The 104,808-nt window shown below is 38.9% G+C and carries 102 protein-coding genes and 1 tRNA gene; 50 read left to right on the top strand and 53 right to left on the bottom strand.

Going from position 1 to position 104,808, the window contains the following annotated elements; all coding sequences use genetic code 11:
• On the top strand, positions 1 to 212 hold a 212-nt coding region (locus F564_RS0107690; protein ID WP_161625932.1), incomplete at its 5' end, for a transposase.
• Between the two features lie 83 nt (positions 213 to 295).
• Here the strand turns inward: F564_RS0107690 and F564_RS0107685 are convergent.
• The 4 genes from F564_RS0107685 to amaB all read right to left on the bottom strand — a co-directional run bounded on the left by F564_RS0107685 (position 296) and on the right by amaB (position 3,885).
• A tRNA-Ala gene (locus F564_RS0107685) sits at positions 296 to 369 on the bottom strand.
• A gap of 204 nt (positions 370 to 573) precedes the next feature.
• Positions 574 to 801, bottom strand: coding sequence for a putative signal transducing protein (locus tag F564_RS0107680; RefSeq protein ID WP_028122121.1), 228 nt, complete (start codon positions 799 to 801; stop codon positions 574 to 576).
• Between the two features lie 65 nt (positions 802 to 866).
• On the bottom strand, positions 867 to 2,189 hold the full coding sequence (gene lat / locus F564_RS0107675; RefSeq protein WP_028122120.1) for an L-lysine 6-transaminase: 1,323 nt from the start codon (positions 2,187 to 2,189) through the stop codon (positions 867 to 869).
• Between the two features lie 154 nt (positions 2,190 to 2,343).
• Positions 2,344 to 3,885, bottom strand: coding sequence for an L-piperidine-6-carboxylate dehydrogenase (gene amaB / locus F564_RS0107670; RefSeq protein WP_028122119.1), 1,542 nt, complete (start codon positions 3,883 to 3,885; stop codon positions 2,344 to 2,346).
• 163 nt (positions 3,886 to 4,048) lie between these two features.
• On the opposite strand from amaB, the gene F564_RS0107665 reads away from it, so the two are divergent.
• Entirely contained in the window at positions 4,049 to 4,234 is a 186-nt protein-coding gene (locus F564_RS0107665) for a hypothetical protein (RefSeq protein ID WP_028122118.1), read from the top strand.
• Here the strand turns inward: F564_RS0107665 and F564_RS0107660 are convergent.
• Both F564_RS0107660 and era read right to left on the bottom strand, forming a co-directional pair.
• Positions 4,231 to 4,656 (bottom strand): DoxX family protein, encoded by a 426-nt coding sequence (locus tag F564_RS0107660; RefSeq protein WP_028122117.1) that lies wholly within the window; start codon positions 4,654 to 4,656, stop codon positions 4,231 to 4,233. The two genes, F564_RS0107665 and F564_RS0107660, sit on opposite strands and share 4 nt — an antisense overlap.
• A gap of 66 nt (positions 4,657 to 4,722) precedes the next feature.
• A complete protein-coding gene (gene era, locus F564_RS0107655; protein WP_028122116.1) occupies positions 4,723 to 5,598 on the bottom strand; it encodes a GTPase Era in 876 nt (291 codons plus the stop codon).
• Between the two features lie 208 nt (positions 5,599 to 5,806).
• Between era and F564_RS0107650 the strand changes: the two genes are divergently transcribed.
• The gene (locus F564_RS0107650) at positions 5,807 to 6,487 is read left to right on the top strand and encodes a T9SS type A sorting domain-containing protein (RefSeq protein ID WP_028122115.1); all 681 of its coding nucleotides are present in this window, start codon (positions 5,807 to 5,809) and stop codon (positions 6,485 to 6,487) included.
• A gap of 92 nt (positions 6,488 to 6,579) precedes the next feature.
• Positions 6,580 to 7,584 carry a DHH family phosphoesterase gene (locus tag F564_RS0107645; protein WP_028122114.1) on the top strand — a complete coding sequence of 335 codons (1,005 nt, stop codon included), beginning with the start codon at positions 6,580 to 6,582 and terminating at the stop codon, positions 7,582 to 7,584.
• A gap of 196 nt (positions 7,585 to 7,780) precedes the next feature.
• On the opposite strand, the gene F564_RS0107640 is transcribed toward F564_RS0107645, so the two are convergent.
• The 7 genes from F564_RS0107640 to tilS form a co-directional block, all read right to left on the bottom strand.
• Entirely contained in the window at positions 7,781 to 8,146 is a 366-nt protein-coding gene (locus F564_RS0107640; RefSeq protein WP_028122113.1) for a DUF1304 domain-containing protein, read from the bottom strand.
• Position 8,147: 1 nt separating this feature from the next.
• Positions 8,148 to 8,930 (bottom strand): alpha/beta fold hydrolase, encoded by a 783-nt coding sequence (locus F564_RS0107635; protein WP_028122112.1) that lies wholly within the window; start codon positions 8,928 to 8,930, stop codon positions 8,148 to 8,150.
• 3 nt (positions 8,931 to 8,933) lie between these two features.
• On the bottom strand, positions 8,934 to 9,431 hold the full coding sequence (locus tag F564_RS0107630) for a hypothetical protein (RefSeq protein WP_028122111.1): 498 nt from the start codon (positions 9,429 to 9,431) through the stop codon (positions 8,934 to 8,936).
• Between the two features lie 154 nt (positions 9,432 to 9,585).
• A complete protein-coding gene (locus tag F564_RS18905) occupies positions 9,586 to 9,954 on the bottom strand; it encodes an ExbD/TolR family protein (protein ID WP_084406788.1) in 369 nt (122 codons plus the stop codon).
• 197 nt (positions 9,955 to 10,151) lie between these two features.
• On the bottom strand, positions 10,152 to 10,589 hold the full coding sequence (locus F564_RS0107620; protein WP_028122110.1) for a GNAT family N-acetyltransferase: 438 nt from the start codon (positions 10,587 to 10,589) through the stop codon (positions 10,152 to 10,154).
• Positions 10,590 to 10,698: 109 nt separating this feature from the next.
• Positions 10,699 to 12,762, bottom strand: a complete 2,064-nt coding sequence (locus F564_RS0107615) for a protein-disulfide reductase DsbD family protein (RefSeq protein WP_028122109.1) — start codon at positions 12,760 to 12,762, stop codon at positions 10,699 to 10,701.
• A 102-nt stretch (positions 12,763 to 12,864) separates the two neighbouring features.
• A complete protein-coding gene (gene tilS, locus F564_RS0107610; RefSeq protein WP_028122108.1) occupies positions 12,865 to 14,163 on the bottom strand; it encodes a tRNA lysidine(34) synthetase TilS in 1,299 nt (432 codons plus the stop codon).
• Between the two features lie 203 nt (positions 14,164 to 14,366).
• Between tilS and F564_RS0107605 the strand changes: the two genes are divergently transcribed.
• The 3 genes from F564_RS0107605 to F564_RS0107595 all read left to right on the top strand — a co-directional run bounded on the left by F564_RS0107605 (position 14,367) and on the right by F564_RS0107595 (position 16,781).
• The gene (locus F564_RS0107605) at positions 14,367 to 15,203 is read left to right on the top strand and encodes an OmpA/MotB family protein (RefSeq protein WP_028122107.1); all 837 of its coding nucleotides are present in this window, start codon (positions 14,367 to 14,369) and stop codon (positions 15,201 to 15,203) included.
• 180 nt (positions 15,204 to 15,383) lie between these two features.
• Entirely contained in the window at positions 15,384 to 16,031 is a 648-nt protein-coding gene (locus F564_RS0107600; RefSeq protein ID WP_028122106.1) for an O-methyltransferase, read from the top strand.
• Between the two features lie 33 nt (positions 16,032 to 16,064).
• A complete protein-coding gene (locus F564_RS0107595) occupies positions 16,065 to 16,781 on the top strand; it encodes a C40 family peptidase (protein ID WP_028122105.1) in 717 nt (238 codons plus the stop codon).
• A 72-nt stretch (positions 16,782 to 16,853) separates the two neighbouring features.
• Here F564_RS0107595 and F564_RS0107590 read toward each other — a convergent pair whose 3' ends face one another.
• The 5 genes from F564_RS0107590 to F564_RS0107565 form a co-directional block, all read right to left on the bottom strand.
• Positions 16,854 to 17,108 carry a hypothetical protein gene (locus F564_RS0107590; protein ID WP_028122104.1) on the bottom strand — a complete coding sequence of 85 codons (255 nt, stop codon included), beginning with the start codon at positions 17,106 to 17,108 and terminating at the stop codon, positions 16,854 to 16,856.
• 22 nt (positions 17,109 to 17,130) lie between these two features.
• On the bottom strand, positions 17,131 to 19,341 hold the full coding sequence (locus F564_RS0107585) for a TonB-dependent receptor plug domain-containing protein (RefSeq protein WP_051259599.1): 2,211 nt from the start codon (positions 19,339 to 19,341) through the stop codon (positions 17,131 to 17,133).
• Positions 19,342 to 19,787: 446 nt separating this feature from the next.
• Complete coding sequence (gene kdsA, locus F564_RS0107575; protein WP_028122102.1) at positions 19,788 to 20,597, bottom strand: 3-deoxy-8-phosphooctulonate synthase; 810 nt, start codon at positions 20,595 to 20,597, stop codon at positions 19,788 to 19,790.
• A 131-nt stretch (positions 20,598 to 20,728) separates the two neighbouring features.
• Entirely contained in the window at positions 20,729 to 21,262 is a 534-nt protein-coding gene (locus F564_RS0107570; protein ID WP_028122101.1) for a DUF1697 domain-containing protein, read from the bottom strand.
• A 264-nt stretch (positions 21,263 to 21,526) separates the two neighbouring features.
• Positions 21,527 to 25,012, bottom strand: coding sequence for a glycosyltransferase family 117 protein (locus F564_RS0107565; protein WP_028122100.1), 3,486 nt, complete (start codon positions 25,010 to 25,012; stop codon positions 21,527 to 21,529).
• A gap of 218 nt (positions 25,013 to 25,230) precedes the next feature.
• Between F564_RS0107565 and F564_RS0107560 the strand changes: the two genes are divergently transcribed.
• Both F564_RS0107560 and F564_RS0107555 read left to right on the top strand, forming a co-directional pair.
• Positions 25,231 to 26,268 carry a PLP-dependent cysteine synthase family protein gene (locus tag F564_RS0107560; protein WP_028122099.1) on the top strand — a complete coding sequence of 346 codons (1,038 nt, stop codon included), beginning with the start codon at positions 25,231 to 25,233 and terminating at the stop codon, positions 26,266 to 26,268.
• A gap of 79 nt (positions 26,269 to 26,347) precedes the next feature.
• Entirely contained in the window at positions 26,348 to 27,619 is a 1,272-nt protein-coding gene (locus F564_RS0107555; RefSeq protein WP_028122098.1) for an aminotransferase class I/II-fold pyridoxal phosphate-dependent enzyme, read from the top strand.
• A gap of 57 nt (positions 27,620 to 27,676) precedes the next feature.
• Here F564_RS0107555 and F564_RS0107550 read toward each other — a convergent pair whose 3' ends face one another.
• Complete coding sequence (locus tag F564_RS0107550) at positions 27,677 to 28,390, bottom strand: phytanoyl-CoA dioxygenase family protein (RefSeq protein ID WP_028122097.1); 714 nt, start codon at positions 28,388 to 28,390, stop codon at positions 27,677 to 27,679.
• A gap of 149 nt (positions 28,391 to 28,539) precedes the next feature.
• Positions 28,540 to 30,075, bottom strand: coding sequence for a serine hydrolase (locus F564_RS0107545; RefSeq protein ID WP_028122096.1), 1,536 nt, complete (start codon positions 30,073 to 30,075; stop codon positions 28,540 to 28,542).
• 106 nt (positions 30,076 to 30,181) lie between these two features.
• On the opposite strand from F564_RS0107545, the gene F564_RS0107540 reads away from it, so the two are divergent.
• Positions 30,182 to 30,736, top strand: coding sequence for a DNA-3-methyladenine glycosylase I (locus F564_RS0107540; protein WP_028122095.1), 555 nt, complete (start codon positions 30,182 to 30,184; stop codon positions 30,734 to 30,736).
• A gap of 183 nt (positions 30,737 to 30,919) precedes the next feature.
• Positions 30,920 to 32,278 (top strand): orotidine-5'-phosphate decarboxylase, encoded by a 1,359-nt coding sequence (gene pyrF, locus F564_RS0107535; protein WP_028122094.1) that lies wholly within the window; start codon positions 30,920 to 30,922, stop codon positions 32,276 to 32,278.
• 135 nt (positions 32,279 to 32,413) lie between these two features.
• On the opposite strand, the gene F564_RS0107530 is transcribed toward pyrF, so the two are convergent.
• Complete coding sequence (locus F564_RS0107530; protein WP_028122093.1) at positions 32,414 to 32,710, bottom strand: GIY-YIG nuclease family protein; 297 nt, start codon at positions 32,708 to 32,710, stop codon at positions 32,414 to 32,416.
• 162 nt (positions 32,711 to 32,872) lie between these two features.
• Between F564_RS0107530 and F564_RS0107525 the strand changes: the two genes are divergently transcribed.
• Positions 32,873 to 35,689, top strand: a complete 2,817-nt coding sequence (locus F564_RS0107525; RefSeq protein ID WP_028122092.1) for a gluzincin family metallopeptidase — start codon at positions 32,873 to 32,875, stop codon at positions 35,687 to 35,689.
• 79 nt (positions 35,690 to 35,768) lie between these two features.
• Here F564_RS0107525 and F564_RS19890 read toward each other — a convergent pair whose 3' ends face one another.
• The gene (locus F564_RS19890) at positions 35,769 to 36,608 is read right to left on the bottom strand and encodes a T9SS type A sorting domain-containing protein (RefSeq protein ID WP_051259596.1); all 840 of its coding nucleotides are present in this window, start codon (positions 36,606 to 36,608) and stop codon (positions 35,769 to 35,771) included.
• 86 nt (positions 36,609 to 36,694) lie between these two features.
• On the bottom strand, positions 36,695 to 37,477 hold the full coding sequence (locus tag F564_RS19885) for a T9SS type A sorting domain-containing protein (protein WP_051259595.1): 783 nt from the start codon (positions 37,475 to 37,477) through the stop codon (positions 36,695 to 36,697).
• A 195-nt stretch (positions 37,478 to 37,672) separates the two neighbouring features.
• On the opposite strand from F564_RS19885, the gene F564_RS0107510 reads away from it, so the two are divergent.
• The gene (locus F564_RS0107510) at positions 37,673 to 40,882 is read left to right on the top strand and encodes a hypothetical protein (protein ID WP_028122091.1); all 3,210 of its coding nucleotides are present in this window, start codon (positions 37,673 to 37,675) and stop codon (positions 40,880 to 40,882) included.
• A 25-nt stretch (positions 40,883 to 40,907) separates the two neighbouring features.
• Here the strand turns inward: F564_RS0107510 and F564_RS0107505 are convergent, their stop codons facing one another.
• On the bottom strand, positions 40,908 to 41,735 hold the full coding sequence (locus F564_RS0107505; RefSeq protein ID WP_034981052.1) for a sulfurtransferase: 828 nt from the start codon (positions 41,733 to 41,735) through the stop codon (positions 40,908 to 40,910).
• A gap of 192 nt (positions 41,736 to 41,927) precedes the next feature.
• Here F564_RS0107505 and F564_RS0107500 point away from each other — a divergent pair, with 192 nt between their 5' ends.
• Positions 41,928 to 42,890 carry an NAD-dependent epimerase/dehydratase family protein gene (locus F564_RS0107500; RefSeq protein WP_028122089.1) on the top strand — a complete coding sequence of 321 codons (963 nt, stop codon included), beginning with the start codon at positions 41,928 to 41,930 and terminating at the stop codon, positions 42,888 to 42,890.
• Between the two features lie 86 nt (positions 42,891 to 42,976).
• Entirely contained in the window at positions 42,977 to 43,729 is a 753-nt protein-coding gene (locus tag F564_RS0107495; RefSeq protein ID WP_028122088.1) for a polysaccharide deacetylase family protein, read from the top strand.
• A gap of 223 nt (positions 43,730 to 43,952) precedes the next feature.
• On the opposite strand, the gene F564_RS0107490 is transcribed toward F564_RS0107495, so the two are convergent.
• A complete protein-coding gene (locus tag F564_RS0107490) occupies positions 43,953 to 45,158 on the bottom strand; it encodes a metallophosphoesterase (protein WP_028122087.1) in 1,206 nt (401 codons plus the stop codon).
• A 75-nt stretch (positions 45,159 to 45,233) separates the two neighbouring features.
• Positions 45,234 to 46,313, bottom strand: coding sequence for a 3-oxoacyl-ACP synthase III family protein (locus F564_RS0107485; protein ID WP_028122086.1), 1,080 nt, complete (start codon positions 46,311 to 46,313; stop codon positions 45,234 to 45,236).
• Between the two features lie 177 nt (positions 46,314 to 46,490).
• On the opposite strand from F564_RS0107485, the gene F564_RS0107480 reads away from it, so the two are divergent.
• Positions 46,491 to 47,087, top strand: coding sequence for an IMPACT family protein (locus F564_RS0107480; protein ID WP_028122085.1), 597 nt, complete (start codon positions 46,491 to 46,493; stop codon positions 47,085 to 47,087).
• 3 nt (positions 47,088 to 47,090) lie between these two features.
• On the opposite strand, the gene F564_RS0107475 is transcribed toward F564_RS0107480, so the two are convergent.
• Entirely contained in the window at positions 47,091 to 47,777 is a 687-nt protein-coding gene (locus tag F564_RS0107475) for a zinc metallopeptidase (protein WP_028122084.1), read from the bottom strand.
• Positions 47,778 to 47,889: 112 nt separating this feature from the next.
• Here F564_RS0107475 and F564_RS0107470 point away from each other — a divergent pair, with 112 nt between their 5' ends.
• From F564_RS0107470 to F564_RS0107385, 18 genes are all read left to right on the top strand, one after another.
• Positions 47,890 to 49,020: a GNAT family N-acetyltransferase gene (locus tag F564_RS0107470; protein ID WP_028122083.1), complete on the top strand. Its 1,131-nt coding sequence runs from the start codon at positions 47,890 to 47,892 to the stop codon at positions 49,018 to 49,020.
• A 66-nt stretch (positions 49,021 to 49,086) separates the two neighbouring features.
• Positions 49,087 to 49,272, top strand: a complete 186-nt coding sequence (locus tag F564_RS0107465; RefSeq protein WP_028122082.1) for a hypothetical protein — start codon at positions 49,087 to 49,089, stop codon at positions 49,270 to 49,272.
• A 120-nt stretch (positions 49,273 to 49,392) separates the two neighbouring features.
• Positions 49,393 to 49,764 carry an NADH-quinone oxidoreductase subunit A gene (locus tag F564_RS0107460; protein ID WP_028122081.1) on the top strand — a complete coding sequence of 124 codons (372 nt, stop codon included), beginning with the start codon at positions 49,393 to 49,395 and terminating at the stop codon, positions 49,762 to 49,764.
• A 93-nt stretch (positions 49,765 to 49,857) separates the two neighbouring features.
• Positions 49,858 to 50,418 carry an NADH-quinone oxidoreductase subunit B gene (locus F564_RS0107455; RefSeq protein ID WP_028122080.1) on the top strand — a complete coding sequence of 187 codons (561 nt, stop codon included), beginning with the start codon at positions 49,858 to 49,860 and terminating at the stop codon, positions 50,416 to 50,418.
• A 5-nt stretch (positions 50,419 to 50,423) separates the two neighbouring features.
• Positions 50,424 to 50,918, top strand: coding sequence for an NADH-quinone oxidoreductase subunit C (locus F564_RS0107450; protein WP_028122079.1), 495 nt, complete (start codon positions 50,424 to 50,426; stop codon positions 50,916 to 50,918).
• A gap of 65 nt (positions 50,919 to 50,983) precedes the next feature.
• The gene (locus tag F564_RS0107445; protein WP_028122078.1) at positions 50,984 to 52,207 is read left to right on the top strand and encodes an NADH-quinone oxidoreductase subunit D; all 1,224 of its coding nucleotides are present in this window, start codon (positions 50,984 to 50,986) and stop codon (positions 52,205 to 52,207) included.
• Between the two features lie 139 nt (positions 52,208 to 52,346).
• Entirely contained in the window at positions 52,347 to 52,856 is a 510-nt protein-coding gene (locus F564_RS0107440; protein WP_028122077.1) for an NADH-quinone oxidoreductase subunit NuoE family protein, read from the top strand.
• Positions 52,857 to 52,934: 78 nt separating this feature from the next.
• A complete protein-coding gene (gene nuoF, locus F564_RS0107435) occupies positions 52,935 to 54,287 on the top strand; it encodes an NADH-quinone oxidoreductase subunit NuoF (protein ID WP_028122076.1) in 1,353 nt (450 codons plus the stop codon).
• An 18-nt stretch (positions 54,288 to 54,305) separates the two neighbouring features.
• Positions 54,306 to 55,190 carry a hypothetical protein gene (locus tag F564_RS0107430; RefSeq protein WP_028122075.1) on the top strand — a complete coding sequence of 295 codons (885 nt, stop codon included), beginning with the start codon at positions 54,306 to 54,308 and terminating at the stop codon, positions 55,188 to 55,190.
• 102 nt (positions 55,191 to 55,292) lie between these two features.
• Positions 55,293 to 56,312, top strand: coding sequence for a 2Fe-2S iron-sulfur cluster-binding protein (locus F564_RS0107425; protein ID WP_028122074.1), 1,020 nt, complete (start codon positions 55,293 to 55,295; stop codon positions 56,310 to 56,312).
• A gap of 59 nt (positions 56,313 to 56,371) precedes the next feature.
• Positions 56,372 to 57,436: an NADH-quinone oxidoreductase subunit NuoH gene (gene nuoH / locus F564_RS0107420; RefSeq protein ID WP_028122073.1), complete on the top strand. Its 1,065-nt coding sequence runs from the start codon at positions 56,372 to 56,374 to the stop codon at positions 57,434 to 57,436.
• 74 nt (positions 57,437 to 57,510) lie between these two features.
• Entirely contained in the window at positions 57,511 to 58,068 is a 558-nt protein-coding gene (locus F564_RS0107415; RefSeq protein ID WP_028122072.1) for a NuoI/complex I 23 kDa subunit family protein, read from the top strand.
• A complete protein-coding gene (locus F564_RS0107410; protein WP_028122071.1) occupies positions 58,068 to 58,565 on the top strand; it encodes an NADH-quinone oxidoreductase subunit J family protein in 498 nt (165 codons plus the stop codon). The genes F564_RS0107415 and F564_RS0107410 overlap by 1 nt, the downstream gene beginning before the upstream one ends.
• Before the next feature lie 4 nt (positions 58,566 to 58,569).
• Positions 58,570 to 58,902, top strand: coding sequence for an NADH-quinone oxidoreductase subunit NuoK (nuoK, locus tag F564_RS0107405; protein WP_028122070.1), 333 nt, complete (start codon positions 58,570 to 58,572; stop codon positions 58,900 to 58,902).
• Between the two features lie 8 nt (positions 58,903 to 58,910).
• Positions 58,911 to 60,824, top strand: a complete 1,914-nt coding sequence (nuoL, locus tag F564_RS0107400; RefSeq protein ID WP_028122069.1) for an NADH-quinone oxidoreductase subunit L — start codon at positions 58,911 to 58,913, stop codon at positions 60,822 to 60,824.
• Positions 60,825 to 60,831: 7 nt separating this feature from the next.
• The gene (locus tag F564_RS0107395; protein ID WP_028122068.1) at positions 60,832 to 62,325 is read left to right on the top strand and encodes a complex I subunit 4 family protein; all 1,494 of its coding nucleotides are present in this window, start codon (positions 60,832 to 60,834) and stop codon (positions 62,323 to 62,325) included.
• 91 nt (positions 62,326 to 62,416) lie between these two features.
• Positions 62,417 to 63,799, top strand: coding sequence for an NADH-quinone oxidoreductase subunit N (locus F564_RS0107390; RefSeq protein WP_028122067.1), 1,383 nt, complete (start codon positions 62,417 to 62,419; stop codon positions 63,797 to 63,799).
• Positions 63,800 to 64,086: 287 nt separating this feature from the next.
• Positions 64,087 to 65,940 (top strand): CocE/NonD family hydrolase, encoded by a 1,854-nt coding sequence (locus F564_RS0107385; RefSeq protein ID WP_028122066.1) that lies wholly within the window; start codon positions 64,087 to 64,089, stop codon positions 65,938 to 65,940.
• Positions 65,941 to 66,108: 168 nt separating this feature from the next.
• Here F564_RS0107385 and F564_RS0107380 read toward each other — a convergent pair whose 3' ends face one another.
• Positions 66,109 to 67,101, bottom strand: a complete 993-nt coding sequence (locus F564_RS0107380; protein WP_034981047.1) for an LLM class flavin-dependent oxidoreductase — start codon at positions 67,099 to 67,101, stop codon at positions 66,109 to 66,111.
• A gap of 161 nt (positions 67,102 to 67,262) precedes the next feature.
• Here F564_RS0107380 and aqpZ point away from each other — a divergent pair, with 161 nt between their 5' ends.
• Positions 67,263 to 67,976, top strand: coding sequence for an aquaporin Z (gene aqpZ, locus F564_RS0107375; protein ID WP_028122064.1), 714 nt, complete (start codon positions 67,263 to 67,265; stop codon positions 67,974 to 67,976).
• 50 nt (positions 67,977 to 68,026) lie between these two features.
• Here the strand turns inward: aqpZ and F564_RS0107370 are convergent, their stop codons facing one another.
• The 7 genes from F564_RS0107370 to F564_RS0107340 are packed head-to-tail and all read right to left on the bottom strand — an operon-like array spanning position 68,027 to position 73,116.
• The gene (locus F564_RS0107370) at positions 68,027 to 68,572 is read right to left on the bottom strand and encodes a hypothetical protein (RefSeq protein WP_028122063.1); all 546 of its coding nucleotides are present in this window, start codon (positions 68,570 to 68,572) and stop codon (positions 68,027 to 68,029) included.
• Between the two features lie 11 nt (positions 68,573 to 68,583).
• Entirely contained in the window at positions 68,584 to 69,306 is a 723-nt protein-coding gene (locus F564_RS0107365; protein WP_228373875.1) for a DUF5715 family protein, read from the bottom strand.
• 21 nt (positions 69,307 to 69,327) lie between these two features.
• Positions 69,328 to 70,311, bottom strand: a complete 984-nt coding sequence (locus tag F564_RS0107360) for a LuxE/PaaK family acyltransferase (RefSeq protein WP_028122061.1) — start codon at positions 70,309 to 70,311, stop codon at positions 69,328 to 69,330.
• Positions 70,312 to 70,335: 24 nt separating this feature from the next.
• On the bottom strand, positions 70,336 to 71,100 hold the full coding sequence (locus tag F564_RS0107355) for a UDP-2,3-diacylglucosamine diphosphatase (protein ID WP_028122060.1): 765 nt from the start codon (positions 71,098 to 71,100) through the stop codon (positions 70,336 to 70,338).
• A 20-nt stretch (positions 71,101 to 71,120) separates the two neighbouring features.
• Complete coding sequence (locus tag F564_RS0107350; RefSeq protein ID WP_028122059.1) at positions 71,121 to 71,324, bottom strand: hypothetical protein; 204 nt, start codon at positions 71,322 to 71,324, stop codon at positions 71,121 to 71,123.
• Between the two features lie 2 nt (positions 71,325 to 71,326).
• The gene (locus F564_RS0107345; RefSeq protein WP_028122058.1) at positions 71,327 to 71,944 is read right to left on the bottom strand and encodes a DUF3575 domain-containing protein; all 618 of its coding nucleotides are present in this window, start codon (positions 71,942 to 71,944) and stop codon (positions 71,327 to 71,329) included.
• A gap of 2 nt (positions 71,945 to 71,946) precedes the next feature.
• Entirely contained in the window at positions 71,947 to 73,116 is a 1,170-nt protein-coding gene (locus F564_RS0107340) for a thioredoxin family protein (RefSeq protein ID WP_028122057.1), read from the bottom strand.
• A 419-nt stretch (positions 73,117 to 73,535) separates the two neighbouring features.
• Here F564_RS0107340 and F564_RS0107335 point away from each other — a divergent pair, with 419 nt between their 5' ends.
• The 3 genes from F564_RS0107335 to F564_RS0107325 all read left to right on the top strand — a co-directional run bounded on the left by F564_RS0107335 (position 73,536) and on the right by F564_RS0107325 (position 75,420).
• A complete protein-coding gene (locus F564_RS0107335; protein WP_028122056.1) occupies positions 73,536 to 74,252 on the top strand; it encodes a DUF3822 family protein in 717 nt (238 codons plus the stop codon).
• A gap of 140 nt (positions 74,253 to 74,392) precedes the next feature.
• Entirely contained in the window at positions 74,393 to 74,959 is a 567-nt protein-coding gene (locus F564_RS0107330) for an RsmD family RNA methyltransferase (RefSeq protein WP_028122055.1), read from the top strand.
• 47 nt (positions 74,960 to 75,006) lie between these two features.
• On the top strand, positions 75,007 to 75,420 hold the full coding sequence (locus F564_RS0107325) for a glucosaminidase domain-containing protein (protein WP_228373874.1): 414 nt from the start codon (positions 75,007 to 75,009) through the stop codon (positions 75,418 to 75,420).
• Positions 75,421 to 75,496: 76 nt separating this feature from the next.
• Here F564_RS0107325 and F564_RS0107320 read toward each other — a convergent pair whose 3' ends face one another.
• Positions 75,497 to 75,739, bottom strand: coding sequence for a hypothetical protein (locus F564_RS0107320; protein ID WP_028122053.1), 243 nt, complete (start codon positions 75,737 to 75,739; stop codon positions 75,497 to 75,499).
• 9 nt (positions 75,740 to 75,748) lie between these two features.
• On the bottom strand, positions 75,749 to 76,369 hold the full coding sequence (locus tag F564_RS0107315; protein WP_028122052.1) for an NAD(P)H-dependent oxidoreductase: 621 nt from the start codon (positions 76,367 to 76,369) through the stop codon (positions 75,749 to 75,751).
• A gap of 101 nt (positions 76,370 to 76,470) precedes the next feature.
• Here F564_RS0107315 and F564_RS0107310 point away from each other — a divergent pair, with 101 nt between their 5' ends.
• A complete protein-coding gene (locus F564_RS0107310) occupies positions 76,471 to 77,367 on the top strand; it encodes a LysR family transcriptional regulator (RefSeq protein ID WP_028122051.1) in 897 nt (298 codons plus the stop codon).
• Here F564_RS0107310 and murI read toward each other — a convergent pair.
• The 5 genes from murI to F564_RS0107285 form a co-directional block, all read right to left on the bottom strand.
• Positions 77,364 to 78,194 carry a glutamate racemase gene (murI, locus tag F564_RS0107305; RefSeq protein ID WP_028122050.1) on the bottom strand — a complete coding sequence of 277 codons (831 nt, stop codon included), beginning with the start codon at positions 78,192 to 78,194 and terminating at the stop codon, positions 77,364 to 77,366. The genes F564_RS0107310 and murI overlap by 4 nt on opposite strands.
• Before the next feature lie 143 nt (positions 78,195 to 78,337).
• The gene (gene hemW, locus F564_RS0107300; RefSeq protein WP_228373876.1) at positions 78,338 to 79,447 is read right to left on the bottom strand and encodes a radical SAM family heme chaperone HemW; all 1,110 of its coding nucleotides are present in this window, start codon (positions 79,445 to 79,447) and stop codon (positions 78,338 to 78,340) included.
• A gap of 72 nt (positions 79,448 to 79,519) precedes the next feature.
• Positions 79,520 to 80,488 (bottom strand): PorP/SprF family type IX secretion system membrane protein, encoded by a 969-nt coding sequence (locus F564_RS0107295; RefSeq protein WP_028122048.1) that lies wholly within the window; start codon positions 80,486 to 80,488, stop codon positions 79,520 to 79,522.
• A 19-nt stretch (positions 80,489 to 80,507) separates the two neighbouring features.
• Complete coding sequence (locus tag F564_RS0107290; protein ID WP_028122047.1) at positions 80,508 to 81,575, bottom strand: RluA family pseudouridine synthase; 1,068 nt, start codon at positions 81,573 to 81,575, stop codon at positions 80,508 to 80,510.
• A gap of 49 nt (positions 81,576 to 81,624) precedes the next feature.
• Entirely contained in the window at positions 81,625 to 82,677 is a 1,053-nt protein-coding gene (locus F564_RS0107285; RefSeq protein ID WP_028122046.1) for a PASTA domain-containing protein, read from the bottom strand.
• 139 nt (positions 82,678 to 82,816) lie between these two features.
• On the opposite strand from F564_RS0107285, the gene hpt reads away from it, so the two are divergent.
• From hpt to F564_RS0107260, 5 genes are all read left to right on the top strand, one after another.
• Complete coding sequence (gene hpt, locus F564_RS0107280) at positions 82,817 to 83,371, top strand: hypoxanthine phosphoribosyltransferase (protein WP_028122045.1); 555 nt, start codon at positions 82,817 to 82,819, stop codon at positions 83,369 to 83,371.
• A gap of 47 nt (positions 83,372 to 83,418) precedes the next feature.
• Positions 83,419 to 83,997, top strand: a complete 579-nt coding sequence (locus tag F564_RS0107275; protein ID WP_028122044.1) for an adenylate kinase — start codon at positions 83,419 to 83,421, stop codon at positions 83,995 to 83,997.
• 83 nt (positions 83,998 to 84,080) lie between these two features.
• The gene (gene obgE, locus F564_RS0107270) at positions 84,081 to 85,064 is read left to right on the top strand and encodes a GTPase ObgE (RefSeq protein ID WP_028122043.1); all 984 of its coding nucleotides are present in this window, start codon (positions 84,081 to 84,083) and stop codon (positions 85,062 to 85,064) included.
• 235 nt (positions 85,065 to 85,299) lie between these two features.
• A complete protein-coding gene (locus tag F564_RS0107265; protein WP_028122042.1) occupies positions 85,300 to 85,785 on the top strand; it encodes a DUF6438 domain-containing protein in 486 nt (161 codons plus the stop codon).
• Positions 85,786 to 85,892: 107 nt separating this feature from the next.
• A complete protein-coding gene (locus tag F564_RS0107260; RefSeq protein ID WP_028122041.1) occupies positions 85,893 to 87,146 on the top strand; it encodes a DEAD/DEAH box helicase in 1,254 nt (417 codons plus the stop codon).
• A gap of 49 nt (positions 87,147 to 87,195) precedes the next feature.
• On the opposite strand, the gene F564_RS0107255 is transcribed toward F564_RS0107260, so the two are convergent.
• From F564_RS0107255 to F564_RS0107210, 10 genes are all read right to left on the bottom strand, one after another.
• Positions 87,196 to 87,969: a TatD family hydrolase gene (locus tag F564_RS0107255; RefSeq protein WP_028122040.1), complete on the bottom strand. Its 774-nt coding sequence runs from the start codon at positions 87,967 to 87,969 to the stop codon at positions 87,196 to 87,198.
• A gap of 73 nt (positions 87,970 to 88,042) precedes the next feature.
• Entirely contained in the window at positions 88,043 to 88,996 is a 954-nt protein-coding gene (locus F564_RS0107250) for a GSCFA domain-containing protein (RefSeq protein ID WP_028122039.1), read from the bottom strand.
• A gap of 86 nt (positions 88,997 to 89,082) precedes the next feature.
• Entirely contained in the window at positions 89,083 to 90,054 is a 972-nt protein-coding gene (locus F564_RS0107245) for a polyprenyl synthetase family protein (RefSeq protein ID WP_028122038.1), read from the bottom strand.
• 149 nt (positions 90,055 to 90,203) lie between these two features.
• Positions 90,204 to 91,346, bottom strand: coding sequence for an inorganic phosphate transporter (locus F564_RS0107240; protein ID WP_028122037.1), 1,143 nt, complete (start codon positions 91,344 to 91,346; stop codon positions 90,204 to 90,206).
• A 24-nt stretch (positions 91,347 to 91,370) separates the two neighbouring features.
• A complete protein-coding gene (locus F564_RS0107235; protein ID WP_028122036.1) occupies positions 91,371 to 92,009 on the bottom strand; it encodes a DUF47 domain-containing protein in 639 nt (212 codons plus the stop codon).
• Between the two features lie 151 nt (positions 92,010 to 92,160).
• Positions 92,161 to 93,903, bottom strand: coding sequence for a DEAD/DEAH box helicase (locus F564_RS0107230; protein WP_028122035.1), 1,743 nt, complete (start codon positions 93,901 to 93,903; stop codon positions 92,161 to 92,163).
• A gap of 376 nt (positions 93,904 to 94,279) precedes the next feature.
• On the bottom strand, positions 94,280 to 95,698 hold the full coding sequence (locus tag F564_RS0107225; RefSeq protein ID WP_028122034.1) for an L-serine ammonia-lyase: 1,419 nt from the start codon (positions 95,696 to 95,698) through the stop codon (positions 94,280 to 94,282).
• 373 nt (positions 95,699 to 96,071) lie between these two features.
• A complete protein-coding gene (locus F564_RS0107220) occupies positions 96,072 to 96,713 on the bottom strand; it encodes an alpha/beta hydrolase (RefSeq protein WP_028122033.1) in 642 nt (213 codons plus the stop codon).
• Between the two features lie 69 nt (positions 96,714 to 96,782).
• Positions 96,783 to 97,349: a YceI family protein gene (locus F564_RS0107215; RefSeq protein ID WP_028122032.1), complete on the bottom strand. Its 567-nt coding sequence runs from the start codon at positions 97,347 to 97,349 to the stop codon at positions 96,783 to 96,785.
• Positions 97,350 to 97,525: 176 nt separating this feature from the next.
• The gene (locus F564_RS0107210) at positions 97,526 to 98,098 is read right to left on the bottom strand and encodes a porin family protein (RefSeq protein ID WP_028122031.1); all 573 of its coding nucleotides are present in this window, start codon (positions 98,096 to 98,098) and stop codon (positions 97,526 to 97,528) included.
• A 217-nt stretch (positions 98,099 to 98,315) separates the two neighbouring features.
• Between F564_RS0107210 and F564_RS0107205 the strand changes: the two genes are divergently transcribed.
• The 4 genes from F564_RS0107205 to F564_RS0107190 all read left to right on the top strand — a co-directional run bounded on the left by F564_RS0107205 (position 98,316) and on the right by F564_RS0107190 (position 101,938).
• Positions 98,316 to 99,683 (top strand): DUF1800 domain-containing protein, encoded by a 1,368-nt coding sequence (locus F564_RS0107205; RefSeq protein WP_034981041.1) that lies wholly within the window; start codon positions 98,316 to 98,318, stop codon positions 99,681 to 99,683.
• Between the two features lie 11 nt (positions 99,684 to 99,694).
• Positions 99,695 to 100,891 carry a DUF1501 domain-containing protein gene (locus F564_RS0107200; RefSeq protein WP_028122029.1) on the top strand — a complete coding sequence of 399 codons (1,197 nt, stop codon included), beginning with the start codon at positions 99,695 to 99,697 and terminating at the stop codon, positions 100,889 to 100,891.
• Between the two features lie 134 nt (positions 100,892 to 101,025).
• Complete coding sequence (locus tag F564_RS0107195) at positions 101,026 to 101,448, top strand: organic hydroperoxide resistance protein (protein WP_028122028.1); 423 nt, start codon at positions 101,026 to 101,028, stop codon at positions 101,446 to 101,448.
• A gap of 61 nt (positions 101,449 to 101,509) precedes the next feature.
• A complete protein-coding gene (locus F564_RS0107190) occupies positions 101,510 to 101,938 on the top strand; it encodes a MarR family winged helix-turn-helix transcriptional regulator (RefSeq protein ID WP_028122027.1) in 429 nt (142 codons plus the stop codon).
• 54 nt (positions 101,939 to 101,992) lie between these two features.
• On the opposite strand, the gene F564_RS0107185 is transcribed toward F564_RS0107190, so the two are convergent.
• Positions 101,993 to 103,015: a 3-oxoacyl-ACP synthase III family protein gene (locus F564_RS0107185; RefSeq protein WP_028122026.1), complete on the bottom strand. Its 1,023-nt coding sequence runs from the start codon at positions 103,013 to 103,015 to the stop codon at positions 101,993 to 101,995.
• A gap of 581 nt (positions 103,016 to 103,596) precedes the next feature.
• On the opposite strand from F564_RS0107185, the gene F564_RS0107175 reads away from it, so the two are divergent.
• A complete protein-coding gene (locus tag F564_RS0107175; protein WP_028122025.1) occupies positions 103,597 to 104,499 on the top strand; it encodes a magnesium transporter CorA family protein in 903 nt (300 codons plus the stop codon).
• 5 nt (positions 104,500 to 104,504) lie between these two features.
• Positions 104,505 to 104,780, top strand: coding sequence for an endonuclease/exonuclease/phosphatase family protein (locus tag F564_RS0107170; RefSeq protein ID WP_028122024.1), 276 nt, complete (start codon positions 104,505 to 104,507; stop codon positions 104,778 to 104,780).
• Positions 104,781 to 104,808 lie beyond the last annotated feature (28 nt).

Below are 104,808 nucleotides of genomic sequence, written 5' to 3'. Positions count from 1 at the left end.
AAGAAGTGGAAGAATCAGGATTTAAATCTTTCTCAGTACTCAGGAAAACCATAATGATCCATTACAAAGACATTCTCAATTATTTTGAGAGAAGAAGTACCAATGCTTCCGCCGAGTCATTCAATGCTAAAATAAAAAACTTCAGATTGCAACTAAGAGGTGTGCGGGATAAAGCATTTTTCTTGTTTAGGTTGTCTAAGCTTTTTGCCTAGCCCCCAAGTTTTGGAATTGATCCACAAATCCTACATACATTTAAAACAAAAAATCCTAACAAATATTGTCAGGATCAAAATTGTGGAGGATATCGGGATCGAACCGACCACCTTTAGACTGCCAGTCTAACGCTCTAGCCAGATGAGCTAATCCCCCTTTTTGTTTTGCAATGATAATGATTTTATACATTATTCGCAAAATTAAATTCAAATTAATAAAAAATCGGGCTCAAATCAATTTGAACCCGATTCCTGTAAAACGTAAAATTTAAAAATATGAAATCGACATTAGCCGAATTTTACTATAAACAAACCAATTTAAATGGAGATAACATCTGACAAATAAAATAGACAGATGAAATCAATTTTGATTTGATTTTAAATACTCATCGATGATCTCAAACGCGTGCTTCTCGTCTTTAAGATCCACTTTAATAAAAGTGTTGGTTGCAGTGGGCGTGGATAGAAAACTAAGGTAAGAGTTCTCAACATCACATTTTATTCCTGCATCTTCCAGCTTAGACTTCATTAGCTGGATCTCCTGGGGGCTGCTGCTTTCGTAAACAGAAACTCTGGTTGTTGCATCCATAATTCAGATTTTTGATTTTATTAAGCTTAGCAATTTATAAAAAATATACCAAAACCCCAAATTCTTTATCTTAAATTCTCAAATATTGAATTTATTTTATTTAAAACGATCTGGATTTCTTCCTTTGTTACATTAAGATGCGGGCGGAATCTGATGGACTGGTCGCCGCACGTCAATCCAAGAACACCTTCTTCATAAAGTCTTTTGTATAGCCAGTTTCTGGTGTCGTGGTCTTTTAAGTCAAATGCACACATCAATCCTTTGCCTCTGGAAGCGAAGATGTGTTTGGGGTATTTTTGTTCTAATTTTTTCAAACCATCTAATAAAAACCCACCCACAACTTTGGAATTTTCAACCAGGTTTTCGTTCTCAATAATTTCTAAAACCAACTGAAAACGGAGCATATCGATAAAATTTCCACCAAAAGTAGAATTGATTCTGGAGCTTTCCACAAAAACATGATGATCCACTTCGTCTAGCTTTTCTTTGTTGGCCAAGATGCCACAAACCTGCGTTTTCTTACCGAAAGAAATGACATCCGGAATAATTCCCAAATCTTCATAAGCCCACATTTTACCAGTCATTCCGATTCCGGTTTGTACTTCGTCTAAAATCAGAAGAATCTCATTCTCGTCGCAAATCCTTCTCAATTCTGCAAAGAACTCGTTTCTGAAATGATTGTCACCACCTTCTGCCTGAATCGGCTCTATGATGATGCAAGCCACCTCGTTCGGATGGGTCAAAATCGCTTCCTGAATATGAAGCAAAGCCATCTGCTCGTGTTTGACTGTCTCTTCTAGGTTTTCCGCTGTAATAGGGAAATTCAGTTTTGGATTGGTAATTCTGGGCCATTTGAATTTTGGAAAATACTGGTGTTTTCTTGGATCGGAAGTATTGGTAAGGGACAATGTGTAACCACTTCTGCCGTGAAAAGCTTGTTTGAAATGAATCGCAATACCAGCTTCTGTATCAATATCTTTTTGCCAGTTCTTTCTGGTTTTCCAGTCGAATGCGGTTTTCAAAGCATTTTCTACCGCCAAAGCACCACCTTCCACGAAGAAGCAATAAGGCAGTTCTTTTGGGATCGCAACTCTGGAGAAAACCTCCATAAAATCTGCGTATTCCTGCAAATAAACGTCACTGAGCGTTGGTTTATAGATTGCCATTTTCCCCAGCCAATTGGCTTTTTCCAAAATGTAGGGATGGTTGTAGCCAACGGCTGCAGAAGCAAACATCGAGAACATATCGAGATATTCTTTGCCAGTCAATCTGTCAACAATATAAGAACCGTGGGACTTTTCAAAATCCATCACAAAATCGAAACCGTCTGCAAGGATGTGTTTTCCAAGGGTTTCTTTTACTTTATTTTCGTGTACAAGTGTGTTCATTTTTTGTAGTTTGTTTGTTTATGTTGAATCTGCAGCCCGACTTGAGCGGAAATCCTTTTTTGCGTTGTCTTCGAGTTCTATTTCAACAGAAATCGTCTGCAAAAAAGATTGGGAGCGGAAGGCGGATTAAGCTGCCATAAAAATTTTAATTATTTTAATCTAAATCAAATTTTATCCCCTGTGCCAAAGGCAAACTGGTGGTATAATTAATCGTATTCGTTTGTCTTCTCATATAATATTTCCAGACATCTGAGCCAGATTCTCTTCCGCCGCCGGTTTCTTTTTCACCACCGAAAGCGCCACCGATTTCTGCTCCGGAAGTTCCAATATTCACATTGGCGATACCACAATCTGAACCGCCGTTTGAAAGGAACAATTCTGCTTCTCTCAGGTTTTGGGTCATAATTGCAGAGCTCAAACCTTGCGGCACGTTGTTCTGAATAGCGATTGCTTCGTCCAAAGTTTTATATTTTATTAAATAAAGAATGGGCGCAAAAGTCTCGTGTTGAACAATCTCGTAGCTATTCTCAACCTCAGCGATGCAAGGTTTCACGTAACAGCCGGAAGTGTAATCCTCGCCTTCCAAAACACCGCCTTCAACTGCGAATTTCCCGCCTTCGGCTTTACATTTCACGATGGAATCTTGATATTGTTTCACGGCATCTTTGTCGATCAGCGGGCCAACGTGATTTTTTTCGTCAAGCGGATTTCCGATTTTCAATTGTCCATAAGCTTTTACCAAACGGTTTTTCACTTCGTCATAAACAGATTCGTGGATAATTAATCGTCTTGTGGAAGTACATCTTTGTCCGGCAGTACCAACTGCACCGAAAACCGCACCGATGATACTCATATTGATGTCGGCATTTTCTGTAATAATAATGGCGTTATTTCCACCCAATTCCAGAATTGATTTGCCGAAACGTTTTGCCACATTTTGCCCCACGATTCTTCCAACTTTGGTAGAACCAGTGAAAGAAACGAGAGAAATTCTTTTGTCATTAACCAACTTATCGCCAATCTCGTGGTCTGCAATGACCAAAGTTGAGATACCTTCCGGAAGGTGATTTTCTTTGATCACTTCTGCCATAATATTTTGGCACGCAATGGCACAAAGCGGTGTTTTTTCTGATGGTTTCCAAACAACAACGTTTCCACAGATCCAAGCTAATGAAGCGTTCCAGGCCCAAACTGCCACCGGAAAATTGAATGCGGAAATCACACCTACAATGCCTAGCGGATGATACTGCTCGTACATTCTGTGGCCTGGTCTTTCGGAATGCATGGTGTAACCGTGAAGTTGCCTGGATAATCCTACTGCAAAATCGCAGATATCGATCATTTCCTGCACTTCGCCAAGACCTTCCTGCAAGGATTTCCCCATCTCATAGGAAACAAGTTTTCCGAGGTCATCTTTGTATTCTCTCAATTTATTTCCAAACTGACGCACCAGATCGCCACGTTTGGGAGAAGGAATCTGTCTGAATTCTTTATACGCTTCTTGTGCTTTTGCTACCACTTTTTCGTAGTCATTCGCGTCAGAAGTTTTGACTGAGGCTATTTTTTTTCCATCAACTGGAGAATAACTTTCTATATTTTGGCCGGATGAGAAAAATTCTAATCCTGTGGAAGTTCCGTTGTTTTCGGCTCCGACACCTAGCCTTTTCAGGTTTTCTGATATTGAAATTGAGGACATATAATTTTATATTTTTAGAAGTCTCTAAAGATAAAAATATATTTTGACCGACAAAATTTAAAACTAACAATCGTTAGTAAAAGCCTTAAAAAATTTGGTGTTTTTAACTATTTTGAATGAATCTAAATTGGATATTTTTCCCTATTTTTGAAAAAAAATAAAAATGAAAGGACAGACTCAGGATCAGGAAAAAAAACTGCCCAGATGGAAAAGTCTGCTTAAAAAATTCGGTATTGGTGGGATCATCTTCTTTACAGTCAAAGGCATCATCACATCTACCCTGATCTATTTTCTTGGTAAGAATTTCTGGATCATCATCCGGGATTATGTAGCGCAATGGTTTGATTAATAAAGTTCTTCCTTTTTTGAAAAAATCCGATCCAAAGAAAACTCACCCGATCCCAGGATCAATATGGTGAGATAAAAGAAAAAATACATGATACTTAATTCTTTCTCTCCGTAAGGATCTGCACCGTGCACTACAAAGAACGCTACCAGCATTGTAATCATCAGAGGAACCACCGCAAATCTCGTCAGAAATCCAAAAATGAGAAATACCGAACATAAAAATTCGGCAAAGACAACCAGGAGCAAGGAAATCGCGGACCCTAATCCCAGAAAATTCATAAATTCTATCTTATCATTCGCAATCAGCATCTCGAGTTTTGGCAAAGCGTGCGTCAACATCGATATTCCTACGAATAACCGAAGCACTAAGATCAACCCGTTTAACACGGTGTCATTAACTTTTGACGAATTAAAATTTCTCATTTCCAGAATCAATTTATCCCAAAGCTAACAAAAAAAATCCTTTATAAAAAAGGATTTTGAGGGTTTTTAACGGTAACCAAAATTTTTGAGATCTCTGTCATTTTTTCGCCAGTCTTTTTTGACTTTTACGAAAAGGCTAAGATGTATTTTTTTTCCAAAGAATTTTTCCAAGTCGATACGCGCTTCTGTACCTACTTTTTTGATCATTTCGCCTTTGTGCCCAATGATGATTCCTTTCTGTGTATCACGTTCGACGTAGATGATAGAATCAATAATGATCGCACCTTCTTTTTCCTTAAACTGTTCCGTCACTACTTCTACAGCGTAAGGGATTTCTTTTTCGTAATTAAGAAGGATTTTTTCACGGATCGCCTCATTCACAAAGAAACGTTCCGGTCTGTCCGTGTACATTTCCTTATCGTAATACGGCGGATTTTCTGGCAGCATATCTTTCAGCTTCGGAAGGATGACGTGCGTGTTGAACGAGTTTAAAGCAGAAATCGGAAGGATCTCAGCTTTTGGGATTTTCTCATGCCAGTCTGTTGCTATTTTCTCAAGGGCTTCCTGATTGGTCTGATCGATTTTATTTAAAAGCAATAAAACCGGAACAGGGATTTTGTTCAGCTTATCAATCAGGAATTCTGACTGTTCTGCTTTGTCCGTCACATCTACGATAAACAGGAAAACATCTGCATCCTGCAAAGAATCCTTCACTACATCCATCATTTTTTCCTGCAAACCGTATTTGGGATCCAGGACACCTGGCGTATCAGAAAAAACGATTTGAAGATCTTCTTCATTATAGATCCCGAAAATCCTGTGTCGGGTAGTTTGTGCTTTTTGAGTTACAATTGCCAGCTTCTCTCCCATCAATTGATTGAGAAGTGTTGATTTTCCGGCATTTGGTTTCCCAACGATGTTTACGAATCCTGCTTTGTGCATTATCTTGAATTAAATGATTAAAAAATTAAAAGATTAAGATTTTAAAAAAATTTGAAGTCTTTAAATAATCGATTAACAATCTGCAAAGCTACGGAATTTTTGAGGTATGATTTTTAAATTTGTAAAATTAACACTACCAACACTTTGTATTATATTCAGTGGATTTCCTGTACCTTTACCATCACATAAAACCAATCAAATATGCCTTATGAAAAAAACGCTATTATTTGTTTTTGCAACCCATTTGCTTTTCGCACAAAACTCAGAATTATTAAACACCAATTGGCAAGTAACGAAAGTTGTCGGCGAATTGTTTCCTACTGATCAACTTCCTCCACAGATGCCTTATCAGCAGGTTACTACTTTTAGCTCAAACCCTTCAAGGCTCAGTTTGTCTTTTTTCAACAATGTATCTAGTGATTTAACTTACAGTGGGCAAAACATTTTTATAGTAAACAGTAAAGTTTGTACTTTGGCGGACTATTGGGGTGATAATGGTCAGGTCAACCAGTTTTTTGGATTGTTGTGTGATTTCTTTAAAAAGGATAACAATTATTATTATACTATTTACAATAATGGAAATGAAAAAACCTTAAAAATTAGCAATGCCATATTCCAAGAAGTTCATTTCAAATCAGTCCACTTAAGTACAAAAGACAATGAACTTGTAAAAGCTGTTCTCAGCCCAAATCCGGTCAAAAACACCTTAATCATTACTTATCCTACCGATATCACGACAGCAAAAATATTTGATTCAGCAGGTAAAGTAATTTACAACAAAAAAGATGAAAATAAAAAAACCTTAACTATTGATATGCGAAATTTCAAAAGTGCCGTTTACTACATCCAGTTAAACGACAAGGAAACATATAAAGTTATTAAAGAATAATTATTGAAAAATCAATAAAAATCGGTTCAAATTTGGGCCGATTTTTTTATTTAAAGTTTTACCTTTGGCGCTTTACATTTCAACCATCATTTATGTTTACAGCCAAAGAAATTTCAGAGATCAACGCACTTCTAGTCCCGGAAAACAATATCGTCATCGTCACACATCACAATCCAGACGGCGACGCCATTGGTTCTTCTCTTGGTCTGAAACATTACTTGAAAACCAAAGGCATAGAAGCGACGGTCATTGTTCCCAACGACTTTCCAAAGTTCCTGAAATGGATGCCGGAAGCGAAGAAAATCGTCATCGCAGATTACAAAAGAAAAGTGGCCGGCGAAGCGATCTACAATGCGGATGTTATTTTCTGTCTGGATTTTAATTCACCGATGAGAATTGGAATTCTGGGCGATTGGGTCACGAAAGCTAAGGCTAAAAAAATCCTGATCGATCACCACCAGATGCCTGAGAAATTTGATTATGTGTATTCTGACACCACGATTCCTGCGACTTGCCAGATGGTTTACCATTTTATCCAGGAAAATCACGATGAGAAATCTGTGAATCTGGATATTGCACAATGTCTTTACACCGGCATAATGACCGACACCGGTGGCTTCCGATTCCGCTCTACGAGTGCCAGCACGCACAGAATCGTCGCTGATCTGATAGAAAAAGGCGCTGATCCAGCAGTGATTACTTCCAACACTTGGGACACGAATACCATTTCCCGACTACATCTACTCTCGCTGGTTCTCAGCAGGATTGAATTGACGAAAGATGGTAAAGTAGCCATCCTCTGGCTGAAACGTGCAGAACTGAAAGAATATGGCTTTGACAAAGGCGATACAGAAGGTTTCGTGAATTATGGACTGAGCGTTCTTGGGACCAAAATGGCGGTGTTCTTTATGGAAGATCTGTATGAGGAGTTCATCAAGATCTCTTTCCGTTCCAAAGATGCTGTGGACACCAATCAGTTTGCGAGAAAACACTTCAACGGTGGCGGACACATCAACGCTTCCGGTGGGAAATATTTCAAATCTATGGAGGAAACGATTGAGGATTTTAAGAAAAAGATTGAGGCGGAGGAGTTTTAGCATTGCTATAATAACGCCAACAACAATTTAAAAATTTCTTTTACTGCTTCAAGGAATAGCCATTTTCAAATTAAAGACCAGTTCGTCCCTAGCCCCGATGGGAACGGCATCCTTTTTCTTTTCCGTTAACTTCGGCTAGGCTCAGGCAACGGAAAAGAAAAAGATACAGTGGACAGCGGGAATAGCTCCTAAAAATCTATCTCATCAGAACGAAGACCAATGCAATCATTGCCGGCAAAGCCTGAACGAAAAATATTTTCTTCGAGGCTGTAAGTGCACCGTAAACTCCTGCAACAATCACACAAACTAAAAAGAATATCGCAACATTTCTTGCCCAAATCTGGTCGCCAATCAAGAAACTCCAGATGAGTCCCGCCGAGAGAAAGCCGTTGTACAAACCTTGGTTGGCGGCTAGTTTTTTGGTTGGTTTGAACATTTCTTCTGCAAGTGAACCTTTGAAGGTTTTTTTGCCCAAAGTTTCCCACGCGAACATTTCCATATAAAAAATGTAAAGATGCTCAATTGCAACGATGGCAATGAATATGTTTGACAGGATTTCCATTTTAAAGAACGAATTTTTTCGGTAAATGATGCAGCAGTTCTGTGTTGATGATCGCAGCACAAACTTCTGGTTTTTCCCAGTGGCCGTTGTGCCCGCAGTCCAGAACGTAGGATTTGATGTTCGTATTATCCGGCAGATTCTTGATGGTTTTCTCTGCATTGACTGCCGAATCGTGTTTGCCGGATAAGACAAGGATTTTGCCTTCGAAATTTTCTAAAACAGATTGTCTGTCTGGCCGTTCTATCATTCCTTTTTGGGATGCCAAAACGCCTTCTATAGAAGATGTGTAAGCGATTTCTTTGGCCAATTTTATTTTGGATTCGAGAATATCGTGCTCGTTGGGATTGAAGAGATTTGGGACGCCGGCATTTACGAAAGCTTTGAGGTTTTCTTTGATAATTCTCAAACCTTTTGTTCTGGTCTGTTTCTTTTCCTCGTCGTCTGCGAAATAGCTTGAGAAAAAGAGCGTAAATGACTTCAAATCTTCAGGATATTTTTCTGCAAAAGCCAAGGAGATGTAACCACCCATCGAATGCCCCAGCAAATGAAACGCATCTAATTTTAAATGATCGGTCACTTTCTTAACTTCTTCTGCCATCCGATCCATCGTTTGGACTTCTGCCACCACTTCTGACCTTCCGAAACCCGGCAGATCGATCTTTATCAAGTTAAACTTGTTTGACAAAAACATTTGCAAATCATCCCAAATGGAGAGATTCTCCATAAATCCGTGGAGTAGAACCAGGTTTTCTGTTCCGTTTCCTTCTATCTTGTAATTCAGCATTATTTATAGTTTGATGATGATTTTGTCGGCAAATCCAGAACTGTTCATAGATTCATACAGTTTGAAGGTCTTTCCACCGTCACTGCTAGAAAAGTTTCTTTTACCGCTTCTTACGTCTACCTTTCCATTGTCATTTTCGGAAATACTTTGGCTGATGTTTCCTTCAAATTTAAGATTTTTAGGAGAAGTCATTTTCGCTATTCCGTCAACAGTGAGAAACTGCTTGCCGTCTGCCTGTTTTCCGGAAACTTCGTATTCATCCTGACCTATTTTTTGAAAAGTAATCTTTCCTGTTCCTTTGAGCATATCATGCGACAACCTGTGTGTTCCCTCCATATTGATGAAACCGCGGTTGCCGAGAATACTGTCGTTGATCTTGGTTCTCACCAGATTAATAGAATCTATGATTTTTGCACTATCTACTTTGGGAACCTTGCTCTCTGAAGATTTGTTGCAGGAAAACAAGGCAAGCAAAATAACAATTGAAAACAGGTTTTTCATTGGTCAAATTTTCCCACTAAAATAACTAAAAAAGAGCGTCCGGCAGACACTCTTCTTTATAATTTAGCTATTTTTTTTTATTTTTTTTTCCGTACAGTTCTTTTTCTTAGGCGCTCAGTTCAGAGATCCCGTAGCGTTCGGACTTTGTGATTGCCTATTCGTTCAGCATATCTACCATCGTTTTATCTTCAAAATCGTCTGCAGGCTTTACAACGATCGTAATATTATCTTTTTTCGACGCATTAGCCTTTGCAGATTCTATTGTTTTTGCAACTTGCGAATGGTCAAAACCAATCACTTTCAGACTGTTATCATTTAGATTTTTCTTCTCTTCCTGATGATAAAATACGCGTCCATCCTTTCCCAGAATAAAGGTGATGGTATTTTTAACATCAAAATCTGCGGTGACTTTGTTGGGATTTTTCGGTACGTTTGCGAAGTTGATAAAACTTGGCTTTGAAAAACTAGCGGTAAACAAAAAGAAAGTAATGAGTAGAAATCCACGATCCACCACTGGCGTCATATCTGCTCGAACTGCATTTGTGCTGCTTCTTTTTCTTCCTTTGGACTATTCTTTAATTTGAAAACCGGCCATAGCATCAAAGTTTAACAGCTGGTATTTAAACAAGAAATCCATAACAATTTGCCATCATTATGGATTTTTGAATATAATACCTGTAAGTTATTCTCTAATTCTATATAAAATTAATATTCATTAAATTATGAATTTTGCCACTGGTCCCAAGTCATTTCGAACTTGATTTCATTTTTACCGTGTTTGCCTACTTCTTTCCATTCCGCTAATCTATAGAATTTTTCCGCTCTTGTATGGGGTTCTGTACCCAGCCAAACTGGCGTTTTGGTCTGCTGGAAGTACCAGTTCAGCATCATATTATGAAGTTGTTTTCCGATGCCCTGGTCTTCAAATCTTGGCGCCACAAACAATGCCCAAACATTATTATTTTCTGTATCGATGATTGCAAAACCAACGATCAGGTTTTTAATTTCACAAACCCAGCCTTTCCCTTTTTTAGTCAAAAAATCCTTGTAATCTTGCTCCGTCACAAGATCCGGACTGGACAGTTTGTTCTCTTTTACAGACTTGCGAACATCCTGTATCTGTTTGATATCTTCTATTTTAGCGTCTCTAAAATCCATATTTTTTTTGTTTTAAAATTTCCAAATTAGTGGAATGTTGCATTTTGCACCTACTTTGACTTCGCCCACCATCCACTTTTCTTTTCGCGGAAATAGCTGCCAAATATAATTAATTATTATTCTTATAAAAATCGATTCCACATTTCAGGAATTTTTTAAAGTCCTCTTTTGGCATATAGCCGGACACCGGAATGTTGATCACCTTCTGATCTGGTGTCACCAGAACGTAATGTGGCTGGGAATTGTTGTTGAAATTTACTTGTTGGAACAAGCTCCATTTGTCACCAATGGTTTTGATCTTTTTCATCTGACCTTCACCCATATCGATTTTGATCTGCTCATTTTCTGGCAACTCTTCCTTGTCATCCACATAAACCGAGGCAATGATCAGATCATTCTGAAGAATTGGCAAAATATCATCCTGACTCCAGACAAACTCTTCCATTTTTCGGCAATTCTCGCAGCCGTAACCTGTAAAATCTATCAAAACCGGTTTGTTCTCTTTCTTAGCAACTTCTATGGCTTCAAAGTAATTGTGATACGGTTTAAGACCAAGAATTCCGTCTGATTCTTTATGGAAATAGCTAACATTAAGTGGCGGTAAAATACCGCTCAACATCTGCAGTTTTGGTTTCTCTGAAGGTATTAATCCCTGAATCAAATAAACAACGAACACGATTCCGAATACGCCCAAAATCCTTCTTCCCAGACTGATCTTCGGTGTTTTGTCATCGTGCGGAAATCTGATCTTTCCGAAAAGATAAACCACCAATCCAATCGCTATGATGATCCACAGTACGATGAACAATTCTCTTTTCAGTAAGAATGTTTTGGAAACCAGATCCGCTTTTGAAAGGAATTTGAGAGCCAAAGCCAACTCGATGAAGCCAAGAACCACCTTCACGGTATTCATCCAGCCTCCGGATTTTGGCAAACTCTGAAGTGCCTGAGGAAACAAGGCCAACAAGCCGAAAACCAAGGCCCAAGCCAAGCCGAAACCAGCTAAAGCAAAGGTCAACAGCGTCGGAACATTCGTAGCGCCTGCAACGACGCCACCGAGCAAACTTCCCAAAATAGGACCCGTACAAGAGAACGATACGATCACCAAGGTCAAAGCCATAAAGAAAATACCGATCAATCCACCAGCTTCTTCTGCTTTGGAAGATTTGTTGGCAATAGAACTTGGCAAAGTAATCTCGTAATAGCCAAAAAAGCTGAGTGCAAAGAACAGGAAGATGACAAAGAAAACTATATTCAGCCAGATATTGGTTGAGATTTGATTAAAAATATTGCCCGAGATCCCATCAATAATATGAAATGGAATACTCAATAAAACGAAGATCAACAGAATGAAAAATCCGTAAATGAACGCATCTCTTTTGCCTTTTGCTTGGTCTTTATTTCCTTTGGTAAAGAACGAAACCGTCAACGGGATCATTGGGAAAACGCAAGGCGTCAGCAAGGCAATCAGGCCGCCAAGAAAGCCAAGTCCCAGAACCAGCCAATTGTCATCTTTAGGTTTTTGCTGAGCAGTTCCGCAGTTGGTCAATGGATTTTTGAAATCTAATGATTTTATTTTTAGGCCTTCCTGCTTTTCATTATTGATGGCAGAAACAGCTGAGATTGCCGCCTTAGTTTCTGGAACAGCAACCACACTGCTATCTGTTTTTACAGTTTTAATGTCTTCAACTTTTGTTTCTGAGCTGGCAGTTGCCACCAACTGTTTTTCAAACTCTAAAGTATTGGGTGCCAGACAAACGCGGTCGTTACAAGTCTGATACATTATTTCCGCTGTGATTGTGGCAGGCTTGGACGCATTTTTCGGTTTGAATTTCTGCTTAAAAACCACTTTATCCGAATAATAAACGATCTGTGCTCCGAAAGCTTCCGAGAATTCGTCGTGCTTTTTCCCCACTTCTACAACTTTTCCAATTAATTGGATGCCGTCTTTTGAAGTGATCTTAAACTCCGTCGGGATTCCGGAATCGGGCGGGAGATCTTTGGAATAAATGTGCCACTTGTCTTCGATTGTTCCGGTCAAAACCGCTTCATACTCATCTTTCCCAACGGAAACCACATCAAATTTGAATTTGACAGGATTTTTGATCTGAGCGCTGAAGATGGTGATTATAAATATAAAAAGTGTGGATAACACCAGTTTTAGATCTTTCATTTTATTTCGCTTTTACCACAATAATTTAAAGACTTTCATGTCATTCCATAGAAATCAGAGGCATTTGGAATTCTACGGAATGATAATATTGTGGGTTAATATTTATACTTTTAAAAATAATTCAGCTCCAAAATTATCTATTGCTGCAAACCTTCCGTCTTGCCGAAAAGGTAAAACTCCGAGAATCCGATCGTTAGCATCACAGAGAAGCCAGATTTTTCGCTTGGCTAAAATAGATAATTTTTCGTCCTTAAAAAACTTCGAGACTTTCTTTTTCCCAATCATTCCGATAGGAAAAAACACATCGCCTTCTTTTTTCTTTCTCAATTTGAGAGGATGCTTAATCTTTTTCTCATCGATTTTCCAATGGCACTTTCCAAATTCCTGGATTTCTTTTTTAATATTTTCTTGAATTAAGACCTCATTTTCATTGATCTCCAAATTAATCTCATCATTATCAGAAATAGAATATTCCAAAACCGATTGAATGATCAATTCATTTCTATTGATCATTAATTGATATTCTGAATTATAAAACAAACTTCCGGTTTGTGCCGTGAAGATTTTTTCCATTTCTTTTTCGTCATTAAAACCAAATCGATTCAAAATCTCAAAACGAACAAGATTTGATTCATTCGAGAATTTTCGTTTATCAATAATTGTTTGTCCGGTTTCAACATTGGTTTTAAAAGCACTCATTTTTTCATCAATCAAATCTTTCAGAAAATCTTTGGTCTGATTGAGAATCGCCATACTTTTAGAAAAATTCTGCAGGAATTGATCATTAATCTTCATTAATTCAGGAACCACGTGATGACGAACTCTGTTCCTCAAATAATCGTTTTTTTGGTTCGAGACATCTTCACGAAATTCAATATGATTTTCTTTTGCAAACCCATAGATCTCATGTTTAGAAAAGCTCAGCAGCGGACGAATGATTTTATGTTCATTCGCAGGAATTCCACTTAATCCTTTGATGCCAGACGCTTTGGAAAGGTTGATAACAAAAGTTTCCAGCTGATCATTGAGATGATGCGCTGTTACAACATATTCGAGATGATGTTCTTTTTGGATGTTTCGGAAAAACCGGTACCGCAAATCTCTCGCCCACTTCTGAATAGAATTTTCTGGTTGATGGTCTTTCTCCGAAACTTCATACAAATGAAATGGAATTTTGCAACGCTCACAAAAGTCAGAAACAAGTTTTTGATCCAAGTTAGAATCCTCCTGACGAAGATGATAATTGATATGAACAACTTCAAACTTAAAACCTAAAACTTTGAACAGATGAAGCAAAACCATAGAGTCTACACCTCCACTCACGGCCAAAAGGTATGTTTTTTGCTGCGAGTGCGTTAGTAATTGCTCAAGAGCATTTTGAAATTTTAAGAGACTTAACACAATTTTATAACGTAATATTAAGTTACAAACACAAATATACGTTTATTAATTCTTACTTTTGAATCGTTCAAACTGCTACTCAGAACTATCTATTTAAAAACGATTGAATACGGCCACTGAAATCGCAACCTTGTACTTCGAATATTTGCAACAGGATGCCAGCGATTGCATAAGACCAATAAAAAAACAATAAATATATACTTATGAAATTATTTAAAATTCTGACGATTGCCGTAATGGGACTTTCCCTTACCTCGTGTGTCAGCAAAAAACAATTCGACGCCCTCAATCTCAACTACAAACAATGTATCGAGGATGCTGGCGAAAGAATGCGTCAGATCCAAGATCTGAAAGGTGAAAACGGTTCACTTAAAGGTCAAAATGATCTTTTATTAGGACAAAACAACGCTCTAAAATCCAGTTTGGACGCTTGCTTATCCAACGCAGGAAAAGGATCTGCCAACATTGACAAACTGGTTGGTGAGATCAACGCTTCTAATTCTTATATCAAGCAATTGATTTCCGGAAAAAGTAAAAACGACAGTTTGAATCTTGCATTATCCAACAAACTGAAACGTTCTCTTGACAACATCGCAGATCAGGATGTGGACGTCAAAGTTCTGAAAGGCGTTGTACTGATCTCATTATCAGATAAAATGCTTTATCAAGTTGGTAAATACGAGATCCAGCCAGCCGCAGCAGATGTGTTAGCCAAGGTGGCAAAAGTGATCAACGATTACGACACTTACAGCGTTTTGATCGAAGGTAATACAGATAATACGCCACTCAACAGCGCCAATGCACCGAAAGACAATTGGGATCTTTCTGCACTACGAGCGACAGCGGTTGCAAAAGTTCTACAAAACCAATTTGGCGTGAATCCTAACAGAATCACCGCTGGCGGTAGATCTGAGTACAATCCTAAAACCACCAACGCGTCTGTTTCTGGAAGAGGTGAAAACCGTAGAACGGAAATCATCATAATGCCGAAACTGGACGAGTTTATGAAATTAATGGACATTGCTCCTGTGAAGAAATAAATGATCAACACTGAATGCTCAATGATTCATTTTGAGTTCAGCATTAAACCTTGTCAGAAATGGCGAGGTTTTTTTGTGCTTGTATTTGGGATCGCTGTGGATCCGTCACGCAATCAACATTGGTTTATCATTTCAAATTAGATTAACTTTGGTCTTTAAACAAAAAACGCTGAACTCCCAATGAGCTATTTCGAAGAATTAGACAAAGAGATGGACCGTTATCTGGAAGACACTGCTTCCGAAGAACCTGCGATCCTCAAAAAACTTAGAAAAGAAACTTATCAGAAAACAACGCAACCTCACATGATCTCCGGCTATTTGCAGGGTAGATTGTTGAGTATATTGTCGCATATCATTCAACCTAAAAATGTTTTGGAAATCGGAACTTTCACGGGATACGCAGCGCTAAGTATTGCGGAAGGCTTGCCAAAAGACGGAAGAATTTTCACGATTGATAAGAATGAAGACTTAGCTTACATTCCACAAAAATATTTTGCAGAAAGCGACTATCAAAACCAAATCGAATTCATCATCGGTGATGCAAAAGAGGAGATCAAAAAACTCGATAAAATCTGGGATCTCATTTTCATAGATGCAGACAAAGAAAGCTATCTGGCGTATCTGAAACTCATCAAACCCAACCTAAGATCCGGAAGCATCATCCTTATCGATAACGTGCTTTGGTACGGAAAAGTTTTGGAAAACAATCCCAAAGACCAACAGACAGAACAGATCAAACTCGTGAATAAAATCGTGGCCCAGGATCCCGATTTCGAAAATCTAATCTTACCTTTGCGGGACGGATTGCATCTTATCAGAAAAAAATAAAATTCGTACTTTTAAATTCGTAATCCACAACAAATGAACAAAGGAATTTGCAATGTTTCCATCGCGCCACTGAGAGCTGACTGCTCCGATAAGAGTGAAATTGTCACACAGCTTCTGTATGGTGAATCTGCAGACATCATAGACGTTTCCAATAACTGGACAAAAGTCAGGACGCATTATGACCATTATGAAGCCTGGATGGATACGAAACAAATGACGCCCGTTTCAGACGAATATTTGGCTTCAAGAAAAACCAACCTCATCAAAGAACCTTTCCAATCTACGATGTTGGAAAGTGGTAGAACATTACTTTCTATGGGATCAGAGGTGACTTTTGAGACCAGTTCTCCTACGCGAGGACACAACCTTAGCGAAAGTATTGTGAACTGCGCCAAAGAATTCCTGAACGTGCCTTATTTGTGGGGCGGGAAAAGCTTTTTCGGAATTGATTGTAGTGGATTTACGCAAATTATCTATAAAATACACGGCATCAAAATCCCACGAGATACTTACCAGCAGGCAGAAATGGGTGAGGCTTTAACCTTCATCGAGGAAGCTAAGCCTGGTGACCTTGCATTTTTTGAAAACTCAGAAGGGCGGATTATTCACGTTGGATTTATCCTGGCGGATCAAAAGATCATTCACGCACACGGGAAAGTAAGAATCGACAGTCTGGATTCTTCCGGTATTTTCAACAAAGATCAGAATAAACATACGCACAAATTGAGGTTTATCCGGTCGTACTTTTAAACACAGAATTAAAAATAAGATAAAGCAAAAGCTTCCAAATTTTGGAAGCTTTCATTATTTATTTAGATAAAATCAATTCAGCAGATTCCTGCTTTTCATTTCGACTTTTAATTTATTAAAGTTTGTAATATTGGCTATCAGAATCGAAATAAAGACGATTGGTAAAACTGTAAAAACACCAAAACCTTTTTTAAGTGTTATAAAAATTGCAGTTGCAATCAACAAGACAAAAACAATGATAAATCCAATAAAAATACCTTTTGCCGTCTTGTAACTCTTGATCAGCTGTTCATTATTCAAATGCGCCAAACTTTCTGAATCTTTCATTTTTATTAATTTGATACTGTTTTTACAACTTAAATTCCAATTTCACATTGAAGAATCTTCCCGTCAATCTTACCGGCACCGGATAATACAGTTGGGGCGAAGAATTGACATCGCTGATCCACTGGTTCGCAATGGTATTATTGATATTAAATGCGTTAAAGATCTGAACGCCCAAAGTCAATTCCTTGAATTTGCCCCAGAAATTCCCGCCTGCTTTGTTGTCTTTCTGATCGATAAACACCTTGGTCAAACCAATATCCACTCTCTTGTAAGCTGGCAAATTTTTCTGATAACGGTAAGCCGCCAAATAATCCGGCAATCCGTCAGCATCGAATAAAACCGGCGTTCCTGATGGCAATCCGCTGGCATACGTCAGTGTCAAATTCACTCTCATACTTGGAAACTTCGGCATATAATCCTGATAGAACATAGAGAATCTGAAACGCTGATCCGTAGGTCTCGGGATGTAACCCATGCCTTCTATATTTTCATAAACTCTGGCATAACTTGCAGACACCCAAGAATCAATCCCCGGAACGAATTGTCCGAACAATCTCGCGTCCAAACCATAGGCATAACCTTCGGCGTTGTTTTTACCAGAATATCTCACCCTCACATTATCCATATAATACGGGATCAGATTTTCCATCTTTTTGTAATAAGCCTCGGTTGTTAGTTTGAAATTTCTTTCCTTGATCTTGAATTCATAATCATTGGCAAGGATAATCTGATAAGACTTCTGAGCGGTAATATCTGAATTGAAAGCACCTGTCAAATCCTTGATCTCTTTATAAAATGGCGCCTGGTAGTAAACCCCGCCGGCCACTCTGAATAGCATATCGGTATTGGCCCACTCTGGCTTGATCGCAAATTGAAGTCTTGGACTGAACAAAGTTTCTTTATTAAAACTCCAGTTTTGAACCCTTGCACCTCCGTTTATAAATATCTTGTTGGTTCCCCAGAAGAATTTTTTGGAAAATTGCGCAAAAGCAGAAACTCTTGTCGGATTGATGTCATTCTGCCCGGCGATATAATATTTAAGATTAAGGGCTGACGCATCCAGATTTCCCGGGATCACAAAATCTCTTGGATTGCTGTAACCTATAGAATCTACAAACTGCCACTCATTGGTGAAGTCCTTGATCATTTCCTGCTCGTATTTTACACCGAATTCGAAATCTGTATTCACATCCGGAGAAAATTTGGTTCTGAACTGTGATCCGGCCACTCTTACTAATAAGTCATTTCTGGCGTGGTCTATCTGTCCACCGGCATCATAACCGGCAACGGGATTTCCGTCCTCATCAAAAGCTTCCAAGATGTAACCCGACGCGATGGAATAATATTCTCTTTCTCTGTTCTGATAAGCAAAATTATCTAGTGACAAATGCCATTTTTTATTAGGTTTGAAGTTCACACTTACCGTTCCCATCATATTTTTGTACTGGTCATCCTCCTGTCCGTTGTAGAAAACCGTCAGTTTCAAAGGTTGCAAAACACTGCCAAAATCCACTTCTTTTTGTTTCGGCACCATCTTGTAATCATTCTTGGCGTAGTAGCCTAAGAATGACAAAGACCATTTATCATTGAACTGGTAATTAAGGTAAGCCTGCACATCCATATATTGCGGATTGAAGTCTGTATCTTCATTCAAAGTATTGAGAACCAGATTCGTATTTCTGTAACGTCCGGAGATCAAACCAGTAAATTTTTTGTCTTTGGATGCAAATCCTGTCGTGAGTCTTCCACCAATCAAACTCGCTTCTCCAGACACCTCGAATTTATCGGGCTGTCTGTAATAGATATTAAGCGCGGATGACATTTTATCACCATATTTTGGCTCAAATCCACCAGCAGAAAAATTGATTGACGATACCATATCTGGATTCACGATACTCATCCCTTCCTGCAGAGAATTCCTGATGAGAAACGGTCTGTAGAGCTCGATATCATTAATATAAATCAAATTCTCATCATAACTTCCACCTCTTACCATATATTGCGAACTCAGTTCCGCATTGGAGTTCACAGAAGGCAAACTTTTTAAAAGTCCTTCTACACCACCAGCCAAAGACGCTACTTCTCTCGCCTCTTTCGCAGAGATCTCTACGGAAGTGATATCGTTGGTCCTGTTCTTGGCTTTCTTCTGAAAAACTACCTCCTGAATTTCGTTTTCTTTGATCGCAGAAAGAAATAGAACATTGATATTCTGCGTTTTCGGTGTTGTTTTGATGACTTTGGAAAAACCTTTAAAATTCTCTTTCTGTACTTTGACAGTCTGTTCAGAATCTGAAAGCGGGACTTTTGCAAATCCATTTTTATCAGTTTGATAACTTTGGTTGTTGTACGTCACGTTGGCTTCGGAAACCGCTTTTCCGTCCTCGTCCAACACTTTTATATTAATCTGAGAAAATGCCAACAACGGCAGAAAGAAAAGAATGAAGAGAATATAGTTTTTCAAAGTTGTAATTTTTTTTCGATTTATACGTTTGCAAATGAAGCTTAGAAAGGCAAAAATAACAATTAATCTAAAGAACGAAAGAATATTTATAATTGTTATGCAGAAATTTGATTAGTTTCATAATAATCCTCTGTCAATGATGAAAAATTAAATATTATTTAAAATCGCCCTCCAGAACAGCCATAAAAAAGTCCGGCATTTTACCGGACTTTCAAATTTTATAATATCGCTTCTCTTATTCTCGTCAGTTTACCAAGCAAATCATCCAGCAGATCCAGCTTCAGCATATTGGCACCATCAGATTTTGCAACAGAAGGATCGGGATGTGTTTCTATGAATAATCCGTCTGCGCCCACAGCAATTCCTGCTTTGGCGATGGTTTCTATCAGTTCCGGACGGCCACCAGTCACACCAGAATTCTGGTTCGGCTGTTGCAAAGAATGCGTCACATCCAAAATCACTGGCGAATATGCTCTCATCGTCGGGATCCCACGGAAATCTACCACAAGATCTGTGTAACCGAAAGAGTTTCCTCTTTCTATGATTGCCGTTTTATCATTTCCGGAATCTCTCACTTTCTGAACTGCAAACTTCATCGCTTCTGGTGAAAGGAACTGCCCTTTTTTAAGACTTACTGCTTTTCCGGTTTCTGCCGCAGCGATCAACAGATCGGTCTGTCTTACCAAAAATGCCGGAATTTGCAAAACATCCACATATTCTGCAGCCAAAGCAGCGTGACCGTTCTCATGAATATCTGTTGTGGTGGGAATATGGAAGGTCTCTCCTACTTTTCTAAGGATCTTGAGCGCTTTCTCATCGCCGATGCCTGTGAAAGAATCCACGCGGCTTCTGTTGGCTTTTCTGAAACTTCCTTTGAAAATGTAAGGAATATTGTATTGATCAGAAAGCTTTACGATGTGCTCTGCGATATGCAAAGCCATTGTTTCGTCCTCTATGGCGCAAGGTCCTGCGATCAGGAAAAAGTTTCTGGAATCTTTGTGATGAATGTTATCTAAATATTGTATCATTTATTTTAAGATATTAGATGTTAGAAACTAGATTTTAGACTATTCTTTAATGCTAAAATTCGAGTACAAATATACGGAATTAATACAGGAAAATCTTTCCCGGTTCAAACTATCAAAAGAGTTGAGATTATCTATTTACCAAATTTATTGATGATCTTTTCAAACGTATTGCTATTCCTGCTTGTCATTTTATCTTTCAGGCTTTTTCTGCCGAGGATCTTCCCGAAAGTGGAATCCAAGGTTTGACCTTTTGGAACCTGCCAATAAAAAATATGATTGATGATTTTTCCTTGTTCGCCTTCTTCTTTCGTCGCTTTTTCGAATTCTTCCAGCAAAGTTTCTTCTACTTTTTCGCTTCCGAGGAAGACGTAATTATGAAAACCTTCGAGCGCCGGAAACGGATCGTTTTTGAAAATACAATTGATTTCTTCTTCATTTTTGACGAACAGAAAAGCGTCATAACTGAAATGCTCGGACATTGCTTTTTCCAGAATATTTTTCGATTCTACGACATCTTTGTCCGATTGAAATAAAATATTACCGCTTGCCAAAACCGATGAGACATTCTGCATTCCTGCATCCGAAAAGACTTTGCAGACCTCAGCCATTTTCATATTGGTTCCTTTAACGTTGACACCGCGGAGAAAAGCACAGAAGTTTTTCATAATTAATAGGTGATGGTTGATAGGTGATAGATGATGGTTGATAGCGAAAATAATGGTTAATTCTTAATAGTTAATCTTTAATTCATTATTAATTATCGCCTTACCCATAGCCCCGATGGGAACGGCATCCTTTTTTGTCATTGTCTGAGGGTAGCCGAAGACAATGACAAAAAAGATACAGTGGACAGCGGGAAACAGCTCCTGAAAATTTTATTAAATATAGCACATAAAAACGTCCCGAAAATTCGAGACGTTTCATTTAATTTATTGTGTGGCCTTCATCAGCTGTTTGGTGATTTGATCCATCTTTTCGGCTTCGTAGGTGGTATCGTAATCTTTCATAATATCGAAGAGATAGGAGTAGAATGATGTGACTTGCTGCACGTCATCTGCCTTTTTAAAGGCTTTTTCTTTGCCCATCTCGTGAAGATCCTTGATAAAACCATTGAATCGCTTGTCTATCACATTGAGTGAGTTGACCAGATAGGCGTATGCTTTTTCTTTTTGTCCGATTTTGTTGTAAGCATCTGAAACAGCGCCTACGATGAGAGAATACTCCATTGGTTTGGTTTTCATCTGACGGCCTGCATAGACCTGGAATTTCGGCGATAATCTGGTGTAATAATCGTACTCATCAAAGATTCCTTTTTTAAGCTTCTCTGCCAACTGAAGGCCTTTTTGTTCCTGTCCTGCAACGATGTAGGCGTAAACGATGGAACTTAGAGATCTTGGATCGTTGTATTTGGAAACCGGTATTTCGCGGTTTGCAAGATCCAGGATTTCAATGGCTCTTTTCTTGTCACCCTTCAAGACCAATGCTTCTGCCGCGCGACTTGCCGATGATCTGTAGCTCACGATGTTCTGCGTACATGTTTCATCGAAATGGGTTTTCAGGTCTTTGAAATTTCCCCATCTGTAGTTTTTCACCACTTTGTAGAGTTCGTCTGCGTTTACCATTCCGAGTTCGCCATCCACGGATTCCTCTGTTTTGACAGGTACCAATCTGTAACTGTGACCATCAAATTTCAAATAGTTGGAAAGGAAAAACAGGTTGCTTGGGTCGTAGATTCCGCCACTGGAGAAGTTGATCGGGCGTTTCCAGTCGAAGTTGGCCAGGATATCCATCATCAGCATATTGTTTTTGAACATGCTGGATCCTTTGTAATCGATGATGATTTGTTTCTCGGCGTTTTTTGCTTCTGCTGGTGTGATGATTCCTGCTTTCACGGCATTATTCACATTCACGGGAAGTACGAATTTGGAAACCGGAAGGAAGTTGAATTTCTCATAACGTTCTTCGCCAAAGATCATTTTCACGATCTCATCTTTCTCCGGGGATTTCATTTTCAGGAAGTTAACTGCTTCTTTCAAAGTGATAGAATCTTGGGTCAGATATTTTCTAAACTGAGCCAATTCTGTATCTGGTGCGCCTTGGTCTTTTAAGTTGGCGAAGATATTGGACCAGTCGTCTTTTGACATCATATAGACTTGATCATTGGAACCTTCACGGTAATCTTCGTGTGTGAGAGTGGACGGCACGGGCATGGCGTTATACGTTCTTCTCTTTACCTGATCAATATTCCAAGGTGTGGAAAGCAAAGTAAAATTGACCACTTTCACATCCGGACGGAACTCCTCCGTTTCCTGAATGGCCCAAACCGGATACGTGTCATTATCACCATAAACGAACATAATGCCGTTCTTCGGAAGTGATTTTAAACTGGAATAAGCGTAGTCGTAAGCGGCAAATCTCTCACTTCTGTTGTGAACATTATAGTTCTGGAAACCCATCATCAATGGAATCCCTAGTAAAATGACACCTGCAATAATCTGCGCACCTTTTGTTTTTATTTTTTTCTGAAGCAGCCAATAGATCGCAGCCACTCCAAGACCTATCCAGATTGCAAATGCGTAGAAAGAGCCAACCATTGCATAATCTCTTTCACGGGGTTCGAACGGTTTCATTCCTGTATAGAACACGATCATGACACTTGTCAAAATGAACAGCGACAATACCGCATAGAACCTTCCAAAGTCTCTGTTCAACTGGAAGAAAAAGCCTATCAATCCAAGAATTAGTGGTAACATAAAGAACTTTACTGTACTTTCATTCTGGAATTTGGCCGGCATCTCTGCCTGATCGCCCCACATATTATTATCAATGAATGGGATTCCTGTGATGAAGTTACCGTTGGTATTTTCCATATGACCTTCTACATCATTCTGTCTTCCGGAATAGTTCCAAAGCAAATATCTGACGAAGTAGAAATAATTCTGAAAGGTGATAAAATAGTCAAGATTCTGAGCCAAAGTTGGACGCTGAACATTGATCAAACCAAATTGCTTTGCCTTAAGATAATCATCCATCTTGATAGTGCCATTATCGAATTTCTGCCGAAGCTCATCAAAGAATTGCTTAGCTTCGGCACTTTCTGCCACCTGCTCATTCCCATAATTGAAGGTAAAATCTGGTGCGCCATACATTGAGATGTAATTGGGCATCACAGATTTGTCCTCACTGAACATTCTTGGAAACAAACTGACGTGTTCCGGACTGAAAACATAGTTGAACTTCTCTCCTACCAGACGATAACGCCCTGTCTGAGAATCTTTCTCGTACGTATCACCGGTTTTTACAGTCTTGTAACTTCCGTCCTCATTTTTCTGGATTCCGTTTGGATCGAGATAAGCGGTGTAGTTTTGACCGTAAATGGTTGGCCAGTCGCCGTACTGTTCACGGTTGTAATAATCCAACATTCCCAAAGCGTTATCAGGATCATTAAGGTTCATGGGCGGGTTTGCATTTGCACGGATTGGGATTACCAACCAGCAAGAGAAACCAATCATCATATAAACAATGGATAAAGCCATCGTCTGATAGAGAGATTTTCCTGTTTTTTTTGTATAAGTAATTAAAAGGTAACAAAGTACAATCAAAATAACAAAAGCAAAAACAGTCCCGGAATGGAAAGGCAATCCTAATCCGTTGACAAAGAAGACCTCCGATTTCCCGAATAATGTCATAATCACTGGGAAAATGATTTTGAAAACGATAATCAATATTAATAAAGTCACCGCATTGGCTATCAAAAATGATTTCCAGGTGAACTTATAATTTCTGGTGTAATAGATCAGACAAACTGCTGGCAAAGCCAACATACACATCATGTGAACGCCGACAGACAAACCGATGATGAAGAATAATAGAATAATCCAACGCTCATTGTCTTTTTCAAGATATTCATTTTCCCATTTGGTGATAAGCCAGACGATCAATGCAATGAACATACTCGCCATCGCGTACACTTCGCCTTCCACCGCTGAAAACCAGAAAGAATCTGAAAATGTAAAACACAAAGCACCTACAGCTCCTGCAAACAAAGTCGCAATCTCTTCGGCAATCGTAATATTTTCGAATTCTCTGTTTAATAATCTTCTGACAAGATGTGTGATTGTCCAGAACAAAAACAGGATCGTAAATGCGCTACACAACGCAGACATTGCATTAATGACCAGCGAATAATGTTGCCCGTCACCAAAAGCAAACAGTGCTACAACAGCTCCCACCAATTGAAACAATGCTGCTCCAGGTGCGTGAGTCACCTCCAGTTTTACGGCGGACGAGATATACTCTCCACAATCCCAAAAACTGAAATTAGGCTCTATGGTTGATAGATAAGTGATGAATGCAATTGCGAAAACGACCCATCCGAGAATGGTGTTCCATTGTTTAAAAGTCCAGTTCTTCATATGATAACAAGAAATATCGGCGAAATTAACATTTTTGATTTAGTTATCGGTGCTTTTAACAAAAATTAAACTTTAGAATTGAATGTGAAATAAGGATTATTTAGGGATTAAATTACAACATATCAGACGTATAACATATTAGTAGCGTAAAACTAAAAAACTTTGCAATTTTTTTTTTATTTTTGCAGACAGTTTTTGAGAGAAAAAAATGATATAAAATGACGAATGTATACGATAATATTCTTGGTTTGATTGGCAACACCCCGTTGGTCAAATTGAATCACGTTACCAAGGACATTCCTGCGACAGTATACGCTAAGTTGGAGTCTTATAATCCAGGCCATTCTACAAAAGATAGAATTGCCCTTCACATCATAGAAAATGCAGAAAAGCAAGGCCTTATCAAGCCGGATTCTGTCATTGTTGAAACCACGTCCGGGAACACCGGATTTTCTATAGCGATGGTTTGCATCGTAAAAGGTTACAAATGCATCCTTGCCGTAAGTGATAAAACCAAAGCAGAAAAGATCGCCTATCTGAAAGCATTAGGCGCAACAGTGTATGTTTGCCCCGCTTCTGTTCCTGCAGATGATCCGAAATCTTATTATGAAGTTGCAAAAAGAATTGCACGAGAAACACCTAATTCGGTTTACATCAATCAGTATTTTAATGAACTGAATATTGATGCGCATTACCAGACAACAGGCCCAGAACTTTGGAACCAAACGGACGGAAAAATCACGCACGTTTTTGCTTGTACAGGAACCGGAGGTACACTTTCCGGAACTGCAAAATATTTGAAAGAACAAAATCCTGATATCAAAGTCATCGGTGTAGATGCGGACGGATCTATCCTGAAAACTTACCACGAGACAGGAAAAATCAATAAAACAGAAATCCATCCTTATCAGATCGAAGGTCTTGGAAAAAATTTGATTCCGGGTGCACTTTTATTCGATAAGATTGATGAATACATAAGAGTCAATGACGAGATGTCCGCTTACAGAACACGCGAAATTGCTTTGAAAGAAGCCATAATGGGCGGTTACACTACTGGCGCAGTCACTCAGGCTTTGATCCAATATGCGAATTCTCACGAGTTCACAAGTGATGATCTGGTTGTATTAATCTTCCCGGATCACGGCTCGCGTTACATCACCAAAGTGTACAGCGACCAATGGATGGAAGAGCAAGGTTTTATCAATAATTGTTTCCACAATTACGATGAGATCTTCAAAACAGAAATTATCAAGTAGAATAAAGATAATAGAGTAAAGATAAAAGACTCAATAGCGTCGGCTAAGTCCGATGACAATAAAAATATCAGTTAGAAAAATGGACATTTTTGAAAGAATAAAACAGAATCCAGGTCCTTTGGGACAATTCGCAGATTATGCAGAAGGCTATTATATTTTCCCAAGACTGGAAGGCCCAATTGGTCCAAGAATGAAGTTTCAGGGGAAAGAAGTAATTTTCTGGAGTGCCAATGATTATTTGGGACTTTGCAACCATCCTGAGGTTTTGGAAGCGGATGCAAAAGCGGCTGCAGAGTACGGAATGTTTTATCCAATGGGCGCAAGAGCAATGTCTGGCGAGACCGATCAGCATTTGCAGTTAGAGAGAGAATTGGCAGAATTTGTTCAGAAAGAATCCGCATATCTTTTGAATTTCGGTTACCAGGGAATGGTGTCTTGCATCGATGCTTTGGTTTCCAGAAATGACGTGATCGTTTACGATGTGGATTCTCACGCTTGTATCGTCGATGGCGTTAGATTGCACTCTGGAAAACGCTTCACCTACAGACACAACGATATCGCCAGTCTTGAAAAAAACCTACAAAGAGCCCAGAAAGTCACCACAGAAACCGGAGGCGGAATCTTGGTAATTACCGAAGGGGTTTTCGGGATGAGAGGACAGCAAGGGAAATTGAAAGAAATTATCGCACTTAAAGAAAAATATGGTTTCAGAATTTTGGTGGATGATGCGCACGGATTCGGAACACTTGGTGCCACAGGCGCTGGTGCTGGAGAAGAGCAAGGCTGTCAGGATGAGATTGATGTTTATTTCTCTACTTTCGCAAAATCTATGGCTGGTTTCGGCGCGTTCTTAGCGGGAAACAAAGAAATTATCCGTTATCTGAAATTCAATCTTAGATCTCAGATTTTTGCAAAATCTTTGACAATGCCAATGGTAATCGGAGGTTTGAAGAGATTGGAATTGTTGAGAACGAGACCAGAGATCAAAGCAAAACTTTGGGAAAATGTTGAAAAACTTCAAGGCGGACTTAAGAAAATCGGATATAATCTGGGAGATACAAATACTTGTGTAACGCCGGTCTTCATCCAAGGAAATCCTGTTGAAGCAATGCTCTTGGCGAGAGACCTTAGAGAAAATTATGGCATTTTCACCTCAGTTGTTTCTTATCCAGTGATTCCAAAAGGAATGATTCTTTTAAGATTGATTCCAACTGCATCTCACACAGACGCTGAGATCAATGAAACACTCGAAGCTTTCGAAGGAATTTATAAAAAACTGGAAACTGGTTATTACAAAGAATTGGAAGCTCAACAAATTAAAGAACAGAACTTACAATTTAAAGAAATTTAAATTTCGGTTTTCATAAATATAAAAACGCCTAAACTATAATTGTTCAGGCGTTTTTTTTCAATTCAATCTTTCCGACCAATTGATTTCCTCAGGTAATTCCATATTTGAAAACTCAATGTGGATGACTCTGCGTTTTTGATGGTTGGTCGTTCTGTTTGAACCGTGAAGAATCAAAGGTTTCATAATCATAATTCCACCTTTGTTTACGGAGCAGATTTCCTCGGTTTCTACATTCCAGTCGATAGTTTCCGGCCGGTAGATTTCTTTGCTGTGGGAGTTTGGAACGACTTTCAACGCGCCGTTATTCTCATCAGTGTCATCCAAATGGATTCTAATCGTGAAAATATTTTTCAAATAATCAATCGGAGGCTGAACAGCAAATTGATTCTGCTTCGTCGTCCAAGGTCCAAAACCACTTAAATCCAATTTCTTATCGACCGAAATCGTCAAATCCTGATGATAGGAAACATACCAATTGGATTTTTCAGGTTTATCAAAATAGATGCTTTTGACCACGAAATAATCATTTCCAAAAACTTCATTAATGATTTGCTTAATGTTATCATTAAAGATAAATCGATGACTTTCCGGAACTTCTTTCAAAAATTGTCTAATGGCGAAAAGGTCTTCCGATTTTCTGAAAGTTTCCTTTGAAGTATCGATGGAACCAATGACATTAATGATTTGATTGATTTCTTCGTCAGAAAAAACACCATTGATGATTGTGAATCCTTTGTTGGAGATTTCGGTTTTATGGTTTTCTAAATGCATTAAATTATATGATTAGTAAAAATGCTAAGACAATTAATATCAAAATACAAATATTAATAATCCAATCTGTTTTTTTATCTATTTTAACTCCAAATAGAAACTCAATTATATTTTTGGGAGGAATCATTATAATAAAGTTAAAACAAGTCCTAATTAACCTTCTTCAAATCCAAATCTTCAAAATCAAAACTAAAATCCGTCACATCAGAAATCGGTTTCATTTTCGCAGAAACAGCTTTTCCATTTTCATCAAAATTTAAAATGAAAAAAGAATCGGCGTCATAACTTCTGTCATCCCATTTCACCACAAATGAATTGGCAGAATAGGGAATCAAATCGCCTTTCAGCCTTGGAGAAGATTTGCTAAGAATTCTGTAAGCTTTTCCAACTTTCGTAACTTCAACAATCCCAAACCACTCATCTTTGTACCAACCGATGAATTGGTCGTCTTTCAAATCAGATTTAAACTTAGAAGCTTTGTCAAAAACTTCTTTCTTTTGTTTTGCATAAAATTCTTCATTTTTCTTATTTCTGTCACCATAGATTTTCAGCCAATCCCGGTTTTCAACCTTCAAGTAAGCGTCTTTTACAGAGTTTGTAATCGCAGAAAAAGCAGCGCCAGATTGTTGATTCGTCAAAACCACGATTCCCAATTTCATATCCGGAATCAAAGTAAAATGCGTTACCGTCCCAATCAAACCTCCGGAATGCTGAACTTGCAAATGGCCTTTCACATCGCTCACAAACCAACCCAATCCATAACCGTAAAAATGTGTGTCGTAAGGCGAAGTCATCCCAACTTTGTCCGGAATCTGAAGACTCCAAAGCTCGTGCGCATTTTTCTCAGAAACCAAACGTTTTCCATCTTTGGTCACAAAACCATTCAGAAGGAAATCTGCCCAGGTCGTCATATCTTTGATGTTACTCATAATTCCGCCTGCCGCGTTCGCAGTTTCATTCCAATCGTGTGGAACTGCAATCGCTTTTCCATCCACTGGCGCGTGTGCATCGATGATATTTTGGGAATTTTTTGCTCGGTTGTAAGAGCCGAAACTTGCCGTCATCCCGACAGGTTTCAGAATTTTTTGCTCGATGAAATCTGCCCATTGCAAACCAGAAACCCTGTGAATCACTTCGCCAGCAACGATGAACATAATATTGTTATAATCCAAAGTTGTTCGGAAAGGATTTTCTGGTTTCAAATAACGAACATTGTGGATGATGTCATTGACAGTCAAATTGCCACCTTCCGGAAAAAACATGAGATCGCCTTGTCCCAAACCAAGTCCGGCTCTGTGCGTGACGAGATCCTTAATTGTCACATTTTGAGAAACGTACGGATCCGCCATTTGAAATTCAGGAATGTATTTGCTGACTTTGTCATCCCATTTGATTTTCCCCTCGTCAGCCAGAATCGCCAAAGCCGTACAAGTAAAGCCTTTACTGTTAGAAGCAATTCCCACCAACGTACTCTCGTCCATCGGCTGATTATTATTGAGCGAACGGACACCGAAACCTTTGGCGTAAACCACCTTTCCGTCTTTCACAATTCCGACGGACATTCCCGGAACATCAAAGGTTTTAAGTGAATTCTGAATCAGTTGGTCGAGTTTTTTTTCTTCGATTTGAGCATTGAGCAAGAAAAAAGAGCAAAGAATCAAGAAAAAAGAAATTTGTTTTGTCATTTTAAAAAAGCTTTTGACGAAGATAAGAAATTGTAAATTCTAATGATAAATTGTCGATGGTTAATTATCTTTACCTTTCAAATTATTAAAACTAATCGTAAAAATTATGTCTTACTGCGCAGCCATTGAAACCATGAAACCAGAAGAGCGAAAAGCATTGCACAAAAATTACCACGATAACCATTATGGTTTTCCGATTCATAATGATGATGAGCTGTTTGGAAGATTGATCATGGAAATCAACCAAGCCGGACTGAGTTGGGAAACGATTTTGAAAAAGGAAGAGTCTTTCCGGAAAGCTTACAGTGATTTCAGTATAGAAAAAATTGCGGCTTACAACGAGAAAGACCGTAACAGATTATTATCCGACGCAGGAATTATCCGAAATAAACTGAAAATCAATGCCGCAATAGAGAATGCTAAAACGATTTTGGAACTGAAAAAAGAATTTGGTTCGTTTGAAAAATGGCTGGAATACCACCATCCGAAAACCAAGGAAGAATGGGTAAAATTGTTCAAGAAAACTTTCAAATTCACAGGTGGAGAAATCGTTGGCGAATTCCTGATGAGTATTGGCTTTCTGAAAGGTGCGCATTCTGAAAGCTGTAAGATTAATGAAAAGATATTTGCAACGAATCCAAAGTGGAAAGAGAATAAATAATTGAAGACACTTCCGCTCCGATCAGTGTGACATCTAATAATCGTACGGGAATGGATTGTCAGTCTGAGCATACTCGAAGACTTTTCAACATTGTCAGTCTGAGGCTCTCGAAGACTTTATCATTTCTTAACTTTTTCAGTCTGAAAAATTCGCCTTAAATTTGTAGAAATCTAAGAAAAGTAAATGGAAAGTAAAAAAGAATTCTTCCTCGAGTGTTACAAACTCGGGATTATCAAATTTGGACGTTTCACACTGAAAAGCGGGATTGAAAGTCCGTTCTACGTGGATCTTCGTCCACTCGCTTCTGACCCAAAGATCCTGAAAAAACTAGCCAATTATCTTCTGGAAATGCTTCCTTTGGATAATTTTGATATCATCTGTGGTGTTCCTTATGCGGCACTTCCAATGGCAACAGCAATGTCCCTTGAAAGTTATATCCCACTCATTATCAAAAGAAAAGAAGCCAAATCTTACGGCACCAAACAACTCATCGAAGGAATTTATGAAAAAGGACAGAATTGCCTTTTGGTAGAAGATGTGATCACCTCAGGAAAATCTCTCGTAGAAACCATTGACGAAGTGGAAAATGAAGGCATCAAAGTTTCTGACATCGTAGTGGTTTTGGACAGACAGCAAGGCGGCAAAGAAAAATTAGAAGCAAAAGGTTATAAAGTTCATTCACTTTTCAACATTTCTGAAGTTGTGGAGATTTTGAGGGAAGTGAATTACATTGATGAAGATGAAGTGGTCAGGATCAAAGATTTTGTGAACGGGAATCAAGTGGTTTTCGAAGAGACAAAACGCCTGTCTTACGAACAGAAGCTGGAAGCTGCAGAACATTCTTTTGCCAAAAAAATCCTTGAGATTGCCATTGAAAAAAGGTCAAACCTCATTGCTTCTGCCGATTTTATTACCACCAAAGAATTGTTGGACTTTGCAGATTTTGTAGGTCCACACATCGTAGCTTTGAAAACGCACATCGATATTCTGAACGATTTTGATGCGGACGAAACTATTCTTCCCCTTAAAGATCTGGCTACGAAACATAACTTCCTTTTGATGGAAGACCGGAAATTTGCCGACATCGGAAATACACAGGAATTGCAGTTTTCTTACGGTACTTATAAAATCTCCAACTGGGCAGATCTTGTGACTTCACACGTGATCGGCGGCAGCAAAAGCCTGGATTGCTTTATGAATGTGGGTGTCGTCGCGATCTTAGGAATGTCTTCCCAAGGTACATTGACGGATTCACATTACCGTGAAGAAGCGCTTAAAGTGATTGAAACTCATCCAACCATCATTGGTTGCGTGGCTCAAAACGAAATTTCTGACCAACTTCTACTCTTCACCCCAGGCGTCAATCTTGGAGAAACTGGTGATGATAAAGGCCAACAATACAATTCTCCGGAACACGTCATCAAAAATTACGGAACCGATTTCATCATTGTTGGACGCGGGATTTACAAATCCGAAGAACCGGAGCAAGAGGCTTTGCGCTATAAAAACGAAGGTTGGAAAGCATATTTGGAAACGCTTTAATCTTTTTAAAAAAATATTAATAATAAAACCCTTTCGAAGTTTCAACTTTTGAAAGGGTTTTTCATTTCTGTCAGTCTGAGGCTCTCGAAGACATATAAAAAACTCAAAAATCTTCAGATTTTTTCCTAATAAAAATTACTGATTCGGAAACTTTCTCTTGGAGAGATTTGGCAATTTCTCCCATTCGTCGTTGATGATTGCTTCTTTTTTTGCTCTACTCCAACCTTTCACTTGTTTTTCAAAAGCGATCGCTTGATTCACATCATTGAATTCAGTGTAATAAACAATTTCAACTGGTCGTCTTGTGTAAGTATAAGAATTCGGGTTTTGTCCATTCTGATGATATAGGAAACGTGTTTCTAAATCGTTTGTAACTCCGGTATAATAAGTACTATCTGTACATAATAAGATGTAGACGTAATATCTTTTCATAATTGTGTTTTAATCAAAGTTAATTAAAATTGGAAAAAGCATAGCTTTTTAGTTTTTATATGTCTTCGAGAACCTCAGACTGACAGATAAAAAACTTTAACAAACATAAATCACACTTCATCAAAAAAAATCATTAGTTTTGATAAGTACTGATTGTTCCTGATGAAGCGTTTTTTTTGTGTCCTGGTTTCGATTTCTTTTAATTTCTGGGCAGTTGCTCAGCAAGACAGCATTCGGTTGAATGTCAAACTGAACGACGATCAAAAATCGATTTCGGTAGAACAGACTTTGGTTTACCACAATCCGCATCAGAAATCCATCAGTCAGATCAAACTTCTGAATTGGGTGGCTTCCTATCAGAAAAGGAAAACACCACTTTTGAAACGCAAAATAGAAGACCGAAAGAATGATCTTTACTTTGCAAAAGACGATCAGTTGGGAAAACTGGAAAGTCTGCAATATGCTTACAACAACAATTTCTCTGAGATCCTAGATACAAAACAGGAAAACATTTTCATTCCACTTTCGGAAGCTTTGAAGCCCGGAGAAAGTATCAGCATCAATTTAAAATATCAAATCAAGCTTCCAGACGCCAGATTTACAGGTTATGGCATCAACACGAATCACATTCTGCTGAAATACTTCTTCCTTGTTCCTGATACCTTTGAAAATGAAGAGCAAACCAACTCTTTCTATCGTGATACGGAAGAAACAGCCAATGCCGGTTCTTTTTGGAAAGTGAATTTTGAAGTCCCAAAAAACTGGAACATCTATTCCAACCTTATTCAAAATAATGATTCTGGGTTTGAAGGCACATCTGTGAATGATCCGGAATTTCAAATCTCAAAAGAGATCTATTCAGATTTTTTCTTAAACATTGATGGACAAAGTGTAAAGGTGAGTCTAGGCTATCAGGCCACAGCATATCAGCTTCAAATTTTAAATTCTGTTCTGACGAATCATTTAAAATTTATCAAAACGACCACAGGAAATCTTCCGGAAAAGCTTTTCATCACAGAAAAGTTTTTTAAAAAGGAAGAGTTTATTGGGATTGATGATATCAAATTCTGGAAATTCAAATTCCAGATGTTTACAGACTATGAGAAGGCAGATCTGGATTACTTCAGCATCATTTGCAAAAAAGTGATGGATGAGTTTTTCGTCACCAACAAAACGCAGGATCACTGGCTGAAAAACGGATTGAAGTCTTACCTCGAAATTCAGTATGTGAAAAAACACTATCCGGATCATAAATTGATCGGAAATCTTGCGGACAATGCCAACATTTTCGGGATCAAACCTTTAAAGATCTTTCACGCTTCAAAACTGAAATTGGATGAACGTTACGGACTAGCGTACCACTATATCTATACGCAGAATCTGGATCAGAAGATCACCACGCCTTTTGATAAATTGAGTAATTTCAACACCACCGCGATTAGCCAATTTGAGACCGGAAGTTTGCTTAATTACATCTCCGAATATCAAGGCAACGATACATTTGACCACTTCCTGAAGCAGTATTTTTCTACTAATTACAAGCAAAAAGTAGTAGGCAGTGATTTTTTAAAAAGTCTCGAAAATCATTCTGAAGGTAAATCTGCTTTCCTGAAACAGATGATGTCCGAAAAGCACAGAATCAACTTTAACCTGAGAAATTTTAAGGAGCAGCAGGATCATTACGCGGTCCATATTGATAAGAACAACACACAGATCATTCCTTTAAAAATAGAAACAGAAAATAAAGCGGCCGAGAAAACCACTTACTGGCAAGACGGAAAAGACGAGAAAAAGGATAGCATTTCTGTCCCTTCCAAGCAAGTTGATAAAATTGTTTTGAATGATGATTATATTTTTCCGGAAAGTAATTTTCGGGATAATTACCTCTACACGAGAGGCATCTTCTCTAATATGAAAAAGATCAGATTCAAATTGATCAAGGATATCCAGAATCCGGAATACAATGAGATTTTCCTGACTCCACGACTTACTTTCAACGCCTATGATAAAATTCTTTTTGGGATGAATTTTAAGAATCAGGGGATTTTTGATCAGAAATTCGATTATTCTGTAACACCCTATTACAGTTCCGGAACCGGGCAACTGACAGGCTCTGGCTCAGTCGGCTATTCGCTTTTGCCGCCAGATAGTTTTTTCAGAAGCTGGAATTTTGGCTTATCTGGTTCTTATTTTCATTATGATAATAATTTGGCCTACAAAAGATTTAGTGCTTCTACCTCACTTAATTTTAATAAGAATCCAAGAAGCGCGATTGGACGAAGCCTTTACTTTTCCTACAATTACTACGAACGTGAACTCTCGGAAATCAGGATTCTCAATAACGATTATGCCAAATATAACCTTTGGAATTTCGGCTATTCCTATTCAGATAACCGCCTGATCCACGAGAAATACATCGGCAGCAATATCCAATGGATGGACGATTTCCAGAAGATCTCTGCAGAAGCGTTTTACCGTTGGGAATTTGCGAAAAACAAGAAGATCAGTTTCCGTTTGTTTGCGGGTTATTTTGTCAAGAACGAAACCAAAAATAATCTTTTCAATTACGGGCTCTCCAGGGTTTCCAATTACTCTTTTTCCTATGGATTACTGGGACAAAGTGCCACAACGGGGATTCTTTCTCAGCAATTTATCCTGGCAGAAGGCGGTTTCAAATCTTTGTTTAATACGTCTGTCAATCAATTTATCACAACTGTCAATGTAGATTCTCATCTTTGGAAATGGTTCAATCTTTATGCGGATGCTGGCGTTTATAAGAATAAGAACAGCGCAGCTCAATTCATTTGGGATTCCGGTATCAAAGTCAAAGTCATCCCTGATTTCCTGGAAGTTTACTTTCCCGTAGCCTCTACCTTAGGCTTTGAACCGTCATTTAAAGACTACGGTTACAGAATCCGCTACACATTGGTTCTGAATCTTGGCGCACTGATTAATAATCTGCGACGAGGGGTTTTCTAAAAATAAAATCATACTGCGTTAAAAAACAAAAAAGGCTTCCAATAGTAGGAAGCCTTATATGATTAAGAATTAATTAAAATTATTTTTTAATAATTTTCTGAGATACTTTTTCTCCGTTTACAGTACCAGTTACGATATACATCCCTTTTGCAAGAGAAGACACGTTAAGAGTAGATCCTTCTGTGACTTTAGCAGTTTTCACAACCTGACCAGCAGCGTTGATAATCTGGATATCTGAAGTCTTAGCGAAAGCGATAGATTCTGCAACTACAGTGTTTTTAACTAAAGTAGAGTTAGCTTTTGTTAAATCAGATACAGCTAAGCCTGGAGCCACAGTTCCAGTAATCACTACATCATCAACACTGAAAGTTCCTGTTACAGCTTCTGCACCGTAGAAGTAAAATCTAAGCGTTACAGGACCAGCTGTAAAACCACTTGCAGGAGTCACTGTACTTCCGTTTTGTCCTAAAGAAATATCATTTACAAAATGAAATTCGTTTGACCCAATCACTTCTAACTCAGCATTTGCTGGGCTGATAGATGCTGGCAAGTTTGTAGCATAATTATTCACACTTGATCTAACAACATAGTTTCTTGGACCAGTACCAGATCTTTGTGTTCTGAATGTAATAGACGAAATAGAAATAGTGTTGTTGCTTGCAGGTGTTAATGTCACTTGAAAATACTTAGTCGCATCTGGCGCCGTAGCTACCGTTCCGTTTGTCCAAGCAAATCTATTTCCAGTTGTAGTAGCGTCAAGACCACTTGCTGTGAAAGGTGTAATAGTAAGATTACTTCCTACCAAATCACCATTATCAGGAGCTGGTGCTTCTAAGAAATCATAAGTTGCTGTAAAAGATTGAGCATTTCCGAAGATTGCTAATGTAGCAATGCTTAAAATTGTAAAGATTTTTTTCATTTTATTAAAGTTTAAAATTGTTATACAAAAATAAGTAAAAAAGCGCTCCCATTTGCAGAGCACACTTTTTTAACATATCTATTTGATTATTTTTTGATTATTTTTTGAGAAACCGCTTGTCCATTGACAACACCCGTTACAACATAAGTTCCTTTTGGTAAAGCCGATACATCTAATCTGGAGTTGTCAGAAACCTCAGCCGTTTTTACAACTTGACCAGCAGTATTGTAAACTGATACTTTTGCAGAAGCTCCGAAAATAAGTTCGTTTGCGACCAATGTGTTTTTAACCAGGTTAGCTTTTGCCTTTGTAGCATCTACCACAGCCATTGTAGGATCTGCATAAACAATCACGATAGAAGTGATGTAAGAAGCACTTGCTCCTCTTTTGATGGCGAAAAATTTGTAATCAGTTGAAGCTAAATCTGCAGACCATCCTGTAGTAGAAGCTGCACCCACCTGAGTACCTCCAGTTACATTATAATCAGCACTTGTAGAATTTACCAAACGATCTGTACCTCCGTAAAGAGAAGATTCTCTAGCCGTACCTGCAGAATTGATCGTCACACTGATCAGTTTACCTGGCAAAGCCGCTGTGTTATAAATGACACCATTGGCTGCCTGAACCTGTAATAAGGTTCCAGCTGTAGTTGGATTGACCGGCTGATTAGCAGAATTTCCAGTAATTGCTTTACCGCCAAATGCAACGCCATCTGTTGTCCAAGTTCTCTCGGCTCCAGAGCCATAATTACCAGTACCAATTGCAGCCGTACCTCCAGTGCTCGCTAGATTGATGGTCACAGTTTTTGTCTGTGCATTGATACTTGCAGATAAAGCAACTGCGGCTAATAAAGAATAGAATTTTGTCATAATATAAGATTAAATTGTTATTGTTTTTTTTGTTTCTTTTGTCTGTGGCAAATATAAAATTTTAATGCTTACTACAATTTTAAGAGGCCGTTCCCCGTTTTAAATAATTGTTAATTCGTTCCAACGCCTATTATTAGTACTTTTACACATCATAACAAAAGGGTGGCTAAGATAAATAAAATTTTTCTGTTAACATTGATTTTTTTTGCACTAATCCCGGTTAATGCACAGATTTTCAGTTGGAAAAACCCCAATATCCCGCAAGATTCTATCAAAAAAGACAGCATTCTGATCGCCAAAATCAACCAGGACTTTTTCACCAAAGACACGCTTGACTTTATCAAAAAACAAAATAAAGTGATTTATGATGAAGAAGTGCTGGTAAAAAATGACAAGAAAAGAATCCTCGGCGAGCTCAATTCCAAAGGATCCATCATCAGAGGAATCACGTTCGGAAATAATCAGGGATCTTCTGTCCAAAGTTCTATGGATATGCAAATCTCAGGAAAATTGAGCCCGGATGTTTCTATTCTGGCTTCTATATCGGATCACAATCTTCCCGTTCAGGCAGATGGTTACACACAGACTTTGCAGGAATTTGACAAAATATACTTGCAGCTTAATATCAAAAATCACAGCATCATAAGAGCCGGACATCTGGATCTTAATGATGAGACCACGTACTTTGGACGTTATCAGAGAAGAAGTATGGGATTACAGTTCCTCACCAGTTGGGAAAAGAATGGGAACAAAACCGCAATAGATGTTTCCGGAGGTGTTGCCAGAAGTGAATTTTACAGGATGCGTTTCCAGGGAATAGAAGGAAACCAAGGTCCTTACAGGTTGACAGGGAAAAACGGCGAGCTGTTCATCACAATCATTTCAGGTTCCGAGCAGGTTTTCATTGATGGTGTTTTGATGAAACGCGGCGAAAATCAGGATTACATTATCAATTACAACACTGGAGAAATCACCTTCACCAGTTTCCGTCCTATTTACAAACAGAACTTCATCAATGTTTCTTATAATTATACGAATCGGAATTACACCAGATTTCTGATCACAGGAAATATAAAACACCAGCGCGAAAAGCTCAAAGCGAGATTGAGCTGGTTTATGGAGAACGACAACAAGAATGCACCACTTTCCCTCAACCTGAGCGAAGAAGATCAACTGCAACTCGCGAATGCAGGAAATGATCCCAATCTGATGTATTCTCAATCCGGTGTAGAAACCGAATATGATGTCAACAAGATCCTCTATAAAAAGGTATTCTCAGGCAATTCCTTTCATTATGAATTCTCAACAGATCAGACACAAGTCCTCTATCTGGTGTCCTTTACATATTTCGGAACCGGAAAAGGTGATTATCAGCTGCAACAAACCACCAATAATGGCCGTGTATTCCAATATATGGGAACAGGATTAGGCGATTACCTTGCGGTTCGCAAACTCCCTGCTCCAGAAAAGTCTCAGGTCTATTCTGCCAATGTAGAATACGCCTTGAATGAAGGCGTCATTGGGACAGATGTCTCTTTGAGCAATTATGACCTCAATGGATTTTCATCAAAAGACAATGATCAAAACATTGGTTACGCCGCAAGACTCTATGCCAACAAAACGTTCCGAAAAAACACCTGGACAGGAACGCCGATGTTGGAATACCAAATGATTCAAAAGAACTTCCATATTCTGGACCGCATCAATAATGTAGATTTCTGGAGGGATTTTAATTTGACCAATGAGTTCAGTCAGATCACGCAGAACCGTTTCATTTTTTCCTTCCTTAATGATTTTGGTAAGACATCAAAGATCAATTATAAATTAAATTACCTGGAGGAAACAGACACATACAAAGGCATCAAAAATGACCTAGATGCTGTCTGGAAAGTTGGCAAATTCAATAATCTGGCCGCCATTTCTTACCTAGACACAAAATCGACAGATCTTAATACGATTTTCATTAGAGGCGGAATTTCAACAGAGTTAGCAGGCAAAAAGGGAAGCTGGATGCTGGGCGGATCTATGGAACAAAACGAGAAAAAATACAATGCCACTCAAAATCTGGATGTGACAAGTTACAGCTGGAAAGAATTATTCATCCAGAAAAAAATAACGGACTCCTTAAGGACCAAATTATTAACGAAACTCTATTTCCGAAGCAATGATTCTGTGCAGGACAACCGTTTGCTAAAGGTCAACAACCTTGTCGGAATTATGGGAGAAAGCCAGATCATCAAGACTGAAACGACACAATTATCTACCTTGATGCATTACAGAAAGTTCTTTTATGAAAATCAAAGTCTTGCGAATGACCAGAATCAGGATTTTGTGGTCGGGAATATCCTCTACAACCAGCAACTTTTCAAAAACGGGATGCGGCTACAGTTTTTCTACGAACTCGGAAACGGGCAGGAAGCGCAGCGCGAATTCCAGTACATCAAAGTCACAGATGGGCAAGGTGTTTACAAATGGACAGATTATAACAACGATGGCATTCAGCAATTAGATGAATTCGAAGCGGCGGAATATGCAGATTTAGCCCAGTATATTAGAATTTATACGAATAGTGTGAATTATCTGGCCTCGAACAAGAATAAACTTCAACTTGCCTTGTTTGTGAATCCATCAGTGATCATCAGTTCTAAAAATGAATTTTTGAAACGGTGGAATGTCAACCTGTCTTTGCTTTCTCAGAACTCTTACCTCAAAAATGATCAGGTTCTGGTTTGGAATCCATTCAAAAAAGAAAACGATCAATTGCTGAAAACACAGAACATACTGGCTGGTGCAATATTCAACTCCAGTGACAAATCTGGATGGAATGGCAGTTACCGGTACACAGACAATGACAATCTGGTGAATGCCAATTTCAGCAATGAAGCGCACGGTCAGAAGTCTCATTTCCTCAATATTGGCTACTCGTTTACAAAATCGTTCAGGACAGATTGGGAAAATTCTGTCCAAAATGTCACCAACAGTTCTCAGGTTTATAATACACGGAATTACCTTCTTCAAAATTGGGAGACCAAGCCCAAGGCGACTTACAAACTCACAGAAAGTTTACAGACGGAGCTCTACGGCGCACTGCGTCAAAAGAAAAGAACAGACGGCCTGGAAATGCTGAAAACCTACGAGATTTCCGGAACACTGCAATGGGAAAAGGCGAAAACCTCTGTCCGGGCTAATTTTTCTTTTATTAATAATGATTTTACCGGGAATAATTACAGCATTGTCGGAAATCAAATGTTGGAAGGACTGAAGGTCGGTAAAAACCAGGTCTGGTCATTATTCGTTCAGCAAGCCATCAACGCCTTCATCCAACTGAATGTGAATTACGAAGGGCGGAATTCCGGTGAACGGACGATTCACATTGGAAGTATGCAGATCCGGGCAAGCTTTTAATTAATGATAAATTCATAACTCACTCCTAAACCTCGTTTCGGCTCCACTCGCTCCAGCTTCCCACATAAAGATTCGGGATTTCAAAACCGGCGTGATCCAATGCCAATAAAGAATGACAAGCCGTAACGCCGCTTCCACAATGGAAAATGATTTTGTCTGACGCTTTATTTTTGAAAAACGCAGTATAACTATCCTTCAGAATATCAGGAGATTTGAACAGTCCATTTTCGTCCAGATTCTCTGTAAAGGGGAAATTCTCCGCCTTCGGAATATGTCCAGCCACCAAATCAATAGGCTCTGTAATTCCTTGATAACGTGTACACTCTCGGACATCGACAATCAAAAAGTCGGGATTTTGCGTTGCAGTTTTTACATTATCAATCGAGACTTGTGGCAGTTGCCACTTGTTACATCCCGAAACGTAATTTGCTTCAGCATAAGATTGATCACCGGAAGCAACAGGATAATGCTGACTTTCGGCAAATTGGAAACCGCCATTCAGCACCCGGACATTCTGGTGACCCACGGCTTTTAGCATCCACCAAAATCTCGCGCCTGCATTTGCCCCATTTTTATCATCATAGATCACCACTTCAGAATCTTTATCAATCCCTAATCTACCCAAGGTTTTTATGAAAGTTGAAAAACTCGGAAGCGGATGTCTCCCGCCCATTTTGGGATCATTAATATCTGCTAGATCCGTATTCAAATCCACAAAAGCGGCATTCTCTAGATGTTTTTTCTGATATGCTTCTTTGGCATCCGGACCAGTTCTCACATCAAAAATCCGAAGACCGGCATGGTTGGAAATTAGAAAAAGCTCATCGGTACTGATAATTGAATTGGTTTTCATAAAGATGGGATTGATAAAATTTGGATCTTAAATTGTAAGGTTTTAAAAGTATAAAATTAAAATAATACCAGAACCTCGCAAATTATTTCACCGCATTTGTTTCACTACTTGCAACAATCGAAGTCTTTTGCCGTGGAAAAATTTTAGCCCAATATTTAAATTAATTAGATTTGCGAATCAATAAAAGTAAAAATGGAAACACCAACAGAAAAAATCCTCATCACTGGCGCACTGGGCCAGATCGGAACGGAGCTCACAGTACGACTGTGTGAAATGTACGGTAAAGAAAACGTCATCGCATCCGGACTTGACAAATGGAAAGAAGGCATCACAGAAGCCGGCTATTATGAAAGACTGGATGTCACCAATTTCCAAGCCGTTACAGAAGTGATCAGAGAGCACCACATCACGACGGTTTACCATTTGGCCTCTCTCCTGTCAGGAACATCCGAAAAGCAGCCTCTTTTCGCCTGGAAACTGAATCTTGACCCATTGATCCACCTTTGTGAATTAGCGAAGGAAGGGACGTTAAAAAAGATATTCTGGCCAAGTTCTATCGCAGTATTCGGAAAAGGGATCCCGAAAGAAAATGTGGGACAGGAAGTGGTACTTAACCCAACCACCGTTTATGGGATCTCCAAAATGGCAGGTGAGAAATGGTGCGAATATTACTTCGAAAAATATGGTGTGGACATCAGAAGTATCCGTTATCCTGGTTTGATTTCCTGGAAAGCCCCGGCCGGAGGTGGTACTACAGATTACGCGGTGGAGATCTTTTATGAGGCGGTAGAAAATGCAAAATACACCAGCTTCATCAAGGAAGATACAGCGATGCCGATGCTTTATATGGACGACGCAATAGACGCTACAATTAAGCTGATGACCGCTCCAAAAGACCAGGTGAAAATCCGCTATTCTTATAACCTTGGCGGGATGAGATTCACACCCAAGGAATTGGCTGATGAGATCAAAAAAACAATCCCGGATTTTGAGATCAGATATGAGCCGGATTTCCGTCAGGCGATCGCAGATTCCTGGCCGGCAAGTATTGATGATTCTGCCGCAAAACAAGATTGGGGATTGGATTATAAGTTCGATATTTCATCAATGTCAATAGATATGATCAATAATTTAAAAATTAAATTAAACAAATAACAAAACCTCAATCATCAATTGAAGTTACGTATGTTTTAACATTTGATTTATAATTATTTATAACCAAAATATAAATTCCAGTTTAAGTGATCTTACTAACATTCAATATATCAATTACAGAAAAAACAAGAGAAGCCAATAAAAAATTTTCTGACGATGAATTGATATCATCTATCGAAGAAAATACCAAGATCATTTTGCTTTTGCTGGAATTGCACGAGTATCACGCCACATTTTTTGTGGAAATCTCTATTGCCGATAAGCTGCATAAACTACTGAAAAGCCTGTCACTTTCCGGTCACGAGATCGCACTTTACAATGTCAATTCTGAAGCAGAAAGCATTGCAAAAACGAAGCTGAATCTGGAGCACACACTCAACAAACCCATCAAAGGATTGAGGCAAAAAGCACACCGTCTACCCTACCCGGAAATCAAAGAACTGGACTTCGTTTACGTCTCGAACATTGAGGATTCGAAGATCGATTTTCTATGGCGAAAGCTGACCGCAAAAACAGAAATCTACACCGAAAACGAACTGACGGTTGTCCCCGAAAGTCAGTCACCCTATTCGCAGCTTCCGTTCAATGATTATGTACTCCAGGTGACACCGATGAAGTATTATGAGAGTATGCTTTTGGAAAGTCTGAAGTCGGATGAATATGTCATGATCTATGCCAATGCGTGGCAACTTTACAGCAAAGACAGGCTGCCATTTGTGTTGCCTTTTTACAAGAAGATCAACCTCGACAGAACTTTCGAAGACCGGCTGGAAAGTCTCTTCCAGTTCATAGATGAGCACGAAATTGCCGTTTCCAGAATGAAGGATTATCTGTTTTGACATTAAAAAAAAAAAAAAAAAACCATTCAAAGTTTGACACAGACTTATTTAATTGACATGAATTGGGAACGTATGTACAGTAATAAGCATTTTAAATGAAGCCGTATAAGTGATTTAATCTTCAATAACCACTCATTTCATTAACCGAAGCTGACGAAAACCATACAGAAAAGCCTGTTATCATTGATCCGATAACAGGCTTTATTATATGAAAGGACAGGCCTTAACTTAGTTCAAAAACGGTAATTTCCGGCAATACGCCGACTCTTCCCGGATATCCGATCACGCCAAAACCACGGTTAACGTAGAGATATTTCCCTTCACTTTCGTAAAGATCTGCCCATTTTGGATACTTGTACTTTACAGGCGACCACTTGAAGTTCTTCAGATCGATTCCGAACTGCATCCCGTGCGTATGTCCAGAGATCGTTAACTGGATGTTTTTTGGGTGGTTTTTCACAACGGCATCGAAATGTGAAGGGTCGTGTGACATCAGGATTTTTGCAGCATCTGCAGGAACATCCTGAGAAGCTTTATCCAGATCACCGAATTGCGGAAAAGGTGGAATCCCCCAGTTTTCGACGCCCAGAATATAAAGTTTTTCTCCATTTTTCTCAATGATCCGGTGTTCATTTCTCAGCATTTCGAATCCGGCTTTCTTCTCATACTCTATGAGCTGAGGAATGTTTTGCGCTTTTTCTTCTTTATTTTTAAAATCACCATAGTCGCCATAGTCATGATTTCCGAGAACTGCAAACTTGCCGTCCCTGCTTTTGATCTGAGAAAAAAGATCAATAAAAGGAATGAACTCATCTGCATAATTGTTCACCATATCTCCGGTAAAAAGGATCAGATCAGCGTCTTGCTTATTGATCAAATCGATTGCGTGCTGTAAGTGTTTTGGATTTTGAAAACTTCCACTGTGAACATCAGAGATCTGAACAATCCTGTAACCTTTAAAAGCTGCAGGAAGATTCTTTAGCTTCAACCTTACAATTCTCGCTCTGTGGCGGTATTTCCCAAACACAATTCCGTCCAAAACCAAACCCGCTAACAACGCTGCCGATCCCAAACCTACCAGACTCACAAACTTTCGCCGTGATGGATAATCGTGATTTTCTGTCGCCACATATTGATATCCAAAATTGAACAATCTAAACATATCTTCTACCAACAGGAAGACAGCCACCAGTAATTTTGGTAAAACGAAGATCAGAATAGTGGAAAATACAATCTGAAAACTCAAGTAATCGTGAGATCCTCTGTTGAAAGTAAGAACGGAATAAAGTAAAAATCCGTAGATCACAACCGTCGGGATCCAATAGATGAATTTTGCATTCTGATTGGAATAAACGGTTTTAAAAGCTTGATAAACATAGACTTCCAGCAATAAAAAAATGCCCAGAAGAAATAAAATATTCTTTTGCATACTGATATTAAAAAAAACAAAAGGAATAATAATTTATTCCTTTCATATTATAAACGTTTAAGTTTTGATTTTACTTTAAATTTTCCCTTCTGGAAATTTATAGACCACGCAGTTGATATTCATCCCTGCTCCAACTGATGTAAAAACAATGTGAGAACCCGGAATGAATGCCTGACCCTCCAGTTTACCTTTCCTGATCAGATCAAACAAAGTAGGAACAGTTGCTACAGATGAGTTTCCAAATTCCTGAATCGTCATTGGAGAGATCGCGTGATCATAATCCTTCTGTCCGTACAATTTGAAAAGTCTCCCGATCATCGCATAATCCATTTTGGCATTGGCCTGATGAATCAGTATTTTGGTGACATCAGTAATATCAAGATCTGCTTTCTCGATTGTTTTCTTGATAGCGTCTGGAACATTCTTAAGTGCGTATTCGTAGATTTTGCGCCCTTTCATCTGGATGTATTGTCGGGCTTCTTTGGACTCCAGGTTCAGACTTGGGCCATTGGCAAGATAATTCAGCTCTTCGCCGTTATCACAAAGTGTACTGTCCGCCAGAACGCCTACCGTTGTGTCTTCTGTAGCAGTCACTACCACAGCACCGGCACCATCAGCGAAGATCATCTTATTTCTGTCAAATTCATCAGTCACACGACTAAGTGTTTCCCCTCCAACAACAAGAATTGTTTTTGCCTTCTTAGCTTTTATCAATGTATCTGCAAGAATAAGAGACTCTACCCAGCCCGGACATCCAAAAATCATATCATAATTGACACAAGATCTGTTTTTGATATCCAATTTATTCTTCAGTCTGGCTGACAAAGAAGGCATAAAGTTGGGAATCCCATCCGTATCCACTTCCCCAAAATTGGTAGCGTAGATGATATAGTCGATATCTTCCTTGTCAATGCCTGCATCCTTAATAGCTTCCACAGATGCTCTGAGACCAAGATCCGAATTGAAATCTTCCGGACTCAAATATCTTCTTCTTTCGATCTCTGTGATATCCACAAATTTCTGAATTATTTCTTCCGTTGGCTTCTCAATCAGTTGATTATTATCATCATAGAAAACAGAATCCTTGAAATATGAACCTTCTATTATGTTTTCCGGAATGTAACTTCCGGAGCCAATGATTATTGTATTAGGCATTGATTTGAATAAAATTTAGTATGCAAAATTACATAAAAATTAATAGTTGGAATTTTTATTTTGTGATTTTTTTAAGACTCTCATAATTAATCTGTTATAAATCCGAATTATAATCAATCAAATTCCATTTTTTAATTAATATTTGAATTTGACTCACAGAATCTCTATTTTTGATGAATGTTTGAATTCCAGACCATCGACAAAGAAACTGAAGAAATTCTCCTCAAAGAGAAGGGCAGCAAATTCATCGGTTTTGCGTATCCCGTCCATTCTGAATCTGATATCAAATTAAGATTGAGCAAACTTCAGGAAATCCATTCAAAAGCAACGCACCACTGCTATGCGTACAGATTGGGAATCATTGGAGAAAATTACAGAGCAAATGACGATGGCGAACCTTCCGGAAGTGCGGGTTTACCAATTTACAATCAACTTCTTACTCATCAGATCACCAATGTTTTGCTTGTGGTCATCAGGTATTACGGTGGAACAAAACTGGGCGTTGGAGGACTGGTGAAAGCCTACAAAGAATGTGCAAAATACACATTGGAACACACCAAGATCATCACAAAAGAATTAGAATCCCAAATTGAATTGAAATTCAAATTCTCTCAGCAAAACGTGATTTTTACGTTGCTTAATAAATATGATGGTAAAATAAGCACCTTCGAGGCCGAAGATATCTGTACCATCGTTGCAAACATCAAAACCTCAAAAAAAGAAAACATCTCAGAAGAATTATCCGAGATGCTTTTGGAATTTAATTTTATCTAATTTTTAATCTCTTCTGCCCATCAATAGTGATGCGAAATACATCAGCTGAGCAAGCGAACCCAAGGCAGCCACAACATAAGTTCTTGCCGCCCATTTCAAAGAATCTTCTGCCCCAGCGTACTCTTCACGGGAAACGGTTCCTGTAGTTTCCAACCATTTCAAGGCACGATTGCTTGCATCATATTCCACTGGTAATGTGATAAATGCAAATAAGGTTGTGATTGCAAATAGCACAACACCGATTGCTAAGACAATTTTGCTGCCACTCATCGCCATCAGCACAATACCACCCATCAAAACAAACTGCAAAAGGTTGGAACTGATGTTGACAATCGGAACCATTTTTGATCTCAACTGCAACATAGAGTACCCTACAGCGTGCTGCACAGCGTGACCACATTCGTGAGCTGCAACGGCAGCAGCCGCGGCGTTTCTTTGCATATAAACTGCTTCAGAGAGATTGACAGTTTTGGTCTCCGGATTGTAATGATCTGTCAATTGCCCCGGAACAGAAACAACTTGAACGTCGGTAATACCGTTGTCTCTCAGCATTTTTTCGGCAATTTCTTTTCCAGAAAGTCCATTTCTAAGATGAACTTTGGAGTAATGTTCGAATTTGGATTTCAGTCTGGAAGAAACAATCCAGCTCAACAACATAGAAATCCCAATAATTAAATAGTAACCAGTCATTTTATTTTCAATTTATATTAAAATAAATTACACGAATTTGAGTAAAAATTATGCCAAAGCATTGCTTTTTTTTGCTTAAAAACTATCTTTGCTTTATCTATTAAACAAGAATATGGCAAATATCAATATAAAGCAAGTAGTTACTGAAAAAAATCAGATGGATTTTATCAAATTCCCGATGGAACTTTACAAAAACAACCCCAACTATGTTCCGCCATTGATCAATGAAGAAAGAAATATATGGAAAAAAGAAGAAAATCCGGCACTGCATTATTCCGAAGCGAAACAATTTTTGGCGTATAAAAACGATAAGATCGTAGGCAGGATTGCTGTTTTGATTAATAGAAAGGAAGAGAAAGAACTCGGCATCAGCAAAGTGAGATTCGGTTGGCTGGATTTTATTGATGATGCAGAGGTCTCCAAAGCGTTGGTTGATACTGCCATCAATTTTGCAAAAGAAAACCACATAGAAAAGATCGAAGGTCCAATGGGATTCACCAATCTGGACAAAGCAGGCATGCTGACAATGGGCTTTGATAAACTGGCAACAATGATCGGACTTTACAACAATGACTATTACCCGAAACATTTGGAAAACCTGGGTTTGGTCAAGGAAAAAGAATGGGTAGAATTTGAGTTACAGTTTCCTGAAATTTTACCGGAAAAAGTGGAGAAATTCAGTTCTCTGATCGCTCAGAAATATAAATTGAAAACATTAAAATTCAATCATAAAAAAGAAATCCTGCCTTATGTAGAACAGATGTTCAAATTGTTGGATCAGACTTATAAACATCTTTCTACTTATACACCAATCTCCGACGAGCAAATCAAAACCTACAAAGAAAAATATTTTGGTTTTATAGACAAAGATTACATCACTTGTGTCGCTGATGAGAATAACGAATTGGTGGCTTTCGCAATCACAATGCCTTCCTATTCCAAAGCCCTGCAGAAATCCAATGGTAAACTGTTCCCTTTCGGCTGGTGGCATTTTTTACAGGCTGGGAAAAAGAATGAACGCGCAAATTTCTACTTGATCGGCATCCATCCGGAGTACCAGCGAAGAGGCGTTACATCCATTATCTTCAAAGCGATACAGAGGAACCTCAAAAACAAAGGCATCAAGTTTTTGGAGACCAATCCCGAGCTGGAAGAAAACAAAAGCGTCCAGTTGCTTTGGCAGGATTATAATCCGGTGAACCACAAAAGAAGAAGAACCTATGCTCTAGAAATTAAATATTAATTAAACGATTGTTTAACAAAATATAATTACCGAATAAGAACACCAAACTCTTAAAAAAAATTCAGATTGAAAAAGCAACTCTATATCTATGCGGGCTTGATAATTTTGTTTGTGGCTTATAATTTCTACAAACCCATCAAAGACGAAAGAACAGACACAGTGATCAACATCTTGTTTGCCAGCGTATTGTTTCTATATATTGCTTACATTGCCTTCTTGGTTCTGAAGAAAATAGGCAAGAAAGAGAAATAGAAGCTTATTTATAACCGTTCTAAATTTACAAAATGCGACTTTTCTCTGCTTTACATAAGGCTGATAATTTACTATATTAAATCTTTATTTAGTATTTTTGCATAGTTAAATTTAGATCTTATGAATTTACCCGAAAATTATATTCCAATCCTTATTCAGGCAGCCGTTGGTCTTGGATTTGTAGCAATCTCCTTGCTAGGAGCTCATTTTTTGGGTCCACAGCAGAAAAAAGGAAATTCTGCAAAAAACCAAGCCTGGGAATGCGGAATTCCAAGTGAAGGTAACGCGAGAACACCATTTTCTATTAAATATTTCTTGACTGCAGTATTGTTCGTGCTATTCGATATAGAAATCGTATTCTTCTATCCTTACGCTGTCAACTTTAGAGAATTTGGAATGGAAGGCTTTGTGGCCGTACTTACATTTGTTGCTATTTTCTTTGTCGCTTTTTTCTACGTTTGGAAAAGAGGTGCTTTGGATTGGGACAAATAACTGAATGAAGTAAAACTGCGAAATCGCAGAATCGTAAAATTGTTCATCATTTTGACAAATTAACGATTTAACACTTTAACAAAAAAAGAAAAAATGTCAGATAACAAACCAGTAATTATAACAGATGCACCCGCTCCCCCAGGATTTGAAGGAGAAGGATTTTTTGCAACGAAACTGAGCAGTGTCATTGGGATGGCAAGAAAGTTTTCACTTTGGCCTCTACCTTTCGCTACTTCTTGTTGTGGTATCGAATTTATGGCGACATTGAATCCAACCTACGACGCTTCAAGATTTGGAATGGAAAGAAACTCTTTCTCTCCAAGACAGGCAGATATGCTAATGGTTTGTGGAACCATATCGAAAAAATTAGGCCCCGTTTTGAAAGAAGTTTACACCCAAATGGCTGAGCCAAAATGGGTAGTTGCAGTTGGCGCATGTGCTTCCAGTGGTGGTATTTTTGATACGTACTCCGTTCTTCAGGGGATTGATAAAATCATTCCAGTAGACGTGTATGTTCCAGGATGTCCACCAAGACCAGAACAGATCATCGAAGGTGTAATGCAAGTGCAGGCTTTGGCAGAAAGTGAAAGTCTAAGAAGACGAGACATGCCAGAATATCAGCATTTACTGGATTCTTACAACATTAGCAACTAAGGAAGATGACGAACGAATTTGTATTAGAAGCAATCACGAGAGAATTTCCCGAATCTGTGATTTCAAGTTCAGAGCCGTATGGAATGCTGACGGTTGAAGTTAAAAAAGACGACATCAAAAAGATCATTCATTATCTCAAAGATTCTACTTTAGAAATCAATTTCTTGACAGACGTTTGTGGGATCCATTATCCTGAAACACCAGAGAAAGAAATTGGCGTTGTTTATCACTTGCATAATATGATGACCAACTTCAGAATCCGTCTCAAAGTTTTTATGACGAGAGAAAATGTAGAGGTAGACTCTTTGACAGAACTATTCGCTGGTGCCAACTGGATGGAAAGAGAAACTTTTGATTTCTACGGCATCAAATTCAAAGGACATCCGGATCTGAGACCCATCCTCAATATGGAAGACCTGGGTTACCATCCGATGCTGAAAGAATACCGATTGGAAGATGGAACCAGAACAGACAAGAACGACAGTATGTTCGGCAGATAAAATTAATATAAGTGATAGATCAATGATTATCAATTATCACCTATCAATTATCAATTATAAAGAATATGAAAGATAACTCATTATCTAATATACTCAACCAGCACGAAAGTAAAGAACAGATCGACGGGCAATTATATACCCTGAATCTGGGACCTACACATCCAGCAACTCACGGGATTTTCCAGAACGTTCTTACTATGGACGGTGAGAGGATTCTTCACGCTGAGCAAACTGTAGGCTATATTCACAGGGCATTTGAAAAGATCTCTGAACGCAGAAACTTTTCTCAAATCACAACCCTAACCGATAGAATGAACTACTGCTCTGCACCAATCAATAATTTGGGTTGGCATATGACAGTTGAGAAATTGATCGGGATCAAAGTTCCAAAGCGTGTAGATTATATGCGTGTGATCTTGATGGAGTTGGCAAGAATTGGTGACCACCTGATCTGTAACGGTGTTACCGGAATGGACGCCGGCGCAATTACAGGATTGACTTATATGTTTATCGAGAGAGAACGCATTTATGATATGTATGAGCAGATTTGTGGTGCAAGGATGACGACCAATATGGGTAGAATTGGCGGGTTTGAAAGAGATTTCACACCGAAGTTCCACGAGTTGTTGAAAGACTTCCTGAAAACTTTCCCAGCAAGATTTGCAGAATTCGGTCAGCTTTTAGAAAGAAACCGAATCTTTATGGACAGAACCATCGGCGCAGGCGCAATTTCAGCAGAAAGAGCTTTGAGTTACGGTTTCACTGGTCCTAACCTCCGTGCAGCTGGCGTAGATTATGACGTACGCGTTGCACAGCCCTACTCTTCTTATGAAGATTTCGATTTCATGATTCCTGTAGGAACTGCCGGTGATACTTATGACCGTTTTATGGTTCGACAACAAGAGATCTGGGAATCTTTGAAGATCATCAACCAAGCTTACGACAATCTTCCAGAAGGACCATTCCACGCAGATGTTCCGGATTTCTATCTTCCTGAAAAGGCAGATGTTTACAACAAAATGGAAGCCTTGATTTACCATTTCAAAATCGTAATGGGAGAAACAGATGTTCCTAAAGGCGAAGTTTACCACGCTGTAGAAGGTGGAAACGGAGAATTAGGATTTTATCTCGTGAGCGACGGCGGAAGAACGCCTTACAGATTGCACTTCAGAAGACCTTGTTTCATTTATTACCAAGCTTATCCGGAAATGATCACCGGCGCTGTAATATCTGACGCAATCGTAACAATGTGTAGTATGAATATCATTGCGGGAGAATTAGACGCATAAATGAAATTATAGATTTTGGATTATAAATTTTAAATTAATCTAAAATCTTTAAATCTAAATTAATATCAAAATTGATAAGATTTTTAGAACCACGATTTTCATCTAAAATCTAAAATCTAAAATCTAAAATCTTTTAAATATGAGCGAAACAATTGCTTTTAAACCTGAAAGCTTAGCGCAGGTTCATAAAATTATGGCGAGATATCCGGAAGGCAGACAAAAATCTGCGTTGATTCCTGTCTTGCACATTGCACAGAAAGAATTTGATGGTTGGCTGGCTGTTCCAGTGATGGATTATGTTGCAGAAATATTAAGTATCACGCCAATTGAAGTATATGAAGTTGCGACTTTCTACACCATGTTCAATATGAAGCCAGTGGGAAAATATGTTTTGGAAGTTTGCAGAACAGGACCTTGTATGCTGAACGGAAGTGACCATATTCTCGACCACATCAGAACGAAATTAAACATTAAAGACGGCGAAACTACAGCAGACGGACTTTTCACCCTGAAACCGGGAGAATGCCTTGGCGCCTGCGGTTATGCACCGATGATGCAGTTGGGAAAATTCTACCACGAGCATTTGACCATCGAAAAAGTGGATGAGATTATTGACCTTTGCAGACAAGGCGCCATCGATTTAGGTTAAAAATAAATTTTAAATTAATTAAAAAGGCGTACCGCAAATAGCCACAAGCTAAAAGCCATTCGCTAAAAGCATAAAACAATGAGTAAAAAACTTTTACTTAAAAACGCACATATTGAGGGAATCCGTTACTTCGAAACTTACCGAAAAAATGGTGGTTACGAAGCGGCAGAGAAAGCGCTTAAAATGAAACCTGAAGAAGTTCTTGAAGAAGTGAAAACTTCCGGACTTCGTGGTCGTGGTGGCGCGGGCTTCCCTACTGGAATGAAGTGGAGTTTCCTTGCTAAGCCAGAAGGCGTGCCAAGACACTTGGTTGTTAATGCCGATGAGTCCGAACCTGGAACTTTCAAAGACAGATATTTGATGGAGTTTCTTCCTCATTTATTAATAGAAGGAATGTTGATTTCTTCTTTCGTTTTAGGTTCCAACGTTTCATACATCTATATAAGAGGAGAATATTCGTGGATTCCAGATATTTTGGAAGAAGCCATCGAAGAAGCCAAGGCTGCTGGATTTCTTGGAAAAAACATCTTAGGAACTGGTTTCGATTGCGAAATATATGTTCAAAGAGGTGCAGGAGCTTATATCTGTGGTGAAGAAACGGCATTGCTGGAATCTCTTGAAGGTAAAAGAGGAAACCCAAGACTAAAACCACCTTTCCCGGCTATCAAAGGACTTTGGGAACGACCAACGGTGGTGAACAATGTTGAGACGATTGCTGCAGTTGTTCCAATCATCGATATCACTGGTGCCGAATATGCTAAAATAGGTGTTGGAAGGTCAACAGGAACGAAATTGATTTCTGCTTGCGGTAACATCAACAAACCAGGCGTTTACGAAATCGATATGACCATTACCGTTGAAGAATTTATTTATTCTGATGAATATTGTGGTGGCATCCCGAATGGTAAAAAACTGAAAGCCTGTATTCCTGGTGGAAGTTCTGTTCCAATCGTCCCAGCAAATTTATTACTGAAAACCATCAATGGCGAACCAAGATATATGAATTACGAATCCCTTGCTGACGGTGGTTTTGCTACCGGAACGATGATGGGTTCAGGTGGATTTATAGTTTTGGATGAAGACCAATGTGTGGTCAATCATACAATGACATTAGCAAGATTCTATAACCACGAGAGTTGTGGACAATGTACACCTTGCCGTGAAGGAACGGGTTGGATGTACAAAATCTTGAAAAAAATTGAAAAAGGAGAAGGTAAAATGGCAGACATTGATTTGCTTTGGGATATCCAGAGAAAAATCGAAGGGAATACCATTTGTCCTTTGGGAGACGCCGCTGCCTGGCCGGTTGCTGCTGCTATCAGACACTTCAGAGATGAGTTTGAATGGCACGTCAACAACCCAGAGTTGAGCCAAACCCAAAATTATGGATTAGCTAATTATGCAGATCCAATTCCGGCAGTTGCCAAATAAGAAGTAGAAGATAGTATAATGAAGAAGTTCTTTGAATTGATTTTTGTGTTTTTTATAGGGATGAATTTTGTTTTTGGACAAAGTTTAGGAAAAGATACAACTCAAATTTGTCACTATTTTGATTCTTTTGAATTACCTCAAATTAATAAAAAGAAGAGTTTCAAAAAAGGAACAATGTTCATTTTTTGGGGTTGGAACAGAGCTGGATTCAGCAAGTCAGATATTCGTTTCAAAGGAAATGGCTATGATTTTACATTGAATAATGTAGTTGCTCATGACAGACCATCAGAATTAAGTATGGCATATATAGATCCAACGAGACTATCCATTCCTCAATTTAATTTTAGGTTTGCTTACTTCTTGAAAGATAATGTAGCGCTGGTTGTTGCTCAGGATCATATGAAATATGTGATGGATCAGAATCAAATCGCAAATTTCAGAGGAAATATCTCAGATCCTACTTATGCAGCAATGGTTCAGAATGGTCAGGTTAATTTAGCTGATGAGCAATTCCTTACCTTTGAACATACAGATGGACTGAATTATGTAAATGTTGGTCTGGAAAAGTACAAAAATCTGTTAAGCAAAAAGAATTTCGATATCTTTTGGGCTTACGGAGGTGGTGTTGGCGCTTTGATGCCGAAGAGTAATGTGAAATTATTCGGGAATGAAAGAAGCGACAGATACCATTTGGCAGGATTCGGATTGGATGCGAGATCAAGTATCAATCTTGTTTTTTGGAATCACATTATGGCAAGAGTAGAAGGAAAGTTTGGTTACATCAATATGCCAGATATCAAAACCACTCTTAATAATAAACCTGATAAAGCCATTCAGGACTTTGTATTCTACCAAGTTAATTTTGGAATCGGATACGTTTTTAATAGAAAATTAAAGAAATAAAATATACTCTCAGATATATTTTAAATTATAAATAGAATTGACAAAAGATTGAGGACGAAGGTTTTATTAAAAATCTAAATCTTAAATCTAAAACCTTGAAATATGAGCGAAGAAGTCAAAAAATTTAAAGTGACCATAGACGGACAGACGACTGAAGTTTTGCCTGGCACTTCTATTTTGGAAGCTGCAAGACAAATCGGTGGAAAATCTGTGCCGCCAGCGATGTGTTATTACAGCAAACTGGAAACCAGCGGAGGACGATGCAGAACGTGTTTGGTAGAAGTTTCCAAAGGTTCCGAAGCAGACCCGAGACCAATGCCGAAGTTAGTCGCAAGTTGCAGAACTGGCGTGATGGACGGGATGGAAGTGAAAAACCTTAGTTCCGAAAAAGCACAAGAAGGTAGAAAAGCGGTGACCGAATTCCTTTTGGTAAACCACCCTTTGGATTGCCCAGTTTGCGATCAGGCGGGAGAATGTCACCTTCAGGATCTTGGCTACGAGCACGGAAATCTGGAAACCAGAACGGAGTTTGAGAGAAATACCTACGAAGCAGACGACATCGGTCCTTATATCAAATTAAATATGAACCGTTGCATCCTTTGCGCAAGATGTGTATTGGCAGCGAACCAATTGACAGAAAAAAGAGAACACGGCATCCTTTACAGAGGAGACCACGCAGAGATCTCTACCATGTTGAACAAAGCTTTGGACAATGATTTCATCGGAAACGTCATCGATGTTTGTCCAGTTGGCGCATTGACGGACAGAACAGCAAGATTCACCAGCAGAGTATGGTTCACAAAACCTTACAACGCAAGTTGTACCTGTACCAAATGCAGCGGGAAAGCAGTCGTTTGGATGAAAGGTGATGAAGTTGTCCGGGTAACGGCAAGAAAAGACCAGTACGACGAAGTAGAAGACTGGATCTGTAACGAGTGTCGTTTTGAAAAAAAAGACACAGCGCTCTGGACTATAGAAGGTCCAAGACATATCGACAGACATTCTGTAATCTCTCTTAATCATTATGAGAAAAACACAGACAGTTACAACGTTTTAGACAATCCTGATGCCAAAGAAATTGGTGTATTAGACGAAAAAGAAATTGAAAAATTAGATAGTTAACAAAAATTTAAACTCAACTTTTACAAAACATTGAACTTTAAATTTTGAACTTTTAAAATATGGAATTACTGACTTTTAAAATCATACTAGTACTTGCTCTTTTCCTTTTGGCACTTACTGTTGCTGCCTACTCTACTTGGGCAGAACGAAAAGTAGCGTCCATCATGCAGGACAGGATTGGGCCCAACAGAGCAGGACCTTTCGGACTGTTGCAGCCTCTGGCAGATGGTGGTAAATTTTTCTTCAAAGAAGATTTTACACCGGAGCACGCTGAAAAGTTCCTCTTTATATTAGGACCATCGTTGGTCATGTTTATTTCATTGATTACAGGCGCTGTAATTCCGTGGGGCAAAACATTGAATTTCGGAGGCGTTTCTTATGACCTACAGGTCGCTAATATTGATGTTGGTGTTTTATTCATCATCGGAATGGCCTCCATCGGCGTTTACGGCATTATGATCGGAGGTTGGGCTTCCAATAACAAATATTCTTTGTTGGGTGCAATCAGAGCTTCTTCCCAGATGATCTCATACGAGCTGGCAATGGGATTGGCACTGCTTTCCATCATTATGATGTCGGGAAGCCTTGATCTTAAAGTCATTACGGAGACCCAAACCACCGGAAAAATATGGGGATTTATCCCTTCAATTTCCGGGATCAACTGGAATATTCTCTACCAACCGTTGGCTTTCCTCATATTTTTCATAGCGGCCATGGCAGAGACCAACCGTCATCCTTTCGATTTGCCAGAATGTGAATCTGAATTGGTAACCGGCTACTCTACCGAATATTCATCTATGAAATTGGGTCTTTATATGTTTGGGGAATATGTGAATATGTTTATTTCCAATGCATTTATGGTCGTTCTATTCTTCGGAGGGTACAACTATCCTGGAATAGATTGGGTGACTCACAATTGGGGGGAAAATGCAGCGGGCATATTGAGTATAGTCGCTTTCTTAGTAAAAACAATCATTGGAATCTTGATCTTTATGTGGATCAGATGGACCCTTCCGAGATTTAGATATGATCAGTTGATGCACCTTGGATGGAAAACTTTGATTCCTTTGGCACTGATCAATCTCATGATCACAGGTGCTGTGATCTTAGCATTTGGAAATTAAAATTGAATAATAATTAAAGATATAGGACAAGAACGGTCTAAGATCTAATGTCTAACATCTAATATCTATCATAAATGAAACTTACCAACAGATCAAAAGTTGTTTCCAATAAAGAAATGACCTTGGGCGAAAAGATCTACTTACCTGCGATATTCAAAGGGATGGGAATCACTTTTAAGCACGCTGTAAGAACCGTGATGAAGGGTGCGCCTGCGGTATATTCTTATCCTGAGGTTCAGAAACCTAGAGCAGAAATCTGGAGAGGCCAACACGTTTTGAAGCGAGACGAAGAAGGCAGAGAAAGATGCACCGCCTGCGGACTTTGTGCAGTGGCTTGCCCTGCAGAAGCCATCACCATGACAGCCGGCGAAAGAAAAAAAGAAGAAAAAGATCTTTACCGTGAAGAGAAATATGCTGAGATCTACGAGATCAACATGTTGAGATGCATCTTCTGCGGAATGTGTGAAGAGGCTTGTCCAAAATCTGCCATCTACTTAACAGACAGATTGGTGGATGTGGAACAAAACAGAAATTCTTTCATCTACGGAAAAGATAAATTGGTGGAGAAAATTAATGCAAGGATTGACATCACAGAAAGACAATCTGAGAAACAAAAAAATGCAGTAAAATAATGGATCAGATTTTATTTTTTATCGTCGCGTTTTTAGCCATAGCAAGTGCCGTTTATTTCGTATTTGCAAGAAATCCTTTGTACGCGATCCTTTCACTGATTGTGACGATGTTTTCCATCGCCGGGATGTACATTCTTCTTAATGCCCAGTTCTTAGGTATCGTTCAAATCATCGTTTATACAGGTGCAATTATGGTATTGTTCCTTTATATATTAATGATGTTGAATCTTAATAAAGAAGACGAAAGCAAAAAAGACAAGCTTCCAAAGTTCATCGGGATCTTCTCGGTTTGTATCTTGTTTGTAGGAATGTTAGGTGCTTACAAAGGACTTTCTGGAAACACAACAGCTGCAGACAACATCGACCACTCGGTTGGTTTGACCAAAAATCTGGGAAGATTATTGTTTAACGAATATGTATTGCCATTTGAACTGGCTTCGATTCTTATTTTAGCAGGAATCGTTGGCGCTGTTCTCATCGGTAAAAAAGATTTATAAGATTATGGGAGGAGATGTAAATACATTTATACAACATGTACCATTGGAATATTTTATTATTCTATGTACGATTATGTTTTGTCTTGGTGTTTTGGGAGTTTTGCTTCGTAAAAATGCCATTGTGATATTAGGATGTGTAGAATTGATGCTTAATTCCGTGAATCTTTTACTGGCAGCATTTTCTGCTTATAAAGGTGATGGCAACGGACAACTTTTGGTGTTCTTCATCATGGTGGTTGCCGCAGCAGAAGTAGCTGTAGGATTGGCAATTATTGCAATGATGTACAGAAATACCAAATCTGTGGACGTAAGTATTTTTAATAAATTAAGAGGATAATAAAAGGAATGGAAAATTTAGTTTACGCGATTGTACTTTTACCTTTAGTTGGATTTCTCATCAATGGACTTTTCGGGAAAAAACTTCCGAAGATGCTTGTTGGAGGATTGGCGACATTGGTAGTTTTTGCTTCGTTTGTTATCACAACAAGTATATTTTTTGGATTCAAAAACGAAAGTGGACCCATTGTCATCAAAGCATTCGAATGGTTCAGAGTGAATGGGATCCAGATCAATTTCGGATTTCAGGTAGATCAGCTGTCATTAATGATGGTCATGATTATCACCGGCATCGGATCACTGATCCATCTCTACTCTATTGGTTATATGAGTCACGACCCTGGTTTTTATAAATTCTTCACTTACCTTAATCTATTCATTTTCTCTATGTTGCTTTTGGTATTAGGAAGCAATTATCTGATCTTGTTTATCGGTTGGGAAGGTGCAGGACTTTGTTCTTATCTATTGATCGGATTCTGGTATACCAATGAAGACTATGGAAAAGCAGCAAGAAAAGCTTTCATTATGAACCGTATTGGCGACCTTGGATTACTGATCGCGATCTTCGCCATTGCTGCTCAGGTCAATGCCATCGATTATCTTTCTGTAGCTCAAAACGCTTCAAGCTTTGAGCTGGACGGAACACCAATTATTTTTATCACAGCTTGTTTGTTCATAGGAGCAACTGGTAAATCTGCGCAGGTTCCTTTATACACCTGGTTACCTGATGCAATGGCTGGTCCAACGCCGGTTTCCGCTTTGATCCACGCAGCTACGATGGTGACAGCGGGTGTTTATCTGGTAGTAAGATCCAACTTCTTGTTTGTCCTTGCACCTACAGTTCAGGATGGGATTTTGTTAATAGGATTCTTGACCGCAGCATTAGCAGGTTTCTACGCACTTCGTCAAAATGATATCAAAAAAGTATTGGCATATTCTACAGTTTCTCAACTTGGATTTATGTTCATCGCTTTAGGTCTGGGCGCTTATTCTACAGCAATGTTCCACGTGATGACGCACGCTTTCTTCAAAGCTTTATTATTCTTAGGAGCTGGTTCTGTCATCCACGCAATGAGCAATGAGCAGGATATGCGTTTTATGGGCGGACTGAAAAAATATATTCCCATTACACACATCACTTTCCTGATCGGAACCTTGGCAATCTCAGGATTCCCATTGTTATCAGGGATGATTTCTAAAGACGAAATTCTTGTAGCAGCTTTCGCTAAAAATCCAATTTATTGGGTGATGCTATTTGTTCTGGCAGCTATTACGGCTACTTATATGTTCAGATTGTACTATTTGACTTTCCATGGAGAATTCAGAGGTACAGAAGACCAAAAACACCATTTGCATGAGAGTCCTGCAAGTATGACTTTACCATTAATTGTATTGGCAATCCTTTCAGTAATCGGAGGTTTTATCAATCTTCCTCACTTCATCGGACACGGTCATTACTCTAAATTAATGAAATGGCTGGAACCTGTTTTGACAGAGGAGAGTTTCAAACAGATGGAAAATACACTTTCCGGAGTCAATTTCAATACAGAAATGATTCTTTTGGGAGCAACGGTACTGATGTTCTTTACAGTTTGGTTCTTTGTTAGAAACACTTATGTGAAAAAACAGAAAAGAGCACTTCCGGAAGAAAGCTATACAGGTTGGGAAAAACTATCAGCAAGAAAATTATTTGTTGATGAAATCTACAATGCGTGCATCGTAAGACCTTTCGAAGAAGCTGGTAAAGCAGCAGCGATGTTTGACAAAGCAATTCTGGATCCTATCGTGAATTTCATAGGATTAGGCGCCGCAGATTCCGGAAGAGCGGCAAAACGCCTTCAGAACGGAAATGTAGAAAACTATGTGCTAATTATGTCGTTGGCTGTAGGTATCGTATTAATTGTTAACTTTTTATTGAAATAAATAGATAATGTCTTATTTACTATTAACATTATTACTGTTACCTCTTGTAGGTTCGGGTTTGCTCTTTTTCTGGAAAAATGCTTCCAGTAAATATGTTGCTTTGGCTTTTGCTCTTGCACAGATGTTTTTAGCATTTTATATGTTGGGGAATTTCGATTTCAATCCGACTGTTGATGCGCCATTGCAATACGAAATCACTTATCCTTGGTCCAGCTACATCAAAAGTAGTCTGAATTTCGGGGTTGATGGAATGAGTATGCTGATGGTTTTATTAACGAACATCTTGGTTCCACTAATCGTTTTGTCTTCTTACAATGAAGCAAAAGGTTATCCTGCTTCTTTCTACGCACTGATTTTATTAATGCAATTCGGATTGTTGGGTGTTTTCACTTCCTTGGATGGCCTGTTATTCTACATCTTCTGGGAAGTCACATTAATTCCAATCTGGCTCATTGCAGGAATCTGGGGACAGGAAGATAAGAGAATCAAATTCACGACGAAATTCTTTGTTTATACCTTCGTGGGATCGTTGTTTATGTTGATCGGTTTGATCTATGTTTACAACCACGCAGCATCTTTTGCTTTGACAGATCTGTATAATGCAGACCTTAATATCAACGAGCAGAATGTGATCTTCTGGTTTATCTTCTTTGCTTTCGCAGTCAAGTTGCCAGTCTTCCCTTTTCATACTTGGCAGCCAGATACTTACACCTACTCTCCTACGCAAGGATCGATGCTGCTATCAGGCATTATGCTGAAGATGGCTGTTTACGGCGTTTTGAGATATCTGTTACCAATCACACCATTAGCCATTGGCGGGATTTCCGGAGAAATCGTAATCATACTTTCTGTCATAGGCATCATCTATGGTGCTTTGATCGCAATGATCTCTACAGACAGCAAACGATTGATCGCTTTTTCATCTCTTTCCCACGTTGGACTCATAGTCGCTGGTATTTTTTCCTCCGCAGTCGTTACAATGAGAACAGGTTTGACTTTTGAAGGAGGACAAGGCGCCATGATCCAAAGTTTTGCTCATGGGATCAACGTGGTAGGCCTATTCTACTGTGCAGATATTCTTTATAAAAGATTCAAAACCAGAGACATTAGAAAAATGGGTGGTTTGGCGAAAGTCGCTCCTAAGTTTGCCATCTTGTTTATGATCATCTTATTGGGTGCAACAGGAGTTCCACTGACCAACGGATTCATAGGAGAATTCATCTTACTAAAATCTGTTTATGATTATAACTTTATCATGTCTGTAATGGGTGGATTAACATTAATCCTTGCTGCAGCTTATATGCTGAGATTTTACGGAAAAGCAATGTTTGGAAAAGGTGACGACGCTGTTCTTGCAACCACGAAAGACCTTAGCACTGTCGAGTTTTCAGTACTGTCAAGTTTAGCAGTATTTGTACTAGCTTTGGGTGTATATCCGCAGCCGGTTATAGAAATGGTAACGAGCTCCGTGAGATTTATCTACTCATCAATGATCAATTAATAATATCCTGATTGAGATATTAAATTAAAATAAATAATCAAATTCAAAACGGACATCGGATTTCCGAGTTCCGACGAAACAAATAAAAGAAATGAGTGTTTTAATAGTTTTATTCCTTACAGCAATTCTTGTATTATTCTCGGGTGTTTTCGAGAAAGGAAAATACGCAAGATATATTGGGATCGCAGGATTGATGATTGGTTTATATATCAGTTTTCTTCCGGAATGCGAATTTTTCGCTCAGTACAGATCGATGTATGAATACGGGAACAATGCTGCTCTCTTCACCAAGATTGCAGTCGTTGTCACTTTACTCATATTCTTTTTGGGCGGCTTTGCATTCAGCAACCACAGGAGCCACCAGTCAGAATTATACGCCTTGATGCTTTTTGCACTTTGTGGCGGCGTCGTCCTATTCGGATTCCAAAACCTTGTCACCTTATTCTTAGGAATCGAAATCCTATCCATTCCCTTATATGTGATGGCAGGAGCAGACAAGACAGATTTGCGTTCCACAGAGGCATCTATGAAATATTTCCTTCTGGGCGCCTTTGCAACGGGATTCTTATTATTCGGAGTGGCATTGGTGTATGGTAGCACAGGCAGTTTTGACCTTTACACGATCCACGACTTCGCCATCAACAATCCAAAGAATCTAATGCTGATTATGGGCGCTATACTGATGCTGTGCGCATTGGCATTCAAAGTGTCATTGGCACCGTTCCATATGTGGAGTCCGGATGTTTATCAAGGTTCCCCTTCATTGATTACCGCTTTTATGGCATCCGTGGTTAAGATCTCAGGATTCTTTGCACTGTTCAAATTGATGACGATTGCCTTCAACGGTATTGCCGGCGATTGGATCAATGTTTTGGGCGTATTCATCATTTTGACTTTACTGTTGGCCAACGTGATGGGATTGGTACAGACCAATGCGAAAAGGATGCTCGCCTACTCTTCCGTTTCCCATGCCGGGTACATCGCTTTGATATTTTTTGGGATCAATAATTTCTCTACTTACATTTTAGGATATTATTTATTCGCTTACTCATTGGCAACCGTTGGCGTATTCATCAGTTTGATTTGGGTAGAGAAGATCAAAAAAGAAACATCTTTTACAGCATTCAACGGATTAGGTAAAAAAGAACCAGTCCTGGCAGTAGTCTCCACAGTTTCTATGTTATCAATGGCTGGTATTCCTTTGACAGCTGGTTTCATCGGAAAACTAGGAATTTTCAATCAGGTGATCAGCGGACATTCAGAATTTTTGGTTTTAATCGCCGTTCTAGGTTCCGCATTGAGTATCGCTTACTATTTGAAACTCATCATCGCCATGTTTTTCTACAAAGAAGACCACTTCCAAAATACAGAGAGAGCAAGTATCACTTACAAAATCGTCTCTGTATCCATCGTTATAGCTTTGGTATCTATGGGCATTGTCCCAGATCTGTTTGCAAGACTATTTGGATTGTAAGCATCCCATAAAAATAAAATATAAAACCTGACTCTATATGAATCAGGTTTTTTTTATGACAATTTGGGCGCCTTCATCCGCGCTCCGTTCCCGCTTTTTTCTGTCATTGCGGCAGAGTTCTTGTCATCCACAGCATTTTTTGACAAACGCAATCACAGAAAAAGAGCTCCACTCAGCTCGGGGCGCGCTTCGCGAAATTCACGATTTCTAACCTCCATTAAAATTTTCAGTAAATGGGCATTTTCAATTCCGTCAAAAAACCTAACTTTAATCAAATTTTTAATTCAATGAAGAGACTAGTCCTTTTTTTCTGTTTTATGACAGCCACCTTCACTTTTGCACAAGCAAACGCGGTCGAAGAAAACTACACCAAAAAAGAAGTTTACATCCCTATGCGAGATGGGACAAAACTGTTCACCATTATCTACACGCCAAAAGATATTTCCAAAAGCAACAGATACCCGTTCATTATGAACAGAACCTGTTACAGCATTGCGCCCTATGGAGAAACTGTTTTCAGAAAAAAACTAAGCCCCAACAAATTCATTGAAAAAGAAAAATACATCTTCGTTTTTCAGGATGTCCGCGGCAGATATATGAGTGAAGGCACCTTCACCAATATGACACCCCAAGTAGATCACAAAACCAAAAAAGATGTGGACGAAAGTACAGATACTTACGATACCGTAGATTGGCTGGTAAAAAATGTACAGAACAACAGCGGAAAAGTGGGACAATACGGCACTTCTTATCCTGGGTTCTATACAGCAGTAGGCACCCTATCCAATCATCCCGCTTTGGTAGCATCGTCTCCCCAAGCGCCGATCTCCGATTTTTGGTATGACGACTTCCACCACAATGGCGCTTTTCTGATGGGTTATTTCAAAACGTTTCCAGTCTTCGGCGTTAGCAAAAGCAAGCCGGAAAAAGAATCTTGGTTTGCTGATAAAATGATAAAACCAACTTCAGATGATGGCTATCTTTTCTACAAAAATATGGGAACGCTGAAGGATGGCGTTGACCAATATTACAAAGACAACTTCTTTATGCAAGAAATCGTAGATCATCCAAACTATGATGGTTACTGGCAAAAAAGAAACCTTATCCCACATCTTAAAAACATCACCCAGGCGGTAATGACCGTTGGTGGCTGGTTTGATGCCGAAGATCTGCGAGGTCCTTTGGAAATTTACAAAACCATAGAAAAATCCAGCCCGAAAGCGAAAAACACGATCGTAATGGGTCCATTTTCCCACGGCGGATGGAACTATGATACAGGAAAACATTACCATAATGACATCTACTTCGGAGACAGCATAGCCACCTATTACCAGAAAAATATCGAGCAGCCTTTCTTTCACCACTACTTGAAAGAAGATGCTAAAACTACTGCCAAACTCCCGGAAGCTTATATGTTTGATACGGGAAAGAAACAGTGGTCACAATTTGAAAACTGGCCGCCAAAAAAAGTGGTCCAGCAAACGTTCTATCTGAACAGTTCCGGTACTCTTTCGGCGATAGGTGAAAATCCGAAAACCTTTGCATCTTATATCTCGGATCCGAACAAACCCGTATTAAGCAGTGAGAATTATAAAGATATGAATGGCTTCACTCCGAGGAATTATATGAGCGAAGATCAACGTTTTGCAAGCTACAGACCAGATGTTGTCACATTCACCACAGATATTCTTGAAAATGATATGACTCTGGCTGGAGAAATCATATCCAAATTAAAGATCGTTTCTTCTTCTAGCGACGCAGACTTTATCGTGAAATTGATAGACATCTATCCGGCAGACGAAAAATCAAATGCAGATAAGCCCAACGTAGTCTATGCCAACTACCATCAGATGGTAAGAAGCGAAATAATGCCTGCGAGATTCCGAAATAGTTTTGAGAAACCAGAACCGCTGATTCCCAACAAAAGCGCAACAGTCGATGTAAAACTTCAGGATGTGTTCCACACTTTCAAAAAAGGACACAAGATTCAGATTCAGGTTCAGAGCACCTGGTTCCCACTGATGGCTATTAATCCTCAGAAATTCTTGGAAAACCCATACAAAGCGACGAAGGATGATTATGAAAAGGCTGAAATCAGGATCTCCAGCGGAAGCACCATAGCATTTGATGTCTTAAAATAAAAAAACAAGAAAGCACAAACCTGAGTTTGTGCTTTATCATTTGACGTACTATTGGTTTCACATCACCGCAGCCCGACCTGAACGGAAATCCTTTTTTGCGTAGGGAAAAGCCTTGGCAAAAAAGATTGGAAGTGGAGGGCGGAAAAAAGCTGCTAAAAAAAATATACTTTATAACGACTTGATCACTTCTGCCGCAATGGCGTAAGATTTTTGCTTGGCTTGGAAGTCATAAATGTTTCCGGAAACGATGATCTCATTTGGTCGGAAATCTTTCACAAACTTTGATAGTTTTTGTTTCAGCGTTTCTTTGTCGCCTACAAAAGTTTTCGCGGCCATCCTGTTAAGATGGAGAGAAACCTCGTCCGACATATTCGCTAGATCTGTCTCATCTGGTGGCAAAAGCGGCTGTCTTTGATCTGTCAAGATATTGACAAAAGCCTGAAAATGTGATGTTGACAAGTAATGTGCCTGATCCACAGAATCTGCTGCAATGACGTTGATACAAACCATCACGTATGGCTCATGCCAAAACTCGGAAGGCTGAAAATGTTCTCTGTAGATCTCCAAAGCAACTTCCAGCTGCGACGGTGCAAAATGCGCTGCAAAGGCATAAGGCAATCCTAATTTGGCCGCCAAAAAAGCCGAATCTGTGGAACTTCCCAAAATATAAATAGGAACATCTGCACCTTCTCCGGGAATCGCTCTTACTTTCACTTCCGCATTGGCATTGGACATATATTTTTGCAGTTCTTTGATATGGAACTCAAAGTTATAGGCAGGATTGAAGTTGGCTCCCCGCAAAGCAGTAGCAGTCAACATATCCGTTCCGGGCGCTCTACCCAAACCAAGGTCTATCCTTCCCGGATACAAACCGTCAAGCGTACCAAACTGTTCCGCAACAGATAAAGTGGAATGATTGGGCAGCATCATACCGCCGGAGCCAACTCTCAAGCTCTTCGTTTCACCTGCTACGTGACCAATGAGGATAGAAGTGGCTGCACTTGCAACATTCGGGAAATTATGATGCTCTGAGAACCAATACCTCGTGAAACCTAATTTCTCTGCCTGCTGCGCAGATTGTACAGATTTCTGAAAAGTGTTATGGATATCATCGCCTTTGACAATGGTCGCAAGGTCTAGAATTGAATATTTGATTGACATATTTTATGATTTATACAAATGTTTAATTCAAAAAACAAACCACTGATGACCAGATAGAAATATCAGAAATTTTGTCAGCATTTAAAAAATTTTTCCAGTAGATCACAATCAATTGAAAAAATTATTACATTTGCTACAATAAACTATCAAAAACATTACAAATGGTATCTACAACTTCAAAATTTGTTGCCGAAATGATCGGCACTATGGTTCTTGTATTAATGGGCTGCGGAAGTGCAGTCATTGCAGGAGCTGACGGAACAACAGGCGTTGGTCTCCTGGGAATTTCTTTTGCTTTCGGGCTTAGCGTCGTGGCAATGGCCTACGCCATCGGTCATATATCAGGCTGTCACATCAATCCGGCTATTTCTATTGCCATGGTGGCTGCCGGCAGAATGAAAATCGGAGAAGCCGTCTATTACATTGTTGCTCAAATCCTTGGAGCAATTATCGGCGCCGGAATCCTTTACGTTATTTTCACCAATCATCCCGGTGCAGAGATGAAACCTTGGGCGTTGGGATCTAACGGCTGGGGAACTGGCTATCTGGATCAGTATAACACGTTAGCTGCTTTTGTGGCTGAGTTTGTCTTCACATTTATCTTTCTGCTGGTGATCTTGGGATCTACTTCTACCAAGAATATCCATGGCGGTTTTGCAGGTTTGGCCATTGGACTGTCCTTGGTTTTGATCCATATTGTTGGAATCAAAATCACGGGTGTTTCTGTGAATCCTGCGAGAAGTATTGGTCCGGCAATTTTTGCAGGCGGAGAAGCTCTTTCTCAGATCTGGCTATTCATTGCGGCTCCTGTATTGGGTGGCGTTTTTGCCGCATCTGTGTATAATCTATTGATTGAGAAAAAAGAAATTGCATAAGATTAACTTCATTAATAAATTTAAAATCCTGTCAAAAATTATGACAGGATTTATTTTTTGTTTTTCACTTCGAAGAAATTTTTGAATATCAGTTCTTCTTTTTTCCCTTTCAATTCAAACTTTTTGAAAAGTAAACTTCTGGCAATATTTCTCATAAAATGGTCTTTGTCGCAGAGTTTCCAGTAAGAATCCTGGTGGATCATCTTGGGCTCGCGGATTTTGTAGAACTCGGTTTCCCAGTTGTCTTCGTTGTGATAAAACTCTATAATGCCACAATGTTCCGGAATATCTTGATGGTCTAGCATTCCCATTGGCAAAAGAAAACTGAATGCATTGCAGATGTAATCGCCACAGCCAATCTTATCGTGTTTCAGGAATTTTTCTCCGGTTTTCTGATTGGTGTATTTTTTTTTGAAATCGTTTTTAAAGTCAGATTTTGAGAGTTTAATTTCAATTTCGTGGCTGAAACCTTCGGCACTGATCAACAGAATATCCGCTTCCCAGTCTGAGTGGAAAAAATTGGTCAAAATCAGTTCTTTATCAAAATCGCAATTGGTAGTAAGGAAGGAATGGACGAGTTCTTCTATTTTAAGCATTGTTAATGGATCTAATATTTGCGGACTGTAACGTGGTAACAGCTTTGTTGTTTTTCTTTGATATAAAAGATCCGTCCTAAGTTTTTGTAATAGGTCAGGACTTGTTCCAGTTGGCGTTCCAATTTGGTATTGACCTGCAGTTGATGATTAAAGCGGACATATGAAATATCAAAGGAGTTCCCGTAATTGTGGGAACTAATCCCTAATGATGCATTGGAATTGACTTTTCGTAATCTGAACTGGTCTTCCAACGTTCTTGTGACAGAGGAAACCACGAAAAAACTTTTGGTTTCTGTAGCGAATTTGTTTGCCATATGCTCCAAGGTAGTCCTGGCTTTCTTCACCAGATAGGGACGGCTGTATTCCAACGTCTGCAAACGGTAGCCACGGGATTTCTTTTTTACTTTCACAAATTTTCCTTTCGCAACGTACCTATCGACTGACTTTGTGGTTTCTAATAGATCAATTCCAAAATTCTGCGACGCTAAAAGATGCGGCTTGTATAATGGTGATGGTTCTATTGTCTGTGCTGTTTTGCGGGTTATGTGTTTTTGAGCATTGCCCAATGAAAAGCAAAGCAAAAAAAGGAGTGAAAAAGGAGATGATCTTCTGATGGCCAAATGTGAATTGATTACCAAAGCCCGCAGCCCGACTTGAACGGAAATCCTTTTTTTTGTATTGGAAAAAGCCTTGGCAAAAAAAGATTGGGAGTGGAAGGCGGATAAAGCTGCCATAATTTTTACTGTTTTTAATATTTACGATACCAAAAGACTGCAACCGCGGATGTCCGAGTGGTCTATCCTTCCCAATACATGAAATTGGCCGTTTTCCAGACGACCGAGATCCTGCGTTGCGATGAACGAGCAGGAATGTCTGTTGGCGAGATCTATGATGTTGATAGCGCCTGTTCTTCCTTCTTCTACGTAGGAAAATGGATCTTCTGTATTTCTGATGAGAATCCGCATCCACTTGGGACTTTTATACATATTTTCTCCTAAAGAGTAAGCTTGGGAAAGCAGTTCTGTCATAGAGTATTCTGAATAGATCTTCTCGGTTTTGAAGCCTTGTGCGAAAATCGTCAGCAGTTCATCTTTTGTCATTTCTTCCTTTCTGCCTTTCATCCCTCCTGTTTCTATGACGGTGAGCGTGTTTGAGAGTTGGAGTGTTTGCGAGGTTGAGCTGAGGAAATCTATGAAATCTAACAATGCGAAGGAAACGCCAAAAAGGATGACTTTCTTGTTCGACAAGGTGTGAAGCAAATTGAATAAATCCTGGTGGTTGTAAAGGAAATAGCCGTTTTCCTGTTTTCCAGACTTTTTGATCAGAAAATCGACCATATAGATCAGTGATGAATGGGTATTTTCGGAATAATTGGGGAGCAGTCCCAGGAAAATGTAATCTTCCGGCTGTCCTATAAATTCTGCAAAACTGTTATAAATACTTTGTTCGTACAGGGAAAAATCGGCGATGTAATGTTTGGAGCGGTTCATCTGGGTGGTTCCGGAACTTTGGAAATAATGATCCGCGACTGTATTTTTGTCTAAAACCAAATGATTCTTGAACATCTCAATCGGTAAAAACGGAATATCAGAAAACTGCGTCATGGTTGAGGGATTGATGTTAAGGTAATTAACAAATTTTTTGTACACCTCTACATTGTCATACTGATAATGAAAAGTTTCCAAACAAGCTGCCTGGAAATGGGATTCTGTTTCTATGTCGAAAATATTCTGCTTCATTGTTTTCAAATCAAATATTGAAATTTAACCTTCGAATTTTTTCACTTCGAATACTTGTCCGTCATACACACCGTAAGTGAAATAGACGATCCAATCTCCAAGGTTGATGTATTTTGCGCCTTTTTCCAAGTCAAAAATCAAAGGAAGATGGCGGTGTCCAAAGACGAAATATTGGATAGCTTCGGTTTTCAGTTTTTCTTTTGAATATTGGATAAGAAATTCTTTGTCTTCTCCCAGAAACTTCTGGTCTTCAATGCCGGAAATCAGTTTATTTTTCTGAGACATATAATTGGCAATTCTCATCGCAATATCTGGATGCAACCATCGGAAAGCCCACTGAGCTAGCGGATTTGTGAAAACTTTCTTCATCCTCTTGTAGCCTTTGTCACCAGGTCCTAGACCGTCTCCGTGGGCTAAAAGGAATTTCTCATCTGCAATTTCGTAGTATTGTTTTTCAAAATAGACTGGAATTCCCAATTCTACTTCGAAGTAATTTTTCATCCAGAGATCGTGATTACCGACGAAGAAACAGATGTCAATTCCAGAGTCTTTCAGCTCCGCAATTTTTCCTAAAACGCGGATATATCCTTTTGGCACTACATATTTCCACTCGTGCCAGAAGTCAAAAAGATCACCCATCAGAAAAAGCACCTGTGCATCTTTTTTGATCGTATCCAGCCAGCGGATAAATTTTTCTTCGCGGATTCTGCTTTGCTGCAGATCCGGAACGCCAAAGTGCTGATCGGAAGCGAAATATACTTTCTTGCCCGGAATTAAATCGATTTGCATAAGGTCTCCTTAATTACTGTTTAATCAAAATTGTTACGTTCATCGTTCTGATCTCTTTTGCTGTAGATCCACATTCCAATTCCCAGACCAACGACTGCAGCAGAGGCCGTTAACAAAGCTCGGGATAATTTATCCGGTGCATCATTTCCGATGAAATTCATTACAAAAATAATAACAAATGTAATGACACCAATTAGTATGTATTTTATTAGACTCGAATTCATCTCTACAATTGATATGAAATCATAACACCACCTTTGAAAGGTACAATCTCCCCACTCTTGTCCCAGTTTTCTACACGGTCGTATCTGTTTTCCTGAGTTGCCGGTAAGTACTCGACATAGCCTTTGTAAAAACCCTGTTGGTTGCCAATTCCTAAAAACACATCCATATTCCAACGGTTTCCAATCTGGAACTGGTAACCTGCGGTGACACCAAGCATATATGAAAATCCTTTTTGATAAAGCTGATCGTAACGGTAAGGCGTAATTTTACCCTCTTTGTCTTGGTATATATCGCTTTTCCAATAATTCCATTTTTGAATATTGTACACGCCAAAACCAATGCTTGCGCCGAGGTAAAAATGTTTGAAGGCCTGATCAAAATAATATCTTCCTTCCAAAGTTCCGATGGCAAACAAAGCCTGGTGTCCGCCGAAAGATTTCCAAGGTGAGAAAAAAACGTCTGCCTGCCCTGTCAGATGTTCTGTAAAGCCGTGTTCTACGCCTACATTCAGCATTCCTAATGGCAAGAATAAAGCATTGGCTTTGAGATAAGTTTCGTTTTTTTGAGAAAAACTAAAAAGTGAAAGACAGATTAATATAACTGCTAATAATTTCTTCATCGTTATTTTTTGTTCAGGATTTCGTTCATTTTTGCGGCATCTCTATTTTCTTCTTTTGCGAAGTTTGCTGCCATTCCTGCGAACATTTTTGCTTCCTCTTTTTTTCCTAATTTATCATACAATGTTGCCAAAATACTTGTAGAATCAAAATTCTCTGAAGACATCACCACTTTCTCTGCCCATCTCGCTGCATTTTGCAAAGCTGTTCCCGTAGACACATGATCTGCAAAAACACCTGCTGCAGCCAGTAATTCTGAAGCATTAAAATCATCTGGGTTCTTGTAATATGCCAAAGCTGTTTTTTCGTAAGCCGAATAATTCTCGTGAGAGATGTAATAATTCAGTTTATAAATATTGAGGCTTTTGACAAGATCTTCTTTTGGAAGCAAACCTTCACCTTCTTTCAAAACCTTGGCATCGTTGATCGTTTTTGTTTTGTCATCTGTAGCAGATGTTACGATTTTCATCAATTTCAGGTAATTGTCAAATTGGGCGTAATTTTTTTCTGTCAGTAATTCTACAATCGCAGCTTTGTTGGAGGTAAAAACTTTATAATTGGCGTCGTCCACAGACTGTGTAAAATTAAGAAGTGCATTCACCTCTTCTCCGGTAAAAGTTTTATCCTTTTTGTTTGAAAAATATCTTTCTGAGGCTTGTTTTGCTAAGATTGGATCTTTGCTGGCGTGAAGGTTGATAAAATTAAGTAAAGCAGGCTGGTCTAATTTTCCTTTCAGAAATTCGTCTTTCAAGTTCGTGTTAACCAATTCCGGTTTGTTGTTTTTCTTTCCTAATGCCAAGAAATCTTCGGTCTTGAGATAGCCTAATTCTTTTCCGACAATTTCTCCTTCTCCATTGAGGAATAACAAAGTGGGATAACTTCTGATACCATACTTTGCAGCCAGCGAAGGACCTTCGCCTTTTTCCATATCAAAATGGGCGTTGATAAAATTTTTATTGTAATATTCTGCTACATTTGCATCGGTGAAGACGTTGCGCTCCATCAGTTTACAAGGTCCACACCAGGCGGCGTAAGCATCAAGAAAAATAAGTTTTTTTTCGGTTTTGGCTTTAGTTAAAAGCGTGGCAAAGTCTGAATCTTCAAACTTGATATTTTGCTGTGAAAAACCAAGCTGAATGGCGAATATTAAAAAGAAAGATGATATTTTTTGCATTCTGGGAATAAATCGAATTATCTTGCGAAGATAACTATTCTGTAAGAATTGGCCGAGTTTGAAATCCTAAAGTTTTAATTTTTTAACTTTGCAAATATCTTGGGAGACTTTGAACGGATAGACTGATAGAAAATAAACCTTAGATTATGGGTTGTAATTTACACATTCAGTTTGTCATTCCGTAGGAATCTCAACGGTTTATATGGATCACGTCCAGTCGCTGTCGTTTGGTTTCTTACGGAATGATCGTGCTGAAATGGATGTGGAAAGCTTCAACTTTGCGAAGCGCAGCCCGACTTGAGTGGAGCTCTTTTTCTGTTTCGTTGCCTGAGCGTAGCCGAAGGTAACGAAACAGAAAAAAGCGGGAACGGAAGGCGGAATAGCTGCCCACGAAATTAATTTTTTATTGACATTAAAATATGAGGAAATTATCCTTACTTTTTACGAAAGATGGCTTGCAGTGGCAGATTTCTAAATCCAAAAAGGTTTTGGAAGAAAAGATCTACCTGCAGAATGAGGAAACGCCGGAGCATCTGGTGAAGGAAAAACTGGATGAAATCTTGGCTTCGGAAAAGTTTTCTGAAATAGCTGTGATCTCTGCCATCAATCATTTTTCTGTGGTGGAAGAAGGTTTTGAGCAGCACGATTTGGGCTATGACCTCATTGCTTACAATTCGGACATCAAAAAAGAGTCTGAGGAGCTGATGTTGTCTGTGAATAAGAAATTTGGAGTTCAGTTTTATTACAGTTTTCCGAAAGATTACTATCAGAAAATCAAACAGTTGGAAGTTCCGGTTCATTTTAATTTTTCTGGTGAGAAATTTCTGAATACACTGACTGTGAAAAACAGAAAGGAAATCCACGTGAATCTGTATCATCATCAGGCGGAGTTTTTTGCCATCGAGAATAAAAAACTGGTTCTCTATAATAATCTGGATGCGACTTCGGAAGTAGATTTTCTTTATTTTATTATGTTCAGCTTGAGCAAGATAGACTTCGGAACTGCGGAAACTTACTTTTACATTTATGGAGAAACCACGGAAAATGAAACGTTCATCTCGGAGATGCAGAAATTTGTACCCCATCTGAAAATCGTTTTCGATAACCTTCATAAGAAAAATTTTGTTTTAAATTAAAGACAAACCATATTTTAAATCTCTCGCAGATGATGCAAATGTTGCAGATGGGATGCACAAATCTGCTGAATCTGCGACATCAGCGAGAAAACAATTTCAACTCTAAGAAATTAGGGATTATCATTTATCAACGATCAATTATGTATAGAATCATCTCCGGGAAATGGAAAGCGAAGAAAATTGCGGCTCCAAAAAACTTTGAAGTAAGACCAACCACAGACTTTGCTAAGGAAGCGCTGTTCAGCATCATCGAGCATCGTTTTGATTTGGAATTCTGCTCTGTTTTGGATCTTTTCGCAGGCATTGGTTCTATCACTTTGGAGTTTGCATCCAGAGACTGCCAAGATATTACCGCAATAGAACTGAACCCAAAGCACGCCGGATTCATCAATGCGACAGCTCAGGAATTGGGAATGGGATTGCAGGTAAACACCCAACGTTTTGATGTTTTTGATTGGCTGAAAAGAAAGAAAAATCACGAGAAAAAATACGATATTATCTTTGCTGATGCACCTTTTGAGACAGATGAAAAACAGTATCTAAATATGATAGATCTGGTCATCTCCAACGAATTGCTGAAACCAAATGGGATTTTTATATTAGAACACCAGAGCAGATTAAAACTGGCTCATCCTAATATGACAGAATCTAGAAAGTACGGAAATATTAAATTTTCTTTCTTTGAAGCGCTGCCTGTTTCCGAATAAAATTTGAAATGAATATGAAGGATTTCAATATCAAATTTTTAAGCCTCATGATTTTATTTTTCAGCTTAAAAATCTCTGCCCAGAATTCTTACATCAATCAATACAGATCTGTTGCGGCGGACCTTTCCAAGGAATTTGGGATTCCGTCCGCTATTATTCTTTCCATCGCTTATGTAGAAACTGGCGGTGGCAACAGCAAACATGCGCAGACACTGAACAATCACTTTGGAATGGTTGGGAAGAATACCGTGAACAGTTCCAAATTCAAAAGTTTTGAAAGTTCTAAGGCATCTTTTCGCGCTTTTTGTGAGATGATTGCGCGAAAAAAATACTATCAAAAACTCAAAGGAAATTTGGATTATTCTGCATGGCTAAACGCCATTGCTTCTGCTGGATATGCCGGAAAACCGGCGGAATGGAAGCAGAAAATCAATACAGTTATTAAGAAATTTGGACTATAAATGAAAATATAGAAATATAAAAATGCCTTGGAAATCCCGAGGCATTTTCGATTAAAACAAAACAGGTTTTGCAAGATCAATCTTCACAGACTTCTCTAATGATGCAAGCGCTTTTTTCAACACTCTTTGATGGCAGCGTTTTGATGATGTGCATCAAGACCTTCTCGGCTTTTCTGGAGCTCGTGACAGATAAAGGTCGTCCTATTTTTCTCAAGCTTTTTCTTTTCTGGTATTCAGGAACCGAATTTTCAAGCATGGCTTTCAGGTCTTGTGTTGTTTCTTTTTTTGATTTTGCAATAGCGGTTAAATAAATTGACATTTTTATAGATTAACTAAACGCTTCCATTTGAATATTTTGAAACGTTGATTTCAAATAATCCTTATAATCCTTTTCATAATAATCGATACGTTTTTGTGTTGCGGCTTTTTCCATATCGTGGAAATGAAAACTTCCCAAATGAGACATTCCTGTAAACGCATTCATCCTGTGAAAACCGAATAAAACGCCTTCATCGACAGAATGTTGATTGAAAAATTCGCCTTCCAAAGTGAAAGCCGTTTCCGGTGCATTCCAACTTGTGGTGACGAAGTAGTATTTCCCGTTCATCAGTCCTCCTGTTCCGTAATTGATCTCAGGATTCACCCGGGAACGTCCGTCGCTTTTGTAAATACCGTTGTTGTGACCAGCTGTAAAAACCTCGTCGATATAAAGTTTCAAACGGTTCGGAACCTGGAACCACCAAACCGGAAAATGGTAAACGACAATATCTGCCCATTTGAAGTTCTCAGCTTCTTGGGTTGCGTCGAAATCATCATTGACATTGGTAATTCTAATGTGAAATTTTTCATCTTCAAGAACATCTTTAGTCCAATTGGTAATGGTTGTATTAAAGGTTCCGCCTGAATGTGCAAAGGTCTGACCGCCATTGATGACCAATATATTTTTCATGAATTTATTTTTTAAATGATTGATACAGCAAATTTCCGACATAAAAATGAATTATAAAAATAATATAAATAATACATTTGTATTATAAATATAATGAGATAATGATCAATCTGGAATGGCTCAGAACTTTTAAAAGTGTTTACGAAACGCAATCTTTCACCAAAGCTGCACGAGAATTACACATTTCTCAGCCCGGCGTGAGTCTTCACATCGGTTCACTGGAAGCATATGTTGGTTATTCTTTGTTCCAGAGAGTTTCCAAAAAACTGATCGCCACGGAGAAAGCTAAAATCCTTTACAACTTCACGCTGGAACCTCTTCTGAAGCTGGAAGCTGCGGAAAAGACCTTTCACAAAACTACTAAAACCGAACGCGTAACAGTGAGCATTGGGATGTGTTTTGAGACTTTTCAGTTTACTTTAGAAAAGCATATTCCTACTTTGGATTTCAATGTGATTATTAGATTTGGATTGTACGAGCAGATGTTTTCTGACCTGGACAGCGGACTTTTAGATCTGATCATCACGCCCAAAAAAGCCAACATCAAGACTCTGAAGTTTGATACCTTTTCCAAAGAAAAAATTGTGTTGATCAACGGGAGCGGGACAGATACTTCTGAGCTGACGACATTGCTTAAAAACCAAAAAATAGAAGAAGCGGAAGCCTGGCTGAAACAGCAGATCTGGTACAGTACCGCGGCAGACATGGAACATTTAAATCATTTTTGGAAGCTAAATTTTTACCGGCATCCGGATTTCCGACCCAATTATATCGTTCCTAATATTTGCTCAATTGTCCGATGTTTAAGTGGAAATTCTGGATTTTCCGTTGTTCCTGATTTCCTCTGTAAAGACGAAATAGAAAATGGCGGCATAGAGATCGCTTGGGAAGGCAACCAAAAGATAGAAAACATTCTCTATTTTGGAGAACGGCTGAAAAATCCTGTCCAAAATGAGGTCAATCTGATCAAAGACATCTTCCGGAAAGAAAATTTTTAAAGTATAATATGTTCCAGATCTATTGACTTGCCAAAGAATTTCTTAGAAATCTTTTCAAAATTCTTCGTGATATCGGAAAGACAAAACTGGTAAGCAGGTTTGTGATTTTCCTCGTTCAGAAGCTGGTGTTTGTCAAGAATCATTTTCAGTTGATTGGCAACAATATTCGGAGAGTCTATTACCCTGACTCTGTTTCCGTAATATTGTTTGATCTCGTCTATCAACAGTGGATAATGCGTGCAACCCAGAATGAGGGTCTCTATATTCTTTAGTTTACTATTGCTCAGGTAATTATAAATAATAGAATGGGTAATCGGATGATTTTTAAAACCTTCTTCTATCGCAGGAACCAGAAGCGGCGTTGCCAACTCATCTACCTTGATAAACTTATTATGCTTGCGGATAGATTTCTTATAAAGTCCGGAATTGACCGTTGCTTTGGTTGCAATCACGCCCACATTATTGTGAATCTCGTACGCTACTTTTTCTGCCACCGGGTTGATCACATCTATCACCGGAACTTTGTCTGCAACCAGTTCCTGAACTTCCTGCAAGGCATTGGCCGTCGCAGAGTTGCACGCAATCACAATCGCTTTACAGTTTTTCTCTAACAGAAACTGGGTGATCTTGGTAGAATATCCCACAATCGCTTCCCTGGATTTTTCGCCGTAAGGAAGGTGTTTGGTATCGCCAAAGTAGATAAGATCTTCGTTTGGAAGCAGTCTTTTGATTTCCTTTGCAACCGTCAAACCACCAACGCCGGAATCAAAAATCCCGATTGGCTGATTGGCTGAAAGATGAGAATAATCGGCTTTTTTCTTTTTCAAGATATACTCTTTTATCTATTATTTTGAACGCAAAGTCCGCAGAGTTTTCTTGATAATTACGATGTTTTTAAGTTCGCAAAGACGTCAAAACCCAGCAAAGATTTAGCCTGACAAAAATAAGAATTTTATTAGAAGTTTTACTTTCAGACCATAAATAAATCACTCGCAATTCCATCTGCTAAAAACCAATGTTTTTCAGGGATTAAGAGGTGCTTATTTTCTATGATCAAGATTCCTGATTCTAATTTATTTTTAATTTCTTGGTTCAAATAATCGGTTATTTCTGATGAAAAATTTTGCTTAATTTTATGTAAATCGACGCCCCAAATTGTCCTTAGACCGATCATCACCATCTCATTGAAACGGTCTTTTTCGGAAAGGATTTCAGTTTCTTTCGGCAGGATATTTTGATTGATATTTTTGATGTAAAGTGGATTGTTGGCGATGTTCCAGCTTCTTTCCAAATGTCCGTTGTAAGAATGTGCCGAAGGACCTATTCCCAAATAAGGCTCAGATTGCCAATATGCGGAATTGTGTTTGGAATGAAAACCGGGCTTTCCGAAATTAGAAATTTCGTAATGGTCGAATCCACTTTGTTTCAGAAAATCAGACATATAGTAGAATTCCTGATTCTGCTCGGCTTCTTCCGGAGGTGTAATTTTCCCATTCTGGATCCATTTTTCCAGAGCAGTTTTGGGCTCAACAGTCAAAGCGTAAGATGAAACGTGTGGAACCTGAAGCTCAATTGTTCTGTTTAGGTTTTCTTTCCAGATTTCGAAATTGGAAGTGGGTGAACCGTAAATCAAATCGATGCTGATATTTTCCAGGCCAAAATCCTGCGCACGTTTGATAGAACTGTCTGCTTCAGAGGCATTGTGCGCGCGGTTCATCAGCTTCAGATCTTCGTCAAAGAAACTCTGTGTTCCTATGGACAATCGGTTGATCTCTGTCTGTGATAATTCTTTGAGGAAATTTTTAGTAAGGTCATCAGGATTAGATTCCAATGTAATCTCTATATTTTCATCAAAACTGAAATATTTTTGAAATTCGTCTATCAGAGACTTAATTTCATCAACATTTAAAACGGAAGGTGTTCCTCCACCGAAGTAGAGTGATCTGAGCGTTTTTTTTTCGAGTTCGTGATGCCTAAGTCCTATTTCTTTTTTGATGGCCAAAAGCATCTCATCTTTCAGACTGAAAGAAGTTGAAAAATGAAAATTGCAGTAGCTGCATTTTTGTTTACAGAAAGGAATGTGAAGGTATATCAATTAATGATAAATTATAAATGACAAATGATAATCTACAAGCCGCAAAACAGCTGAAAATTATCTGTAACGGAAACCTCTTGAATTGATAAAATTATCGATATTGAAACCAATGCTCAACATAAAACTATTCCCGAAGTTTTCCGTCAGTTCTGAAACGCCGAAGTTGTAAACACCTCCAAACGTGAAGTTGCCGACACGTCCTTTTATGATGGGTGACATTCCCAGATTCTGGCTTCCAACAGCGCTTTTTGCACTTCTGAAACTGATTCCTGCCGAAATATTACTTTTCTCACCAAAGGCCGTTGCCATGATGTTGTAATCAAATATTCTTGCGGAATTGGTGTTCAGATTCATCATCAAAGACGGTGTCAAAAATATACCGTCCGTAAAGTGCCAGTCGTATCCTGCATTAAGATAAAACTTAGTAGGTGAAGGTTCTATCCCATTAACAATCGGTAAATCATTACTGACCGGAATGTCCACCACAGAAACACCCGCAAAGAAATTGCTGTATTTAACCGCAGCTCCTAAATTAACGTAGGCCAAAAAAATATCATTCGTATTCTCTCCCAAAACCTGGTCACCCTCTTGCGCTGCATTGATCTGGGTATAATCGATATTCATATTATAGAGGTTGGTACCAACCCCAAAGGAAAATTGATCCTGACGGCCTTCCTCATCACTTAACGGGATAAAATAAGACGCACCCAACATCAATCCGTTTGATGAGATAGGACCATTCTGATCTCGGAAAAAAGCGATCCCCGCTCCAACTCTGTCAAAAACATTAGCGTGTAAACCAATAGATTGTACATTAGGAGACTCACTCAATTGTGAAAACTGTTTCTGATAATTAAGATTTAAAACCACATCATCCGTTTTCCCCAATAGTGCAGGATTGAACAAAAAATCGCCATCAACCAGATATTGCTGGTAGAAAGGTAAGGTTTCCTGAGCTTTTGAACCCACAGAAAAAACTGCAAAAAGCAGTATGCATATTTTATATAAAAAGTAGTTTTTCTTCACAATACAAATATATAAAACTCTAGTTATTATCTAAATACTTTCTCCAACGTTCCGATGCATCCTGCATATCTTGTGGCATTGGGCTTTCAAAGTACATTTCTTTCTTCGTTGTCGGGTGTATAAATCCCAACGTATGCGCGTGCAATGCGTGTCTTGGCAGAACTTCAAAAACATTCTGTACAAACTTTCTGTATTTTGGAAGATCTACTCCTCTCATGATGATATTACCTTCATAGCGTGCATCATTAAATAAAGTGTGACCAATATGTTTGAGATGCGCGCGGATCTGATGGGTTCTTCCTGTTTCCAGTTTGCACTCTATCCAGGTCATATAACGGAATCTTTCCAAAACTTTGTAATGTGTAACAGCATGCTTCCCGTGACTTCCGTCTTCATAAGTGTACATCTGCATTCTGTTTTTGGGATGCCTTCCGATGTGTCCGGTGACAGTACCGGTATCCTCTTTTACATTACCCCAGACAAAGGCCCAGTAAAGTCTTTTTGTCGTACGGTCAAAAAACTGCTTTGCCAAAAAACTTAAGGCATATTCTGTTTTTGCAATGACCAATAATCCGGATGTATCTTTATCGATCCTGTGAACCAGACCTACTCTATCCAGATCAGAATTATAATTGGGATCTTTTGAAAAATGAAAAGCCAGTGCATTTACCAAAGTCTTATCCCAATTTCCAAATCCCGGATGCACTACCATTCCCGGATCTTTGTCCACAATAATCAGATCGCTATCTTCATAAACGATATTAATTGGGATATCTTGTGGGATGATGACATTTTCTCGTGGTGGATGGGTAAGAAGCACACTCACCTCGTCACCGGGTTTCACGCGGTAATTTTGTTTGACAGGTTTTCCGTTGACAATGACATTGCCTGCTTTGCAGGTTTGAGCAATCTTATTTCTGGAAGAATTCTGACGAAAGATCAATAAAAATTTATCGATTCTAAGTGGTTCCTGTTTTTTATCAACCGTAATATGCACATGCTCGTACAACCCACTGTTTTCTTCATCAGCAGAATGGTCATCATTGCTTAATTCCTCTTCCAGGAAATCTTCGGTCTCGTCTAGCATATTCTAATTCTAAAAAGGCTTCAACTGATGTCGAAGCCTTTTGTTTTTTTTATTCAATCACCACCTTTTTCGGCTTTGGTTTATCTACTGGTTTTGTAGATTGTGGTGTCGCAGTTTGTTTTACTGTTGAACTGTTTGTCGCAGTAGGTTGTGCACTTGTCGTTTTCGGTTTGGCAGCGCTGGGCTGCGTTGTTCCGGAAGCTGAAGGCGTATTAGAAACTGGCGGTTTTGTAACTGCCGGTCTCTGCTCTACTGTAGGCGGGGGAACTTCATTATACTGTATTGGTGCTAATGTTGTGTCGATCTTTGGTCGGTACATATCGTCCAGCTGCTGTATTTTACCCTGCATTTCGGCTGGTGTTTTTTTACTGACCCAAAGATCAATCTGCATTCCCTGATCTCTTAATGACCCAAAGCCAGGATCTTGATAATACACAATATCGGACTCATCCTTACCTCCGTCTTCGTGATCTACAATGCCGACCTCGAACAAAGCCTGCCCAATAATTTTCTTAGCTTCCTGCACGGTCCTTCCTACTACATTAGGAATAGAAACATTTCTCAGAGGCCCGGAACCAATAACCAAATCAACAACAGAGAATTTAGGAAGCAGTGTTCCCGGTTTGATACTTGTCCCGTTGTATACGATTCTAAGAACCGCATCTCTCTGAATACTAGGCTCAAAAATGGTATCACCGACTTTCAATCCAACTAGATTTAATTGATTAAAAGCCAAGCCCTTGTATCTGTCAATAATATCAGGAACGGCCACTTTTGCCCAGGTTCTGGGATTCACTTTCAAAACTATGGATCTTCCACTTTTCACACTCGCTCCAGGCGATGGGAAAACGGCCAAAACCTGAAAAGGACGGAACTTGGGATCATACTTAAAACTATCAACTTCGTATTCCAAACCGGAATCATCAAGAATTTTGATAGCATCGTGTACTTTCATATTCATCACATTGGGCACAGGAACTTCATCCCCGTGATTGGTATGAAACTCCAACCATCGGAATGTAAGCCAAACCAAACCGGCGAAAAACGCCATTGCTAAAACGATATTAAGTAATACTTTCCAGTGGAAAAGCGATTTGAACATAATTATTCTTTTTCAGAAACGTAACGCAAATATAGATAATTAAATTGTATTACTCTTTTGTATGCACTTTAAAAAGCTATTAAAAAAAGAAAATGGGCGGTTTGGTTTAAAAATCTTATTTTTGCACTTTGAAATACATATGGAGTCTATACAAGTTCACGACAAAAGTTTCGTACCCTACCTGAAACACGATGAAATTCAGGCAATTATAAAAAATCTAGCAGAGAAAGTTTACGAAGATTACAAAGATGAAACCCCAATTTTCATTGGTGTTCTGAATGGTGTGATTATGTTTTTCTCAGATTTTTTAAAATATTATCCTGGTAAATGCGAAATCGCTTTTCTACAGGTAAGTTCCTACTCTGGAACGCAATCTACAGGAATTGTTTATAAAAAAATGGAACTAACGAAGGATGTGATGGATCGTCATATTATCCTGATGGAAGATATTGTGGATACAGGTAACACTTTAGAGAATCTCTTTGAATATTTTAAAAATACCCAACGTCCAAAATCTTTAAAAGTAGCTTCTCTACTTCTGAAGCCCGATGTTTTCAAAAAAGATTTTATCGTAGATTATGTGGCCAAAGAAATACCTAACAAGTTTGTGCTGGGCTATGGATTGGATTATGATGAATTAGGCAGAAACCTACCGGACCTGTACCAATTGGAAGAAGGTAGAATCAACCACTAATTTCTACACCGTATAAAAAGAAATAAATCTAAATAAATTAAAGAAATATGATCAATATTGTTCTCTTTGGTCCTCCGGGAAGTGGAAAAGGAACCCAAGCTCAGCATTTGATTGAGAAGTATAATCTAAAACAAATTTCTACAGGAGATCTTTTTCGTTACAATATGAAAAATGATACAGCACTGGGAAAATTAGCAAAGTCATACATCGACAAAGGGCAATTGGTTCCGGATCAAGTGACGATCGATATGCTAGTGGACGAATTGAGAAAACCGACAGAAACCAAAGGATTTATTTTTGACGGATTTCCCAGAACGGCCATTCAAACAGACGCTTTGGAAAGCATTGTGAAAGAAGAGTTAAATGCTGAGATCAGTGTTTGTCTCTCTTTGATAGTAGATGACGAAGTTCTGGTACAAAGACTTCTGAAAAGAGGCGAAACCAGTGGCAGAACAGACGATTCTAAAGAAGAGATCATCAGAGATAGAATCAAAGAATATTACACCAAAACTGCAGAAGTTGCAGAATTATATAAAAATCAAGGCAAATATGCAGAAGTAATTGGCGTTGGCGACATCTCCGAAATCTCTGAAAAACTATTCGCCGAAGTAGAAAAAATTAAATAAAACTTAGATTTTTTAGAGAATAGATGGTGGACTTTTTTATCAGTCTACAATCTATTCTCTATTTGTCTATAATCCCAAACAATATGTCAAATTTCGTAGATTACGTAAAAATCCATTGTAAAAGCGGTCACGGCGGTGCTGGATCGGCTCACCTTCGTAGAGAAAAATACATCCCAAAAGGTGGTCCGGATGGTGGCGACGGCGGACGTGGCGGTCACGTAATCATGAGAGGAAATGCTCACGAATGGACACTTCTACCCCTTAGATACACGCGTCACATCAAAGCAGAACGTGGCCATAACGGTCAAAAAAACCAGCTGACCGGTGCTTACGGTGAGGACGTTTACATCGATGTTCCAATGGGAACTATCGCCAGAAATGAAGAAGGCGAAATCGTTGGCGAAATCCTGGAAGACGGGCAGGAAATCATTCTGATGGAAGGCGGAAAAGGGGGAAAAGGAAATGAGCATTTCAAATCCTCTACCAACCAAACGCCAAGATTTGCACAACCCGGAATGGACGGCCAGGAAGGTTTTGTCACTTTTGAATTGAAATTGCTTGCTGACGTTGGATTAGTCGGTTTCCCAAATGCCGGAAAATCTACACTTTTATCATCTGTTTCTGCCGCAAGACCAAAGATCGCAGATTATGCATTTACGACTTTGAAACCGAATCTGGGCATTGTGGAATGGCGTAATTACAAATCTTTTGTAATGGCAGATATTCCCGGAATCATAGAAGGTGCAGCAGAAGGAAAAGGTCTGGGACACAGATTCCTAAGACATATCGAAAGAAACTCCATCTTATTATTCTTAATCCCTGCAGATTCCGAAAGTCATTTTCAGGAATTTAAAATTCTCGAAAACGAACTGAAAGAATATAATCCTGAACTTTTGGACAAAGATTTTCTCCTGTCTGTCTCAAAATCTGATCTTTTGGACGATGAATTGAAACAAGAAATTGCAGCAGAATTTCCGGAGAACAGACAACCCCTATTTTTCTCTGGCGTCACCGGAGAAAATCTTCAGGAACTGAAGGATGCGATCTGGAAGAAGTTGCATGGATAAAAGTTAAAAACTATAGTGATGAAAAAACTTTTTACAATTTTATTTTTATCAACATTTTCGATTTCCTTTTCACAGACTCATTTCGGGGGCAGGTATCATTTCGGATTATTTGATTCCAATACTTCTGGTTTTTAAAATAGAATTAGTTTCTTCCAAATCGGTTTGGGATATCATTTTAAATAATTTGTTTTTTTCGGAACAACTATTAAAACAATTACATCAAAAAAAAAGCACAATGAAATATTTATTAAGCCTTGTAATGATCTTAGGACTAATGTCCTGCACCACTTCTCAGGTTTCCAAATATTCTAAAATAGAATATGAAGTCGGACCGTGTTTCGGATTTTGCCCCATTTTTAAAATGACTATCGATAGCGAGAGAAATGCAGTTTTGGAAGCGGAGCATTACAATTTTTCCCAAGGAGAAGGCCGAAGTGACTTGGACAAACCAAGAGAAGGCACCTTCAAATCTGTCATCAATGCAGAAGATTATCAAAAATTGACCTTATTAACGGATGCCGCGAATGTAAAAACACTGAAAGACAGCTACATTGACAAACGAATAATGGATGCTTCTAAAAGCCATCTCAGAATCTTCTTCTCAGACGGAAGTAAGAAAGACATCGCCATATCTGCAGGGGAAAAACCCGAAAAACTGGTAGCACTTTACACCTATATGACTGAGCTGAAGAAAAATCAGAAGTGGGAAAAAGTTAAATAATTGTTATTTCTAACTTTATTTAAAATAGATTACCTTTGTATCATATTAATTCCTCCTAAATATAAGAAGGAATTTTTACTTTTTTTAAATTAAATAAAATATTCCATTTGAATTTTGACGAATTAGGCTTAATCAAGCCAATATTAGATGCATTAAAAGCACAAGGCTACGAGCAGCCGACACCAATACAGGAAAAAGCAATTCCATCTATTCTGCAAGGCAGAGACCTTTTGGGAAGTGCACAGACAGGCACAGGGAAAACAGCGGCATTCGCCATCCCTATTTTACAAAATCTATCTTCTGCAAAAGAACCACATAGAAATCAGATCAAAGCATTGATCCTGACACCCACGCGTGAACTAGCCATACAAATTGAAAAAAACTTCCAGGATTACGGAAAACATCTTAAACTAAAATCTTTGGTGGTTTTCGGAGGCGTGAAACAACATCAGCAAGAAACACAACTCAGAAGAGGTGTTGATATTCTAATCGCTACTCCAGGAAGGTTATTAGATTTTATTTCCCAAGGTATTGTAAAACTTCATCATTTGGAAATTTTTGTTCTGGATGAAGCGGACAGAATGCTGGATATGGGATTCGTTCACGATGTGAAAAAAATCTTGAAACTGATTCCGGTAAAAAGACAAAACCTTTTCTTCTCTGCCACCATGCCGAAGGAGATCGCAAAACTAGCTGCTGAAATATTGGTAAATCCAGTAAGAGTAGAGGTTGCGCCAGTTTCTTCAACTGCAGATACGATCCAGCAAAGTATATACTTTGTAGATAATGGTAACAAAACAGACCTCTTGATCCACCTTTTGGAAGATCCAAAATTTGATCAGGTCCTGGTATTTTCAAGAACCAAACATGGCGCTGATAAGATCGTAAAAAGACTTCATCAGTCCAACATATCTGCAGAAGCCATCCACGGAAACAAATCTCAGAATGCCAGACAAAACGCATTATCCAACTTCAAATCGAAAAGAACAAGAATCCTGGTTGCGACAGACATTGCTGCAAGAGGAATTGATATTGACGAACTGAAATATGTGGTGAACTACGAATTGTCAGACGTTTCCGAGACCTACGTTCACAGAATCGGAAGAACAGGAAGAGCAGGATCAGAGGGGACATCTTTCTCATTCGTAGATGCTTTGGATCTTGCGAATCTTAGAAACACAGAGAAGCTGATTGGGAAGAAAATTCCGGTTGTAGAGGATCATCCTTACCACACAAACAATCTTGTGGAACAAAAGCGAGACAGTAACAACAAGCCTTTCAATCCAAGGCCAAGAACTGGTGGAACTGGCCAACGCACAGAAAAGCCTAAAAATAAAAGCAATTTCTACAGAAAAAAATAAAACAAAAACCGGAAGCAATGTCCGGTTTTTTTTATTTTAAAGACGTATTTTATGATTGATTGAAACCAAATATTTTTAAAGCATTCTCTGTCGTGATCCTATCAATCTCAGAAAAATCTTTTCCGTAAATATCAACCAATTTTCCAGCAATCAATTCCATATATGAGCTTTCGTTTCTTTTACCACGACAAGGAACAGGCGCGAGATAAGGAGAATCTGTCTCCAAAACAATTTTATCCAGCGGAATTTGATTCAGGAATTGATCGATCTTTCCATTTTTAAATGTTACTACTCCACCAATTCCTAAAACAAACTGAAGGTCTATGGCGTGATTGGCTTGTTCAAGATTTCCAGAAAAACAATGGAAAATGCCGCGCAATTTTGGATGTTTTTTTCTCTCCAAAACTTCAAACGTCTCATCAAAACTATCTCTGGAGTGGATCACAATCGGAATATCTTTTTCAATTGCCCAATCAATCTGTTGTTCGAAAGCATTAATTTGAATATCCAAAGTTGATTTGTCCCAATACAGATCAATCCCAATTTCACCAATGGCTACAAAATCTCTTTGATTAAAATAATTTTGCACCAGTTGCAACTCGTTTTCCCAGGAATCTGGCTGCACAGAACAAGGATGCAGTCCCATCATAGAAAAGATCTTGCCAGGATATTCGGTTTCCAAAAGAAGCATTTTCTGATGTGTTTCGGAGTCAATTGCCGGAAGGAAAAATTGCTCCACGCCTTTGTCCATCGCGCGCTGGATCATCTCTTCACGATCTTCATCAAATTGCTCGGAATATAAATGAGTATGTGTATCTATCATTTTTCGCTTATTAGTTGTTGGTTGATTGTTGTGGGCTATCAGAAGAGTGCTATCCACTAATAACCAACAACTATCATCCAAATATTTTATGCTTCACCTTTTTCTGCTGATCAAGGATTTTTTGATTGATTTTTTGTAAAAATTCCTGATATTTAGGATTTTTATCGTCATTGGTTTTGTGATTCAGTGCCGCAAGGATTTTATTATTTTCATTAATGAAAACCTTGGTCTCATCTGTAAAGTAAGCATTTCCAAACTTTTCCCAGATGTACTGTACAGCCTGAGAATTGGGATGAATCATATCATCCTTATAAAATCGATAATCACGGAGATCATCCATCATCAACTCGTAAATTGGAAGATAATGGCAATTTTCCTTACCCGAAATAGACTCGTGAATGGCAGTCATAAGTTTCGATTTACTTAATTGATTCTCAACAATACCATCTTTTGTATGACGAACCGGCGAAACGGTGAACAAGATCTGAACATCTTTTTTACAAATATCTTTCAGAATATCAATTGTTTTGATGATAGATTCCGTTAACTCCTGATGGCCTAGAAACCGCTTTTCAAAAAACTTCTGCGGAATCTTGTGACAGTTGGCTACCAGTTTTTTCTTCGGTAGAAATTCATAAATATAAGACGTACCGAATGTGATGATTACAAAACTGGTGTTCTGCAAAAACTGGTTGGCTTCTTCAATTTTTCTATTGATTAATTCCAATGATTGTTTGGCAGACCGCGCATCAAAAGAGGAATGATGATCCAGGCTGATGTAATTTTCATTGGCCAGAATCAAATCGTTTTCCTGATATTCCTTAGCATCATAAATCTGCTGAATCGCATGGTTAATAGAATACGGATTGAAAATCGTCCCGAAAGGATTGTTCAAAGACTGGATTTGACCTTCGGAAAATTTCTCGTGCATCTCCGCCGCAAAACACGATCCCATAGAAAAGATGCAATCATCCGTTCCTATTTTTCTCTCACTTACATTAATATCTACTTCTGTCCTGAATTTCATTTCTTTAAAATGTAACCAATTATCAATGTATAACTTTACCAATGTTAAAAATTATTGTTGGACTGGCAAACTGATACATTATTATATTAAGATTCTCTTCTCAAGAGGTAATTTGCCAATTCTCGGAATGGTAATTTTTTCTCATCTGGAAGATTAATGGTGTCAAGGAAACTTTGTCCAATCTCGTTGTGCTTTTGAATCAGTCTAAGAACTTTGTCATCCACTTTTGTTCTCCGGAAGATCTTCTCGACGCTGTAAACTTTGTCAACATTATCTGTTTTTTTCGAATACCAATAATTGAGTTCAGATAACTCTTCAGGATTGGCGTGTTCCAGAGCCAATAGATAAAGAATGGTTTTCTTATTTTCGTATATATCACCAGCGTGCTTTTTGCCAAACTGCTCCTGATTTCCGAAGACATCCAGGTAATCATCCATAATCTGGAAAGCAATCCCGATGTGTTTTCCGAAGTTGTACATCGCTTCTGCGTCTTCTTCCGACGCTCCTGCAATCAGTGCTCCGATTTGAAAAGAAGAGGCACTCAAAACCCCAGTTTTGAAAGTGATCATTTGGATATAATCATCGTATGTCACATTCGACATATTTTCGAAATTGATATCAAACTGCTGACCTTCGCAAAGAACAGCGCCAGTTTCAGAAAATATTTTGATGCATTTTTTGAATAATTCCGGTTCCAGATCTTCAAAGAATTGGTACGCTTTGATCAGCAAGGCATCGCCGGAAAGTATTCCAACATTAATTCCGTGAAGAGTGTGGATTGTTGGTTTGTTTCTCCTCAATGGTGCTTCATCCATAATATCATCGTGGATCAAGGTAAAATTATGGAAAAACTCGATGGCTAAAGATGGTTTCAAAGCCTTTTCCAAATCACCTTTGAAAAGATCGCAAGCCATAAGCAACATAATAGGACGAAGCCTCTTGCCACCGTGAGAGATGATGTAATTCATTGGATGGTACAACTCATCCGGCTTATTGGTAAAAGTGTATTTTTCGATAGCGTCTGCTACAATTTTTTGATACTGATCTAGAAACTCCATTTAAAAACTTGTTTGACGCAAAAATACAATTTTTAAAAATGTTTTACCAAGATTTTGAATCTTGTTTTTGAGGTTTTATGTCGCATTTTGGTCATAAAAAAAAGCTTCCCAAAACTGGAAAGCTGTATTTTTAATAATTGATTTAAAATTTAAAAAATCAATACCACAAGAAGATAAGTAATTCCTGCAACAATCGCGCTGATAGGAATCGTAAGAATCCAAGCCCAAAGCAAACTTACGGTAATTCCCCATCTTACGGCTGAAACTCTTTTTGTCAATCCAACGCCTATGATTGCTCCTGTCACAGTGTGTGTCGTAGAAACAGGTATTCTCAATTGTTCTGTAATGAAAAGCGTGATTGCCCCTGCTGTTTCCGCAGCTACACCTTCTAATGGCGTCACTTTGGTAATCCTGGTTCCCATCGTCTTAATGATCTTCCAACCACCACTCATTGTACCCAAAGCGATTGCTAAGAATGAAACTACTGGTACCCAAAGATAATGTTCTGCAAAGAAGTTGAATCTTTCAGCTTCCGGAATATTAAGATACAATGGATCTTTCATCATGTTCACATGGAAATAGATCATCGCTGCTCCTATGATTCCCATTACTTTCTGGGCATCATTGGTCCCATGTCCAAGGCTAAATAAGGCTGAAGAAACCAACTGTAACTTTTTGAAAACACGTTCCGCTTTATGTGGATTCGCTCTTTTACAGATATTAACGATAATCAAGGTGATGATAATAGAAATCGCCATACCAATAAGCGGCGCCATAAAGATGAACAAGAAAATAGGGATGACCACTTTGTACTTGACCACATTCTGCGTAAAAAGCTGCACAAATGCCTGATAGGCCTTTTCGAAGAATGAATAATCTGGATGTGTGATCGCGATCAAATGATAATCCGTGATCAAAGCGTGCATCAATGCTGCTCCGATAAATCCACCGATCAACGTGTGGGATGATGAGGATGGGATTCCAAACCACCAAGTCAATAGATTCCAAGCAATGGCAGCGATAAGACCCGAAAAAATAACTTCCAGGGTGATGAAATTCTCATCCACCGTTTTGGCAATCGTATTACCAATTTTGAATTCGCCTACGACGTACGCGGCAATGAAAAACGCTGCAAAATTCCAAAATGCGGCCCAAAGGACAGCTTGAAAAGGTGACAGTACTTTTGTGGAAACAATGGTTGCGATGGAGTTAGCTGCATCGTGAAAACCATTGATATAATCAAATATTAACGCAAGAGCGATAATGATAATGAGTAGAATTGGAAAATCCATTCGTTTATTTTTTGATACTGCTTTTTAAGCGTATTTGATAACTATGCTCTCCATGGTGTTGGCAACATCTTCTGCTTTGTCTGTAACGATCTCCAGATAGTCCAGGATCGATTTCTGTTTGATAATCAACAATGCATCATTGGTCTCAAATAACTTCACGATAGCCTGGCTCAAAACATCATCTGCGATATTCTCGTAAGAATTGATCTTGATGCAAGATTCTCTAACCTCATTTGGATTTTTGAAATCTTTTAAGTTTTCCAACGCTTTCTTGATTTCGATACAACATTTGTAGATCAAAAGAGAAAACTCTGTGTAAACTTTATTTTCCGGGCTTTTATATAAGTAAATATATTTTGCAGAAGCGTATATATAATCAGCTATATCATCCAATCCAGAAGCCAAATAGTTGATATCCTCTCTATCAAACGGCGTTATAAAGTTTTCACCTAGCTGCACATAAATCTCGTGAGTCAAATCGTCTAATTTATGCTCGTAATCACTCATTTGATTCAACAACGTTTCATCATTGATATCAAATTCCAGCAATCCGTCGTGAAATGTTTTTGACATCTCTACCAAGTTGTCTGCCACACGAAGAAACAGTTCAAAAAAGATTTTATCCTTAGGCTGAAACGCTCTGAAAAGATTACCTATTCCCATTATTTTTGTTTAATTTGTGCAAATATGACCAAAAAACAAAAGGCAACGGAAATTTTTATGTTAATTAATTATTAAGATTAAAAAACACAAAAACCTGCTGATTAGCAGGTTTTTACGTATTTCATTTTTATTTAACTTTCTGTTTTTTTACTTATTGAGCTACTTCTGCTCTCATTTCTTTTCCCCGAAACTTCATACTAGTCAATCCATCCATAACCTCATTCTTGTACGACTTTTCAATTTCGAAGAAACTGAATTTGTCAAGAATTTCGATCTCGCCGATGTCAGCTCTTTTCTTGGATTTAGAAGTCGCTTTATTAATGATCTCCAGCATGTCAACTTTCTTCAATTGGTCTCTTTTTCCAAGATTGAAGAAAAATCTTACCATATCTTCATTGTTACGTTTTGGCTTACGGTCTCTACCGCCATTTCTATCGCCTCCACGGTCTCCTCTATTATCTCTGTCTCGGAAAGAACCACCATCTCTGGATCCTCTGCTGTCTCTGTCTCTGCTGTCTCTGTCTCTGCCATCTCTGTCTCTTCTTCCTGGTTTCTCGTCTCTACCAGCACCGAATTTCTGATCAGCAAGATCATTACTATTCTGGTAGTAAAGTGCCATTTCTTTCAATTGGAATTGCAATAACTGGCTCACCAACTGCTCTTTTGTAAACGCTGAAAGATCTGGGATCAAGCTTTCGTCAAAATCAATAACATCTACATGTTCTGTCAATAATTTTTCGAAAACACCACCTACCTGAGCTTTGATAATTTCTTTTCCGGTAGGGATTTTCTTTTCTACCATCTCGATCTTGGTTTCCGCCTTGATCTGTTTCATTTTTCTGCTTTCCTCTGGTTTTGCCAAGGTCATGGAGATCCCGTTTTTACCAGCACGTCCTGTTCTTCCACTTCTGTGAACGAAAACTTCCGGATCATCTGGTAAAGAGAAATGGATCACGTGCGTCAAAGAGTCCACATCCAAACCTCTGGCCGCCACGTCTGTAGCGACTAGAATATCGATGTTTTTCAGTCTGAATTTCTTCATCACCGTATCTCTCTGAGCCTGAGAAAGATCACCGTGAAGGGCATCTGCCGCATAACCATTCTGCATCAAGAAGTCTGCAACCTCCTGAGTTTCCATTCTTGTTCTACAAAAGATGATAGAATACTGGTTTGGATTGGCATCGATAAGTCTTTTAAGAGCTTCTTTCTTCTGCCTGTAACCTACCACATAAAATTCGTGAAGAATGTTTTTCTTTACCTCATTGACAGACCCAACAGAAATCCTGTGCGGTGTTGTCAAATAGTTTTTAGAAATACGTTCTACTTCTTTGCTCATTGTAGCAGAGAAAAGGAATGTCTGTTTTGTATCTGGCGTTTCTCTAAGTATGGTTTCCAAATCATCTTTGAAACCCATAGAAAGCATTTCGTCAGCTTCGTCTAAAACTACCCATTGTGCTTCAGAAAAGTCCAATGCTTTTCTGTTGATCATGTCAATCACACGTCCTGGAGTTCCCACGATGATCTGTGGTTTGTCTCTAAGAGATTTGATTTGATCCATAATACTGCTTCCACCATAGACTGCTGTAGTCTTGATGTCTCTAAGGTATTTAGTATAGTTTTTGATGTCTTTGGTAATCTGGAGGCAAAGTTCTCTAGTAGGGCAAAGGACCAAAAATTGGATTTTACGACTTTTGTCGTCTATCATATCCAAAATCGGAAGCGAAAACGCTGCTGTTTTGCCTGTTCCTGTTGCCGCAAGTGCGATAAGATCGCGTGTATCTGTGGAGATAAAAGGAATAGTCTGTTTTTGGATTTCTGTCGGCTCTACGAAGCCGAGGTCGCCAATCGCCTGAAGTACTTCAGCGCTAAGATTGGATTCCGTAAATAAATTCATTTAAAAAGATCGTCTAATAATTGATGCAAAGATACACTTTTTATTTTTGATAACAAAACGACTTCTTTTTTAACAATTCCTTATTACAGAAAATTAATATTGGGAAGATAGATAGTGAAACTAATAAAAGTATAATCCGAGGCATTAGAAACACTAGTTAAAATTATTTCCTCACGACTTTTAAATGTCAGTCTGAGGCTCTCGAAGACATAAAAAATCAAAATCCAAGGGATTTTTCCAAATACATAATAATTGGAAAATTTTCTTTAAAGAAGATCTATAATATTTTAGCCTTTCTTCAATATGGAAGCTTCGCTGAATTTTATATGTCTTCGAGAACCTCAGACTGACAAACTATTAATCATCTTCAAAATAACTAACACTCTGCCACATTCACGGCAACAGCCAAACCACCTTCTGAGGTTTCTTTATATTTGGAATTCATATCCAATGCCGTTTCCCACATCGATTTGATGACACTATCCAAAGACACTTTTGCTTTCGAAGGATCGCCGTCCAATGCTAGAGATGCAGCCGTTATAGCTTTCATTGCGCCCATAGAATTCCGCTCGATGCATGGGATTTGAACCAAACCGCCAATCGGGTCGCAAGTCAAACCGAGGTGATGTTCCATGGCTATTTCCGCCGCCATCAAAACCTGCGCTGGCGTTCCGCCGGAGATTTCTGTAAGTCCAGCTGCGGCCATTGCTGATGAAACGCCTACTTCTGCCTGACAGCCACCCATGGCTGCGGAAATGGTCGCATTTTTTTTGAACAGAGTGCCAATTTCGCCTGCAACCAAGAGGAATCTCACAATATCTTCTTCAGAATTAAATTCGGTGAAAACCTGCGCATACATTAGAACAGCTGGGATCACGCCACTTGCACCGTTTGTAGGCGCTGTAATAATTCTGCCAAAAGACGCATTTTCTTCATTGACAGCGAGGGCAAAACATGAAACCCATTTGGTCACAGAGCTGAAGGTTTTCTGGTCGTTTTTCACCATTTCGAACCACTCGTTTTTATTTTTGTAAATCTGTGTTCCCAGGAGTTTTTCATTCATTTCGAAGGCGCGTCTTGTAACATTAAGTCCGCCGGGAAGAATGCCTTTCTTATTGATGCTTTTGTACACGCAATCCTTTATATGATCCCAAATCTCTAATGCTTTCTGTCGTGTTTCTTCGTGGGTTCTCCAGGATTCTTCGTTATGAAAAACCAAATCGGAAATTTTTCCAAGCTTCAGTTTTTCGACATATTTTAGAATGTCGCTGCCGTGGTGGCAAGGATAAAGGGTACGGACACAACGGTCTTCCATCGAATTATCTTCTGTGGTAGCGACAAATCCACCACCTACTGAGTAATAATCCTGACTGAGTTCTTCTCCGTTTTCAAAGATGACTTTAAAGATCATTCCGTTGGGGTGAAAATCCAAAGATCTTTCCTTGTTAAGGATCAGATGATGGCCGTACAAAAATGGCACCCAAACTTCTCCACCTAGTAAGATTTGTGCTTCTGCTCTTATTTTGTTGATTTTGTCATCAATCTTATTGGTATCAATGGTTCGAAAGTTTTCGCCGCTGAGGCCTAGCATTCCGGCAATATCTGTCCCGTGGCCAACGCCTGTTTTTGCCAAGGAGCCAAAAAACTCAACGAAGACTTCTTTCACATCCTGCAAGGAATGCTTACTTTGGACCAGATCCAGAAACATTTTTGCGGCGTTCCAAGGTCCCATTGTGTGGGAAGATGAGGGTCCGATTCCGATTTTTATGATATCAAAAACACTGATAGATTCCATTAAAACAAATTGATTGCGGTAAAAGTAATTGATTTTTGAAGTTTATGCAATTTTAAATTTTAACTAAGTCAAGAATTGAGCTACAAAAAAGATTAAACCTAAAGAGTCCACAAAAATTTTCACTAGTTATTAAACATATTTTAAGGTTCGCAAGGGCGTAACACTTACCAAAGAAACATAGCTACATAGTATAGCGATTTCTGTAGAATGATAAAAATGTATTGGATACTGACTGTGGTTTTGGATCCGAATCCGCAGCCCGACTTGAACGGAAATCCTTTTTTGTGTGATTCGAGTTCGATTTATACTGGCATCGTCTACAAAAAAGATTGGGAGTGGAAGGCGGAAAAGCTGCCCAAAACACGGATCAAATTTAAACAAAAATCGTCTTCAGAATCTCGGAAACTTCTTTGTGCTTGGTCACCGGGAAAAGGTGGGTTGCATTTTTGATGACGAAATCCGGTTGGGAGTTTTTGAGCGGGAACACGATGTCTTTGTCCGCTAGGATCTGAATAACGTCTGGGATCTTATCAAACTTCCAATGGGCGACTTTGTCCATAGACCACTTGAGGTAATACGGATCTTTGACCCGGAAATACTGTGTGAGTTTTGGGTTTTTGGGATCAAATAATTTTCTGAAAAATGCATAGAAAACCGTGCTGCTGTCACTGAAAACCCGGAGCGGAATGTATTGGATCGCATTGGTCTTTTGACCAGCTCTGATGAGTTTTGATTTTTCTGCATCGCAGCGGATACTCCCCAAAATGACGATTTTTTTCGCAGGTTTTATCTTGTGAATTTCCTGAACGATAATGCCACCAAAGGAATAACCCAAGAGATAAAAATCTTCGGAATCATCGATGGATTCTGACATTCTCGTGACATAGTCGGAAAACTCTTCATTACGATTTGGAATCAGCCAGGGAATGTGAACGACCTCAATGCGTGGATTGAAAGTGAGTTTTTCCAGGACTTTTTCGTCTGCGCCGAGACCGCTGATGGTATAAAGTTTCATTATTCAAATTTAACAACAAAAAAAGAGCAGAAAAAATCTGCTCTTCAAAATTATCTATTTTGTGTCAAATTATTTTACGCTGATTTTTACTTTCATATCCACCTCATCTTTGACCATGACATCTTGCATTGTAGATTTGTAAGCCACATCAAATTTCTGTCTGTCGAAGGAGAATTTGTCAGACTCCAAAGTCACAAGACCTTTGGCAGAAGTGATCTTTGCTGGGAAAGAAACTGGTGCTGTTTTTCCTTTTACTGTCAAGTTTCCGTTCACGACAAAGTTGTAATCTTTGTTTGTGTTTTTCTTTACAGAAGTGATTTTGTAAGTCGCAGTTGGGAATTTTTCCACTTCGAAAAAATCACCATTTTTCAGGTGACCGTTTAGTTTACTTTGGTATTCTCCGGTAAGATCTGTAGCAGTCAAACTGGTCATATCCAATACGAAAGTTCCACCTACCACTGCTCCGTTCTTAAGAACAAGGTTTCCAGATTTTACGTTTACAGTTCCGTCGTGAGAAGATGCTTCTGTTTTAGCGATTTTATAACCCCACCAGTGTACGTCTGAGCTTGTCACTTTTTTTGTTTGTCCGAAAGCCAGTCCGCTGACCAATACTGCAAGTAATGCTACTTTTTTCATTGTTTTTTAATTTTTTTAATGATGCAAATCTACTTAGAATCAATCAAAATAAATGTTGATGTATGATAAGTTTTTAAAAAATAAAGCCCTCATCCGAAAATGAAGGCTTCATATATTGATGTTTTTTGAAAAATTTTTTGATTTCCTCGATCCTAAAAGGATGAAAAAATTAGGATTTACTTACCTAATGGAATATTGTAACTGAATCCTACACCAATCGCTCCAGCGTTATAATCCTGATCACCAATTTGGCCTTTATCTCCTGTAAATGTTTTGTTGTACTGCGCAAAGAAGTTCCAGTCACGGTTGTGGTAACCAATTTCAGGTTTGATGTAGAAACCGCCATCTGGTCTTGCTACACTGAAATTTTCTGCCACTTGATCATCTCCAACGATGAATCCGTAACCCACATCAGCTCCGAAATAGAATCCCATTTCTTTTGGATACACTCGGAAAAGTGCAGCAACAGGAATAACACCGAAATCGTTATTTTTAACTTCTACGCCGTTCTGCATTCTATCTTTTCCAAAATAGTTATTGTAACCTGTCGCAATACCTAAACCAAAACCTGGAGTCACCAAGTGCTGGTAAGATAAATCCACACCTAGATTTGCTGCTGTATTTCCACCTGTTGAAACACCACCGTTCAAACCTACTTTTAACATATTAGTCATATTAGCACTTTGTGCAGACAATAATCCTCCTGCCAAAATCCCAGCTCCTAATATTAATTGTTTTAAAGACTTCATATTTTTAAATTTTAAATTTTACAAGGTACTTACTTGTAAATACCGTGCCAAAAAAGCAAATTGTTTGATCAATCTAACATTATCAAAATTAATATTCTAATTTTCAATATTTTAAAATCATAATTAAATATTAAAATTTATTCACCAACCCATATTTTCACCATTCTTGCTTTAACAAAAGCAGATTTTGACAGTCAAACAAAAACATATCACGCTCATGAATAATTTCCTCCACAATAAACACTTGCTTGCCAGAGCGGGTTTTGGCATTCATCACAATGATATTGAGAAACTGAAAACCGCCAGCCATAAAACACTTTACCAGCAACTAAAATCAGTTTCTGACTACAAACCAATCGGTATTACGGCTTATCAACTTTCTTATCCGCAATATCAGGAAATGGCCAAATCGGGCGATAAAAAACCAGTCAATCTCTACAACAAAAACCACAATGCAGCCATAGGAAAAGCTTGGCAGGATCTAATGATCAACAGCCAGAGTCAGCTTCGAGAAAAAATGGCGCTTTTCTGGCACGGTCATTTTGCGACAAGGATCCAGCAATCGCTTTTCAATCTTGACATTATTAATATTTTCAGGAAGAATGCACTGGGAAGTTTCCGCGAGTTGGTCTTTGAAGTTTCAAAATCGCCGGCGATGCTTACTTTCCTCAATAACCAACAGAACAAAAAAGCGAAACCCAACGAAAATTTCGCCAGAGAATTGATGGAACTTTTCACGCTTGGAAGAGGAAAGCTCTACTCTGAAAAAGACATCAAAGAGTCTGCAAGAGCTTTCACAGGATGGAGTTATGATGAGAATGGCGAGTTTCACGAAAATCTAAAACAACACGATGCTGGGGAAAAAGAATTTCTTGGAAAACGAGGAAATTTTACCGGGAGAGACATTATGAATATGATTCTGGAAAAACCGGAATGCGCGGAATTTATCACCACAAAAATTTACAAATACCTTGTTAACGAAACGCCAGACGATCAATTAATCAAATCATTGAGCCAGAAATTCTACGGATCAGACTATGACATTTTGACTTTATTAGATGAGATCTTCCTCTCTAGCTGGTTTTATTCTGAAAAGAATATTGGTGCAAGAGTCAAATCTCCGATTGATTTGATAGTAGGAATTCGCAGAATAATGCCGATGGATACGAAAGATGGAAACACGATTTACAACTTCGAAAGACTTCTGGGACAACAGCTTTTACAACCGCCCAATGTCGCCGGCTGGCCATCCGGAACGGCGTGGATAGACAGTTCTACCCTATTATTAAGAATGAAAATCCCATCCGTAATGGCAAGCTATAAAACCCTAGATGTAGAACCGAAACCGAATGACGACGTGAATATGGGAAAAAATGAAAACAAAGTGGTCGTGAACAGCAACCAACATAAGATCATCATCCACTGGGAAAGCATTTCCAGGGTTTTGGATGAAGATCTTTTCAGTCTGCTGTTACCAAATCCAACCGAAAAACTCAGAAATACGATCAATCAGTTTAATACTGAAAAAAGCAGAAAGCACCTGATGATTAGTATCATGTCAACGCCGGAATATCAACTTTGTTAAAATAAGCCATTATGATTATCAATAGAAAAACCTTTATAAAAACCAGCAGTTTTGCCGCCGCCTCTTTTCTGTTCCCAAATTTCCTCAATGCGCTCACACTTCCGGAAGCCATTGAGATGAATGGAAAAACCCTCATCATTCTTCAGCTTTCTGGTGGAAATGACGGGTTGAACACGATCATTCCCATCAAAAATGACATCTATTACAGTTCCAGAAATCGGATTTCTATCAAAGCGGACCTGGCGCTTTTGCTGACCGATGAAGCGGCTATCAATCCAAGCCTGAGGTACTTCAAAGAACTATATGACAACGGCGAATTGGCGGCCTTGAACAACGTTGGCTATCCAGAACCGAACAAATCCCACTTTAGAAGTATGGATATCTGGCAATCCGCAAGTGGCAGTCACGAAATCATCAATTCTGGCTGGCTTGGAAGATACTTGGATGAAGCTTGCCACGACTGCACAAATCCGACACAGGCAATTGAAGTTGATGATTTATTAAGTCTCGCAATGAAAGGTGAAAACAAAAAAGCAATCGCTTTGAAAGATCCTAAAAAACTATTCGATAACAGTCAGGAGTCGCTTTATAAAAAACTGGCGGCGGACAATCACGATCACGATCACGATTTGGCGAGTTACCTTTACAATACGCTCGGAAATACGGTCAACAATTCAGAATATATATTTAAAGAAAGCAAAGCGAGACCGACGGACAAAGTTTATCCGGCTACGCAAATTGGAAAAGACTTCAAGACGATTGCTTCGCTCATTAAATCTGATATCAACACGCAAGTTTATTACCTTTCCCTTGGGAGTTTTGATACACACACCAATCAGAATCAAAGGCAGAATCAATTATTCAAAGCCATCGATGAAGCAATTGAAATTTTTGTGAAAGACATGAAAGAAAATGGAAAATTCAATGATGTGATGGTGATGACCTTTTCAGAATTTGGGAGAAGAGTTTCCCAAAATGCAAGCAACGGAACCGACCACGGAACAGCCAACCAAATGTTCTTCATCAGCGGCGGACTAAAGAAAAAAGGACTTCTGAATGCCCTTCCTGACCTTACAAAACTGAATAACGGCGATCTGATCTACACAGAAGATTTCCGAAAAGTCTATGCAACAGTTCTGAAAAGATGGCTGAATACCGATGATCAGAAAATCCTTGGAAAAGATAATGGTTACTATGATTTTATTTAGTTATAAATTCAGAAAACAACATTTATAGTTTACATCAATCATCGTTTTTGATGTAAACATCTATTTATATTGTGCACAATATAATATGACGTCATACATTTGCACCATCAAATAACAATCAAAATAACAACAAAATGAAAACATTGTACACCATTGGCGCAACAGCCACAGGAGGAAGAAACGGAAACGTAAAAAGTGACAACGGCGTTCTTGACTTAGAAGTCAGAATGCCAAAAGGTCTTGGCGGAGCAAATGATGATTTTGCCAACCCAGAAATGCTTTTCGCGGCAGGCTATGCGGCTTGTTTTGACAGCGCATTGAACCTGATCATCAAACAGGGTAAAATAGAAACTGGCGAAACAACCGTTACCGCCAAAGTAGGAATTGGACAAATCGAAAATGGTGGTTTTGGACTGGAAGCAGAATTGCATGCTAACATTCCGGGTGTCAGTATTGAGCAAGCTCAGGACTTGATTGAAAAAGCACATCAAATCTGTCCTTATTCTAATGCAACAAGAGGAAACATCGAAGTCAAACTGACTGTCAGCAATGACTAAATAAATCTGACATCTTTCAGATGTAAGCATTTTGGCCTATGAATTTGAAATAATCCATCCTATGGAAGATCTACTAAAATTGGATAAACAGTTGTGCTTCTCTGTTTATGTTTTGCATCGTGAGATTATGCAGCGTTACCGTCCGATCCTGAAAGACATTGGGCTGACTTATCCGCAATACATTACGATGATGGCGCTTTGGGAAAAAGATGATCTTACCGTGAATCAAGTTGGAGCAATCCTGCAATTGGATAACGGCACTTTGACACCTTTGCTGAAAAGACTAGAATCCAAAGGTTATCTGACCAGAAAACGAAGCACAGAAGATGAACGCGTCGTCAAAATTTATTTGACAGAAAAAGGTCGAAAAACCAAAGAAAAAGCGACTTGTGTCCCTACGGAATTGGCCACAGCAATGCACGTAAATCTTGATGAAATAGAGCAGCTGAAAGCGCTATCAGATAAAGTCGTAAAGCAAATGAATGACTAAAAAAAGAGCTATTTGGCAAACCAAATAGCTCTTTTCGTTTTTATCAAGCCTCAATTAATACTCAAACAAAACACTTCCCCAAGTGAAACCACTTCCGAAAGCGGACATACACACCAAATCGCCACGTTTCATTCTACCTTCCAGGATGGCCTCACTTAGAGCAATTGGAATAGAAGCGGCGGTTGTATTTCCATATTTTTGAATATTCACGAAGACTTTTTCGTCTGGGAGATGCAACAATTGTTGAACGTATTGTGCAATTCTGATATTCGCCTGATGCGGAATAAGTAAATCCAAATCACCAATAGTTTTGCCTGCTTTTTCCAAAGCTTCCAAGATCGTTTCCGGAAAACGCGTCACGGCGTGTTTGAAAACGAAGTTACCATTCATCACCGGATAGATATCTTCAGCCTTCAAAGAATCAGGATTTGAGAGTAAGGTATCACTCCAGCCTAATTTGGTTCCCGGGAATTTCACGGCCAGTTCTTCTGCATATTTACCTTCAGAATGCATATTAACGGCAAGGATTCCGCCTTTGTCCTCATCTTCACTTGCAGACAAAACCACGGCACCAGCACCATCTCCGAAGATCACAGAAACGCCTCGTCCCGCATCCGAAAAATCCAAACCAAAAGAATGGATCTCTGCGCCTACCACCAATACATTTTGATACAAGCCAGATTTGATGAAGGCATCTGCAACGCTCATGGCATAAACAAAGCCTGAACATTGGTTTCTGACATCCAAAGCACCGATGGTATCGCAACCCAACATCTCCTGCAAAAGAACACCGGAACCCGGGAAGTAATAATCCGGAGACAGTGTTGCGAAAATAATATGGTCTATATCTTTGGCCGTCATTTTCGCGTTTTTTAGTGCGATCTCAGAAGCTTTCAGCCCATAATAGGACGTAGATTCTTCTGCGTCTATCCGGTTTTTGCGGTGTCTTCTTTCTTTGATGCCTGTTCTCTCTGTGATCCACTCATCATTGGTGGTCATCAATTTGGAAAGGTCATCGTTTGTTACAATATTTTCAGGAACGTAATGTCCTACGCCTGAGATTACACTTTTGATCATTATTTCATTTTAAAAGTACCTGCAAAAATAATTATTTTATTGCTTACATAGGTTTTTTTATTAGAAGTTAGAATTGATAGGTTGGACAACAGATTGATTCACAATCAAATAAATACGACATAATAGATAGTTCTTTTGTCTTGACACAAAAGGGTCGCAAAGTCAAGACTGGGAAAATCAGCTAAATTTTAAATGAATTCTTAAAAATCCAAACTTGCTGCCAGCGTTTTTTCAGCGCCAGCTTCAAACCGTGGATTTTTATTTTCCGTAATTTCTTCTAAAATTCCTTAACGCTTCTTCCTCTTCCAATGCCGAAGCAGTTGAAAGCTAGAATGGATGACAAATGTTGATTGTTGCGCAGCGCACCCTGCCTTATGTCAACTTTACTATTTATTTTTATGTGAATCGATGAACCAATTCGTTAGGTTTGAACGAAAATCCTTTTTTGCTTCGCCCTCGCCTTCTATTTGAGCTAAAATCCTCTGCAAAAAAAAATTGGAAGAGGAAGGCAGATACAGCTGACCCATAAATTCTGCAGGCTATTTTCACAAAATCATTGTAATTTTATTTAGTTTTGCGATATGCCAATAGAACAGAAATACAAATCAAAGCACTGGGAATGGATCGATGTGATTGCACCGACGGAGGAAGACCTGCTTTTTTTGCATCAGCGGTACCACATCAATCATCTGTTGTTGGAGGATACAGTAGATCCTAACCACCTTCCGAAATATGAAGAAGTGGGCGATGTGAAATTCTTTCTGACCCGTGAAGCGACGGATCTGGAACGCCGGACGCTGAACACCATCAGCGATATCAGCAGCAAACTGGGTATTTTTCTGCTTCCACATCTTATCATTACGACGCATAGAACCAAAAGTAAAAGTATCAACGAACTGTGCTCGGAACTTGATAAAGAAGGTTTTGACACTGTTAAACGGGACGAACTGGCGTTGCGGTTGGCTCTTAAAATCATGAAGAGTTTTGATGACGAAAGCAGCAATCTTCTGGAAATACTGGATGCGATGGAGAACGAGATATTCCTGAAAAACACCAACGACTCCGTGCAGATCCGAAGGCTATATAAAGTAAAACGCAAATCCGGACTCAACACAAGAGTCCTGAATATGTCCGGCGAATGGATCTCGAAGTTCAAAACGCTGGATCTGGAAGATGTACAGGTGATGGATCTTCTTGACAAACAAAAGGATGTAACAGCGGACTATGACCATTTGAATGCGCAGACCACCAACCTCATCTCTATGTTCCTTGCCATGTCTGATCAGAAGGCCAACCAAGTGATGAAACTTTTGGCGATCTATTCGGTTTACTTTTTACCAATCACGTTCATTGCCGGACTGTATGGAATGAACTTCGATAATATGCCGGAACTGCACCATAAGAATGGCTACTTCATCACGGTAGGCGTAATGCTGACCATTGTCGTCGTGACGTTTATCTATATGCGCAGAAAGCGTTGGTAGCCTCTATGAATGCAGAATGGATGATGTTCTACAACGTCGAGAATCTCTTTCCGCCGGATTCGGAAGATGCCGACCTTCCCAACTCAGGATTTCGCAATTGGGACGACTACAAGTACAATCTAAAGATCAGACAACTCAACAAGGTCTTCCGGTTTATGGAGGAAGATTACGGGCAATTACCCTCTATCATTGCTTTGGCGGAGATTGGCGCCAGATCTGTTTTGGATCAATTCCAAAACTTGGGGAGAAAGATAAAAATTAATAATTTTGAAGGATGTTAAATGATGTCGAACTCCTTAAATTATTTTT

Origin of the sequence: Epilithonimonas tenax DSM 16811 (assembly GCF_000428485.1) — a bacterium.
In the GTDB taxonomy this organism is placed as follows: Bacteria; Bacteroidota; Bacteroidia; order Flavobacteriales; family Weeksellaceae; genus Epilithonimonas; species Epilithonimonas tenax.
The sequence above is the reverse complement of the archived record's forward strand: the minus strand, read 5'-3'. Positions and strand labels throughout refer to the sequence as shown.

Excerpts from the sequence above, each read along its gene's own strand:
- F564_RS0107635 (WP_028122112.1), bottom strand. The coding sequence starts at position 8,930 with ATGCTGAATTACAAGATAGAAGGAAACGGAACAGAAAACCTGGTTCTA.
- F564_RS0107595 (WP_028122105.1), top strand. The coding sequence starts at position 16,065 with ATGAACAAAGGAATTTGCAATGTTTCCATCGCGCCACTGAGAGCTGAC.
- F564_RS0107445 (WP_028122078.1), top strand. The coding sequence starts at position 50,984 with ATGAAAGATAACTCATTATCTAATATACTCAACCAGCACGAAAGTAAA.
- F564_RS0107485 (WP_028122086.1), bottom strand. The coding sequence starts at position 46,313 with ATGCCTAATACAATAATCATTGGCTCCGGAAGTTACATTCCGGAAAAC.
- F564_RS19885 (WP_051259595.1), bottom strand. The coding sequence starts at position 37,477 with ATGACAAAATTCTATTCTTTATTAGCCGCAGTTGCTTTATCTGCAAGT.
- F564_RS0107365 (WP_228373875.1), bottom strand. The coding sequence starts at position 69,306 with ATGGCAGCTTTATCCGCCTTCCACTCCCAATCTTTTTTTGCCAAGGCT.
- F564_RS18905 (WP_084406788.1), bottom strand. The coding sequence starts at position 9,954 with ATGACGCCAGTGGTGGATCGTGGATTTCTACTCATTACTTTCTTTTTG.
- F564_RS0107395 (WP_028122068.1), top strand. The coding sequence starts at position 60,832 with ATGTCTTATTTACTATTAACATTATTACTGTTACCTCTTGTAGGTTCG.
- nuoL (WP_028122069.1), top strand. The coding sequence starts at position 58,911 with ATGGAAAATTTAGTTTACGCGATTGTACTTTTACCTTTAGTTGGATTT.
- F564_RS0107275 (WP_028122044.1), top strand. The coding sequence starts at position 83,419 with ATGATCAATATTGTTCTCTTTGGTCCTCCGGGAAGTGGAAAAGGAACC.
- F564_RS0107645 (WP_028122114.1), top strand. The coding sequence starts at position 6,580 with ATGTTTACAGCCAAAGAAATTTCAGAGATCAACGCACTTCTAGTCCCG.
- F564_RS0107525 (WP_028122092.1), top strand. The coding sequence starts at position 32,873 with ATGAAGCGTTTTTTTTGTGTCCTGGTTTCGATTTCTTTTAATTTCTGG.
- F564_RS0107185 (WP_028122026.1), bottom strand. The coding sequence starts at position 103,015 with ATGATCAAAAGTGTAATCTCAGGCGTAGGACATTACGTTCCTGAAAAT.
- obgE (WP_028122043.1), top strand. The coding sequence starts at position 84,081 with ATGTCAAATTTCGTAGATTACGTAAAAATCCATTGTAAAAGCGGTCAC.
- amaB (WP_028122119.1), bottom strand. The coding sequence starts at position 3,885 with ATGTCCTCAATTTCAATATCAGAAAACCTGAAAAGGCTAGGTGTCGGA.
- aqpZ (WP_028122064.1), top strand. The coding sequence starts at position 67,263 with ATGGTATCTACAACTTCAAAATTTGTTGCCGAAATGATCGGCACTATG.
- F564_RS0107605 (WP_028122107.1), top strand. The coding sequence starts at position 14,367 with ATGAAATTATTTAAAATTCTGACGATTGCCGTAATGGGACTTTCCCTT.
- F564_RS0107355 (WP_028122060.1), bottom strand. The coding sequence starts at position 71,100 with ATGCAAATCGATTTAATTCCGGGCAAGAAAGTATATTTCGCTTCCGAT.
- F564_RS0107460 (WP_028122081.1), top strand. The coding sequence starts at position 49,393 with ATGAATTTACCCGAAAATTATATTCCAATCCTTATTCAGGCAGCCGTT.
- era (WP_028122116.1), bottom strand. The coding sequence starts at position 5,598 with ATGCACAAAGCAGGATTCGTAAACATCGTTGGGAAACCAAATGCCGGA.
- F564_RS0107380 (WP_034981047.1), bottom strand. The coding sequence starts at position 67,101 with ATGTCAATCAAATATTCAATTCTAGACCTTGCGACCATTGTCAAAGGC.
- F564_RS0107500 (WP_028122089.1), top strand. The coding sequence starts at position 41,928 with ATGGAAACACCAACAGAAAAAATCCTCATCACTGGCGCACTGGGCCAG.
- F564_RS0107415 (WP_028122072.1), top strand. The coding sequence starts at position 57,511 with ATGAAACTTACCAACAGATCAAAAGTTGTTTCCAATAAAGAAATGACC.
- F564_RS0107320 (WP_028122053.1), bottom strand. The coding sequence starts at position 75,739 with ATGTCAATTTATTTAACCGCTATTGCAAAATCAAAAAAAGAAACAACA.
- F564_RS0107470 (WP_028122083.1), top strand. The coding sequence starts at position 47,890 with ATGGCAAATATCAATATAAAGCAAGTAGTTACTGAAAAAAATCAGATG.
- F564_RS0107565 (WP_028122100.1), bottom strand. The coding sequence starts at position 25,012 with ATGAAGAACTGGACTTTTAAACAATGGAACACCATTCTCGGATGGGTC.
- F564_RS0107325 (WP_228373874.1), top strand. The coding sequence starts at position 75,007 with ATGATTTTATTTTTCAGCTTAAAAATCTCTGCCCAGAATTCTTACATC.
- lat (WP_028122120.1), bottom strand. The coding sequence starts at position 2,189 with ATGAACACACTTGTACACGAAAATAAAGTAAAAGAAACCCTTGGAAAA.
- F564_RS0107615 (WP_028122109.1), bottom strand. The coding sequence starts at position 12,762 with ATGAAAGATCTAAAACTGGTGTTATCCACACTTTTTATATTTATAATC.
- F564_RS0107440 (WP_028122077.1), top strand. The coding sequence starts at position 52,347 with ATGAGCGAAACAATTGCTTTTAAACCTGAAAGCTTAGCGCAGGTTCAT.
- F564_RS0107490 (WP_028122087.1), bottom strand. The coding sequence starts at position 45,158 with ATGCAAAAGAATATTTTATTTCTTCTGGGCATTTTTTTATTGCTGGAA.
- F564_RS0107665 (WP_028122118.1), top strand. The coding sequence starts at position 4,049 with ATGAAAGGACAGACTCAGGATCAGGAAAAAAAACTGCCCAGATGGAAA.
- F564_RS0107540 (WP_028122095.1), top strand. The coding sequence starts at position 30,182 with ATGTCTTACTGCGCAGCCATTGAAACCATGAAACCAGAAGAGCGAAAA.
- F564_RS0107200 (WP_028122029.1), top strand. The coding sequence starts at position 99,695 with ATGATTATCAATAGAAAAACCTTTATAAAAACCAGCAGTTTTGCCGCC.
- F564_RS0107590 (WP_028122104.1), bottom strand. The coding sequence starts at position 17,108 with ATGAAAGATTCAGAAAGTTTGGCGCATTTGAATAATGAACAGCTGATC.
- F564_RS0107455 (WP_028122080.1), top strand. The coding sequence starts at position 49,858 with ATGTCAGATAACAAACCAGTAATTATAACAGATGCACCCGCTCCCCCA.
- F564_RS0107505 (WP_034981052.1), bottom strand. The coding sequence starts at position 41,735 with ATGAAAACCAATTCAATTATCAGTACCGATGAGCTTTTTCTAATTTCC.
- F564_RS0107250 (WP_028122039.1), bottom strand. The coding sequence starts at position 88,996 with ATGAAATTCAGGACAGAAGTAGATATTAATGTAAGTGAGAGAAAAATA.
- F564_RS0107285 (WP_028122046.1), bottom strand. The coding sequence starts at position 82,677 with ATGTTCAAATCGCTTTTCCACTGGAAAGTATTACTTAATATCGTTTTA.
- F564_RS0107245 (WP_028122038.1), bottom strand. The coding sequence starts at position 90,054 with ATGGAGTTTCTAGATCAGTATCAAAAAATTGTAGCAGACGCTATCGAA.
- F564_RS0107195 (WP_028122028.1), top strand. The coding sequence starts at position 101,026 with ATGAAAACATTGTACACCATTGGCGCAACAGCCACAGGAGGAAGAAAC.
- F564_RS0107620 (WP_028122110.1), bottom strand. The coding sequence starts at position 10,589 with ATGGATTTTAGAGACGCTAAAATAGAAGATATCAAACAGATACAGGAT.
- F564_RS0107190 (WP_028122027.1), top strand. The coding sequence starts at position 101,510 with ATGGAAGATCTACTAAAATTGGATAAACAGTTGTGCTTCTCTGTTTAT.
- nuoK (WP_028122070.1), top strand. The coding sequence starts at position 58,570 with ATGGGAGGAGATGTAAATACATTTATACAACATGTACCATTGGAATAT.
- F564_RS0107335 (WP_028122056.1), top strand. The coding sequence starts at position 73,536 with ATGAGGAAATTATCCTTACTTTTTACGAAAGATGGCTTGCAGTGGCAG.
- F564_RS0107315 (WP_028122052.1), bottom strand. The coding sequence starts at position 76,369 with ATGAAAAATATATTGGTCATCAATGGCGGTCAGACCTTTGCACATTCA.
- F564_RS0107570 (WP_028122101.1), bottom strand. The coding sequence starts at position 21,262 with ATGAAAAACTTCTGTGCTTTTCTCCGCGGTGTCAACGTTAAAGGAACC.
- F564_RS0107600 (WP_028122106.1), top strand. The coding sequence starts at position 15,384 with ATGAGCTATTTCGAAGAATTAGACAAAGAGATGGACCGTTATCTGGAA.
- F564_RS0107480 (WP_028122085.1), top strand. The coding sequence starts at position 46,491 with ATGTTTGAATTCCAGACCATCGACAAAGAAACTGAAGAAATTCTCCTC.
- F564_RS0107220 (WP_028122033.1), bottom strand. The coding sequence starts at position 96,713 with ATGAAACTTTATACCATCAGCGGTCTCGGCGCAGACGAAAAAGTCCTG.
- F564_RS0107310 (WP_028122051.1), top strand. The coding sequence starts at position 76,471 with ATGATCAATCTGGAATGGCTCAGAACTTTTAAAAGTGTTTACGAAACG.
- F564_RS0107340 (WP_028122057.1), bottom strand. The coding sequence starts at position 73,116 with ATGCAAAAAATATCATCTTTCTTTTTAATATTCGCCATTCAGCTTGGT.
- F564_RS0107550 (WP_028122097.1), bottom strand. The coding sequence starts at position 28,390 with ATGCATTTAGAAAACCATAAAACCGAAATCTCCAACAAAGGATTCACA.
- F564_RS0107265 (WP_028122042.1), top strand. The coding sequence starts at position 85,300 with ATGAAATATTTATTAAGCCTTGTAATGATCTTAGGACTAATGTCCTGC.
- F564_RS0107230 (WP_028122035.1), bottom strand. The coding sequence starts at position 93,903 with ATGAATTTATTTACGGAATCCAATCTTAGCGCTGAAGTACTTCAGGCG.
- nuoF (WP_028122076.1), top strand. The coding sequence starts at position 52,935 with ATGAGTAAAAAACTTTTACTTAAAAACGCACATATTGAGGGAATCCGT.
- F564_RS19890 (WP_051259596.1), bottom strand. The coding sequence starts at position 36,608 with ATGAAAAAAATCTTTACAATTTTAAGCATTGCTACATTAGCAATCTTC.
- F564_RS0107240 (WP_028122037.1), bottom strand. The coding sequence starts at position 91,346 with ATGGATTTTCCAATTCTACTCATTATCATTATCGCTCTTGCGTTAATA.
- F564_RS0107350 (WP_028122059.1), bottom strand. The coding sequence starts at position 71,324 with ATGAATTCGAGTCTAATAAAATACATACTAATTGGTGTCATTACATTT.
- F564_RS0107650 (WP_028122115.1), top strand. The coding sequence starts at position 5,807 with ATGAAAAAAACGCTATTATTTGTTTTTGCAACCCATTTGCTTTTCGCA.
- F564_RS0107450 (WP_028122079.1), top strand. The coding sequence starts at position 50,424 with ATGACGAACGAATTTGTATTAGAAGCAATCACGAGAGAATTTCCCGAA.
- F564_RS0107175 (WP_028122025.1), top strand. The coding sequence starts at position 103,597 with ATGCCAATAGAACAGAAATACAAATCAAAGCACTGGGAATGGATCGAT.
- F564_RS0107210 (WP_028122031.1), bottom strand. The coding sequence starts at position 98,098 with ATGAAGTCTTTAAAACAATTAATATTAGGAGCTGGGATTTTGGCAGGA.
- F564_RS0107430 (WP_028122075.1), top strand. The coding sequence starts at position 54,306 with ATGAAGAAGTTCTTTGAATTGATTTTTGTGTTTTTTATAGGGATGAAT.
- F564_RS0107215 (WP_028122032.1), bottom strand. The coding sequence starts at position 97,349 with ATGAAAAAAGTAGCATTACTTGCAGTATTGGTCAGCGGACTGGCTTTC.
- pyrF (WP_028122094.1), top strand. The coding sequence starts at position 30,920 with ATGGAAAGTAAAAAAGAATTCTTCCTCGAGTGTTACAAACTCGGGATT.
- F564_RS0107475 (WP_028122084.1), bottom strand. The coding sequence starts at position 47,777 with ATGACTGGTTACTATTTAATTATTGGGATTTCTATGTTGTTGAGCTGG.
- F564_RS0107330 (WP_028122055.1), top strand. The coding sequence starts at position 74,393 with ATGTATAGAATCATCTCCGGGAAATGGAAAGCGAAGAAAATTGCGGCT.
- F564_RS0107170 (WP_028122024.1), top strand. The coding sequence starts at position 104,505 with ATGAATGCAGAATGGATGATGTTCTACAACGTCGAGAATCTCTTTCCG.
- F564_RS0107290 (WP_028122047.1), bottom strand. The coding sequence starts at position 81,575 with ATGCTAGACGAGACCGAAGATTTCCTGGAAGAGGAATTAAGCAATGAT.
- F564_RS0107345 (WP_028122058.1), bottom strand. The coding sequence starts at position 71,944 with ATGAAGAAATTATTAGCAGTTATATTAATCTGTCTTTCACTTTTTAGT.
- F564_RS0107425 (WP_028122074.1), top strand. The coding sequence starts at position 55,293 with ATGAGCGAAGAAGTCAAAAAATTTAAAGTGACCATAGACGGACAGACG.
- F564_RS0107640 (WP_028122113.1), bottom strand. The coding sequence starts at position 8,146 with ATGGAAATCCTGTCAAACATATTCATTGCCATCGTTGCAATTGAGCAT.
- kdsA (WP_028122102.1), bottom strand. The coding sequence starts at position 20,597 with ATGATACAATATTTAGATAACATTCATCACAAAGATTCCAGAAACTTT.
- nuoH (WP_028122073.1), top strand. The coding sequence starts at position 56,372 with ATGGAATTACTGACTTTTAAAATCATACTAGTACTTGCTCTTTTCCTT.
- F564_RS0107630 (WP_028122111.1), bottom strand. The coding sequence starts at position 9,431 with ATGAAAAACCTGTTTTCAATTGTTATTTTGCTTGCCTTGTTTTCCTGC.
- F564_RS0107370 (WP_028122063.1), bottom strand. The coding sequence starts at position 68,572 with ATGCTTAAAATAGAAGAACTCGTCCATTCCTTCCTTACTACCAATTGC.
- F564_RS0107385 (WP_028122066.1), top strand. The coding sequence starts at position 64,087 with ATGAAGAGACTAGTCCTTTTTTTCTGTTTTATGACAGCCACCTTCACT.
- F564_RS0107255 (WP_028122040.1), bottom strand. The coding sequence starts at position 87,969 with ATGATAGATACACATACTCATTTATATTCCGAGCAATTTGATGAAGAT.
- hpt (WP_028122045.1), top strand. The coding sequence starts at position 82,817 with ATGGAGTCTATACAAGTTCACGACAAAAGTTTCGTACCCTACCTGAAA.
- F564_RS0107410 (WP_028122071.1), top strand. The coding sequence starts at position 58,068 with ATGGATCAGATTTTATTTTTTATCGTCGCGTTTTTAGCCATAGCAAGT.
- F564_RS0107680 (WP_028122121.1), bottom strand. The coding sequence starts at position 801 with ATGGATGCAACAACCAGAGTTTCTGTTTACGAAAGCAGCAGCCCCCAG.
- F564_RS0107225 (WP_028122034.1), bottom strand. The coding sequence starts at position 95,698 with ATGGAATCTATCAGTGTTTTTGATATCATAAAAATCGGAATCGGACCC.
- F564_RS0107205 (WP_034981041.1), top strand. The coding sequence starts at position 98,316 with ATGAATAATTTCCTCCACAATAAACACTTGCTTGCCAGAGCGGGTTTT.
- F564_RS0107660 (WP_028122117.1), bottom strand. The coding sequence starts at position 4,656 with ATGAGAAATTTTAATTCGTCAAAAGTTAATGACACCGTGTTAAACGGG.
- F564_RS0107560 (WP_028122099.1), top strand. The coding sequence starts at position 25,231 with ATGACGAATGTATACGATAATATTCTTGGTTTGATTGGCAACACCCCG.
- F564_RS0107235 (WP_028122036.1), bottom strand. The coding sequence starts at position 92,009 with ATGGGAATAGGTAATCTTTTCAGAGCGTTTCAGCCTAAGGATAAAATC.
- F564_RS0107390 (WP_028122067.1), top strand. The coding sequence starts at position 62,417 with ATGAGTGTTTTAATAGTTTTATTCCTTACAGCAATTCTTGTATTATTC.
- F564_RS0107360 (WP_028122061.1), bottom strand. The coding sequence starts at position 70,311 with ATGAAGCAGAATATTTTCGACATAGAAACAGAATCCCATTTCCAGGCA.
- F564_RS0107545 (WP_028122096.1), bottom strand. The coding sequence starts at position 30,075 with ATGACAAAACAAATTTCTTTTTTCTTGATTCTTTGCTCTTTTTTCTTG.
- F564_RS0107530 (WP_028122093.1), bottom strand. The coding sequence starts at position 32,710 with ATGAAAAGATATTACGTCTACATCTTATTATGTACAGATAGTACTTAT.
- F564_RS0107555 (WP_028122098.1), top strand. The coding sequence starts at position 26,348 with ATGGACATTTTTGAAAGAATAAAACAGAATCCAGGTCCTTTGGGACAA.